Annotated in this window: 101 protein-coding genes, 2 tRNA genes and 2 pseudogenes (1 of these 105 running past the window's edge); 68 read left to right on the plus strand and 37 right to left on the minus strand. The window is 59.3% G+C overall.

What is annotated here, in order from left to right:
* Nucleotides 1-336: 336 nt before the first annotated feature.
* The 14 genes from AO065_RS23000 to AO065_RS23065 all read left to right on the plus strand — a co-directional run bounded on the left by AO065_RS23000 (nucleotide 337) and on the right by AO065_RS23065 (nucleotide 15,970).
* The gene (locus AO065_RS23000; protein ID WP_004878904.1) at nucleotides 337-1,959 is read left to right on the plus strand and encodes a methyl-accepting chemotaxis protein; all 1,623 of its coding nucleotides are present in this window, start codon (nucleotides 337-339) and stop codon (nucleotides 1,957-1,959) included.
* 9 nt (nucleotides 1,960-1,968) lie between these two features.
* Nucleotides 1,969-2,505 (plus strand): chemotaxis protein CheW, encoded by a 537-nt coding sequence (locus tag AO065_RS23005; protein WP_004878906.1) that lies wholly within the window; start codon nucleotides 1,969-1,971, stop codon nucleotides 2,503-2,505.
* Nucleotides 2,502-3,776: a CheR family methyltransferase gene (locus tag AO065_RS23010; RefSeq protein WP_004878909.1), complete on the plus strand. Its 1,275-nt coding sequence runs from the start codon at nucleotides 2,502-2,504 to the stop codon at nucleotides 3,774-3,776. Before AO065_RS23005 ends, AO065_RS23010 begins: the two co-directional genes overlap by 4 nt.
* On the plus strand, nucleotides 3,776-4,465 hold the full coding sequence (locus AO065_RS23015) for a chemotaxis protein CheW (RefSeq protein ID WP_004878910.1): 690 nt from the start codon (nucleotides 3,776-3,778) through the stop codon (nucleotides 4,463-4,465). The genes AO065_RS23010 and AO065_RS23015 overlap by 1 nt, the downstream gene beginning before the upstream one ends.
* On the plus strand, nucleotides 4,462-6,822 hold the full coding sequence (locus tag AO065_RS23020; protein WP_004878912.1) for a hybrid sensor histidine kinase/response regulator: 2,361 nt from the start codon (nucleotides 4,462-4,464) through the stop codon (nucleotides 6,820-6,822). Before AO065_RS23015 ends, AO065_RS23020 begins: the two co-directional genes overlap by 4 nt.
* Nucleotides 6,819-7,829 carry a chemotaxis response regulator protein-glutamate methylesterase gene (gene cheB / locus AO065_RS23025; protein WP_004878914.1) on the plus strand — a complete coding sequence of 337 codons (1,011 nt, stop codon included), beginning with the start codon at nucleotides 6,819-6,821 and terminating at the stop codon, nucleotides 7,827-7,829. The genes AO065_RS23020 and cheB overlap by 4 nt, the downstream gene beginning before the upstream one ends.
* 45 nt (nucleotides 7,830-7,874) lie before the next feature.
* The gene (locus AO065_RS23030) at nucleotides 7,875-8,879 is read left to right on the plus strand and encodes a response regulator (RefSeq protein WP_004878915.1); all 1,005 of its coding nucleotides are present in this window, start codon (nucleotides 7,875-7,877) and stop codon (nucleotides 8,877-8,879) included.
* A gap of 330 nt (nucleotides 8,880-9,209) precedes the next feature.
* A protein-coding gene (prfB, locus tag AO065_RS23035; protein ID WP_096766619.1) for a peptide chain release factor 2 occupies nucleotides 9,210-10,305 on the plus strand; the annotation gives its coding sequence in 2 pieces (ribosomal slippage) (nucleotides 9,210-9,281 and nucleotides 9,283-10,305; 1,095 coding nt in all).
* A gap of 123 nt (nucleotides 10,306-10,428) precedes the next feature.
* A complete protein-coding gene (gene lysS, locus AO065_RS23040; RefSeq protein ID WP_004878920.1) occupies nucleotides 10,429-11,931 on the plus strand; it encodes a lysine--tRNA ligase in 1,503 nt (500 codons plus the stop codon).
* Nucleotides 11,932-12,008: 77 nt separating this feature from the next.
* Nucleotides 12,009-12,734 (plus strand): TetR/AcrR family transcriptional regulator, encoded by a 726-nt coding sequence (locus tag AO065_RS23045; protein ID WP_004878922.1) that lies wholly within the window; start codon nucleotides 12,009-12,011, stop codon nucleotides 12,732-12,734.
* A gap of 25 nt (nucleotides 12,735-12,759) precedes the next feature.
* Nucleotides 12,760-13,305, plus strand: coding sequence for a hypothetical protein (locus AO065_RS23050; protein ID WP_004878924.1), 546 nt, complete (start codon nucleotides 12,760-12,762; stop codon nucleotides 13,303-13,305).
* A 33-nt stretch (nucleotides 13,306-13,338) separates the two neighbouring features.
* Nucleotides 13,339-14,616 carry a flavohemoglobin expression-modulating QEGLA motif protein gene (locus AO065_RS23055; protein WP_004878925.1) on the plus strand — a complete coding sequence of 426 codons (1,278 nt, stop codon included), beginning with the start codon at nucleotides 13,339-13,341 and terminating at the stop codon, nucleotides 14,614-14,616.
* A gap of 131 nt (nucleotides 14,617-14,747) precedes the next feature.
* Nucleotides 14,748-15,650, plus strand: coding sequence for an alpha/beta hydrolase (locus AO065_RS23060; RefSeq protein ID WP_004878927.1), 903 nt, complete (start codon nucleotides 14,748-14,750; stop codon nucleotides 15,648-15,650).
* The gene (locus AO065_RS23065) at nucleotides 15,647-15,970 is read left to right on the plus strand and encodes a PA3694 family proteiin (RefSeq protein WP_004878928.1); all 324 of its coding nucleotides are present in this window, start codon (nucleotides 15,647-15,649) and stop codon (nucleotides 15,968-15,970) included. The genes AO065_RS23060 and AO065_RS23065 overlap by 4 nt, the downstream gene beginning before the upstream one ends.
* 64 nt (nucleotides 15,971-16,034) lie before the next feature.
* Here AO065_RS23065 and lptF read toward each other — a convergent pair whose 3' ends face one another.
* From lptF to AO065_RS23080, 3 genes are all read right to left on the minus strand, one after another.
* The gene (gene lptF / locus AO065_RS23070) at nucleotides 16,035-16,817 is read right to left on the minus strand and encodes a lipotoxin F family OmpA-related lipoprotein LptF (protein ID WP_004878931.1); all 783 of its coding nucleotides are present in this window, start codon (nucleotides 16,815-16,817) and stop codon (nucleotides 16,035-16,037) included.
* A 60-nt stretch (nucleotides 16,818-16,877) separates the two neighbouring features.
* A complete protein-coding gene (locus tag AO065_RS23075; RefSeq protein WP_004878933.1) occupies nucleotides 16,878-17,291 on the minus strand; it encodes a DUF4398 domain-containing protein in 414 nt (137 codons plus the stop codon).
* A gap of 254 nt (nucleotides 17,292-17,545) precedes the next feature.
* A complete protein-coding gene (locus tag AO065_RS23080; protein WP_004878935.1) occupies nucleotides 17,546-17,905 on the minus strand; it encodes a hypothetical protein in 360 nt (119 codons plus the stop codon).
* 252 nt (nucleotides 17,906-18,157) lie between these two features.
* Between AO065_RS23080 and ppc the strand changes: the two genes are divergently transcribed.
* The 7 genes from ppc to AO065_RS23120 all read left to right on the plus strand — a co-directional run bounded on the left by ppc (nucleotide 18,158) and on the right by AO065_RS23120 (nucleotide 25,428).
* Entirely contained in the window at nucleotides 18,158-20,794 is a 2,637-nt protein-coding gene (gene ppc / locus AO065_RS23085) for a phosphoenolpyruvate carboxylase (protein ID WP_004878937.1), read from the plus strand.
* Nucleotides 20,795-21,075: 281 nt separating this feature from the next.
* On the plus strand, nucleotides 21,076-21,723 hold the full coding sequence (gene adk, locus AO065_RS23095) for an adenylate kinase (RefSeq protein WP_004878940.1): 648 nt from the start codon (nucleotides 21,076-21,078) through the stop codon (nucleotides 21,721-21,723).
* 85 nt (nucleotides 21,724-21,808) lie between these two features.
* Nucleotides 21,809-22,483 (plus strand): tRNA (adenosine(37)-N6)-threonylcarbamoyltransferase complex dimerization subunit type 1 TsaB, encoded by a 675-nt coding sequence (gene tsaB / locus AO065_RS23100; RefSeq protein ID WP_004878943.1) that lies wholly within the window; start codon nucleotides 21,809-21,811, stop codon nucleotides 22,481-22,483.
* Nucleotides 22,484-22,681: 198 nt separating this feature from the next.
* Complete coding sequence (locus tag AO065_RS23105) at nucleotides 22,682-22,993, plus strand: hypothetical protein (RefSeq protein WP_004878945.1); 312 nt, start codon at nucleotides 22,682-22,684, stop codon at nucleotides 22,991-22,993.
* Nucleotides 22,994-22,995: 2 nt separating this feature from the next.
* Nucleotides 22,996-23,859: a DUF72 domain-containing protein gene (locus AO065_RS23110; protein WP_004878947.1), complete on the plus strand. Its 864-nt coding sequence runs from the start codon at nucleotides 22,996-22,998 to the stop codon at nucleotides 23,857-23,859.
* Nucleotides 23,860-23,908: 49 nt separating this feature from the next.
* Nucleotides 23,909-24,736: an isocitrate lyase/PEP mutase family protein gene (locus AO065_RS23115; protein WP_063921087.1), complete on the plus strand. Its 828-nt coding sequence runs from the start codon at nucleotides 23,909-23,911 to the stop codon at nucleotides 24,734-24,736.
* Nucleotides 24,737-24,738: 2 nt separating this feature from the next.
* Entirely contained in the window at nucleotides 24,739-25,428 is a 690-nt protein-coding gene (locus AO065_RS23120; protein ID WP_004878951.1) for an extensin-like domain-containing protein, read from the plus strand.
* Here AO065_RS23120 and AO065_RS23125 read toward each other — a convergent pair whose 3' ends face one another.
* A complete protein-coding gene (locus AO065_RS23125) occupies nucleotides 25,429-26,049 on the minus strand; it encodes a hypothetical protein (RefSeq protein ID WP_004878953.1) in 621 nt (206 codons plus the stop codon).
* A gap of 96 nt (nucleotides 26,050-26,145) precedes the next feature.
* Here AO065_RS23125 and AO065_RS23130 point away from each other — a divergent pair, with 96 nt between their 5' ends.
* Nucleotides 26,146-26,940, plus strand: coding sequence for a class I SAM-dependent methyltransferase (locus AO065_RS23130; RefSeq protein ID WP_004878955.1), 795 nt, complete (start codon nucleotides 26,146-26,148; stop codon nucleotides 26,938-26,940).
* A 17-nt stretch (nucleotides 26,941-26,957) separates the two neighbouring features.
* Here the strand turns inward: AO065_RS23130 and AO065_RS23135 are convergent, their stop codons facing one another.
* On the minus strand, nucleotides 26,958-27,596 hold the full coding sequence (locus tag AO065_RS23135) for a TetR/AcrR family transcriptional regulator (RefSeq protein WP_004878957.1): 639 nt from the start codon (nucleotides 27,594-27,596) through the stop codon (nucleotides 26,958-26,960).
* A gap of 91 nt (nucleotides 27,597-27,687) precedes the next feature.
* On the opposite strand from AO065_RS23135, the gene AO065_RS23140 reads away from it, so the two are divergent.
* Nucleotides 27,688-28,788: an efflux RND transporter periplasmic adaptor subunit gene (locus tag AO065_RS23140; RefSeq protein ID WP_054540853.1), complete on the plus strand. Its 1,101-nt coding sequence runs from the start codon at nucleotides 27,688-27,690 to the stop codon at nucleotides 28,786-28,788.
* A gap of 5 nt (nucleotides 28,789-28,793) precedes the next feature.
* The gene (locus tag AO065_RS23145; protein ID WP_004878971.1) at nucleotides 28,794-31,862 is read left to right on the plus strand and encodes an efflux RND transporter permease subunit; all 3,069 of its coding nucleotides are present in this window, start codon (nucleotides 28,794-28,796) and stop codon (nucleotides 31,860-31,862) included.
* Between the two features lie 311 nt (nucleotides 31,863-32,173).
* Here AO065_RS23145 and AO065_RS23150 read toward each other — a convergent pair whose 3' ends face one another.
* The 6 genes from AO065_RS23150 to AO065_RS23175 form a co-directional block, all read right to left on the minus strand.
* Nucleotides 32,174-32,863, minus strand: a complete 690-nt coding sequence (locus AO065_RS23150; protein WP_004878979.1) for a DUF4197 domain-containing protein — start codon at nucleotides 32,861-32,863, stop codon at nucleotides 32,174-32,176.
* A 221-nt stretch (nucleotides 32,864-33,084) separates the two neighbouring features.
* Nucleotides 33,085-35,586, minus strand: a complete 2,502-nt coding sequence (gene plsB / locus AO065_RS23155; protein ID WP_004878981.1) for a glycerol-3-phosphate 1-O-acyltransferase PlsB — start codon at nucleotides 35,584-35,586, stop codon at nucleotides 33,085-33,087.
* 479 nt (nucleotides 35,587-36,065) lie between these two features.
* Entirely contained in the window at nucleotides 36,066-36,443 is a 378-nt protein-coding gene (locus AO065_RS23160) for a hypothetical protein (protein WP_004878983.1), read from the minus strand.
* A 20-nt stretch (nucleotides 36,444-36,463) separates the two neighbouring features.
* Entirely contained in the window at nucleotides 36,464-37,273 is an 810-nt protein-coding gene (locus AO065_RS23165) for a putative RNA methyltransferase (RefSeq protein WP_004878984.1), read from the minus strand.
* On the minus strand, nucleotides 37,273-38,424 hold the full coding sequence (gene dapE / locus AO065_RS23170) for a succinyl-diaminopimelate desuccinylase (RefSeq protein ID WP_004878987.1): 1,152 nt from the start codon (nucleotides 38,422-38,424) through the stop codon (nucleotides 37,273-37,275). Before dapE ends, AO065_RS23165 begins: the two co-directional genes overlap by 1 nt.
* Nucleotides 38,425-38,523: 99 nt before the next feature.
* Nucleotides 38,524-41,037: a glycosyltransferase family 2 protein gene (locus AO065_RS23175; RefSeq protein ID WP_004878990.1), complete on the minus strand. Its 2,514-nt coding sequence runs from the start codon at nucleotides 41,035-41,037 to the stop codon at nucleotides 38,524-38,526.
* Nucleotides 41,038-41,263: 226 nt separating this feature from the next.
* On the opposite strand from AO065_RS23175, the gene tcdA reads away from it, so the two are divergent.
* Nucleotides 41,264-42,094 carry a tRNA cyclic N6-threonylcarbamoyladenosine(37) synthase TcdA gene (gene tcdA / locus AO065_RS23180; RefSeq protein WP_004878993.1) on the plus strand — a complete coding sequence of 277 codons (831 nt, stop codon included), beginning with the start codon at nucleotides 41,264-41,266 and terminating at the stop codon, nucleotides 42,092-42,094.
* Here tcdA and AO065_RS23185 read toward each other — a convergent pair.
* The 4 genes from AO065_RS23185 to AO065_RS23200 are packed head-to-tail and all read right to left on the minus strand — an operon-like array spanning nucleotide 42,085 to nucleotide 45,183.
* Nucleotides 42,085-42,492, minus strand: coding sequence for a SufE family protein (locus AO065_RS23185; RefSeq protein WP_004878995.1), 408 nt, complete (start codon nucleotides 42,490-42,492; stop codon nucleotides 42,085-42,087). The genes tcdA and AO065_RS23185 overlap by 10 nt on opposite strands.
* The gene (locus AO065_RS23190) at nucleotides 42,489-43,694 is read right to left on the minus strand and encodes an aminotransferase class V-fold PLP-dependent enzyme (protein WP_004878997.1); all 1,206 of its coding nucleotides are present in this window, start codon (nucleotides 43,692-43,694) and stop codon (nucleotides 42,489-42,491) included. The genes AO065_RS23185 and AO065_RS23190 overlap by 4 nt, the downstream gene beginning before the upstream one ends.
* A 59-nt stretch (nucleotides 43,695-43,753) precedes the next feature.
* Nucleotides 43,754-44,788: a 2,3,4,5-tetrahydropyridine-2,6-dicarboxylate N-succinyltransferase gene (dapD, locus tag AO065_RS23195; protein WP_004879000.1), complete on the minus strand. Its 1,035-nt coding sequence runs from the start codon at nucleotides 44,786-44,788 to the stop codon at nucleotides 43,754-43,756.
* A gap of 47 nt (nucleotides 44,789-44,835) precedes the next feature.
* The gene (locus AO065_RS23200; protein ID WP_004879002.1) at nucleotides 44,836-45,183 is read right to left on the minus strand and encodes an ArsC family reductase; all 348 of its coding nucleotides are present in this window, start codon (nucleotides 45,181-45,183) and stop codon (nucleotides 44,836-44,838) included.
* Nucleotides 45,184-45,397: 214 nt separating this feature from the next.
* On the opposite strand from AO065_RS23200, the gene AO065_RS23205 reads away from it, so the two are divergent.
* Nucleotides 45,398-45,628, plus strand: coding sequence for a hypothetical protein (locus AO065_RS23205; RefSeq protein ID WP_004879005.1), 231 nt, complete (start codon nucleotides 45,398-45,400; stop codon nucleotides 45,626-45,628).
* 63 nt (nucleotides 45,629-45,691) lie between these two features.
* Here the strand turns inward: AO065_RS23205 and AO065_RS23210 are convergent, their stop codons facing one another.
* The 4 genes from AO065_RS23210 to map form a co-directional block, all read right to left on the minus strand.
* Complete coding sequence (locus AO065_RS23210; protein ID WP_004879008.1) at nucleotides 45,692-46,519, minus strand: matrixin family metalloprotease; 828 nt, start codon at nucleotides 46,517-46,519, stop codon at nucleotides 45,692-45,694.
* 132 nt (nucleotides 46,520-46,651) lie between these two features.
* Nucleotides 46,652-47,845 carry a succinyldiaminopimelate transaminase gene (dapC, locus tag AO065_RS23215; RefSeq protein ID WP_004879011.1) on the minus strand — a complete coding sequence of 398 codons (1,194 nt, stop codon included), beginning with the start codon at nucleotides 47,843-47,845 and terminating at the stop codon, nucleotides 46,652-46,654.
* Nucleotides 47,846-47,877: 32 nt separating this feature from the next.
* The gene (locus AO065_RS23220; RefSeq protein ID WP_004879013.1) at nucleotides 47,878-50,577 is read right to left on the minus strand and encodes a [protein-PII] uridylyltransferase; all 2,700 of its coding nucleotides are present in this window, start codon (nucleotides 50,575-50,577) and stop codon (nucleotides 47,878-47,880) included.
* A gap of 47 nt (nucleotides 50,578-50,624) precedes the next feature.
* The gene (gene map / locus AO065_RS23225) at nucleotides 50,625-51,407 is read right to left on the minus strand and encodes a type I methionyl aminopeptidase (protein ID WP_004879015.1); all 783 of its coding nucleotides are present in this window, start codon (nucleotides 51,405-51,407) and stop codon (nucleotides 50,625-50,627) included.
* Nucleotides 51,408-51,719: 312 nt separating this feature from the next.
* Between map and rpsB the strand changes: the two genes are divergently transcribed.
* The 23 genes and pseudogenes from rpsB (at nucleotide 51,720) to ispD (ending at nucleotide 77,982) form a co-directional block, all read left to right on the plus strand.
* The gene (gene rpsB, locus AO065_RS23230) at nucleotides 51,720-52,463 is read left to right on the plus strand and encodes a 30S ribosomal protein S2 (protein ID WP_004879016.1); all 744 of its coding nucleotides are present in this window, start codon (nucleotides 51,720-51,722) and stop codon (nucleotides 52,461-52,463) included.
* 190 nt (nucleotides 52,464-52,653) lie between these two features.
* Nucleotides 52,654-53,523 carry a translation elongation factor Ts gene (tsf, locus tag AO065_RS23235; protein ID WP_004879018.1) on the plus strand — a complete coding sequence of 290 codons (870 nt, stop codon included), beginning with the start codon at nucleotides 52,654-52,656 and terminating at the stop codon, nucleotides 53,521-53,523.
* Nucleotides 53,524-53,729: 206 nt separating this feature from the next.
* Complete coding sequence (gene pyrH, locus AO065_RS23240) at nucleotides 53,730-54,473, plus strand: UMP kinase (protein WP_004879021.1); 744 nt, start codon at nucleotides 53,730-53,732, stop codon at nucleotides 54,471-54,473.
* Nucleotides 54,470-55,027 (plus strand): ribosome recycling factor, encoded by a 558-nt coding sequence (frr, locus tag AO065_RS23245; protein ID WP_004879023.1) that lies wholly within the window; start codon nucleotides 54,470-54,472, stop codon nucleotides 55,025-55,027. The genes pyrH and frr overlap by 4 nt, the downstream gene beginning before the upstream one ends.
* A gap of 16 nt (nucleotides 55,028-55,043) precedes the next feature.
* A complete protein-coding gene (gene uppS / locus AO065_RS23250) occupies nucleotides 55,044-55,799 on the plus strand; it encodes a polyprenyl diphosphate synthase (RefSeq protein WP_004879025.1) in 756 nt (251 codons plus the stop codon).
* Nucleotides 55,799-56,614, plus strand: coding sequence for a phosphatidate cytidylyltransferase (locus AO065_RS23255; protein WP_004879028.1), 816 nt, complete (start codon nucleotides 55,799-55,801; stop codon nucleotides 56,612-56,614). Before uppS ends, AO065_RS23255 begins: the two co-directional genes overlap by 1 nt.
* Nucleotides 56,611-57,801 carry a 1-deoxy-D-xylulose-5-phosphate reductoisomerase gene (gene ispC / locus AO065_RS23260; protein ID WP_004879029.1) on the plus strand — a complete coding sequence of 397 codons (1,191 nt, stop codon included), beginning with the start codon at nucleotides 56,611-56,613 and terminating at the stop codon, nucleotides 57,799-57,801. Before AO065_RS23255 ends, ispC begins: the two co-directional genes overlap by 4 nt.
* 105 nt (nucleotides 57,802-57,906) lie before the next feature.
* A pseudogene (gene rseP / locus AO065_RS23265) lies at nucleotides 57,907-59,255 on the plus strand (sigma E protease regulator RseP).
* Between the two features lie 74 nt (nucleotides 59,256-59,329).
* A complete protein-coding gene (gene bamA / locus AO065_RS23270) occupies nucleotides 59,330-61,702 on the plus strand; it encodes an outer membrane protein assembly factor BamA (RefSeq protein WP_004879031.1) in 2,373 nt (790 codons plus the stop codon).
* 45 nt (nucleotides 61,703-61,747) lie between these two features.
* Nucleotides 61,748-62,251: an OmpH/Skp family outer membrane protein gene (locus AO065_RS23275; RefSeq protein ID WP_002554721.1), complete on the plus strand. Its 504-nt coding sequence runs from the start codon at nucleotides 61,748-61,750 to the stop codon at nucleotides 62,249-62,251.
* A gap of 1 nt (nucleotide 62,252) precedes the next feature.
* The gene (lpxD, locus tag AO065_RS23280) at nucleotides 62,253-63,308 is read left to right on the plus strand and encodes a UDP-3-O-(3-hydroxymyristoyl)glucosamine N-acyltransferase (protein ID WP_004879033.1); all 1,056 of its coding nucleotides are present in this window, start codon (nucleotides 62,253-62,255) and stop codon (nucleotides 63,306-63,308) included.
* 109 nt (nucleotides 63,309-63,417) lie between these two features.
* Entirely contained in the window at nucleotides 63,418-63,858 is a 441-nt protein-coding gene (gene fabZ / locus AO065_RS23285; protein WP_004879034.1) for a 3-hydroxyacyl-ACP dehydratase FabZ, read from the plus strand.
* On the plus strand, nucleotides 63,855-64,631 hold the full coding sequence (gene lpxA / locus AO065_RS23290) for an acyl-ACP--UDP-N-acetylglucosamine O-acyltransferase (protein ID WP_004879036.1): 777 nt from the start codon (nucleotides 63,855-63,857) through the stop codon (nucleotides 64,629-64,631). The genes fabZ and lpxA overlap by 4 nt, the downstream gene beginning before the upstream one ends.
* 2 nt (nucleotides 64,632-64,633) lie before the next feature.
* Nucleotides 64,634-65,776, plus strand: coding sequence for a lipid-A-disaccharide synthase (lpxB, locus tag AO065_RS23295; RefSeq protein WP_004879038.1), 1,143 nt, complete (start codon nucleotides 64,634-64,636; stop codon nucleotides 65,774-65,776).
* An 11-nt stretch (nucleotides 65,777-65,787) separates the two neighbouring features.
* Nucleotides 65,788-66,438: a ribonuclease HII gene (gene rnhB / locus AO065_RS23300; RefSeq protein WP_032650197.1), complete on the plus strand. Its 651-nt coding sequence runs from the start codon at nucleotides 65,788-65,790 to the stop codon at nucleotides 66,436-66,438.
* Nucleotides 66,439-66,501: 63 nt separating this feature from the next.
* On the plus strand, nucleotides 66,502-70,023 hold the full coding sequence (gene dnaE / locus AO065_RS23305) for a DNA polymerase III subunit alpha (RefSeq protein WP_004879041.1): 3,522 nt from the start codon (nucleotides 66,502-66,504) through the stop codon (nucleotides 70,021-70,023).
* Between the two features lie 128 nt (nucleotides 70,024-70,151).
* Nucleotides 70,152-71,099 (plus strand): acetyl-CoA carboxylase carboxyltransferase subunit alpha, encoded by a 948-nt coding sequence (locus AO065_RS23310; protein ID WP_004879043.1) that lies wholly within the window; start codon nucleotides 70,152-70,154, stop codon nucleotides 71,097-71,099.
* A gap of 167 nt (nucleotides 71,100-71,266) precedes the next feature.
* The gene (gene tilS / locus AO065_RS23315) at nucleotides 71,267-72,604 is read left to right on the plus strand and encodes a tRNA lysidine(34) synthetase TilS (RefSeq protein WP_032650175.1); all 1,338 of its coding nucleotides are present in this window, start codon (nucleotides 71,267-71,269) and stop codon (nucleotides 72,602-72,604) included.
* A 265-nt stretch (nucleotides 72,605-72,869) separates the two neighbouring features.
* Complete coding sequence (locus tag AO065_RS23320; RefSeq protein WP_004879049.1) at nucleotides 72,870-74,501, plus strand: CTP synthase; 1,632 nt, start codon at nucleotides 72,870-72,872, stop codon at nucleotides 74,499-74,501.
* Between the two features lie 16 nt (nucleotides 74,502-74,517).
* Nucleotides 74,518-75,363 (plus strand): 3-deoxy-8-phosphooctulonate synthase, encoded by an 846-nt coding sequence (kdsA, locus tag AO065_RS23325; RefSeq protein ID WP_004879051.1) that lies wholly within the window; start codon nucleotides 74,518-74,520, stop codon nucleotides 75,361-75,363.
* Nucleotides 75,364-75,501: 138 nt separating this feature from the next.
* Nucleotides 75,502-76,788: a phosphopyruvate hydratase gene (gene eno, locus AO065_RS23330; protein WP_004879053.1), complete on the plus strand. Its 1,287-nt coding sequence runs from the start codon at nucleotides 75,502-75,504 to the stop codon at nucleotides 76,786-76,788.
* A 189-nt stretch (nucleotides 76,789-76,977) separates the two neighbouring features.
* The gene (gene ftsB / locus AO065_RS23335; RefSeq protein WP_004879054.1) at nucleotides 76,978-77,256 is read left to right on the plus strand and encodes a cell division protein FtsB; all 279 of its coding nucleotides are present in this window, start codon (nucleotides 76,978-76,980) and stop codon (nucleotides 77,254-77,256) included.
* 15 nt (nucleotides 77,257-77,271) lie between these two features.
* Entirely contained in the window at nucleotides 77,272-77,982 is a 711-nt protein-coding gene (gene ispD, locus AO065_RS23340) for a 2-C-methyl-D-erythritol 4-phosphate cytidylyltransferase (protein WP_004879056.1), read from the plus strand.
* 12 nt (nucleotides 77,983-77,994) lie between these two features.
* Here the strand turns inward: ispD and AO065_RS23345 are convergent, their stop codons facing one another.
* Nucleotides 77,995-78,891, minus strand: coding sequence for a LysR family transcriptional regulator (locus AO065_RS23345; RefSeq protein ID WP_004879057.1), 897 nt, complete (start codon nucleotides 78,889-78,891; stop codon nucleotides 77,995-77,997).
* Between the two features lie 104 nt (nucleotides 78,892-78,995).
* Here AO065_RS23345 and AO065_RS23350 point away from each other — a divergent pair, with 104 nt between their 5' ends.
* The 8 genes from AO065_RS23350 (at nucleotide 78,996) to rpoS (ending at nucleotide 86,247) form a co-directional block, all read left to right on the plus strand.
* Nucleotides 78,996-80,108: an S-(hydroxymethyl)glutathione dehydrogenase/class III alcohol dehydrogenase gene (locus AO065_RS23350; RefSeq protein WP_004879060.1), complete on the plus strand. Its 1,113-nt coding sequence runs from the start codon at nucleotides 78,996-78,998 to the stop codon at nucleotides 80,106-80,108.
* Between the two features lie 59 nt (nucleotides 80,109-80,167).
* Complete coding sequence (fghA, locus tag AO065_RS23355) at nucleotides 80,168-81,016, plus strand: S-formylglutathione hydrolase (RefSeq protein ID WP_004879061.1); 849 nt, start codon at nucleotides 80,168-80,170, stop codon at nucleotides 81,014-81,016.
* 104 nt (nucleotides 81,017-81,120) lie between these two features.
* Nucleotides 81,121-81,594, plus strand: coding sequence for a 2-C-methyl-D-erythritol 2,4-cyclodiphosphate synthase (gene ispF / locus AO065_RS23360; RefSeq protein WP_004879063.1), 474 nt, complete (start codon nucleotides 81,121-81,123; stop codon nucleotides 81,592-81,594).
* The gene (truD, locus tag AO065_RS23365; protein ID WP_004879065.1) at nucleotides 81,591-82,649 is read left to right on the plus strand and encodes a tRNA pseudouridine(13) synthase TruD; all 1,059 of its coding nucleotides are present in this window, start codon (nucleotides 81,591-81,593) and stop codon (nucleotides 82,647-82,649) included. Before ispF ends, truD begins: the two co-directional genes overlap by 4 nt.
* Nucleotides 82,637-83,386, plus strand: coding sequence for a 5'/3'-nucleotidase SurE (gene surE, locus AO065_RS23370; protein ID WP_004879068.1), 750 nt, complete (start codon nucleotides 82,637-82,639; stop codon nucleotides 83,384-83,386). Before truD ends, surE begins: the two co-directional genes overlap by 13 nt.
* A 41-nt stretch (nucleotides 83,387-83,427) precedes the next feature.
* A complete protein-coding gene (locus tag AO065_RS23375) occupies nucleotides 83,428-84,063 on the plus strand; it encodes a protein-L-isoaspartate(D-aspartate) O-methyltransferase (RefSeq protein WP_004879071.1) in 636 nt (211 codons plus the stop codon).
* 204 nt (nucleotides 84,064-84,267) lie between these two features.
* Nucleotides 84,268-85,134, plus strand: coding sequence for a peptidoglycan DD-metalloendopeptidase family protein (locus AO065_RS23380; protein WP_004879073.1), 867 nt, complete (start codon nucleotides 84,268-84,270; stop codon nucleotides 85,132-85,134).
* Nucleotides 85,135-85,236: 102 nt separating this feature from the next.
* Entirely contained in the window at nucleotides 85,237-86,247 is a 1,011-nt protein-coding gene (gene rpoS / locus AO065_RS23385; RefSeq protein ID WP_004879076.1) for an RNA polymerase sigma factor RpoS, read from the plus strand.
* A 538-nt stretch (nucleotides 86,248-86,785) separates the two neighbouring features.
* On the opposite strand, the gene fdxA is transcribed toward rpoS, so the two are convergent.
* The gene (gene fdxA / locus AO065_RS23390; RefSeq protein ID WP_004879079.1) at nucleotides 86,786-87,109 is read right to left on the minus strand and encodes a ferredoxin FdxA; all 324 of its coding nucleotides are present in this window, start codon (nucleotides 87,107-87,109) and stop codon (nucleotides 86,786-86,788) included.
* A 245-nt stretch (nucleotides 87,110-87,354) separates the two neighbouring features.
* A complete protein-coding gene (mutS, locus tag AO065_RS23395) occupies nucleotides 87,355-89,922 on the minus strand; it encodes a DNA mismatch repair protein MutS (RefSeq protein ID WP_162234353.1) in 2,568 nt (855 codons plus the stop codon).
* 485 nt (nucleotides 89,923-90,407) lie between these two features.
* Between mutS and AO065_RS23400 the strand changes: the two genes are divergently transcribed.
* From AO065_RS23400 to recX, 3 genes are all read left to right on the plus strand, one after another.
* Complete coding sequence (locus AO065_RS23400; protein ID WP_004879083.1) at nucleotides 90,408-90,908, plus strand: CinA family protein; 501 nt, start codon at nucleotides 90,408-90,410, stop codon at nucleotides 90,906-90,908.
* 93 nt (nucleotides 90,909-91,001) lie between these two features.
* Nucleotides 91,002-92,066, plus strand: a complete 1,065-nt coding sequence (recA, locus tag AO065_RS23405; protein WP_004879084.1) for a recombinase RecA — start codon at nucleotides 91,002-91,004, stop codon at nucleotides 92,064-92,066.
* Between the two features lie 5 nt (nucleotides 92,067-92,071).
* A complete protein-coding gene (gene recX / locus AO065_RS23410; protein WP_004879087.1) occupies nucleotides 92,072-92,539 on the plus strand; it encodes a recombination regulator RecX in 468 nt (155 codons plus the stop codon).
* A gap of 2 nt (nucleotides 92,540-92,541) precedes the next feature.
* Here the strand turns inward: recX and AO065_RS23415 are convergent, their stop codons facing one another.
* Entirely contained in the window at nucleotides 92,542-93,660 is a 1,119-nt protein-coding gene (locus tag AO065_RS23415; protein ID WP_004879088.1) for an LOG family protein, read from the minus strand.
* A gap of 348 nt (nucleotides 93,661-94,008) precedes the next feature.
* The gene (locus AO065_RS23420) at nucleotides 94,009-94,425 is read right to left on the minus strand and encodes a quorum-sensing-regulated virulence factor family protein (protein ID WP_004879092.1); all 417 of its coding nucleotides are present in this window, start codon (nucleotides 94,423-94,425) and stop codon (nucleotides 94,009-94,011) included.
* 218 nt (nucleotides 94,426-94,643) lie between these two features.
* Between AO065_RS23420 and AO065_RS23425 the strand changes: the two genes are divergently transcribed.
* The 3 genes from AO065_RS23425 to AO065_RS23435 all read left to right on the plus strand — a co-directional run bounded on the left by AO065_RS23425 (nucleotide 94,644) and on the right by AO065_RS23435 (nucleotide 96,686).
* Complete coding sequence (locus AO065_RS23425; RefSeq protein ID WP_004879094.1) at nucleotides 94,644-95,354, plus strand: tRNA-uridine aminocarboxypropyltransferase; 711 nt, start codon at nucleotides 94,644-94,646, stop codon at nucleotides 95,352-95,354.
* Nucleotides 95,355-95,591: 237 nt separating this feature from the next.
* Nucleotides 95,592-96,239, plus strand: coding sequence for a response regulator transcription factor ErdR (gene erdR / locus AO065_RS23430; RefSeq protein ID WP_004879097.1), 648 nt, complete (start codon nucleotides 95,592-95,594; stop codon nucleotides 96,237-96,239).
* Between the two features lie 81 nt (nucleotides 96,240-96,320).
* Nucleotides 96,321-96,686 carry a diacylglycerol kinase gene (locus AO065_RS23435; protein WP_004879098.1) on the plus strand — a complete coding sequence of 122 codons (366 nt, stop codon included), beginning with the start codon at nucleotides 96,321-96,323 and terminating at the stop codon, nucleotides 96,684-96,686.
* Between the two features lie 14 nt (nucleotides 96,687-96,700).
* Here AO065_RS23435 and AO065_RS23440 read toward each other — a convergent pair whose 3' ends face one another.
* Nucleotides 96,701-97,627 (minus strand): LysR family transcriptional regulator, encoded by a 927-nt coding sequence (locus AO065_RS23440; RefSeq protein WP_004879099.1) that lies wholly within the window; start codon nucleotides 97,625-97,627, stop codon nucleotides 96,701-96,703.
* Nucleotides 97,628-97,750: 123 nt separating this feature from the next.
* Here AO065_RS23440 and fpr point away from each other — a divergent pair, with 123 nt between their 5' ends.
* Complete coding sequence (gene fpr, locus AO065_RS23445; RefSeq protein ID WP_002554680.1) at nucleotides 97,751-98,530, plus strand: ferredoxin-NADP reductase; 780 nt, start codon at nucleotides 97,751-97,753, stop codon at nucleotides 98,528-98,530.
* Nucleotides 98,531-98,579: 49 nt separating this feature from the next.
* Here fpr and tsaA read toward each other — a convergent pair whose 3' ends face one another.
* From tsaA to rimO, 5 genes are all read right to left on the minus strand, one after another.
* Nucleotides 98,580-99,287 (minus strand): tRNA (N6-threonylcarbamoyladenosine(37)-N6)-methyltransferase TrmO, encoded by a 708-nt coding sequence (tsaA, locus tag AO065_RS23450; protein ID WP_004879102.1) that lies wholly within the window; start codon nucleotides 99,285-99,287, stop codon nucleotides 98,580-98,582.
* A 10-nt stretch (nucleotides 99,288-99,297) separates the two neighbouring features.
* A complete protein-coding gene (locus AO065_RS23455; protein ID WP_004879103.1) occupies nucleotides 99,298-99,759 on the minus strand; it encodes a YehS family protein in 462 nt (153 codons plus the stop codon).
* 69 nt (nucleotides 99,760-99,828) lie between these two features.
* Nucleotides 99,829-100,539 carry an rRNA pseudouridine synthase gene (locus AO065_RS23460; RefSeq protein WP_004879105.1) on the minus strand — a complete coding sequence of 237 codons (711 nt, stop codon included), beginning with the start codon at nucleotides 100,537-100,539 and terminating at the stop codon, nucleotides 99,829-99,831.
* Between the two features lie 91 nt (nucleotides 100,540-100,630).
* Nucleotides 100,631-101,074, minus strand: coding sequence for a GNAT family N-acetyltransferase (locus AO065_RS23465; RefSeq protein WP_004879108.1), 444 nt, complete (start codon nucleotides 101,072-101,074; stop codon nucleotides 100,631-100,633).
* A 104-nt stretch (nucleotides 101,075-101,178) separates the two neighbouring features.
* On the minus strand, nucleotides 101,179-102,522 hold the full coding sequence (rimO, locus tag AO065_RS23470; RefSeq protein ID WP_004879110.1) for a 30S ribosomal protein S12 methylthiotransferase RimO: 1,344 nt from the start codon (nucleotides 102,520-102,522) through the stop codon (nucleotides 101,179-101,181).
* Between the two features lie 278 nt (nucleotides 102,523-102,800).
* On the opposite strand from rimO, the gene AO065_RS23475 reads away from it, so the two are divergent.
* The 3 genes and pseudogenes from AO065_RS23475 (at nucleotide 102,801) to AO065_RS23480 (ending at nucleotide 105,538) form a co-directional block, all read left to right on the plus strand.
* Nucleotides 102,801-103,112 (plus strand): type II toxin-antitoxin system RelE/ParE family toxin, encoded by a 312-nt coding sequence (locus tag AO065_RS23475; protein ID WP_257013694.1) that lies wholly within the window; start codon nucleotides 102,801-102,803, stop codon nucleotides 103,110-103,112.
* Nucleotides 103,105-103,429: pseudogene (locus tag AO065_RS26820) on the plus strand (helix-turn-helix domain-containing protein). Before AO065_RS23475 ends, AO065_RS26820 begins: the two are co-directional and overlap by 8 nt.
* A 213-nt stretch (nucleotides 103,430-103,642) precedes the next feature.
* The gene (locus tag AO065_RS23480; protein ID WP_004879116.1) at nucleotides 103,643-105,538 is read left to right on the plus strand and encodes a potassium transporter Kup; all 1,896 of its coding nucleotides are present in this window, start codon (nucleotides 103,643-103,645) and stop codon (nucleotides 105,536-105,538) included.
* An 80-nt stretch (nucleotides 105,539-105,618) separates the two neighbouring features.
* Here the strand turns inward: AO065_RS23480 and AO065_RS23485 are convergent, their stop codons facing one another.
* The 4 genes from AO065_RS23485 to AO065_RS23500 all read right to left on the minus strand — a co-directional run bounded on the left by AO065_RS23485 (nucleotide 105,619) and on the right by AO065_RS23500 (nucleotide 110,293).
* Nucleotides 105,619-106,950 (minus strand): virulence factor family protein, encoded by a 1,332-nt coding sequence (locus tag AO065_RS23485; RefSeq protein ID WP_004879117.1) that lies wholly within the window; start codon nucleotides 106,948-106,950, stop codon nucleotides 105,619-105,621.
* Nucleotides 106,950-109,592: a bifunctional lysylphosphatidylglycerol flippase/synthetase MprF gene (gene mprF / locus AO065_RS23490; RefSeq protein WP_004879119.1), complete on the minus strand. Its 2,643-nt coding sequence runs from the start codon at nucleotides 109,590-109,592 to the stop codon at nucleotides 106,950-106,952. The genes AO065_RS23485 and mprF overlap by 1 nt, the downstream gene beginning before the upstream one ends.
* Nucleotides 109,593-109,943: 351 nt before the next feature.
* Nucleotides 109,944-110,020, minus strand: a tRNA-Met gene (locus tag AO065_RS23495).
* Nucleotides 110,021-110,216: 196 nt separating this feature from the next.
* Nucleotides 110,217-110,293: transfer RNA gene (locus AO065_RS23500), tRNA-Met, on the minus strand.
* A gap of 261 nt (nucleotides 110,294-110,554) precedes the next feature.
* Here AO065_RS23500 and dinB point away from each other — a divergent pair.
* Nucleotides 110,555-111,616, plus strand: coding sequence for a DNA polymerase IV (gene dinB / locus AO065_RS23505; RefSeq protein ID WP_004879122.1), 1,062 nt, complete (start codon nucleotides 110,555-110,557; stop codon nucleotides 111,614-111,616).
* A 33-nt stretch (nucleotides 111,617-111,649) separates the two neighbouring features.
* Here dinB and AO065_RS23510 read toward each other — a convergent pair whose 3' ends face one another.
* From AO065_RS23510 to AO065_RS23520, 3 genes are all read right to left on the minus strand, one after another.
* Nucleotides 111,650-112,606 (minus strand): hypothetical protein, encoded by a 957-nt coding sequence (locus AO065_RS23510; protein WP_004879123.1) that lies wholly within the window; start codon nucleotides 112,604-112,606, stop codon nucleotides 111,650-111,652.
* Between the two features lie 68 nt (nucleotides 112,607-112,674).
* Entirely contained in the window at nucleotides 112,675-114,390 is a 1,716-nt protein-coding gene (locus tag AO065_RS23515; RefSeq protein WP_004879126.1) for a proline--tRNA ligase, read from the minus strand.
* Between the two features lie 171 nt (nucleotides 114,391-114,561).
* A protein-coding gene (locus AO065_RS23520) for an OprD family porin (RefSeq protein WP_004879128.1) crosses the window boundary here: on the minus strand, nucleotides 114,562-115,343 show its 3' portion. 559 nt of this gene lie beyond the right edge of the window; only the last 782 of its 1,341 coding nucleotides appear in the window; the start codon falls outside the window, past its right edge — the gene reads right to left on this strand; its stop codon occupies nucleotides 114,562-114,564.

Raw genomic sequence — 115,343 nt, forward strand, 5'->3', positions numbered from 1 at the left:
GATGCAGTCGACGCGGCAGGTCAGGAAAATCGCGTCATCGTTCATCGCCGGCAAGCCGCCTCCCACAGTCCCGTGTTTGCTGTGCGACAGCGCTACGTCGAAGGCGCGGTGAGGTAGACATTCAATCAGAAACTTTTGTTTTCAGCCCCGTTTTGCAAGTCCTCCTACCCCGTGTTCAACCCATGAATACGGGCATACATCTGCTGACCGTCATTTCATTTTCATATCACCCGCTAATGGCTGAAACGCTGGGCTATACTCACGCGGCTTGGACCGTCTGTCGGTCCGCTTCTTGAACACGGCCGGATGCCGTCGTTGAACTCCTGAGGGCTGACTGTGAAGAACTGGACGTTGCGCCAACGCATTCTGGCGAGTTTTGCCGTCATTATTGCGATCATGCTGTTGATGGTCGTTGTGTCTTACTCGCGCTTGTTGTCGATCGAGTCCAGCGAAGAACAGGTACGTCTCGACGCTTTACCGGGTGTCTACTACAGCACTCTGGTGCGCAGCGCCTGGGGCGAGAGCTATATCCGCACGCTCGAGTTGATCGGCGAAGGCCAGGGTCGTGCCCTGACCAAGCAGGAAAAGGATCAGTTCCAGGGCTTCGATGACGCGTTGCAGACCCAGATGGATGGTTACAAGAAGTCCATCTTCGATGACAGCGACAGAGCCAGCTTCGCCGTCTTTGAAAAGCGCCGCGAAACCTATTCCCGGCTGCTCGCCGAGGTGCATGCCAAGTTCGAGCGCGGCGACTACGCGGGCGCTCGTTCGGAGTTCTACGGTGAGGCCAATCCGGTCTGGACTGACGGTCGCAAACAACTCAATGAACTGATCGTGGCCAACAAACAGTTGGCGGATCGTGCCACCGACAACATCGTCAATGCCGTGCTGAGTGCCAAGATCAGCATGGTCTTTTCGCTGTTTATTGCCGTCATGGCCGCCGCTGCATGCGGGCTGCTGCTGATGCGCTCGATCATCGCGCCGATGCAGCTCATCGTGCGGATTCTGGAAACCATGCGCACGGGCGACCTGAGTTCGCGCTTGAGTCTGGCGCGCAAAGACGAATTCAACGTGGTCGAAACCGGCTTCAACGACATGATGGTCGAGCTGACCGCTCTGGTTGCCCAGGCTCAGCGCTCGTCGGTGCAGGTCACCACCTCGGTCACTGAAATTGCCGCCACGTCGCGTCAGCAGCAGGCGACCGCCACGGAAACCGCCGCAACCACCACCGAAATCGGCGCGACGTCGCGTGAAATCGCTGCGACGTCCCGCGATCTGGTGCGCACCATGACCGAGGTCACCTCGGCGGCCGATCAGGCTTCGATTCTGGCAGGCTCCGGCCAGCAGGGTCTGGCGCGCATGGAAGACACCATGCATCAGGTGATGGGCGCGGCCAATCTGGTCAACGCCAAGCTGGCGATCCTCAACGAGAAGGCCGGCAACATCAACCAAGTGGTGGTGACCATCGTCAAGGTTGCCGATCAGACCAACCTGCTGTCGCTCAACGCGGCGATCGAAGCCGAGAAGGCGGGTGAATACGGTCGTGGTTTTGCCGTGGTCGCCACCGAAGTGCGTCGTCTGGCCGATCAGACGGCTGTAGCCACTTACGACATCGAGCAGATGGTGCGGGAAATCCAGTCTGCGGTGTCTGCGGGTGTCATGGGCATGGACAAATTCTCCGAGGAAGTGCGACGCGGCATGTACGAAGTCACACAGGTCGGAGAGCAGTTGTCGCAGATTATTCACCAGGTCCAGGCACTGGCCCCGCGCGTGCTCATGGTCAACGAAGGCATGCAGGCTCAGGCCACGGGCGCCGAACAGATCAATCAGGCACTGGTGCAACTGGCCGATGCCAGCAGCCAGACCGTCGAGTCATTGCGTCAAGCCAGTTTTGCCATCGACGAGTTGAGTCAGGTGGCGGTCGGGCTGCGCAGTGGCGTATCGCGATTCAAGGTCTGAGCACCGCCAATGATGGATCAATCGCCCAGGCGTAACGTCGCGTTGCCCGCGTCGAACAAACTGTTTCTGCTGTTCTGCATCGGTGAAGACCGCTATGCGCTGGAGGCGACCGAAATCGCCGAGATTCTGCCGCGTGTGAAGCTCAAGGCGATTGCCCGGGCGCCGCACTGGGTTGCAGGCATTTTCGCCCACCGGGGCGAGATCGTGCCGGTGATCGATATCAGCGCGTTGAACTCCGGCCAGCCTGCCAGGGCGCGGACCAGCACGCGTATGGTGCTGGTGCATTACCGGCACGATGACCAGCATCCGGCGCAATTGCTCGGACTCATTCTGGAGCAGGCCACCGAAACCCTGCGTTGCCCGGTTTCGCAGTTCAAGGAGTACGGGCTGGACAATCGCCTGTCACCTTATCTGGGGCCGGTCCGTGAAGACGAGCAGGGCCTGTTGCAATGGATTCACGTTCAGGAATTGCTGAGTGAACCGGTGCGCGAGTTGCTGTATCCAGTACCGCCGCTGGACCTGGAATCGCTCGAGGATGCGCCATGAGTGATGATTCGCGCTTTTTCAGTTTCCTCAAGGAACGCATCGGACTGGACGTGACCTCGGTGGGCGAGGCCATCATCGAGCGCGCCTTGCGCCAGCGGGCGGCGTCGGCAAAGTGCCCGGACAGCGATGCCTACTGGCACTTGTTGGTGACATCACCTCAGGAGCAGCAGGCGCTGATCGAGGCCGTCATCGTCCCGGAAACCTGGTTTTTTCGGTATCCGGAATCTTTCGCGACACTGGGCAAACTGGCCCGCGAGCGCATTACTACGCTGGATGGCGCAAGACCGTTGCGCATTCTCAGCCTGCCGTGTTCGACGGGTGAAGAGCCTTACTCGATTGCCATGGCGCTGATTGATGCCGGTATCGGCGTCCGGCAGTTCAAGGTCGATGCCATCGATATCAGTCCTGTTTCGATTGCACGCGCCAAGCACGGCGTATACGGAAAGAACTCGTTTCGTGGCAGCGACCTGAGCTTTCGCGAGCGTTTTTTCACCCCGGTAGGCGAAAGCTTCGAGATTTCCGATCTGGTGCGTGGCTGCATCGATTTTCAGCCCGGCAACCTGCTCGATCCCAAACTGGCGACCCAGGTGGCCTACGACATCGTCTTCTGCCGCAATCTGGTGATCTATTTCGACCGCCCGACGCAGCAACATGTCTTTCAGGTCCTCAAGCAGCTGACCCGTGAAGACGGCGTGCTCTTCATCGGCCCGGCCGAGGGCAATCTGTTGTCCGCCATTGGCATGCGCTCGCTGGGCATCGCCCAGTCCTTCGTTTTTCGTCATGCACCTCGGGAAACGGCTGCGACAGCCACTGCGCCTGCTCCGGTAAACAAACCGATGGCACGCCCGGCCCCCGAGCCGCCTCCACGCGCGACCGCCGCTCAGCCTGTATCGCGAAACGCGACGGCGTTTGCCTCCGGCGGCAAACCGGCTGCAGCAACCGGCAACGCCGACAGTCCCGCGCTGCTGGGTACCATTGCCAGCCTGGCAAACGAGGGCAAGACAGTCGAGGCGCGAGCTGCCTGCGAGCGTTATCTGCAACAGCACGAGCCAGTGGCTCAGGTTTTCTACTGGCTGGGGTTGCTCAGTGAAGTGGAGGGTCGCGTCGCGGAGGCTCAAGGGTTTTACCGCAAGGCGCTCTACCTTCAGCCGCAGCATTCGGAATCATTGGCGCAGATGGCGGCGTTGCTGGCCGCCAGAGGCGACAGCGCCGGTGCGCGCCGATTGCAGGACCGTGCTGTGCGCGGTGCGAATAAACAAGGAAACAACTGATGACGGGCCCGTCCGGTTTTTCAAGCCTTACCCATGATCAGGCCCAGGACATCGACGACTGCTGGAATCGTATCGGCGTTCACGGCGATCGTTCCTGTCCGTTGCTGGAAGACCATATCCACTGCCGCAATTGCGCGGTCTATTCCGCAGCGGCCACACGTCTGCTCGACCGCTATTCACACGCTCAGGAAAACCACGAACAGTTTCATGGCTCTGTCCTGCAGCGCGATATCAAGACGCGCTCGATTCTGGTCTTTCGCCTGGGTGAGGAATGGCTGGGCCTGGCATCGCGCTGCCTGTCGGAGGTTGCCCCCGCGCAGACGATCCACTCCCTGCCACATCAACGCTCGCGTGCGTTGCTGGGCGTCGCCAACGTTCGCGGTGCTCTGGTGGCCTGCATCTCGCTGGTCGAGTTGCTGGGGCTGGACAGCAATCCGATGATTGCCCAGTCCGCACGAACGGTGCCGCGCATGCTGATCGTGGCGGCGGAAGGTGGTCCTGTCGTTGTGCCGGTGGATGAAGTTGACGGTATTCATGCCATTGACGAACGCGAACTGGAAGCTGCTTCGGCCTCCGGCACGCACGCCAATGCGCGCTTTACCCGAGGGGTTCTGCAGTGGAAAGAGCGAAGCCTGCGTTGGCTCGATGAAGATCAGTTGCTGTCGGCGGTGCACCGGAGCCTTACATGACGCCAGATGAAATGCGCGACGCCTCGCTGTTCGAACTGTTCACGCTGGAAGCCGATGCGCAGACCCAGGTCCTGAGTGCAGGTCTGCTGGCGCTTGAGCGTAACCCGACCCAGGCCGATCAACTGGAAGCCTGCATGCGTGCCGCTCACTCGCTCAAGGGCGCGGCAAAGATTGTCGGCGTCGAGTTCGGTGTCAGCGTTGCGCATGTGATGGAGGACTGTCTGGTCAGTGCTCAGGAAGGGCGACTGCTGCTCCAGCCTGATCACATCGACGCCCTGTTGTTCGGCACCGATCTGCTGATGCGCATCGCGACGCCGGGCGGTAACAGCGTAGGCCAGCCCGATATCGATGCTTACGTAGAAAGACTGAATACCTTGCTGGCTTCAGGTGCCGGGGCGGCACGGACAGTCAGCGTGCCCATGCCGGATCCGCTGCTGGCCAGCGCCTTGCAACAGCTCGAAGCAGCGGCCACGCCAGCGCCGCTGAGCGGGTCGCCTGCCGATCCACTGGCGGCCGATCTGCGTCTGGAGCCGGCTAGCGTTCCGCCCAGGGCCGAACCCGAGACGCCATCCGCTGCGCCACTCAAGGATCGCCGGGTGGCCGAGGGCGGCGAACGGGTGCTGCGCGTCACCGCCGAGCGGCTCAACGGTCTGCTCGATATGTCGAGCAAATCCCTTGTCGAGACCCAGCGCCTCAAGCCTCTGCTGGCCGGCATGCAACGCCTCAAGCGCTTGCAGAGCAGCACCGACCGGGCGCTTGAAGCCTTGGGTGTCAGCGTCGGCGAGGGCGGTCTGAATGCCGACGCGCAAAAGGCGCTGGAAGACGCACGCAGCCTGTTGTCCCAGGCGCAGCAGATGCTGGTTCAGCAGACTGCCGAGCTGGACGAGTTCGGCTGGCAGTCGGGGCAGCGAGCGCAGCTGTTGTATGACACTGCGCTGGCCTGTCGCATGCGGCCCTTCGCCGACGTATTGTCGGGGCAGGCACGCATGGTGCGTGATCTGGGGCGCGAGCTGGGCAAGCAGGTTCGTCTGCAGATCGAAGGTGACAAGACTCAGGTCGACCGGGACGTGCTGGAAAAACTCGAGGCTCCGCTGACGCACCTGCTGCGCAATGCGGTCGATCATGGCATCGAGTCACCTGAAAAGCGGGCGGCACACGGCAAGGAACCGGAAGGGCTGATCCGTCTGCAGGCTTCGCACCAGGCCGGTCTGCTGGTGGTGGAACTGAGTGATGATGGCGGCGGCGTGGACCTTGAGCGTCTGCGTCAGAACATTGTGCAGCGCAACCTGTCGCCTGCCGCTACCGCCGCCCAGTTGAGCGAAGAGGAACTGCTGAGTTTTCTGTTCCTGCCCGGTTTCAGCATGCGCGACAAGGTCACACAGGTGTCGGGACGTGGAGTCGGTCTCGACGCGGTGCAACACATGGTTCGCCAGATGCATGGCAGTGTCGAATTACAGCAATGGGCAGGCGAGGGCAGTCGCTTCAGAATCGAGTTGCCGTTGACCTTGTCCGTTGTGCGCAGTCTGGTGGTCGAGGTCGGCGGCGAAGCTTACGCCTTCCCGCTGGCGCACATCGAGCGTATGCGCGATCTGCAGCCCGATGAGATCGTGCAACTTGAGGGACGCCAGCACTTCTGGGACGAAGAACGTCATGTCGGCCTGGTGTCCGCCAGTCAGTTGTTGCACCGTCCTGCATCGCAGGACACTGGCGAAGCGCTCAAGGTCGTGGTGATTCGCGAACGCGACGCGGTCTACGGCGTTGCGGTCGAGCGCTTCATCGGTGAGCGCACGCTGGTGGTGATGCCGCTGGATGCGCGGCTGGGCAAGGTTCAGGATGTTTCGGCGGGTGCGCTGCTCGACGATGGCTCGGTGGTGCTGATCATCGACGTCGAAGACATGCTGCGCTCCGTCGAGAAGCTGCTCAATACCGGACGTCTGGAGCGCATTGACCGTCGTAACCGTCAGGCAGACAGCGTATCGCGCAAACGCGTGCTGGTAGTCGATGACTCGTTGACGGTGCGTGAGCTGGAACGCAAGCTGCTGGTCGGACGCGGCTACGAAGTGTCGGTTGCCGTGGATGGCATGGACGGCTGGAACGCCTTGCGTTCCGAAGATTTTGACCTGCTGATTACCGACATCGACATGCCGCGCATGGACGGTATCGAGCTGGTCACCCTGTTGCGTCGGGATACTCGGCTGCAATCACTGCCTGTAATGGTGGTTTCCTACAAGGATCGTGAGGAAGATCGACGCCGCGGACTGGATGCGGGCGCCGATTATTATCTGGCCAAGGCCAGTTTCCATGATGATGCCTTGCTCGACGCTGTGGTCGAGCTGATAGGGGATGCGCAGGCATGAAGATCGCTATTGTCAATGACATGCCTATGGCTGTCGAAGCGCTGCGCCGGGCGCTGGCGTTCGAGCCACTGCATCAGGTGATATGGGTGGCCGGCAACGGTGCCGAAGCGGTGCGCTGCTGTGCCGAACAGACGCCTGATCTGATCCTGATGGACCTGATCATGCCGGTCATGGACGGCGTCGAAGCGACTCGCCAGATCATGGCCAGCACACCGTGCGCTATTGTCATAGTGACCGTGGATCGCGAGCAGAACGTGCACCGGGTATTCGAGGCCATGGGGCACGGGGCGATGGACGTGGTGGACACCCCTGCCATCGGCGCAGGCAATCCCAAAGAGGCGGCGGCACCGCTGCTGCGCAAGATTCTGAACATCGAATGGCTCATGGGGCAGCGCAACACCCATGAGCGGACCGTCGCTACACCGCTGCGTGAGTCTGTCCGGCGTGACCGGCTGGTTGCCATCGGTTCGTCGGCGGGCGGGCCGGCTGCTCTGGAGATTCTGCTCAAGGCCCTGCCTTCGAACTTTCCGGCGGCCGTCGTGCTGGTGCAGCATGTGGATCAGGTCTTTGCAGCCGGCATGGCCGAGTGGCTGTCCAGTGCGTCAGGAATCCCTGTGCTACTGGCCCGCGAAGGTCAGGTGCCTCAGAGTGGCAAGGTTCTGCTGGCGGGCACCAACCACCACATCCGCCTGTTGAAAGGCGGCACGCTGGCCTACACGGCAGAGCCAGTGAATGAAATCTACAGGCCCTCGATCGACGTGTTTTTCGAAAGTGTGGCTCGTTATTGGAATGGAGATGCTGTGGGCGTTTTATTGACAGGCATGGGGCGCGACGGCGCCACCGGGCTCAAGACCATGCGTGAGCGCGGATTCCTGACCATCGCTCAGGATCAGGCCAGTTCTGCGGTGTACGGCATGCCCAAGGCGGCTGCGGCCATTGATGCGGCGGTCGAGATTCGGCCACTGACCGCCATCGCTCCGCGGCTCGTGGAGGTGTTCGCTCAATGACTGTCCAGATGAAATCACCGCTGCTTGGTCACCAGGAGAAACTTCATGCATGATCTGCAGATGGACGAGATCAAAACACCGGATGAAAACTCTGCGATGGTGCTGCTGGTCGATGATCAGGCGATGATCGGCGAGGCGGTCAGGCGTGGTCTGGCCAACGAAAGCTCGATCGATTTCCACTTCTGCGCCGATCCGCATCAGGCCATCTCCCAGGCTGTGCAGATCAAGCCGACGGTCATTCTTCAGGACCTGGTCATGCCCGGCCTGGATGGTCTGACGCTGGTGCGTGAATACCGCAGCAACCCGCTGACCCGCGATATCCCGATCATCGTGCTGTCCACCAAGGAAGATCCGCTGATCAAGAGCGCCGCGTTCGCCGCCGGTGCCAATGACTATCTGGTCAAGCTACCGGACAACATCGAACTGGTTGCCCGCATCCTGTATCACTCGCGCTCTTACATGACCCTGCTGCAGCGTGACGAGGCGTACCGTGCCCTGCGCGTCAGCCAGCAGCAATTGCTCGATACCAATCTGGTCCTGCAGCGCCTGATGAACTCCGATGGCCTAACCGGACTGTCCAACCGCCGTCATTTCGATGAATACCTGGAACTCGAGTGGCGTCGCGCGACCCGTGACCAGACCCAGTTGTCGCTGCTGATGATCGACGTCGATTTCTTCAAGGCCTACAACGACAGCTTCGGGCATCTTGAAGGCGACGAGGCGCTGCGGCAGGTGGCCAAGGCCATTCGCAACAGCTGCAGTCGGCCCTCGGATCTGCCCGCCCGCTATGGTGGCGAAGAGTTTGCGATGGTGCTGCCCAACACCTCGCCGGGTGGCGCGCGGCTGATCGCTGAAAAATTGCGTCAGAGCGTGGTGGGCATGAACATCCCCCACGTAGCGCCTGCCGAAGGCTCTCACCTCACCGTCAGCATCGGCGTGGCCACAGTTTCTCCACAGGTCGGCTCACACAGTCGCCAGCTGATTCTTGATGCCGACAAGGGGCTGTACGTGGCCAAGCACAATGGCCGCAATCAGGTATCGGTGGGCTGAGCTGGCCGGAGTTGCTGCCAGGCGGGCTCTTGTCAAAAAACACGTCATCTGCTGAATGAATACGTTTTTGTGGGAGGCGGCTTGCCGGCGATGAACGATAACGCGGTGTTCCTGACACACCGCGTCGCCTGCATCGCCGGCAAGCCGCCTCCCACAGTCGTTTTTTGCAGCCAGACAGTGCCGTATCAGGGGCAACGGGGCATCTCCTGCCAGAAACGCACCTATTCAATAAAATTGGCTGCACAAGGCCTGCCCGACGGGCTGCTTTCATGGTGTTGCCTGGGGTATACTCGTCGGCTTTGAAAATTTCGCCTGCGAGTGCTGCCCACCATGGAAATCAACCCGATCCTAAACAGCATCAAGGATTTGTCCGAGCGCTCCGAAACTATTCGGGGGTATCTTTGACTACGATCACAAACATGATCGTCTGACCGAAGTCAATCGCGAGCTCGAAGATCCAAACGTCTGGAACAACCCCGAGTACGCACAGAACCTGGGCCGCGAGCGTGCCTTGCTGGCGCAGATCGTCGACACACTGGACGAAATGACGTCCGGTCTGGTCGATGCCAAGGACCTGCTGCTGATGTCGGCTGAAGAAGAAGACCAGGCTGCCGTCGATGACGTTGCCGCCGAAGTCGAACGCCTTCGCGAATCGCTGGAAAAGCTGGAATTCCGTCGCATGTTCAGCGGCGAAATGGACCAGAACAACGCCTACCTGGACATCCAGGCCGGCTCCGGCGGTACCGAAGCGCAGGACTGGGCCAACATCCTGCTGCGCATGTACCTGCGCTGGGCTGACAAGCGCGGTTTCGACGCCACCATCATGGAACTGTCTGCTGGCGAAGTCGCCGGTATCAAAGGCGCTACCGTGCACATCAAGGGCGAATACGCCTTTGGCTGGCTGCGGACCGAGATCGGCGTACACCGTCTGGTGCGCAAGAGCCCGTTCGACTCCGGCAACCGTCGTCACACCTCGTTCTCAGCCGTATTCGTGTCGCCGGAAATCGATGACAACATCGAAATCGACATCAACCCGTCGGACCTGCGGATCGACACCTACCGCTCTTCCGGTGCCGGTGGTCAGCACGTAAACACCACCGACTCGGCGGTCCGTATCACCCACGTTCCGACCAACACCGTGGTCAGCTGCCAGAACGAACGTTCCCAGCATGCGAACAAGGACACCGCCATGAAAATGCTGCGGGCCCGTTTGTATGAGCAGGAAGTTCAGAAACGTAACGCGGCGTCCCAGGCACTTGAAGACACCAAGTCCGATATCGGCTGGGGTCATCAGATTCGCTCCTACGTGCTGGATGCCTCGCGCATCAAGGACCTGCGGACCAACATCGAGCGCAGCGACTGCGACAAGGTGCTCGACGGTGATCTGGACGAGTATCTGATCGCAAGCCTCAAACAAGGGCTGTAATGCACGCTTCGCAGGATTCGCGCCGTGAGCGCGATCCTGTGCAAGCGTCCGGGACGGCTCTCCGCCTTGCCCGCGAACCCGGATGAACCGGGGCAACGAACCTGTGATGGAATGACTGAAGACATGAGCGACCAACAACTCGACCCGCAAGCCCTGCAACAGGAAGAAAACACCCTGATCGCCCTGCGCAAGGAAAAGCTTGCTGCCGGCCGTGCCAAGGGTCAGGCCTTCCCGAATGACTTCCGCCGCGACAGCTACTGCAACGACCTGCAGAAACAGTACGTCGACAAGACCAAGGAAGATCTGGCTGCAGCAGCGATTCCGGTCAAGGTTGCCGGTCGCATCATGCTTAACCGTGGCTCGTTCATGGTGATTCAGGACATGACCGGTCGCATCCAGGTCTACGTCAACCGCAAGACACTGCCTGAAGAAACCTTGGCCGAAGTCAAGACCTGGGACCTGGGCGATATCATTGCCGCCGAAGGCACCCTGGCCCGTTCCGGCAAGGGCGACCTGTATGTCGAAATGACGTCCGTGCGCCTGCTGACCAAGTCGCTGCGTCCGCTGCCGGACAAACACCACGGCCTGACCGACACCGAACAGCGTTATCGTCAGCGTTACGTAGACCTGATCGTCAACGAAGACGTGCGCGAGACCTTCCGCGTGCGTTCGCAGGTGATTGCCCACATCCGCAGCTTCCTGATGAAGCGCGACTTCCTTGAAGTCGAAACGCCGATGCTGCAGACCATTCCTGGTGGTGCGGCAGCCAAACCGTTCGAAACCCATCACAACGCGCTGGACATGGAAATGTTCCTGCGTATCGCGCCTGAGCTGTACCTCAAGCGTCTGGTTGTCGGTGGCTTCGAAAAGGTGTTCGAGATCAACCGCAACTTCCGTAACGAAGGCGTTTCGACCCGGCACAACCCCGAGTTCACCATGCTCGAGTTCTACCAGGCCTACGCCGACTACGAAGACAACATGGACCTGACCGAAGAGCTGTTCCGCGAACTGGCTCAACTGGTTCTGGGCACCACCGATGTGCCGTATGGCGACAAGGTGTTCCATTTCGGCGAACCGTTCGTGCGCCTGTCGGTGTTCGACTCGATCCTCAAGTACAACCCTGAACTGACCGCAGCCGATCTGCAGGACATCGACAAGGCACGCGCCATCGCCAAGAAGGCAGGTGCCAAGGTCCTGGGCTTCGAAGGTCTGGGCAAGCTGCAGGTGATGATTTTCGAAGAGCTGGTCGAGCACAAGCTGGAACAGCCGCACTTCATTACCCAGTACCCGTTCGAAGTTTCGCCACTGGCACGTCGCAACGATGACAATCCGAGCGTCACCGACCGCTTCGAACTGTTCATCGGCGGCCGCGAAATTGCCAACGCCTATTCCGAGCTCAATGACGCGGAAGACCAGGCCGAGCGCTTCCAGGCTCAGGTGGCCGACAAGGACGCCGGTGACGACGAGGCCATGCACTATGACGCCGATTTCGTACGTGCGCTGGAGTACGGCATGCCGCCGACAGCCGGTGAGGGGATCGGTATCGACCGCCTGGTGATGCTGCTCACCAACTCGCCGTCGATCCGGGATGTGATCCTGTTTCCGCATATGCGCCCGCAGGCGTAACGAAAAAAAAGAAAGCCGCCTCGAATGGGCGGCTTTTTTTTGGGTCTTTTTCAGGACGAATTTATAAGGACGATAGTGTGACGATTGCCAGAGAAGGGGCTGCCGGGGTAGCGAGCGCGGTGGCCAGAAGTGTCAAGTATCAGGGTCGCAAGGCCAGTCGAGAGGGGAGCGAGCAGCGCAGGCAGGTGATTCTCGATGCAGCCATGCGCATTGTGGTGCGTGACGGCGTGCGTGCCGTACGCCACCGGGCCGTGGCTGCGGAGGCGGGCGTACCGCTGTCGGCGACGACATATTATTTCAAGGACATCGACGACCTGCTCACCGATGCCTTCGCCCAGTACGTGCAGCGCAGCGCAGACTACCTGGCCAGGTTGTGGCAGAACACCGAAGTCATCTTGCGCGACATGATGGCCCGCAGTTCCGGCAGTCCCAGCGACCGTTTCAAGCTGGCCGACGACATTGCCAAAATGGTGATGGAGTATATTCGCCACCAGTTGCTCACCCGGCGCGACTACCTGATTGCCGAACATGCGTTCTACCACGAGGCGCTGATCAATCCGCGTCTGACCCCGCTGGTCATGGCGCATCAGGAAATCCTGCTGCAGGGCAGTTGCCAGTTTTTTCAGGTGATTGGCTCGCTGCAGCCCTATCAGGACGCGCAAGTGTTGACGGGGCTCATCCGCCGGATGGAATATCAGGGCCTGCTTCATGGCCCGCTGCGTCAGGCGGACGAAGAAATCCTCTGTATGCTCACCCGCCAGATGCGTCTGGTGCTGGGAACCCCTCAACCGGTTCGAGGGTGACGCTGCTTCTGTTCAGGAGAACCCCATGAAGACCTGGCGCGTGTTGATTGCGCTGTCGTTTTTGTTGTTGAGCGGCTGTCTGGTGACCTTCAAGGACCCGATACCCGCCCGTGAGGCTGCGCCCGCCGGTTTGCTGGGTCAGTGGACCAGCAAGAACGCCTGGGGCGAGCCGCTGGAACTGGACGTCTCGCGTGCCGGGGCCAACCGTTACAAGGCCGTCAGCTACCGCAAGGGCGACCGACGTCACGGCGATGAGTACACCGTGACGGTGACGCACCACGGCAGCCGCTGGTACCTCTCGGCGAAGCTTCCGGCCAAATATGGCGCTGACTATGGCATTGGAGGTTTCGAGCTGACCCGCAGCGGTGAGCTGGTTGTCTATAGTCTGGACATGGACCGCGTCGGTCAGTGGGTCGAGCAAGGCAGTCTGGCCGGTCAGCCGGTCGAAAATGAAACGGGCAAGGGTCTCCTGATTACCAGCCCTCTGGAGCAGGTATTCGGGTACCTCGACGATCCCGCCAACTCAGATGTTTTTCAGGAAGTCGCGCGTTACAGGCGCGTTGCCAAGTAGCAGGGCGATAGCCCGCCAGCCAAGGAGTACCGGGTGGACGAGTACCAGCAGACTATTCGTGTTTTATCGGATCGGATCGTTGCCGCGCAGACACCGATTCGCGTGCTGGATGCAGTGAAGTGGGACGACACGGTTCGCCGGGATTTCCTCGCCGCCAAGGGCAAGGCCCTGCCTGCCGTGGACCGTGCCTATTACGAGAATCGCCCGCTGGGCTTCGATTCCAGTGCCCTCAAGCAGGAATTCCAGAACATCGAGCGCGACGTCACGCGCCAGCTGGGCCAGTTCAATCCGGTCGGGCAGATCATGCGCCGGATGTGCCGGGAATACCGCATGGTGATCCGCATGCTCGAAGCGCGTGGCACACCTGACTTCGGGCTGATTTCCCAGGAACTGTACGGCGCGGCCTCCGACGCTTTTCACGCGGGCGATCCAACGCTGTCCGATCTGGGGCTGATGCTGTCCGATTACTTGAATAACATCGCCGGGCGTGGCGATCTCAAGGACGAACCGAAGACTCTGACTGCCAAGGACGCCGTGGCCTTGCTGCAGTCGCGTCTGAACCGGGTGTTCGGCGAGGCCGAGGAAACCATTCGTGTCTTCGAGTCCGACGGCATCGTGGCAGACGCGGCAGCAGGCGCCGATTACATCAAGATTCGCAGCGACGCGATGTTCAACGAGCGCGATGTGCGCGCACTGGAAGTCCATGAAGGCCTCGTGCATGTGGGCACTACGCTGAACGGGCAGAACCAGCCGATCTGCACCTTCCTCTCCAAAGGCCCGCCGTCATCGACCGTGACTCAGGAAGGGCTGGCGATTCTCATGGAAGTCATCGCCTTTGCGTCCTACCCCAGCCGTCTGCGCAAGCTCACCAACCGCACGCGAGCCATTCACATGGCCGAAGAGGGCGCGGACTTTCTGCAGGTGTTCGAGTTCTATCGCGAGCAGGGCTTCGGCATGCCGGAAAGCTACGGCAACGCCAGCCGGGTGTTCCGAGGTTCTGTGCCCAACGGGCTGCCGTTCACCAAGGACCTGTCGTACCTGAAAGGCTTCATCATGGTCTACAACTACATTCAGCTGGCCGTGCGCAAGGGCAAGTTGGAACAGGTGCCCCTGTTGTTCTGCGGCAAGACCACGCTGGAAGACATGCGCACCCTTCGCCAACTGGTCGATGAAGGCCTGGTGGTCGCACCCAAATACCTGCCCGAGCAGTTCCGCGACATGAACGCCCTGTCAGCCTGGATGTGCTTCTCCAACTTCCTCAACCACCTGAGCCTGGATCGTATCGAAGCGGATTACTCGAATATTCTTTAGCCCTGTGATGTGGCCTGATGATCGTTCCCACGCTTTGCGTGGGAATGCCTCCCAGGACGCTCCGCGTCCGCTCTCGAAGGTGACGCAGGGCGTCACGGGCACCATTTTGACTCTCTCAAGGAACCTCTCATTTGAAACTGATCAGCATCCTTGCCTTGCTCCTCAGTCTTGCCGGCTGCAGTTCGATGCTGTTCTACCCGGAACCGGGTCTGCCGTTCACCCCGGACAAGGCGCGTCTGGAGTACCGCGACGTCAATCTGACTGCTGCAGACGGCACCCGCCTGCACGGCTGGTGGCTCCCGGCGAAGGCGGGCGTGCCGGTCAAGGGCACGGTGCTGCACCTGCATGGCAATGGCGGCAATATGTCCTGGCATCTGGGCGGAAGCTGGTGGCTGCCCGAACAGGGCTATCAGGTGCTGATGCTCGACTACCGCGGCTATGGCCAGTCGCAGGGCGAGCCTAGCCTGCCCGCGATCTATCAGGACATTCAGGCCGCCTTCGACTGGTTGAAAGCTGCGCCCGAGGTGCAAGGCAAACCGCTGGTGGTGCTGGGTCAGAGCATCGGCGGCGCGTTGGCTGTGCACTACCTGGCGGAGCATCCCGACGAGCGATCCAGAATCAAGGCGCTGGTTCTCGACGGTGTGCCTGCGAGCTACAGAGACGTCGCGCGCAACTCACTCAGCAACTCCTGGCTGACGTTGCCGTTCAGGACGCCATTGTCCTGGTTCATTCCTGATGGCGACAGTGCCGTCAACGGTCTGCCCAGGATCGCTGGCACCCCGATGCTGATCTTTCACAGCATGGATGACACCCTGGTGCCGCTGGTCAACGGAATCAGTGTCTACAAGGCCGCACCACCGCCTCGTGTGCTGCAATTGACCCGCGGCGGACATGTGCAGACCTTTGCCGATCCGTTATGGCGGCAGGTCATGCTCCGTTATCTTGAAGATCCACAGCATTTCAACGGGCTGCGCCGCCTCGCCGAAGTACCCAATTACCCGGCAACGTCAAAGCAACCCGAGACGCAGGAATGAGTGATGAGCGTAACGTCAGGGGCATGATCCTGACCGGCATCGCGAGCATCATCGGTACGGTCGGCTGCCTGTGGTACTACGGCTACCTGCATTTCGCGAGACCGGAGGATGCGCTGTTACTGAGCGAGTTCACGCTGCTCAAGACCGTACCCGGAGAGGACTACAAGATCGCCGCCACGCCTGCGGCAGAAGTGGCGCAGTGCATCAATGGGGTATTGGTGCTGTTCGACACGTCGCGCACGGGGCTGTCCGGCGTGCTGGTCGATGATCGCAGGCAGGCCGTGCGCTGTATCGCTAAGCAGGCGTCGACACGCCCGTGAAGCGCCCATGAAAAAGCCCCGCCTGTATGCGCAGGCGGGGCTTCGGGTACAGCCGCTGAGTCGATTATTTCATCGAGGAGCGTGGAGCAACCGGCTGGTTGTCGTTGGAAATGGTCACTTCCACACGACGGTTCATGGCACGGCCCGAGTTGCTGGTGTTATCAGCAACCGGATATTCCTTGCCATAGCCCATCGCAACGATGCGAGTCGGGTCTACGCCCATGCGAGTCAGGGCCATGCGAACCGAATTGGCGCGGCGCTCGGACAGCGACTGGTTGTAGGAAGCCGAACCAGTGCTGTCGGTGTAGCCTTCAACGATCACTTTGCGATCAGGGTTTTCCTGAAGGAAAGCAGCCAGCTTGCCGATATCGCCCTGGGCGCCTGGCTTCAGCTCGGCCTTGTTGTAGTCGAACAGCACGTCACCGAAAGTCACCAGGGTGCCGCGTTCGGTCTGCTTGGCGTTCAGGCTGTTCTTCAGCGCAGCGATCTGGGCGTCACGTGCTTCCAGACGAGCCTTGGCGCGGTCGGCAGAAGCGTTCTGCAGAGCGGCTTCGGAGTTGCGCAGAGCGATGGTCTGCTTGGCCAACTCAACACGCTGGTTGGTCAGGTAAGACAGTTGGTCGACTTTCTTGGCGTCAGCGTCATCACGGAAAGCTTGCTCAGCCTTGGCCAGCCATTCGCTCGCGTCCTTGGTTTCCAGCGCGGCAACCTTGGTGGCGTCCGGGTTGGTCTGCAGGGACGTGAAGTTAGTGCGGGCCTGTTCCAGGTTAGGGTTCGGCTTGGTGGCGCAGGCAGCCAGTGCAACACTCATGGCCAGCAGGGCAGGGATCATCAATTGTTTACGCATAATTAGGGTCGTCCTTTAATCGATTACGAATGCATGAAAACCAAAGGTTGATGGCGGTGCTCACTGCACCTGGCGCATGCCTTCGTCACGTAGTTCGTTGACGCCCTGACGAGCATCCTGCACGGCTTTGGCAGCCTTGGCAGCCTGAGACTTACGCTCTGCCACTCGGGCATCCCACTCGGCCTGTTCGGCCAGCTTGCGCGCTTCGTCGTACTTTTTGTCCTGCATGGCCAGGTCCGCTTCCTTGAGCTTGTCCTGAGCCGACTTCATTTCCACCGCTGCGAACTCGGTACCGCCGGCGCTCACTGCGCTGTTGACGGCCGACTGAGAGACCGCGTACTGCTCCGACGGCGGGTTGCCCGCACAGCCGGCCAGGATGAAGGTGCTACCCAGCGCCAGCGCAGCGAGTTTCAGCCCGCGCAGGCCTTTGAACGTGGTATTGGCAGTAGGGGTGTTCATGGTGATCAACTCCATTGTCTGACTCCGAACGTGGTTATCCATGACAGTTTTTATTCAGGCCGGGCATCGGGTCATGCAACCACCTGATGCTCTTCAGGCTTTCCTGTAATGGTTAATGGCTCGGACCTGCGGGGTTTTTGAATAGTTCACATAAATATTTCGTGAGCGGGCGGGAACGTTTTATATGTCGTACTCAATATGGTGCGTATACAGAGCGAGCCGTCAGGCCCGGCCCTTTACGGGCGTGGGCCCTGGCAGAATCAGCGGTGTTACACCTGGCCGGGTTCATCGACTGGCGTGCCCAGCTCCTCAGACAGTTCATGCAGGTAACGTTTGGACAGTGCCAGGAAGCGGGGCGTGGCGCCGATGTCTTCATAAAGGGGGTCACCTTCCTCATCCGTCGCCACGACATGTGGCCCTTTGACGTAAGGAAAGCTGGCTTCCAGTTCTTCCATTGCCGCGCCGATCAGCTCGCCCAGCAACTCTTCAGGGTGATGTTTGGGGTACATCTCGCACAGTGCGGCCAGTCGCGCGGCGGATTCGATATCCAGATGAATCGCATAGCGGGTCCTGGTCAGGCGACCCTTTGCATTATTTTCCCAGTGGCGGGCCAGTTCGCGGATTTTCATGGTGACTTCTCCTGACTGTCTTCTCGATGGGCTCGTTTGTGGCGAGTCTGTTGCGTGATGGAGTCGTTGTGTGGCTCATGCATGAGATTAGCCTGTATGGCATTCGTGGCACGGACAGATAATTTCATGCACAAGGATTTGTCGGCGAGCGCGCTTTTGATGCACTGTTGGCAAAGCGGATTTCAATACACCCGTTCAGTTCGGGTAAGCGATCAGACAAAAAGCCCCAATAAAAAACCGGGAGAGGGAACGATGGCCGATATCGATGCGCGACTGCGCGAAGACGTTCACCTGCTGGGTGAGCTGCTGGGCAATACGATTCGCGAACAGCGCGGGGCTGATTTTCTCGACAAGATCGAGCGTATTCGCAAGAGCGCCAAGGCAGGCAGACGTGGTTCCGCTGAAGGTGCCGAAGCCCTCAGCTCCAGTGTCGATGGCCTGGAAGACGATGAGCTGCTGCCAGTGGCGCGCGCGTTCAACCAGTTCCTCAACCTGGCGAACATCGCTGAGCAATACCAGCTCATGCATCGCCGTGACGACTCGCAGCCGCAACCGTTCGAATCCCGGGTGCTTCCCGAACTGCTGGAGCGCCTGAAGGCCGAAGGTCATGCCCCTGATGCACTGGCGAGACAGTTGGGCAAGCTGGAGATCGAACTGGTGCTCACCGCGCACCCCACCGAAGTGGCCCGACGCACACTGATTCAGAAATACGACGCGATTGCCGCGCAACTGGCCGCGCTGGACCATCGTGACCTCAACAGCCTGGAGCGTGAACAGATCACCTCGAGGCTGCAGCGGTTAATCGCCGAAGCCTGGCACACCGAAGAGATCCGTCGTATCCGCCCGACCCCGGTCGACGAAGCCAAGTGGGGCTTTGCGGTCATCGAACATTCGCTGTGGCACGCCATCCCCAATTACCTGCGCAAGGCCGATCTGGCACTGCAGGCGGCGACCGGCCTGCATTTGCCCCTCGAAGCGGCCCCGATCCGCTTCGCCTCGTGGATGGGCGGTGACCGGGACGGCAACCCGAATGTCACGGCGGCTGTCACTCGTGAAGTATTGCTGCTGGCGCGCTGGATGGCCGCCGACCTGTATCTGCGTGATGTAGACAGTCTGGCTGCCGACCTGTCGATGCAGCAGGCCAGCGACGCGTTGCGCGCCCGTGTCGGCGACAGTGCCGAGCCCTATCGCACCGAACTCAAGCGCCTGCGCGAACGCCTGCGAGCGACCCGCAACTGGGCCAATGCGTCATTGACCGTCACTCAGCCTGCGCCTGAAGCCGTGCTGCATGACAATCGCGAGCTGATCGAACCCTTGATGCTCTGTTTCCAGTCACTGCACGAGTGCGGCATGGGCGTGATTGCTGATGGTCCGCTGCTGGATTGCCTGCGTCGTGCCGTAACCTTCGGTCTGTTCCTGGTGCGTCTGGACGTGCGTCAGGATTCCAGCCGCCATTGCGCGGCCATGACTGAAATCACTGATTACCTGGGTCTGGGCCGTTACGAGGAATGGGATGAGCAGACCCGCATCGAGTTTCTGCTGCGTGAACTGAACAACCGTCGTCCGCTGCTGCCCGGCTATTTCAAACCCGCCGCAGACACAGCCGAAGTATTGGCAACCTGTCGCGAAGTGGCGGCGGCACCGGCGGCATCGCTGGGCTCTTATGTCATCTCGATGGCGGGTGCGGCGTCGGACGTGCTGGCGGTCCAGTTGCTGCTTAAAGAATCCGGGCTGCAACGGCCCATGCGCGTCGTGCCGTTGTTCGAAACGCTGGCGGATCTGGACAACGCCGGACCGGTCATCGAAACACTGCTGGGTTTGCCGGGTTACCGGTCGCGTCTGCACGGCCCTCAGGAAGTGATGATCGGTTATTCCGACTCGGCCAAGGACGCCGGCACGACCGCAGCGGCCTGGGCGCAGTACCGGGCGCAGGAAAAACTCGTACAGATCTGTCGCGATCAACAGGTCGAACTGCTGCTGTTCCATGGCCGTGGCGGTACGGTCGGACGCGGCGGTGGCCCGGCCCACGCGGCGATTCTGTCGCAGCCTCCGGGCTCTGTGGCGGGACGCTTCCGCACCACCGAGCAGGGTGAAATGATCCGCTTCAAGTTCGGCCTGCCGGACATTGCCGAGCAGAACCTCAACCTTTATCTGGCTGCTGTACTGGAAGCGACGCTGTTACCGCCGCCGCTGCCCGAGCCGGCGTGGCGCACGATGATGGACCAGTTGGCCAGTGACGGCGTCAGCGCCTATCGTGCTGTGGTCAGAGAGAACCCGGAGTTCGTCGAGTATTTCCGCCAGGCCACGCCCGAGCAGGAACTGGGTCGCCTGCCGTTGGGCAGCCGACCGGCCAAACGCCGCGAAGGCGGGGTGGAGAGTCTGCGTGCCATCCCGTGGATCTTTGCCTGGACCCAGACACGCCTGATGCTGCCCGCCTGGCTGGGCTGGGAAGCGGCGCTGACCAAGGCGCTGGAGCGTGGAGACGGCGACGTGCTGGCACAGATGCGCGAGCGCTGGCCGTTCTTCAGAACCCGCATCGACATGCTGGAAATGGTACTGGCCAAGGCAGATTCAGATATTGCGCGGCTGTATGACGAACGTCTGGTCAGCGAAGAGCTGCAACATTTAGGCTCACATTTGCGCGACCTATTGTCGCAGGCGTGCGACGTGGTGCTGGGGCTGACCGGGCAGACGCAATTGCTGGCACACAGCCCCGAAACCCTCGAGTTCATCAGTCTGCGCAATACCTATCTGGATCCGTTGCATCTGCTGCAGGCTGAACTGCTGTCGCGCTCGCGCCACCGTGAGGCGCATCTGGACAGCCCTCTGGAACTGGCGTTGCTGGTGTCTGTGGCGGGAATTGCCGCCGGGCTGCGCAACACCGGCTGAGGAGCTTGCCCGGCCGGTGGGCGCTGCGTTTGATCAGGATCACGGCGGGTGAAGCGTTTACGGGCTAACCTGCCGGAGAGGTTGCGGCAGGTTGTACCGTTCAACAACCTCGCGCTGCACGCCAGCGCCCCTGCGGTTACTGCGACTTTTGGCGGCTTGTGCGGCTACGGTCTGCTGTGTATCTTGATCAGCCTTTTGGCCTATTGGCCTGATTCATTTTTTAGATTGGCCCCTGAGGCGAATCCGATGATTTCCATATAAAAAATTTGAGGAGCATGACGATGCGCGTGATTCTGCTGGGAGCTCCCGGGGCCGGTAAAGGTACTCAGGCAAAATTCATCACTGAAAAGTTCGGCATCCCGCAAATTTCGACAGGCGACATGCTGCGCGCAGCGGTCAAGGCCGGTACAGAACTGGGCATCAAGGCCAAGAGCGTCATGGATTCGGGCGGTCTGGTCTCCGATGATCTGATCATCGGCCTGATCAAGGACCGTCTGGCTGAGCCGGACTGCCAGAACGGCGTGCTGTTCGATGGTTTCCCGCGCACCATTCCACAGGCCGAGGCATTGCTGAAAGCCGGTCTGGAAATCGACCATGTGCTGGAAATCGCTGTCGATGACGAAGAAATCGTCCAGCGTATGTCCGGTCGCCGTGTTCACCCGGCATCCGGTCGCACCTATCATCTGGTTTACAACCCGCCCAAGGTTGAAGGCAAGGACGATGCGACTGGCGAAGATCTGGTTCAGCGCCCTGACGATGTGGCAGAGACCGTGCGTCATCGCCTTGCTGTCTACCACGAGCAGACCAAGCCGCTGGTGGAGTTCTACAGCAAACTGAGCGCCCAGAACGGCAAGCCCAAGTGCAGCCACATTCCTGGCGTCGGTTCTGTCGAAGAGATCACCGCCAAAGTGCTGAAAGCACTGAGCTGAGTCGACATCGCTTCTCGACAATGGCCCGCTTGCGGGCCATTTGTCATTTATACTGCGCCACTTTTCCACGACGACGGATACACTGATGACCACCTTGCTGGCCCTGGACACCGCCACTGAAGCCTGCTCGGTCGCTTTGCTGCATGACGGCAAGGTACTGAGCCACTACGAGGTGATTCCGCGCCTGCATGCCCAGCGCCTGTTGCCGATGATCAAGGACCTGCTGGCCGAGGCAGGTATTGCGATGTCGGCGCTGGATGCCATTGCGTTCGGCCGTGGTCCGGGTGCGTTCACCGGCGTACGGATTGCTATTGGCGTGGTTCAGGGGCTGGCATTCGCGCTGGAGCGTCCGGTATTGCCGGTCTCCAATCTGGCAGTGCTGGCACAGCGTGCCTTTCGCGAGCGAGGCGTGTCGCAGGTGGCGGCTGCCATCGACGCGCGAATGGATGAAGTCTATTGGGGCTGTTATCGCGAAACAGCAGGTGAGATGCGTCTGGTCGGTGCCGAAGCGGTGATGGCGCCGGAACTGGCTGCACTGCCCGCTGACATAACGGGTGAATGGTTCGGTGCCGGTACGGGGTGGGGCTACGCCGAGCGTATCCCGGTTGCGTTGTCAGGGCATGATGCAAGCCTGCTGCCGCACGCTCAGGACCTTTTGACGCTGGCCACCTTTGCCTGGCATCGCGGCGAAGCCGTTCAGGCCGATGATGCGCAGCCGGTGTATCTGCGTGACAAGGTTGCCACACCGAAGGCGCGTTAGTACTCGCGCGGCAACTCGCAAGTTATCGCGATTGCAACGGTTGTATCAATTTGCCATCTACCGTTTATCGTTTTAGTGTGACTTAAAACGCTCGGGCTCAAACAATTTGCAATATGTGTGGTCTAGTTAACGTTAGGGAGTTTGCCAGTATCCGGACTGTAACGTTAAATTGCCACTACAGAAGCCGAGTAAATATTGATGCGCATCGACGGACCATCACAACGTTCTTACCCCATCAAGCGAAAGCCGCGGAAGCAGCCTTCGACGGTTGAGGGTTCTTTCGAAGAAGTCACCACCGACATTGATCTGCCGGTGCCTGCGCGCGCGTCCCGTCGCGACGCTGACCAGGGTCCGATCGGCAGTACTGGCAACGTACCTGCACGTCCTCAGGACATCATCTTTCCCCGCTCCATGAGCTCTCGTGTCGCCAACGCCCTGGCCAGTTATCTGACCACGGCCAGCTTTGTGGATTGGGACCTTGAAGTATCGGGGCTCGATCTTCACGTCTGATTGTGTCCGACCTGCCTTATTACCTCGGCTGTCCGTCCTGGAGCGAAAACGCCTGGCGCGATTCGCTGTATCCCGATGACGCCCGCCCGACTGATTTCCTGAGCCTGTACTCGCAGGTTTTCAACGTTGTCGAAGGCAACACCACCTTCTATGCCCGTCCCGCGGCCTCCACCGTGCAGCGTTGGGCCGAAGTGATGCCTGAAGACTTTCGCTTCACCGCCAAATTTCCCCGCGACATCAGCCACGACGGTGACCTGCGCGCCCAAGTAACCGCTGCTGAGACGTTCATTCAATTGATGGCTCCGCTGGGTCAGCGAGTTGCACCGTTCTGGTTGCAACTGTCGGCCAGTTTCACGCCGCAACGCCTGGCTGAACTGGTCGGTTTCATTGATGAACTGAATGTGCCGCTTGCTGTGGAAGTCCGCCACATGGCGTTCTTCATGAAGGGCGATGAGGAGCGCATGCTCAATCGTCTGCTGCTGGATCGCGGGATCGAGCGCATCTGTCTGGATTCGCGTGCCTTGTTCAGTTGTGTATCCAGCGACCCCGCGGTCCTGCACGCGCAGTCCAAGAAGCCCAAGGTGCCTGCACGTCCGGCAGCGCTCACTCAGCATCCTCAGGTCCGATTCATTGGCCGCCCTGAGCTTGAGGCCAATGACCCGTTTCTGGTGCAGTGGGTGGAAAAAGTCGCGGTCTGGATCGAAGAAGGGCGGGTGCCTTATGTTTTCCTGCACACGCCGGACAACCTGCGCGCGCCCGAACTGGCGCGACGTTTTCATGAGCAGTTGAGGGTGCGCCTGCCAGGGCTGCCACCGCTGCCTGAACTGGATCGAGGTCCGCAGGTCGAGCAGTTGGGCTTGCTCTGAGGTCGATAGGTGTGGGTTGATTGAAGCCCGTCACCCGGAGAGCACGCACATGGACTCGCAACAACTTCTCAAAGCGCAGACGTTCAAGGCCTTGCACGAGCGCGATGGCGCCTTCGTGATGCCCAATCCGTGGGATGCCGGTTCGGCAAAACTGCTGGCCTCGATGGGGTTCGAAGCGTTGGCGACGACCAGCGCAGGCCTCGCGTTTACCTTGGGTCGTCCGGACGCCGAGGGTGCGATCAGCCGTGATGACACGCTCGCCAACGTGGCGGATATCGTGGCGGCCATCTCGCTTCCTGTCGCTGCCGATCTGGAAAACTGCTTCTCCGACAACCCGGAAGGCTGCGCGCAAACGCTGCTCAAGGCGGCAGCGGCGGGCATCGTGGGTGGCTCCATCGAAGATGCCAGCGGGCGGGCAGACCATCCGATTTACGACTTCGATCTGGCGGTGGAACGCGTCCGGGCTTCGGTCGCTGCGGTGCGCAGCCTGCCGTTTCCGTTCATGCTCACGGCGCGGGCCGAAAACCTGCTGAACGGGCGGATGGATTTCGCTGACACCCTTCGCAGGCTTGAGGCTTACGCCGAAGCCGGGGCGGATGTACTTTATGCACCGGGCCTGCGGACCCGAGAAGANGCGGTGGTGCGTGCGGTTGCCCCCAAGCCCGTCAATATCCTCATGGGCCTGGGCGGCGTGACACTGTCGGTGGCGGATCTGAGCGAGTGCGGTGTCAAACGCATCAGCGTCGGCTCCTCGCTGGCCCGTGCGGCATTCGGGGGCCTTTATCGCGCTGCCGAGGAAATCCGCAACTACGGCACCTTCAACTATGCCGGACAGGCGCTGCCCTTCGACCAACTGAACGATCTGTTCAAGGGCTGAGCATGCGTGTGTTCCTGTTGTTGCTGGTTCTGTGTGCGGTCGGAGTGGTTGCGGTTTGGCGTGGCTGGATCGACGTACCGCCGCAATGGAATCCCTGGGCACCGCTGGATGTGCGCGCCGAACCCAATCTGTTGACGCCGTTCAAACTGTCGCGCCTGCGGGACGATCCGGCGCTGTGCGATCAGGTATTGAGTGCGTCGGGTCTGCGTTTCAGCCGCCAGGCCGACAGCCCGACGTCGGCGCGATGTCCGCTGGAGAACACTCTGCGTGTGCAGGGCGGTGATGTTGCGTTGAGCAGCAGCTTTCTGGCCAGTTGCCCGCTTGCTGTGGCCTATGTGCTGTTCGACATTCACACGCTGCAGCCGGCGGCCGAGACAGTGTTCGGTCAGCGCGTTGCACGTATTGATCACTTGGGCAGTTTTGCCTGCCGCAATATCTATAACCGCGCCAACAGCCGGCTCAGCCAGCATGCGACCGCCAATGCGCTGGACATCGCCGGTTTTCGCCTGGCGGATGGTCAGCGCATCAACCTGCTCAAGGACTGGAATGACGCGGGGGACAAGGGGCGTTTTCTGAGGCTGGTTCGCGACGGAGCCTGCAGGAATTTCAGCACGGTGCTGGGGCCGGAATACAACGCGGCGCATCGTGATCATTTTCATGTGGACATGGGGCGTTGGCAGGTGTGTCGTTGATCAGGCTGCCATGCGCAGGTTTTGCAGAATCAGCGGACGTGCCCAGACGTTCTCGTAATCGAACTGACGCTGCTGGGTGGCGATGGTCTTTTCGTCGAGGGGCAGGGCAGGCTTGTCAGCCAGGTCCCATTCGAGCTCTGCGATAGGCAGGTGCAGCGGACGGGTCTGTGGTGCCGGGCCAGGTGTCACATCGCTGTGAGCATTGAGGACGGTCGGACGCACCCAGTTGCTTTCGAATTCCAGATGACGTTGTTGCTCGATCATGTCGGCAATGCTGAACGGCTCGGCTGGCGGTGGCAGCAGATCGAGTTCGAATTCGGCGATTGGCAGGAACAGCGGCTCTGGCGGTTTGACCTCGGTGTCGGCCACCGGGCAGGCACGCTGCTCGACGATCTTGCTCAGGGTCTTGGCGCCTGCGACAGGTTCGCCGGTCTCGACGTCCACTTCCACACTGCTTGGGTGGACCGGAATCGGTGTGCTGTCGGCAACCTGATCAGCCATCGCGCGTGCAAAAGCATCCGACCACAACTGCGTGACACCACCAAGGGTGCGGCTGTTGCGGACGCTAAAGTCGCCTGAGTGCGACAAATAGCCAATGGATGTTTGAACAATGTCTGACATAGCGATCAGTACTGGCGTTGGGTCTGGCAAAATGCCGGATACTTGGTTATCGGCAGATCTTGCTGATCATTAACATTTTTTGAGTGTGTAGACGTAATGAGTGAACAGCAGGCAGGCAGTCGTATCCGGGTCGAAGCCCTGACAGCGGACGGGCAGGATCAGGCGGCCTTGTGGGCCGAGCGTCTGGGTCTGCCGGTGCAGGATGAACAGGCTGATTTTGCCCTGCAGGTGACTGACGACGGCCTGCAATTGCAACAGCTGGGTGACGATGCGCCCGGCGCGGTACGGGTCGATTTTGTCGAAGGCGCGGTGGCCCATCGCAGGCTTTTTGGCGGTGGCACCGGGCAGATGATTGCCAAGGCTGTCGGCATTCAACCGGGTATCCGCCCGAGCGTGCTGGATGCCACGGCGGGTCTGGGCAAGGATGCGTTCGTGCTGGCGAGCCTGGGCTGCGAGATGAGCCTGATCGAGCGGCAACCGATTATCGCCGCTTTGCTGGAAGATGGGCTGTCGCGCGGGCGCCATGACCGCGACGTGGGTTCGATCATCGGTCAGATGCGTTTGCTGACCGGCAATTCGATTGAGCTGATTCGCAACTGGCAGGGCGAGGCACCGCAGGTGATCTACCTCGATCCGATGTTCCCGCACCGGGAAAAAACCGCACTGGTCAAAAAAGAGATGCGCCTGTTCCGTCCGCTGGTGGGCGATGACATGGACGCGCCTGCCTTGTTGGAAGCCGCGCTGGCACTGGCCACGCACCGTGTGGTCGTCAAGCGTCCGCGCAAGGCGCCCTGCATCGACGGGCCCAAGCCGGGTTATGCGCTGGATGGCAAATCCAGCCGTTATGACATCTATCCGAAGAAAGCCCTCAAACCCAAGGCTGTGGATTAACCCGGTCGTGCTGTCCGTCACTGTTCAGGCTGATAGGCCCGCATGAACAGTTTCACGACTTCCTGCACATGCCCCTCAGCGGTATCCGCGTCCGGCGGTGTGCTGCATCCCACCAGCAGACGGAAGTTGTGAATGCCTTTGACCATGTTCAGAAAATGCTCGGCAGCCCTGCGCGGGCTTTCGATGCGCAGGCTGCCGGTTGCGTCGATCTCGACCAGCACGCGTTCCATCTCGCTGACGAGCTTTTGCGGGCCGGCCTCGAAGAAGATCATCGACAGCTGCGGGTCCTGAGTGCCCAGCGTCACCATCAAACGATGCAGGTCGAGGGATTCCGGGCTGTTGACCAGACACTGAAAGGCACGGGCGATATTCAGCAGCGCTGTCTCGACGGTCGCGCCTTCTGCCAGATGAAACAGCGCGGCAGGCATCTGCTCTTCGCAACGCGCCACCACAGCGGCTGAAAACAGCGTTTCCTTGTCGGTGAAATGGCTGTAGACCGTGAGTTTGGAGACGCCGGCTTCGCTGGCAATCGCATCCATGCTGGTGTTCACGTAGCCGTTGCTGACAAACAGATTCTTCGCGGATTCGAGAATGGCCTTGCGCTTCTCGAGGTCCTTGGGGCGGCCGGGGCCGCTGTTGGATGGGGTATCAGGCATAAGGTTCAAATAATGTACTGGTGAGTTTGATAATTTTTAATATACTCGCCAGTACAATTATTCCAAGCCTGTTTTGATGAAGGTTTACATCATGCTCCGCGATGTCATGCCGCTTCTCGTGCCGCTGTGTCTGGTCTCGCTGCTGACAGCGTGCGGTCAGGAAACCACCGCCCCGGTTTTCGTGCGCCCCGCGATGGTGGTGCAGCCGCTGCCTTCCGCTCAATCCATGGACAGCTACCCTGGCGAAGTGCGTGCCCGCTTTGAGCCTGAGCTGGCGTTTCGTATTTCCGGCAAGGTCAGCAAGCGGCTGGTCGAGGAGGGGCAGCGGGTCAAGGCCAACCAGCCCCTTGCCGAACTGGATGCGCAGGACGTACGCCTGCAACTGGACGCCACCCGTGCACAGGTCGCTGCCGCCGAAGCCAACCTGCAACTGGTGCGTTCCGAGCGGGATCGGTACAAGACCCTGCTTGATCGGCAGATGGTCAGCCGCTCGCAATACGACAACGCTGAAAACCTCTATCGCGCAGGAGAAGCCCGACTCAAGCAGATCAAGGCCGAGCTGACGGTGGCTGACAATCAGACGGCTTACGCCGTGCTGCGTGCTTCTCAGGACGGCGTGATCGCCAGGCGCTCGGTCGAGGTCGGGCAGGTGGTTGCTGCCGGGCAGACGGTCTTCACCCTGGCCACCGACGGTGAGCGAGAAGTGCTGATCAGCCTTCCGGAACAGAATTTTGCCCGCTTCAAGGTCGGCCAGCCGGTTTCCGTCGAACTCTGGACACTGCGCGATCAGCGCTTCCCAGGCCGCATTCGTGAGCTTTCACCTTCCGCCGATCCCCGTTCGCGCACCTTCGCGGCGCGGGTGGCGTTTGCCAGCGGGCAGGTTCCCGCAGAGCTTGGCCAGAGCGCGCGGGTATTCATTGCGGCCGAGCATGCCGTGCCGCTGGCGGTGCCGCTTTCGGCGGTCACCGCCGAGAACGGAGCAACGTATGTCTGGCTTGTCAGCCCTGACAGCACTGTGACGCGAGTTCCGGTCCAGGTTGGCCCGTATGGTCAGGAGTCGGTGCCAATCGTTCAGGGTGTGCAGGAAACCGACTGGATCGTGGCCGCAGGTGGGCATGTATTGCGTGAGGGTGAGCGTGTCCGTCCGGTGGATCGCAGCAATCGGGCCGTGAAACTGGCTGCCAAGGAGTAGGCCCGATGCACTTCAATCTTTCCGAATGGGCGCTGCGTCACCGCCAGGTCGTGCTGTACCTGATGATCGTTCTGGCCATCGTGGGCGCGCTGTCCTACACCAAACTGGGGCAGAGTGAAGACCCGCCCTTCACCTTCAAGGCCATGGTGATCCGCACATTGTGGCCGGGCGCCAGCGCCGAAGAAGTGGCCCGACAGGTCACGGATCGTATCGAAAAGAAACTCATGGAAACCGGCGAGTATGAGCGCATCGCGTCGTTCTCGCGGCCGGGAGAATCCACCGTCACCTTCGTGGCGCGTGATTCGATCTTTTCCGCCTACCTGCCTGATCTCTGGTATCAGATCCGCAAGAAGGTCGGCGATATTCGCCAGAACCTGCCGCCCGACGTTCAGGGGCCGTTTTTCAACGATGAGTTTGGTACGACCTTCGGCAATATCTATGCGCTGACCGGCCAGGGTTTTGATTACGCGGTACTCAAGGATTACGCCGACCGGATTCAGATTCAGCTGCAACGGGTCAAGGATGTCGGCAAGGTCGAACTGATCGGCCTGCAGGACGAGAAAATCTGGATCGAGCTGTCCAACGTCAAGCTGGCCACGCTGGGCTTGCCGTTGCAACAGGTGCAACAGGCACTGCAGGCGCAGAACGCGGTGTCCTCGGCAAGCTTCTTCGAGACGTCCAGCGAGCGAATCCAGCTGCGTGTGAGCGGGCAGTTCCAGAGCGTGGACGAGATCCGCAACTTCCCGATCCGCGTCGGCGATCGCACGTTTCGAATCAGCGATCTGGCGGAGGTACATCGCGGCTTCAACGATCCGCCCGCGCCGCGCATGCGCTTCATGGACGAGGATGCGATTGGTCTGGCGGTGGCCATGAAGGACGGCGGCGACATTCTGGTGCTGGGACGAGCGCTGGAAACCGAGTTCGCCCGGTTACAGAAGAACCTTCCGGTCGGCATGCAGTTGCGCAAGGTGTCCGATCAGCCTGCTGCGGTAAAGACCGGTGTCGGCGAGTTCGTTCAGGTGCTGGCCGAAGCGCTGATCATCGTGTTGCTGGTGAGCTTCTTCTCGCTGGGTGTTCGCACCGGCATGGTGGTCGCGCTGGCCATTCCGCTGGTGCTGGCGATGACCTTTGCGACCATGTATTACTTGGGCATCGGCCTGCACAAGATTTCGCTGGGGGCGCTGGTGCTTGCCCTGGGTCTGTTGGTGGATGACGCGATCATCGCGGTGGAAATGATGGCGATCAAGATGGAGCAGGGTTACGACCGGCTCAAGGCCGCCAGCTTCGCCTGGACCAGTACGGCATTCCCGATGCTGACCGGCACGCTGATCACGGCAGCGGGCTTCCTGCCGATTGCCACCGCGCAATCGAGTACCGGTGAGTACACACGCTCGATCTTTCAGGTGGTGACCATCGCGCTCATCGCCTCGTGGATCGCAGCAGTCATGTTCGTGCCTTATCTGGGCGACCGCCTGTTGCCGGATCTCGCCAAACGGCACGCAGCCAAGCATGGCAGCCATGCCCCTGATCCCTATGCGACGCCATTCTACAAACGTGTTCGCGCACTGGTGGGCTGGTGCGTACGGCGCCGCAAGACCGTTATTGTCGCCACGGTCGGTTTGTTCGTCCTGTCGGTGGTGATGTTCAAGTTCGTCCCGCAGCAGTTCTTCCCGGCTTCCGGGCGTCTGGAACTGATGGTGGACCTGAAGCTGGCCGAAGGCTCGTCGCTGGTCAACACCGGCGAGCAGGTCAAGCGTCTGGAACAGATGCTCAAGGGCCACGAAGGTATCGACAATTACGTCGCTTACGTGGGCACCGGCTCGCCGCGTTTCTACCTGCCACTGGACCAGCAACTGCCTGCGCCCAGCTTCGCCCAGTTCGTCGTGCTCACCCGCAGCATCGAGGATCGCGAGGCGCTGCGCAGCTGGCTGATCACTCATCTTAATGAGCAGTTTCCGACCCTGCGCTCCAGGGTGACGCGTCTGGAAAACGGCCCGCCTGTGGGCTATCCGGTGCAGTTCCGTGTCACTGGCGAGCACATCGAAGTGGTCAGGGCGCTGGCGCGCAAGGTGCAGGACAAGGTTCGCGAGAATCCTCATGTGTCCAATGTCCACCTGGACTGGGAGGAGCCGAGCAAGGTCGTGCACCTGAACATCGACCAGGATCGCGCACGTGCGCTGGGCGTGACCACCGCCGACCTCTCGGCCTTTCTGCGCAACTCGCTCACCGGTTCAACCGTCAGTCAGTATCGCGAAGACGACGAACTGGTGGACATCATGGTGCGCGGCACACGCAATGAGCGCGAGCAGCTGGAAGCGCTGTCCAGTCTGGCCGTTCCGACGCAAAACGGCGCCAGCGTCGCGCTGTCTCAAGTGGCGACGCTGGAGTACGGATTTGAAGAAGGCGTGATCTGGCACCGCAACCGCCTGCCCAGTGTGACCGTGCGTGCTGACATCTATGGCAAGGATCAACCGGCGACGCTGGTGAAGCAGATCATGCCGACGCTGGATGGTGTACGCGCCGAGTTGCCGGACGGTTATCTGCTGGAGGTTGGCGGTACGGTGGAGGATTCCGCACGCGGACAGAATTCGGTGAACGCAGGCGTTCCCTTGTTCATTGTCGTCGTGTTGACCCTGTTGATGATCCAGTTGCGCAGCTTCTCGCGCATGCTCATGGTGTTTGTGACTGCGCCGCTGGGCCTGATCGGGGTGACGCTGTTCCTGCTGATCTTCAACCAGCCGTTCGGCTTCGTGGCCATGTTGGGCACCATTGCGCTGTCGGGGATGATCATGCGCAACTCGGTGATCCTGGTGGATCAGATCGAGCAGGACATTGCCGCAGGGCTGGATCAGTGGCACGCGATCATCGAAGCCACAGTGCGTCGCTTCCGGCCCATCGTACTGACGGCTCTTGCGGCCGTACTGGCGATGATCCCGCTGTCGCGCAGCCTGTTCTTCGGCCCGATGGCCGTGGCCATCATGGGCGGTCTGATCGTCGCCACTGCGCTGACGCTGCTGTTTCTGCCCGCGCTGTATGCGGCGTGGTTCAGGGTGAAGAAGGTTGAGGGTATATAAGTCGGCTGATATCGCGGTGAGTATCGGACCGTGGGAGGCGTCACTACGTCTTCGACGTAGCGCTGCCGCGCAGCAAACAGCGGACTGTGGGGACTTGTCCGCGAAGAGGTGGTACAGCCGATGAAAGTTCAGCGACTGAAATGCAGCATTCGCGGACAAGTCCGCTCCCACAAAATCCAGTTTCTTCAGTGGTTTACAGGTTGTTTGATAAGAGGCGGCTTACCGGCGATGAGCGATGATGCGTTTCTTCTGGCATATCGCGTCGACTTCATCGCCGGCAAGCCGCCTCCCACGAGGTCATGCCGCAGTGCTTACAACGCACCAAACACTTTCTTCGCCAGTCCTGTCGCCGCAGCGGCCGGGTTGGCGCGGATGCTTTCTTCCTGTTTGGCGATCATCTCGAACAGGCCATTGAGCGCCTGCTCTGTCACGTAGCTTTCGATGTTTGCGCTTTTGGTGTCCAGCAGGCCCAGTGATGAGGCCTTGCCTGCGAAAGCGTTGTACTTCTGCGCCAAACCGACCTGATCGGTGGCTTTCTTGACGATGGGCAGGAATTTGGTACGTATCTGCTCGCGGCTGCTACTGCTCAAGTATTGCGTTGCCGAATCCTTGCCACCGCTGAGAATCGACTTGGCGTCGGTCACGCTCATCTTCTTCACCGCATCCACCAGCAGCGCCTGGGCTTGCGGGACGGCAGCTTCTGCTGCCTGGTTCATGCTGGTTTCCAGTTGATCGACCTGAGTGCCCATGCCGAGCATTTTCATTTTCTTGGCGACCTGACCCAGCTTTCCGGGCAGTTCGATACGCACTTCCTCGTTCTTGCTGAAACCACCCGGCACGCCCAGTTGCTTGACCGCAACCTGTGCGCCCTGGGTCAGGGCATCCTTGAGGCCGCCCGTAGCATCGGATTGCGACAGATCACCCAGCGACAGGGCGAAGACGTTGGCCGACAGCAGCAGGCCTGCACAGAGGCCGGCAAAGGAAAACGTGGGGCGAAGCATGGCAGCATCCTTTTTGGTGAGGTCTTGGAAGCAGCGTCGAGGCAGATATCGGCGCTGTATGCATTGAGCGTATCAGGAAGTCGGTGCGGGTGTTTGACACCGGGAAAATGAGCGAGGCTCAAACGAATATCAGGCGGGGCGGGTGAGGAGGGGGACACAGCTGTTGGACGGACAGCGGGGCACGAAAATGCCCCGCTGACACAGACTTCTTCAAGTGAGAACTACGCCGCTCCTTCCTCGGCGCTGATGTTTTGCTCATCTTCACCGCTATGCAATGCCACCTGACGGATCGACAACCTGATTTCGGCTGGCAATACGCGTTTCGCGGCGCCTTCAGCCAGATCGCCCAGCAGCGGGTGGTAACTCAGCTTGCCCGCTGTGTCCTTGCGCAATACGCCCAGGTCGAGCAGGGTCTGGATGAAGTGGCGGAACAGGCTCTTGTCGAAGAATTCCGGCGCGTTGAGGCCGTGCAGAATCGACAGTCGCTGGGCCATGACTGTACACAGGTCCTCCAGCTCTTCGGGGGTCAGGCTTTTCTGACCGCTGTTGAGCAGCAGAGCGATGGCCATGTAAAAGCGCTGCAGGGTCTGGGCGATGGCGCGGGACAGCAGGGTCAACAGGACGAACTCGCGCGAGCTTGGCTCCGGGCGGATGTACACGTCGTCCTTGCGACGCAGCAGGCCCTGCTCGACAAAGGCGGCCAGCCACTGATCCACGACCTCATCCAGCTCGTTGAGCGGCCAGCGGATGAACAGCTCGGATTGAAGGTACGGATACAGCGCCCGTGTGTAGCGCAGGATCAGCTCCCGGCTCATGCGCGAAGAGCTCTGGAAGAAACTGGCCAGCAACGACGGCAGCGCAAAAATGTGCAGCACGTTGTTGCGGTAGTAAGTCATCAGCACCGCGTTCTGTTCGTTCAGGTACAGAATCTTGCCCAGCGCATCCTTCTGTTCGGCCAGCAGGTCCATGCCTTTCACATGCTCAATCAACGCACGGCCGTCGCCTTCCGGCAGCGTCGTGTGAGGGGAATACGGGACTGCGCGCAGCAGCGTCAGGTACAGGTCGAGCACCCGTTCCATGGCCTGGTCATCCAGCGCCAGACGATGCGTCGACAGCAACGCCACGGCCACCAGATTCATCGGGTTGACGGCAGCCGCTTCGTTCAAGTGCTGAGCCACGCGCTCACCCAGACGATGGGTGGTGCCGCTCAGCCAGTCAGGTTTGAATTGCGGGGCCAGCTCCTGTTCACGCCAGTCCGGCTGTTCGGATTCGAGAAACTCGGCCAGCTTGATCGGTTCGCCGAAGTTCACCGACACCTGACCGAAGCGCTGCTTGAGCGCGCCGATGACTTTGAAGATGTCGAAGATCGATTCTTTCTTTTTGGTCGCACCGCGCAGTTCGCCCAGGTATGTACGGCCTTCAAGTACGCGCTCGTAACCGATGTACACCGGGATGAACACGATGGGCATGCGCGAGTTGCGCAAAAAGCTGCGCATCGTGATGGCCAGCATGCCGGTCTTGGGTTGCAGCATGCGCCCGGTACGCGAGCGGCCGCCTTCCACGAAATACTCGACCGGGAAACCCTTGGTGAACAGGGTGTGCAGGTATTCATTGAACACTGCGGTGTACAGCGGGTTGCCCTTGAACGTGCGACGCATGAAAAACGCGCCGCCACGCCGCAACAGACTGCCGATCACCGGCATGTTGAGGTTGATGCCCGCAGCAATGTGCGGAGGCGTCAGACCATTGCGAAACAGCAGGTAGGAGAGCAGCAGGTAATCGATGTGGCTGCGATGGCAAGGCACATAAATCACTTCATGACCCGGCGCGACTTCCTGCACGCCTTCGATGTGGCTGACCTTGATGCCGTCGTAAATCTTGTTCCAGAACCAGCTCAGCACCACTTCCAGAAAACGGATTGCCGAGTAGGTGTAGTCCGAAGCGATCTCGTTGCCGTAACGCAGTGCCAGCTCGCGAGCCTTTTCCTCGGAAATCTTTTCGCGCTGGGCTTCCTCAAGAATTGCCTGCTTGACCAGCGGCTCGTCCAGCAGCCCCTTGACCACGTTGCGCCGGTGCGACACGTCTGGACCGATGACAGCACTCTTCAGGTTGCGAAAGTGCACGCGCAGCAGACGTTGGGTCATGCGCAGGGTCAGCTCGTAGCCCTTGTTCTCGTCGACCAGCTCACGCAGGTGAATAGGGGCGGAAAACTGCACACGGGTCTTGCGGCCCAGAATCAGAATGCTCACCAGACGACGCAGGCGTCCTGTGACCGCCCAGCTGTCGGCGAACAGCAGCTTCCAGGCGCTCGACTCACGATCAGGCGATTGCCCCCAGAACACGCTGACTGGAATGATCTGCGCATCCTCGGTCGGGTTCTGACCGACCGCAGCCACCAGCCGCTCCAGCGTCGGTGGCGCACCGCGTTTGTCGTGACGGCCTAGCCAGTCGGGAGAGGGCGTCAGGTAGAAGAACGCAGCAGGCTCCATCAGATCGCCGACCGACACCGACAATACCGGGCGAGGCAGACCGGCCTTGCGGCATTCGGTGTCCAGCACGGCCAGATCGCTGATCGACGGCGATTGCAGGGCATAGAACACCGGCCGGCTGCGATCCAGATTGAGTGTGAAAGACGATTGATTGATGGTTTCCGAGCGAACCCAGAGGTACAGCAAACGGCGCAGCGTGCCGAATACAAGACGGCGGAACGGAGAGCGGGTCATACGGCTTCTGCTGAATAAAGGGCGGCTGCCCGAGATGGCATCAGTGTGACGCATCCCGAGGCGATGGGCAAAAGCGGTGAAGTGATGCAGAGCGTCACGGGCTGCATGCCCACGCAGAGCACTCGCCGTTATACACAAGCCCGGAAGACGCGCAAAACGGGGCCAAACGTAAGTATCTGGCTGAATGCATACCCTGTGGGAGGCGGCTTGCCGGCGATGGCGTCCGTTCGGTCACTGATAGGCCGCTTCAGAAAAAGCATCGCCGACAAGCCGCCTCCCACAGTCCGTGGTTGCAGCAAGACTGAGCGCAAGCATGGGCCTGCTCGGCGTACCTGAGATCACGCTGATCGTTCCCACGCTCCAGCGTGGTAACGCCTCTCAGGACGCTCCGCGTCCGGGCTGCAGGTCAACGCTATGCGTCGGCATGATCAGTTCGGCAGGGTTTGTGACTGTTATTGAGTCCGCTGCGATCCTGTCGCTTACGACGTCTTCCAAGTGATCTCTTCTTCACCGTCGGCGCTGATGCGCATCCAGCGATCGGCGGTATCGTCGCTTTCCTCTTCCACCCATGTCCCGGGTGCGCAGCGCACTTCCACGTTAAGCGCAGCAAACGCGGCGCGGGCGCAGGCGATGTCGTCGTCCCACGGCGTCTGGTCGCTTTCCAGGTACAGGCTGTTCCACTTGCCCACGGCCTTAGGCAGCCAGGTCACAGGCACGTTGCCTGCCTTGCACTTCCAGGTCTGGCCTTTCTGTGCCCACTCGCTGCAGGGGCCAATGGCTTCGCCGAGCCACCGGGCGATGGCTTTGTGGTCGACGTCTTCGTCTTTCAGATAAATCTCGATATCGGGTTGGCGCATGGGTGCCTCTTTTTGAATGCTTATTGCAGCACGAAATAATCGTAGCGCATGGAAACGGTGACCTTGAATGGTCCGGGCTGTTCGATGACAGCGGTGCGACGTTCGGCACTGGCGCGCCAGCCATGAGGCGTCATGGCCAGCAGATCGGCGCGTGACTGACCGTCGATCAGCTTCAGGGTATAGCGCAACGTTTCGCTGTGCTGGAGTTGCATGCCTTCGGGGACTAGCGCCAGGTGTTTGTCATCCGCGTAATCGCGCACTTCGTCATACAGACGCTGGCGCAGCTCCATCAGGTGGTCGTTGGTCGGCCCGACGCGCATCAGCCCGCCACCGGGTGTCAACAGGCGCTTGGCTTCTGACCAGTCCAGCGGGCTGAAGACGCTGGCCAGAAACTGACAACTGGCGTCCGGCAACGGCACGCGGGCCATGCTTGCCACCATCCACGTCACTTTCGGATCGCGACGGCAGGCGCGCTTTACGGCTTCACGGGAGATATCCAGCGCATACCCGTCGGACCTTGGCAGGGCTTCGGCAATTTGCGCGGTGTAATAACCCTCGCCACAGCCGATGTCCAGCCAGTGAGCGGGCATACGTTCAGCCGCGAGTTCAGCGAGCCTGCGGGCTACCGGTGCGTAATGGCCCGCGTTGAGAAAATCACGCCGCGCCTCGACCATCGCCTGATTGTCGCCAGGGTCGCGGCTGTTCTTGTGCTGCACCGGCAGCAGGTTCAGATAACCCTGCCGCGCACGGTCAAAGCGATGATTGGCGGGACAGACCACGCCATTGTCGGCCGAAGCGAGCGGCCCCGAGCAGATAGGACAAGTCAGCATCAGGCGAGCAACTTGACCAGTGTCTGGTAGTAGATCTCGGTCAATACATCAAGATCGCTGGCCAGAATGCGCTCGTTGACCTGATGGATCGTCGCGTTGACCGGGCCCAGCTCCACGACCTGAGTACCCAGCGTCGCGATGAAGCGCCCGTCGGACGTACCGCCGCTGGTCGAGGCCTTGGTGTCGCGGCCGGTCACGCTCTTGATGCTCGCGGACACGGCGTCCAGCAGGGCTCCCGGCTCGGTCAGGAATGGCAGGCCGGACAGCGCCCAGTCGATGTGCCAGTCCAGTTCATGCTTGTCGAGAATGGCGGCTACGCGTTGCTGCAGTCCTTCGACGGTCGACTCGGTGGAGAAGCGGAAATTGAACACCGCCACCAGATCGCCCGGAATCACGTTGGTCGCGCCGGTGCCGGAATTGAGGTTGGAAATCTGGAAGCTGGTCGGTGGAAAGAAATCGTTGCCGTTATCCCAATGCTCGGCAGCCAGCTCGGCCAGCGCGCCCGCAGTCAGGTGAATCGGGTTCTTCGCCAGATGCGGATAGGCGACATGACCCTGCTTGCCGCGCACCGTGAGTTTGGCGCCCAGCGAGCCGCGACGACCGTTCTTGACCACATCGCCCACCAGTGTGGTGCTCGACGGCTCGCCGACGATGCACCAGTCCAGACGCTCCCTGCGCGCCGCCAGACGCTCGACGACCGCCTTGGTGCCGTGATGCGCCGGACCCTCTTCATCGCTGGTGATCAGAAATGCAACCGAACCACGGTGGTCCGGATGGTCAGCCACGAAACGCTCGGCCGCCACCAGCATGGCCGCCAGACTGCCCTTCATGTCCGCTGCGCCACGTCCGCATAGCATGCCGTGCTCGTCGATCAGCGCATCGAACGGGTCGTTCTCCCAGGCCGTGACCGGACCTGTCGGCACCACATCGGTGTGACCGGCGAAACACAGCACCGGACCTTCGTGGTTGCCATGGGTTGCCCAGAAATTGTCCACGTCTTCGATACGCATCGGCTCAAGCTTGAAACCGGCATCGCCCAGGCGCTGCATCATCACGGTCTGGCAATCGGCATCGACTGGTGTGACCGACGGTCGACGGATCAGGTCGCAGGCAAGCTGCAGGGTAGGCGAAAGGTCGGAAGGGGCCGTCATGTACAGAACTCCGGTAGCAAGACTGGTGGGCGCGAAAAGGCCGTTATCTTATATCAAACGACGGTGTGAGGCCGTCGTTCGTTAGATGTTTCACATGTGTCATTCAATAGGACGTTCTTGCCGGCTTGCTTTTCCAGAGAGTACAGCCATGGCGACCGCCGCCAGATAAGGTAGAGATTGTGCACAAAGCATGGCTTTCCAGAACCACAAATCTGGATCGCTGGCAGCGTTGCTTGCGTGCAGCCCGATTATCGCAAGCCAGAAGAGGGTTACCATGCATAGCTCTTCTCTGGCCTCTATCAGACCTCTGCCACTTGAATCTCCTTGGGTTTGTTTGGGTGTGCGGAAAAAGGGCAGTCGCGAGGTGAAAGTACCGGACAATACTGCTTTGCCGATGGTGGGATACAACGCCATGCCAGCCAGTATCGCGGCGAGTGCTTCCCTGATATCAGTGCTTATCTGATACCTGTACACGTGTATGACCTTGAGTGTTCTGAAGAGCAGCGCTGACAATAGTGACGTCGAAAAAAGCCACGGCACCGGTTTGACTATGTAAGGTGCGATGATCATCGCAGTAGACCAGCTCAGTGCCGCCAGCGTGAGTAGATAGTTCAATCCCTCTGCAGCCCAAGGAACCCAGCCTGCAAGAAAATGATAGCGCTGCATCGCAGTCAAGGTCTTGCCACGTGTACTGAACAGGCTTTTGGCGTGTTGTTTGACTATCTGAACCGCGCCATAAGCCCAGCGATAGCGTTGCTTCTTGAAGTGAATGAACGTGTCAGGTGTGAGGCCCTTGCCATAACTGATAGGCGAATACCCCGTAGATAATCCGTTCTCCAGTATGCGAAGCCCCAGTTCTGCGTCTTCACAAATGCATCCGTCAGACCACCTGAGTCGTTGTAAGACATCACGACGAACCAGTGTCATTGTTCCGTGCTGAATGATCGCGTCATGGTCGTTCCGGATAACCATACCGATGTTGAAAAATCCTCGATATTCAGCATTACAACAGTATTTGAAGAGACTCTCGTGACTGTCTCGAAAGTTTTGAGGGGCCTGTATGACAGCGATGTTCGGCGCCTCGAAGTGAGGCGCCATGTGCCTCAGCCAGTTACGGTCAACGCAGTAATCGGCGTCGACAACTGCTATGACTTTCACATCAGGCGCGGTTCTCTCCATCAGGTAATTCAACGCGCCAGCCTTGTAACCAGGCATTGCCTCCACGTGAAAAAACCTGAACCGTTTACCCAGGCGTTGACACGCCTGCTCAACGGGCTTCCAGACAGCCTGTTCTTGGGTATTGTTGTCGATGACCAAGACCTCATAATCAGGGTAATCGAGATTTTTCAGAGCCTTCAGTGTCTGCTCGACCATTTCGGGAGGTTCATTGCAGCACGGAACATGCACGGAGACTTTCGGTAGCGGTTTGATCTGCTGACGTTGAGGCCTGAAAATTCGCCGTTTTCTGGGGCACCACTGGATTTCGAGATATTCATGGACTTCTACGGCCATGCCTGTCATGAAGCAAGCGGCCCAGACCATGCTCATCGGTATGAGCGCCCATAACGTCAGTGCCTTGGCCGTTGCTATACCTGCCCAGACCAACAGGCCGTAAGCGGTGGCTGCTGAAAACACTGCGCGCGGCAAGGAGCGAGGCCGTGATGTTTCAATAAAGCGTCGGTAGATACTCCCCCAGTTGACCCGTGTTTCCAACGGTCCTGAGCGTTGCAGCTTGATCCGGCGTTGAGCGTCAAAGATTCCCCAGTGAGGTCCTGCCAGTCCCTCTTCCGTTTTCCACGGCTGATCGAACGCTTCAATAATGAAGTACTGCTCGTTGCGCTTTGTGAGTTGAGCGACCTGAGTGCGCAGGTAGAATGACTGCTCGGCGGTGGATGTCGTCACGCTCGTCGCAGTGCTGCTGCGACTGGGCCAGCCTATTTCGGACATCAATAATGGTTTGCCAGGATACATCTGCCTCAACTCATCGGCGCGATCAATTACAAAGTTGCTGGCTTGAGACGGTGTCAAGCCTTCCCAAAAGGGTAGGATGTGCGCGGCAATAAAATCAGTGTGCTCTGACAATTCGGGTGTTTCATGCCATTGCACCCAGATCTCTGATGTCGATACCGGAACCTCGACCTGCTGCCTCGCTTGCTCCAGATAAGTAATTAACTGACTGATGGACACGTCTGCGCGAAACAGGACTTCATTGCCCACGAGGAGACGCTCGACGTTTATTGAGCGTCGGGTGATATCAATGGCCGTCGCCAGTTCATTTGCATTGTGAATCAAGTCTTGTGATATCCAGACACCGAGCGTCACTTGCATACCCAGAGTTTCAGCAATCTCTGGAATATCAGCGAGCGTTCCCTCGACGGAGTACGTTCTGATGTGACGTGCCAGTGGCCTTATCAACACAAGGTCTTCTTTTATTTGTTCGCGTGTGGGGAAGATCTTTTTATAGGGGTCTTGGCCTGGGCGATAAGGTGCGTACGAAAAACCATATAGAGTGTCGGGCCAGTCGGGGACGCCCTCTATTGTTTTCTTGAATAGTGAAGACGCTAGCGTACGTAGTTTGAGACGATAAAGGTCCCTTGGTGGGGTGCATTTCATGCTGAGGCTTCCTGCCTGGTTCATCCTTGTTTATTGATTTTAGTCAACGAGGGGGCCGTCGGTTCTGCCGGCGGGCCCTTCGCAGCAGTGTTGCCCTCATTCGTCGATGCTCGCCCCATCAGGTGTTTGTCGGGCGACGTGCCTACTTGCGGTGTCGGGTAAAGGTGGTAGGTGTCTCATTGCCCGCAAACCCCTATAATGCGCGCCGGTTTTTGAGGTATTGGTCATGAGCGCAGAAGATCCACGTTTCGCAGGCATCGCCCGGTTGTACGGCATCGAGGGGCTGGAGCGTCTGCGTGCCGCGCACGTGGCGGTGGTCGGTATCGGCGGCGTGGGGTCGTGGGCGGCGGAAGCGCTGGCGCGCAGCGGTGTGGGCGAGATTTCGCTGTTCGACATGGACGATGTCTGCGTGAGCAACACCAATCGCCAGTTGCATGCGCTGGACAGCACCGTGGGTCGTGCGAAGGTCGAGGTGATGGCCGAGCGTATTCGATCCATCAACCCGGACTGCGTGGTGCATGCGGTGGCTGACTTTGTGACCCGCGACACCATGGCCGAGTGCATCACGCCGGAGCTGGATTTCGTCATCGATTGCATCGACAGCGTCAACGCCAAGGCGGCGCTGATCTCCTGGTGCAAACGGCGCAAGATCCAGATGGTCACCACCGGTGGGGCAGGCGGGCAGATCGATCCGACGCTGATCCAGATCGCCGACCTGAACCGTACCTTCAACGATCCGCTGGCTTCCAAAGTGCGTTCGACTCTGCGCCGCGATTATGGCTTTTCGCGAACCCCGAACCGCCACTACAGCGTTCCGTGCGTGTTCTCCACCGAGCAACTGCGTTATCCGAAGCCGGATGGCAGCATCTGCCTGGAAAAGAAGTTTGTCGGCGAAGGGGTCAAGCTCGACTGCGCGGGCGGCTTTGGCGCAGTAATGATGGTCACCGCATCGTTCGGCATGATTGCCGCCACGCGCGCTGTGGACAAACTGGTGGCGGGTACCCGTCGTCCATCGGAGCGGCTCAAAGCTGCCGCGGCAGTTTCCGATCAGGCTTGAGTAAGCGTTCGCATCTTCTGCAGTACGGCGTTCAGGCCGTTGCTGCGCGAGGGTGACAGCTGGCGGCTCAACCCCAACTGACTGAACCAGTCCGGCAAGTCCACAGCCTGCAGCTCCTCTGCCGAAAGGCCGTTCACTCTTGCCAGCAGCAGCGCAACCAGACCGCGTATCAGACGCGCATCGCTGCTGGCGCGGAACTGCCAGTGTCCGGCGTCGACATCGCCGTTCAACCAGACCTTGCTTTCACAGCCATGCACCAGATGCTCGTCCGATTTTTCGTCATCGCTCAATGGCGGCAGTTGGTCGCCCCACTGCATCAGCAGGCGCGCGCGTTGCTCCCAGCCTTGCTGCTGGCTGAAGATATCGAGTGCGGTCCGGGCAAGCGGAGGAAGACTCATCTGAGCAGCTCCAGTGCCTGATCCAGTGCATTGAAAAAATGAACAAGGTCATCGGAGTCGTTGTACAGCGCCAGCGAAGCCCGGATGGCGCCGGGCAGCCCCAGGCTCTTGAGCAACGGCATGGCGCAGTGATGACCGGCACGCACGGCAATGCCCTGTTCGGTCAGCAGGTGCGCCAGATCGGCATTGTGCACGCCTTCGACCACGAAGCTGACCAGCGCCAGGTCCGGGGAACCGAGCACTTGAATGCCGTCACGTTGTTGCAGACCTTCTAGCAGGCGGCGATGCAGTTTGAGTTCATGTTCTGCCACCGCCTGATGGTCCAAGCTGTCGAGATAGTCCAGCGTCGCACCGAGACCGATCACACTGGCGATAGGCGGCGTACCGGCTTCGAAACCCAGCGGTGCAGGGCGAAAGTTCGAATGATGATAATCGGCGGTCAACACCATCTCGCCGCCGTACTGCCAGTGCGCAAGGCTGGGCAGCGCGTCGTTGCGGCCGAACAGCACGCCGAGGCCTTCGGGGCCATACAACTTGTGGCTCGAAAACACATAGAAGTCGCAGCCCAGCGCCTGAACGTCATGACGGCCATGGACCACGCCTTGTGAGCCGTCCACGACCGTCAGGGCGCCCTGTGCCTTGGCCAGGTTGATGAGCCGCTGCAGTGGCTGCCAGGTGCCGAGCACATTGGACAGCTGACTGATCGCCAGCAACCGTGTGCGGGACCCGATCAGGTGAGCGGCGGCCACGCAGTCGATGACCCCGTTGGTGTCCAGAGGCAGAACCACCAGCTTGAGGTCGAGACGTTGCGTCAGTTGCTGCCAGGGCAGCAGGTTGGCGTGATGTTCAAGCGCGCTGATGACGATTTCGTCACCCGCCGCGAACTCGTGTGCCAGACCGTAGGCGAGCAGGTTCAGCGCCGAGGTCGCGCCGTGGGTAAAAATGATCTGTCCCGAGTCGCCCGCATTGAGCCAGTGGGCCGTCTTGCTGCGGCTGTCTTCGAATGCCTGGGTGGCGTGGGCGCCGGGCAGATGCTGCGCACGATGCACATTGGCGGCACCGTTGGCGTAGTAATGAGTCAGGGCATCGATCAATGCCTGGGGTTTTTGCGTGGTGGCGGCATTGTCCAGATATGTCTGGCCTTGCCGTTGCAGGGCGGCGATGGCAGGAAAGTCAGCGCGCCAGGGGGAAAGGAGGGGCATGATTCATCCGGCTGGGTGAAGCGGGTTCGGAACGCGGCGTTCCGAACCCGCACACGGCATCAGTTGTGAGCGTGCAGGGCTTCGTTCAGCTCGATGGCCGACTTGTGGGTCTTGCATTCCACAGCGCCGGTCTGCGAGTTGCGACGGAACAGCAGGTCGTTCTGACCGGCCAGCTCACGCGCCTTGACGATTTTGACCAGCTCGTTGTTCTCGTCGAGCAGGGCAACCTTGGTACCGGCCGTCACGTACAGACCCGATTCCACGGTGTTGCGATCGCCCAACGGAATACCGATACCTGCGTTGGCGCCGATCAGGCAGCCTTCGCCGACCTTGATGACAATGTTGCCGCCGCCGGACAGGGTGCCCATGGTGGAGCAGCCGCCGCCCAGGTCGGAACCCTTGCCGACGAAGACGCCAGCCGACACACGACCTTCGATCATGCCCGGACCTTCGGTGCCGCCGTTGAAGTTGACGAAACCTTCATGCATCACGGTAGTGCCTTCGCCGACGTAGGCGCCCAGGCGTACACGTGCGCTGTCAGCGATACGAACGCCACTCGGCACGACGTAGTCGGTCATTTTCGGGAACTTGTCCACCGAGAACACTTCCAGCAGTTCGCCTTTCAGGCGGGCTTCCAGCTGACGCTCGGCCAGTTCGCTCAGGTCCACAGCGCCCTGGCTGGTCCAGGCCACGTTCGGCAGCAACGGGAAAATGCCGGTCAGGTTCAGGCCGTGCGGCTTGACCAGACGATGGGACAGCAGGTGCAGCTTGAGGTACGCCTCAGGGGTCGACGTCAGCGGCGCATCTTCAGCCAGCAGCGTGGCAACCAGCGGCTTGTGGCTCTCGGCCAGACGATTGAGCAATGCAGCCTGGGTGGCGTCGATCGATTTGACGGCATCGGCCAGCTTGTAGGACTGATCAACATTGAACGTGATCGCCTGATTGCCGCCGGTGTAGCCCAGCGCTGGCGCGATGGCCGCAATCAGCTCGGCCGAAGGGTTGATCACAGGCTGTGCGTAGAACACTTCCAGCCAGGCGCCTTCGCGATTTTGAGTGCCAACGCCGAAGGCCAGGCTGAACAGGGTAGTGGACATGCGAATACCTCGTAACTTATCTAAGGGCTAATCAGTAGCGTCCCGGCTTACTGAACGGCCGCTGCATACAGGTCGGGTTTGAAGCCAATCAGGGTCTTGTCGCCCAGATCAAGCACAGGGCGCTTGATCATGGACGGCTGCGCGAGCATCAATTCAATGGCCCTGGGCTGGTCGATATCGGCTTTCTGCGCATCGTCGAGCTTGCGGAAGGTCGTGCCCGCCCGGTTCAGCACCACTTGCCAGCCGTGCTCGTTGCACCACTGGGTCAGGTGCTCGCGGTCGATGCCTTGCGTCTTGTAATCATGAAAATCGTAGCTGACGGAATGCTCGTCGAGCCAGGTACGTGCTTTTTTCATGGTGTCGCAGGCTTTGATGCCGAACAGGGTGTAAGTCATTGAATTGTGCAGGGAGACGGGCGTTGCCGGATGTTCCCTGTTGCCTCCCGTGAATTTTGGCCGGTGATTATGCCACGTCGGCGCATTTAGCGCTTTGGCTGTCTGGCACCGGTGCCCTGACCACTTTAAGTGAAGAACATTTCACCCGTCTTACCCTTGAGCGATGGGCGGTGAAGGGTAATGATGATGTTCCACATGTAAGATCGGGTGCGTTATGTCTGAACAGGAAAAGAAGAGGGAAGCGGCGCTTATCCGACAACGTTATTACAGGGAACGTCAACGCGCGGAAGGCTTCAAGCAGAACACAATCTGGATACACAGCCAGGCCGAGATAGAAGGGCGGATGGCAGCGCGGGAAGGAAAACCGCTGTTGCCGATGCGGTCTCATGATCCTGTCAGTTGGGCTGTGGGATGGATTGCTGAAACGTTGAGGGTTCGGGATTAGGCGTTCTCTGAAAGGCGCGTCACGTAAGCCTTGGGCAATCGACGACGCGCCAATCAGCTTGGGTTACGGCTTTTCAAATTTCGAATTGCTGCGGTCAGGGTAGTTCGACTGCATGAACTCGATGTCTTTTGCACTCAGTGTCTTGCCGGTATTGATGATTTCGAAATCGCCCAGCGTCAGGCCGTTCGGAACATCGAAGTGCATGATCGAATCCTTGTCATAGGCTGAATAGTGAAAGTCAGCCGCTTCGTATTGATCGAGAAAATTTCGGGCCACCAGTTCATCGCTGTAGCCTGCCTGGGCAAGCAGGCGACGCAACACCGGTTCGTTCCACGGAATCCCCGCATCCGGATGCTGATGCTCATGAACGGCGCCCAGCGCATGACCGAACTCGTGCAGGACAATGCGTTCCAGCTCGGCTTTTGGCCGTAGATCACTCTCGAATATCTCCCCGACATTGAATTCCATTGTGGCCTTGTCCTGCGCGACCAGCAGAGCGTCAGTGCCCAGTTCGCTCCAGTTCAGGTGGGTATTGAGCCCAATGCGAATGTCGCTGGGGCCGCTGGTCACGAATTCGAACTTCAGGTTCACGTGCGGCAGCCATTTGCGGGCGGCATCGATGATCGGCTGAGTCAGCGGGGCAGGCGGGCTCTTGAGGAATTCGATTTTCAAGGTTCGGCCACGTGCCCAGTACTTGTTGAAAGCAACCAGAAGGCGTGGTTCGCGCTCGGTGACGTCCGAGGCGTAGCCCGTTTCCGATTTGTAGGTCGGTGTGATGGAAGCGTTGGCCGGGTTTTCGCGAATGGCTGTCTCGTAGGACGCCTGATAGTCCTCTGCGTCGCGCATGGAACAGAGCAGTGGCAGGTTTTCTCGGATTTGTGATTCGGGCATACGGGTCATCTTCGTGGAGGCGCTTCCCTGTCGGGATGCGCAATAAATGGACCACGAAGATAGCCAGCTGAAAAAGAGGACAGGTGTTAAGTAAATACTGCACCGCACTTTGCGCGCGGCGCAGTGGCAGGCTTACTTACGCACGAAATCACGAATGCGTTCGGCGGCCTCGATGCATTCGGCCAGCGGCGCAACCAACGCCAGACGAACCCGGCCGGCGCCCGGATTGACGCCATCGACTTCACGCGACAGGTACGAGCCGGGCACGACGGTCACATGCTGGTCGACGAACAGGTCGCGGCAAAAGGCAGCGTCGTCGGTGCCGACGTTCGGCCACAGATAGAAGCCGCCGTCCGGGCGCTGTACATCCAGGACGGGTGCGAGGATGTCCAGCACGGCATCGAACTTCTCACGGTATAGGTCGCGGTTTGCACGAACATGCGCTTCGTCGTTCCAGGCTGCGATGCTGGCCAGTTGGGTTTGAACCGGCATGGCGCAGCCGTGGTAGGTGCGATACAGCAGGAAGGCCTTGAGAATGTCCGCATCGCCCGCCACGAAGCCCGAGCGCAGGCCTGGCAGGTTGGAGCGTTTGGACAGACTGTGGAACACCACACAGCGTTTGAAATCCTTGCGACCCAGTTCCACGCAGGCGCTGAGCAGGCCGGGCGGCGGCGTCTGCTCGTCAAAGTAGAGCTCGCTGTAGCATTCGTCAGCGGCGATCACGAAGTCGTGTTCGTCAGCCAGGGCGATCAGTTTCTTGAGGGTGTCCACCGGAATCAATGCGCCGGTCGGGTTGCCCGGTGAGCACAGAAACAGAATCTGGCAGCGCTTCCAGATATCCGGCGTCACCGCATCGAAATCCGGGTTGAAACCGTTTTCGTTCAGGCACGGCAGGTAGTAAGGCTGTGCACCTGCCAGAAAGGCTGCGCCCTCATAGATCTGATAGAACGGGTTAGGGCTGATGACCAGCCCGTCGTCGCTGCGGTTGACCACAGTCTGCGTGAAGGCAAACAGCGCCTCACGAGTACCATTGACCGGCAGAACGTTGCGTGCCGGGTCCATCCAGCCTTCAGGCAGGTCGAACCTGCGCGTGCACCAGCCTGCAATTGCCTCGCGCAGTGCCGGGATGCCCAGTGTGGTCGGATAGACCGCCATCTGGTCCAGGTTGTCGGCCAGCGCTTTGGCGACAAAGTCGGGAGAGCGATGCTTGGGCTCACCAATGGACAGCGCAACCGGACGTTTTTCCGGGTTGGGCGTCACGCCGCCGAGCAGGGCACGGAGCTTCTCGAACGGATAAGGTTGAAGCAGTTGCATGGCGTTGTTCATGAGGTAAAGGCTCTCAAGGACTGCGTCGAAGGTTAAATACTGAGTCGCATCTCGCCGCTTGGCTGCGAATTGACACTCAGTTGCTTGATGATCGCCTCCTGCAATCGGCTGCACAGCTGCGGATCGGACAACGGATGATTGTCGGCATCCGTGATGAAGAACACGTCCTCCACCCGCTCACCCAGTGTCGCAATCTTGGCATTCTGCAGCGACAGGTCGAACTCCAGGAAAATCTTGCCGATGCGCGCCAGCAGGCCCGGACGATCCGGGGCCAGCAGTTCGAGCACGGTGACCGGACGCTGTGCATCGTTGTGAATCGTGACCTGCGGTGCAAAGGCGAAATGCTTGAGCTGCCTGGGCACACGCCGCTTGATGATGGTCGGGTAGTCATCCGGGTTGCGCAGGGCTTCGGTCAGGCCCTCACGGATTTCCTGAACGCGTACCGGATTGTCACCGATCGAACCGCCTTCGTTGTCCAGCACAATGTAGGTGTCGAGTGTGAACTTGCTGCTGGAGGTGATGATGCGTGCGTCGTGAATGTTCAGGTTCAACTGGTCCATCGCTGCCACGGTCACGGCGAAGAAGTCATGCTGGTCTGGTGCATAAATGAAGATCTGCGTGCCGCCTTCGAATTCCCGCTGCGTGGTTTCCTTGATCAGCACCAGCGGGCCGCCATCGGCGGGCTGCTGCAGGATCGCATCGCTGTGCCAGGCCACGTCGCCTGCCGTGTGGCGCAGGAAGTAGTCATCGCCCAGCGCCGACCAGAGTTGCTCGACGTCATCGGGGTCAGTGCCGTTGCGCACCAGAATGTCCAGTGCCGCGATCTGCGTGCGGCGGATCTGTTCTTCGCGATCGACCGGGTTCTCGAGGCCACGGCGCAGTGCACGTTTGGTCTCGGTGTACAGCTGGCGCAGCAGGCTGGCGCGCCACGAGTTCCAGAGCGTGGGATTGGTCGCATTGATGTCGGCAACGGTCAGCACGTACAGGTAATCCAGATGAACCTCATCGCCCACGAACTGGGCGAAATCGTGGATGACCTGTGGATCGGACAGGTCCTTGCGCTGCGCGGTGGTCGACATCACCAGGTGATGGCTCACCAGCCAGACGATCAGGCGGGTATCCCAGCCCGGCAAGTGGTGACGCACGCCGAAGGCTTCGGCATCCACTGCGCCCAGTTCGGAGTGATCGCCGCCACGGCCCTTGCCAATGTCGTGATACAGACCGGCCAGGTAGATCAGTTCGGGTTTTGGCAGGCGGCCCATGATCTTGCTGGCCAGCGGAAATTTCTCCGACACCTCGGTGTACTGCAGTTTGCGCAGGTGCTTGATCAGGTTCAGCGTGTGCGCATCGACGGTATAGATGTGGAACAGGTCGTGCTGCATCTGGCCGACAATGTGGCCGAACTCCGGCAGGTACAGGCCCAGAATGCCGTAGCGGTTCATGCGACGCAGATTGCGGTGAATACCGATTTCGCACTTGAACAGCTCGATGAACAGGCTGGTGTTGCGAATATCGTGGCGGAAGTCGTCGTTGATCAGGTGCCGGTGTTCGCGCAGCAGGCGAATGGTGTCGGCGCGCACGCCCTTGATCTCCGGATGCTGGGCCATCAGCACGAAGATCTCGATCATGGCGAACGGGGTGCGCTTGAACACATTCGGGTGTGTCGCTTCTATATAACCGTCGTGCAGCTGGAAGCGGGAGTTGAGTGGCTGCGGCGTACCGCTGTCGTCGTCTGACAGGATGACTTCTTCGAAGTGCTGGATGATCAGGTCGCTCAGCTCGGCGATGCTCATGACCACGCGGTAATACTTCTGCATGAAGCGTTCGATGGCAAGCTTGGCGTCGCTGTCTTCATAACCCAGCAGGCTGGCAATGCTGCGCTGGTAGTCGAACAACAGACGGTCTTCGGAGCGTCCGGCCAGCATGTGCAGGGCATAGCGGACCTTCCACAGGAATTCCTGGGAAGAGGCCAGCAGGTTGTTCTCGCTCTCCAGCAGAAAGCCTTCACCTGCCAGGGCATGCAGGTTCAGGGTGCCGTATTGGCGTCGTGCCACCCAGAGGATGGTCTGGATATCGCGCAGGCCACCGGGCGAGCCTTTGACGTTCGGCTCAAGGTTGTATTCGGTGTCGTTGTATTTGTGATGACGGCTTTTCTGCTCGGCACGTTTGGCCAGAAAGAAATCCTTGCTGGGCCACATATGACGCGGGCTGGTGACTTCCAGCATGCGCTGGCGCAGGCGCTCGGGGCCTGCAATGGTCCGGCTTTCCATCAGGTTGGTGATGACGGTCAGGTCGGCCAGGCCTTCCTGCGCGCATTCGTCCACCGAGCGCACACTCTGTCCGACTTCCAGGCCAATGTCCCACAGCAGGGTCAGAAACCGCTCGATGGGCTCGCGAAAGATTTCGTGGTCTGCGCTGTCCAGCAGAATCAGCAGGTCGATATCGGAGTAGGGGTGCAGTTCGCCCCGTCCATAACCGCCGACCGCCAGCAGCGCGATGTCGGCGTCTTCGCTCCAGTCGAACTGATCCCACGCCTGGCACAGGATGTTGTCCACGAACCAGGCGCGATCCTCGATCAGGCGACGAATGTCGCGTCCCGACCTGAAGCGCGCGTCCAGCACGTCGCGCGCGTTGCGGATGGCTTTCTTGAAGGCAGCGATGGGGCTTGCCTTCAGTGCCAGTTCGGCCTGGAACTGGCCGCGGTCGAACAAATCAGGATCTACCTGCGGCATGGAGCGGGTTTCCTCGTGTCGGACGGTTGGGCGGGTCTATCGATCACTCATGGCGATTTGTGCGCGATGGTGTCGTCGCTGCGCAGGGTGAAAATCTCGTATCCATCGGCAGTCACCAGAATCGTGTGCTCCCACTGGGCAGAGAGCTTGCGGTCCTTGGTGATCGCCGTCCAGCCATCGCCGAGAATTTTTGTGTCGGCCTTGCCCTGATTGATCATCGGCTCGATGGTGAAGGTCATGCCTTCAAGCAACTCGATGCCCGTGCCCGCTTCGCCGAAGTGCATGACCTGCGGCTCTTCATGAAATACTTTGCCGATGCCGTGGCCGCAGAATTCGCGAACCACCGAAAAGCCGTTCTTTTCCGCGTGTTTCTGAATGACTGCGCCGATGTCACCCAGTTTGGTACCCGGGCGAACGATCTCGATGGCCTTGTACAGGCACTCCTGAGTGACCTGCGAGAGGCGCTCGGCCCATACCGGTACGGTGCCTACATGAAACATCTTGCTGGTGTCGCCGTGATAGCCATCCTTGATGACCGTGACGTCGATGTTCAGCGTGTCGCCGTTCTTGAGCGGCTTTTCACCGGGAATACCGTGGCACACAACCTGATTGATCGAGGTGCAGATCGACTTGGGGAAGCCCTTGTAGTTCAGCGGGGCGGGGATGGCCTGCTGCTCGTTGACGATATAGTCGTGGCAGATGCGGTCCAGCTCTTCAGTGGTGACACCGGGTTTGACGTGAGGGCCGATCATTTCCAGGACCTCGGCGGCCAGACGGCCGGCAACGCGCATCTTTTCGATGTCTTCCGGGGTTTTGAGGGTAATAGTCATACAGGGTCTCTCGGCATGTCGTGTGCGCGTTCTGTGCGCAAAGGCGCGATTCTACCAGACCGCCGCGCGGCGAGTGATCATCGCTTCCTTTATATGCACGCGAGACGGCGGCAAAGACGTGGCGAAACAAGCACTTGATTGGAGTTCCGTTCTCTTTCCTTTTGTGATATAAAATGCGCCGCTTTCCAAGGTCCGTCCTGAAAGCTTAAACCCACACACGTGTCGACACGATGACCTGGGTGCCTTTGGCTCATGCCACTGGTTGGTCATTGGGATACGTGGAGGCCTAACCCGACTTATCAAGGAACTATCATGTCCCAAGTCACCATGCGCGATATGCTGAAGTGCGGCGTCCACTTCGGTCACCAAACCCGTTACTGGAACCCGAAAATGGGTAAATACATTTTCGGCGCGCGTAACAAGATTCACATCATCAACCTTGAAAAAACCCTGCCGATGTTCAACGAAGCACTGACTTTCGTTGAGCGCCTGGCGTCGGGCAAAAACAAGATTCTGTTCGTCGGCACCAAGCGTTCCGCTGGCAAGATCGTCGCTGAAGAAGCAGCACGTTGCGGTTCGCCGTACGTCGACCATCGCTGGTTGGGCGGCATGCTGACCAACTTCAAGACCATTCGTCAGTCGATCAAGCGTCTGCGTGAGCTGGAAGTACAGGCAGAAGACGGTACTTTCGCCAAGCTGACCAAGAAAGAAGCCCTGATGCGCACCCGTGATCTGGAAAAACTGGATCGCAGCCTGGGTGGTATCAAGGACATGGGCGGTCTGCCAGACGCTCTGTTCGTTATCGACGTTGATCACGAGCGCATCGCGATCACCGAAGCCAACAAGCTGGGCATCCCGGTCATCGGCGTTGTCGATACCAACAGCAGCCCGGAAGGCGTTGACTACATCATCCCGGGCAACGATGACGCAATCCGCGCCATCCAGCTGTACATGGGTTCGATGGCTGACGCTGTAATCCGTGGTCGTAACAATGTTGCTGGCGGCACCGACGTATTCGTCGAAGAAGCTCCAGCTGCAGCAGCTGTAGAAGGCTGAGTAAAAACGCCTGGCGTTTACTCAGTACGCGAAAAGGGGGCTTAGCCCCCTTTTTGCCACCTAGGAAATGATTTGTTGGTGGGCGAGCATGGATTTAGTGTCATGTGCCGCTGCCACCCTGAATTTTCAAGAATTGCACGCCCGTTCAGTCGGGTGGAATGGTTGAAGACCTATCCAAGAGGATTTTGAAATGGCAGAGATTACTGCAGCGTTGGTCAAAGAACTGCGCGAGCGTACCGGCGAAGGCATGATGGATTGCAAAAAGGCCTTGACCAAGGCTGGCGGCGACATCGAAAAGGCAATCGACGACATGCGTGCTTCCGGCGCGATCAAGGCCGCCAAGAAAGCAGGCAACGTTGCTGCTGAAGGCGCCATTGCTGTCAAGGTAGCTGAAGACAACAAGTCCGCTGTCATCATCGAAGTGAACTCGCAGACCGACTTCCTGGCTCTGCAGGACGACTTCAAGAACTTCGTGACCAGCAGCATCGAAAAGGCATTCGCTGACAAACTGACCGACGCAGCTCCGCTGATCGAAGCTCAGGAAGTCGAGCGTACCGCTCTGGTTGCCAAGGTTGGTGAGAACGTCAACATCCGTCGTCTGGCGCGTATCGAAGGCGACGTGGTCAATGCTTACCAGCACGGTAACAAGATCGGCGTTGTGGTTGTCCTGAAAGGCGGCGACGCTGAGCTGGCCAAAGACATCGCGATGCACGTTGCTGCCAGCAACCCTGAGTTCCTGCTGCCTTCGCAAGTTTCGGCCGAAGCGATCGAACGCGAGAAGGGCGTCTTCCTGCAACTGAACGAAGACAAGATCAAAGGCAAGCCTGCTGAAATCGTCGAGAAGATGGTTGCCGGTCGTATCTCCAAGTTCCTGGCTGAAGCAAGCCTGGTAGAGCAGGCGTTCGTCAAGAACCCTGAGCTGACCGTGGGTGCTCTGGCGAAGAAAGCTGGCGCTGAAATCGTATCGTTCACCTACTACAAGGTAGGCGAAGGCATCGAGAAGCCAGTCGACAACTTCGCTGAAGAAGTAGCTGCCCAGGTAGCTGCAAGCAAGAAGTAAGACGGTTTTTCATACGTCGCCCCAAAGAGGCTGCCCGCTCACGCGTGCGGCCTCTTTGTCGAAAGAGAAAAGGAATAATTTCCTTTGAGAATCGGCTCACAAGGCTGCATTCTCCCGACGCTCACGGAGCGTCAAGCTAGAGTAAGCGCAGGCTCCATATAGCCTGCACAGATTTTTTTCAGAAAACGCCGCAGGAGAGATTCGCAATGGCTCAGCAGGGCAGTGGTTATCAGGCTCGCTATAAACGCATTCTACTCAAGCTCAGCGGCGAGGCCCTGATGGGCTCGGAAGAGTTCGGCATCGACCCCAAGGTGCTGGATCGCATGGCGCTGGAAGTCGGCCAGTTGGTCGGTATTGGCGTTCAGGTCGGGCTGGTCATTGGCGGGGGCAACCTGTTCCGTGGCGCGGCACTGAGTGCTGCCGGCATGGACCGCGTCACTGGCGATCACATGGGCATGCTGGCCACTGTGATGAACGCGCTGGCCATGCGCGACGCGCTGGAGCGGGCTAACATTACTGCTATCGTGATGTCCGCCATCTCGATGGTCGGTGTGACGGATCATTACGATCGCCGCAAGGCCATGCGTCATCTGAGCGCCAAGGAAGTGGTGATCTTCGCTGCGGGAACAGGTAATCCGTTCTTCACGACAGATTCGGCCGCTTGTCTGCGTGCTATCGAAATCGACGCTGATGTGGTGCTCAAGGCAACCAAGGTTGACGGTGTATACACCGCAGATCCGTTCAAAGACCCCAATGCCGAGAAGTTCGATCGTCTCTCCTACGATGAAGTGCTGGATCGCAAGCTGGGCGTCATGGATCTCACCGCAATCTGCCTGTGCCGCGACCACAAGATGCCGTTGCGCGTTTTCAATATGAACAAACCCGGTGCCCTCCTGAATATTGTCCACGGTGGCGCCGAAGGAACCCTGATCGAGGAAGTTCAACAATGATCAACGAAATCAAGAAAGATGCTCAGGCGCGCATGCAGAAATCGCTCGAATCCCTGAGCCATGCCTTTGGCCAGATTCGTACCGGCAAGGCTCACCCAAGTGTCCTGGGCAGCGTGATGGTGCCTTACTACGGTGCCGACACCCCGTTGAGCGGTGTTGCCAATGTCACGGTGAAAGACTCTCGTACCCTGCAGGTCGTGGCTTTCGAGCGCAACATGCTGGCAGCCGTCGACAAGGCGATCCAGAGCGCGGGTCTGAATCTCAATCCGACCAACCTCGGTGAGATGCTGCTGATCTCCATGCCGGCCCTGACCGAGGAGACCCGCAAGGGCTTCACCAAGCAGGCGCGCAGCGCTGCTGAAGATGCTCGCGTTGCCGTGCGCAACATTCGCCGCGATGCGCTGGGTGACCTGAAAAAGCTGGTCAAGGATAAGGAAATCAGCGAAGACGAAGAGCGTCGTGCGGCTGCCGATATCCAGAAGCTGACCGACAAGGCTGAAGCGGATATCGATGCTGCAACCAAGACAAAAGAAGCTGACCTGATGGCCGTATAAGGTTCGGGGCGCTTTAATGGAAAAGACAAAATCGACCGGGCCGTCATCGGCGCCGCGCCACATTGCGATCATCATGGATGGCAATAATCGCTGGGCCAAGAAGCGCCTGTTGCCAGGTGTTGCCGGTCACAAGGCGGGCGTTGATGCCGTGCGTGCCGTTATCGAGGTCTGTGCGGAAGCCAAGGTCGAGGTGCTGACACTGTTCGCGTTCTCCAGTGAAAACTGGCAGCGCCCGGCTGATGAAGTCGGTGCGCTGATGGAGCTGTTCTTCACGGCCTTGCGCCGTGAGACCAAGCGTCTGAACGAAAACGACATCAGTCTGCGAATCATCGGCGATCGCTCACGCTTTCACCCCGAGCTTCAGGCAGCAATGCGTGAGGCCGAGCAGCGGACGTCCGGTAACAGCCGCTTTGTTCTTCAGATCGCCGCCAACTATGGCGGTCAGTGGGATATCGCCCAGGCCGCTCAACGTCTGGCGCGTGAAGTCCAGGCCGGTCATCTGCAGCCGGAAGACATCACGCCGGAACTGCTGCAGACCTGCCTGGCGACAGGTGACCTGCCTTTACCGGACCTGTGTATTCGTACGGGTGGCGAGCACCGCATCAGCAACTTTCTGCTTTGGCAGCTGGCGTATGCCGAGCTTTATTTCTCCGACCTGTTCTGGCCGGACTTCAAACACGATGCCATGCGCGCTGCGCTGGCTGATTTCGCTTCCCGCCAACGTCGCTTCGGTAAAACGAGCGAGCAGGTAGAAGCTGGAGCCCGGGCTTAATGCTGAAACAACGGATCATCACGGCACTCATTCTGTTGCCGATCGCCCTTTGCGGCTTTTTTCTGCTGACCGGTGCATATTTCGCGCTGTTCATCGGTTTCGTGGTCGTGCTGGGTGCATGGGAATGGGCTCGACTTGCAGGCTTTGCCGCTCAGTCGATGCGCGTCGGCTACGCCGCCGTGGTGGCTGTGCTGCTTTTTCTCATGTACCTGCTGCCCGGGCTTGAGCCCTGGGTTCTGGTCGCTGCTGTCATCTGGTGGGCGGTAGCCACCTTCCTGGTGCTGACCTACCCCGACTCCAGCGAGCACTGGGCCAGCGCCGCCTGCAAGCTGGTGATCGGTCTTCTCATCCTGCTGCCTGCCTGGCAGGGGCTGGTGCTGATCAAGCAGTGGCCGCTGGGCAACTGGCTGATCCTTGCAGTAATGGTTCTGGTATGGGCGGCTGATATCGGCGCCTATTTCTCGGGCAAGGCATTCGGCAAGCGCAAGCTGGCACCCAAGGTGAGTCCGGGTAAAAGCTGGGAAGGCGTATACGGCGGCCTGGCAGTCAGTCTTGGTATCACAGCGGCAGTAGGCATTTCCCGCGACTGGACGGTTGCTCAGTTCATTGGCGGTCTGCTGGGCGCTGCCGTTGTGGTATTCATTTCGGTGATCGGTGATCTGACCGAGAGCATGTTCAAGCGTCAGTCGGGTGTGAAGGACAGCAGCAACCTGCTTCCGGGACATGGCGGCGTTCTGGACCGTATCGACAGTCTGACCGCGGCCATTCCAGTGTTTGCAGTGCTGCTCTGGGCTGCCGACTGGGGTGTCATGTGAGTCGTGTGCAACAGATCACTGTTCTGGGTGCAACCGGCTCTATCGGTTTAAGCACGCTGGATGTAGTTGCTCGTCATCCGTCGCTCTATCAGGTGTTTGCGCTGACGGGTTTCACGCGTCTGAGCGAGCTGCTGGCGTTGTGCATCAGGCATACGCCGCAATTTGCCGTGGTGCCCGAGCAGGCCGCGGCGCGCAAGCTGCAGGATGATCTCGCCGCTGCCGGGCTCGATACGCGCGTGCTGGTGGGAGAAGAGGGGCTTTGCCAAGTGTCGGCTCATCCTCAGGTCGATGCCGTCATGGCAGCCATTGTCGGTGCAGCAGGTCTGCGCCCGACACTGGCGGCTGTCGAGGCGGGCAAGAAGGTACTGCTGGCCAACAAGGAGGCGCTGGTCATGTCCGGCGCGCTGTTCATGCAGGCGGTCCGTCACAGCGGAGCGGTCCTGCTGCCCATCGACAGCGAACACAATGCAATCTTTCAGTGCCTGCCTGCGGATTTTGCCCGCGGTCTGGGGGCGGTCGGTGTCAGGCGCATCATGCTGACTGCCTCGGGTGGTCCGTTCCGTCAGACGCCTCTGGACCAACTGCACCATGTGACACCCGATCAGGCCTGCGCCCATCCGGTGTGGTCCATGGGGCGCAAGATTTCCGTCGACTCCGCCACCATGATGAACAAGGGGCTTGAGCTCATCGAGGCCTGCTGGCTGTTCGATGCTCGTCCTTCTCAGGTGGAGGTCGTGATTCATCCGCAGAGTGTGATCCACTCGCTGGTGGACTACGTTGATGGCTCGGTGCTCGCCCAGCTTGGCAATCCTGACATGCGTACGCCAATCGCCAATGCGCTGGCCTGGCCTGCGCGTGTAGAATCGGGCGTGGCGCCGCTAGATCTGTTTCGCATCGGCCAACTGGACTTTCAGGAGCCCGATGAAGAGCGTTTTCCGTGCCTGCGACTGGCTCGTCAGGCGGCGGAGGCGGGCGGCAGTGCTCCCGCGATGCTCAATGCGGCGAACGAAGTTGCGGTGGCTGCGTTTCTGGACGGGCGTATTCGTTATCTGGAGATCGCCGCTATCATCGAGGATGTGTTGAATCTCGAGCCGGCCACTCAGGTCGAAGACCTCGAAGCGGTATTCGCAGCAGATGGCCGGGCTCGAATGCTTGCCACTCAGTGGCTGGAACGACACAGTCGTTGAAGCTGCAGGAATCAGTGAAGGGATTGATGTGGTGCGTCACGTGCAGGTCCCAAGGTCTGCGATGATAAACACACTTGCCGATGAGTCGGTACCCGGAGAAAGTCGATGAGTGCGTTATACATGATTGTCGGCACCCTGGTTGCGCTGGGCGTGCTGGTCACTTTTCACGAGTTCGGTCACTTCTGGGTGGCGCGGCGCTGTGGCGTGAAGGTTCTGCGGTTTTCCGTAGGCTTCGGTACGCCGCTGGTGCGCTGGCACGACCGTCAGGGCACCGAATACGTCGTTGCGGCCATTCCTCTGGGCGGCTATGTGAAGATGCTCGATGAGCGCGAAGGCAATGTTCCGCCCGAGCTCGCCGACCAGTCCTTCAACCGCAAGACGGTGTATCAGCGTTTCGCCATCGTCGCGGCAGGTCCTGTTGCCAATTTCCTTCTGGCCATTGCGTTCTTCTGGGTCCTGGCGATGCTGGGCACCCAGCAGGTTCGTCCTGTGATCGGCGCAGTTGAAGCCGGAAGTATCGCCCAGCATGCCGGTCTGGCAGCAGGGCAGGAAATCATGTCCATCGACGGCGAGCCTGTTTCGGGTTGGTCCGCGGTCAATCTGCAGCTGGTACGTCGGCTGGGCGAAAGCGGCACGATCGCTGTCACTCTTCGGGAGCCTGGCTCCACGGCCGATACTTCCCGCGAGCTGGTTCTGGATAACTGGTTGAAAGGTGCGGAAGAGCCCGATCCGATCAAGTCCCTGGGTATTCGCGGCGACCTGCCTTGCCGCCGGTGCTGGAAGAGCTTGATCCGAAGGGACCCGCTCAGGCAGCGGGTCTCAGAATGGGAGATCGTCTGATCTCGGTGGATGGTCAGCCGCTCAATGAGTGGCAGCAGGTCGTCGACTGGGTGCGTGAGCGTCCGGGGGCAAAGGTTTCGTTGCGTATCGAGCGTGATGGTGCGCAACTCGAATTTCCTGTCACTCTGGCTGCGCGTGGCGAAGGTCAGGCGGCAGCCGGTTACCTGGGTGCAGGCGTCAAAGGTGTAGACTGGCCAGCCGAAATGGTCCGCGAGGTCAGCTACGGTCCTTTCGCCGCCATGGCGGAGGGCGTGAAGCGTACCTGGACCATGAGCGTGCTGACGCTGGATTCACTCAAGAAAATGTTGTTCGGTGAGCTCTCGGTAAAAAACTTGAGTGGACCGATAACCATTGCTAAAGTGGCGGGCGCTTCGGCCCAGTCGGGTATCGGAGACTTTCTGAACTTCCTCGCTTATCTGAGCATAAGCCTCGGGGTTCTGAATTTGCTGCCCATTCCCGTCCTGGACGGGGGGCATTTGCTGTTTTATCTGATCGAGTGGGCGCGTGGTCGTCCCCTTTCGGAAAAGGTTCAAGGTTGGGGGGCGCAGATCGGTATCAGTCTGGTTGTGGGCGTTATGTTGCTCGCGCTGGTCAACGATCTGGGTCGACTGTAAAGCGTTGCCGAGTTGCGAATCTGCCGCATTTTGCGGCAGTTTGTTTATTGCCAGTTGGAATAAGAAAGGACTTCATGAAACGTCTGCTGCTAACTGCGGTTCTTGCCGCACTGATGATCGCTGAAGTTCACGCCGAGTCCTTCACCATCTCCGATATCCGTGTCAACGGCCTCCAGCGGGTTTCCGCCGGCAGTGTCTTTGGCGCACTGCCGCTCAACGTGGGCGAGCAGGCGGACGACGGTCGTCTGGTCGATGCCACTCGTGCGTTGTTCAAGACCGGCTTCTTTCAAGATATCCAGCTGGGTCGCGATGGCAACGTACTCGTCATCTCCGTTGTCGAGCGTCCTTCTGTTGCCAGCATCGAGATCGAAGGCAACAAGGCGATCTCCACCGAAGACCTCATGAAAGGCCTCAAACAATCGGGTCTGGCTGAAGGTGAAATTTTCCAGCGCGCCACGCTCGAGGGCGTGCGTAACGAACTGCAGCGTCAGTACGTGGCCCAGGGTCGCTACTCTGCCGAGGTTGCCGCCGAAGTCGTGCCGCAACCGCGCAACCGTGTCGGCCTCAAGATCAACATCAATGAAGGCACCGTTGCCTCCATTCAGCACATCAACGTCGTGGGCAACACCGTGTTCCCCGACGAGGATCTGATCGACCTGTTCGAACTCAAGACCTCCAACTGGCTGTCCTTCTTCAAGAACGACGACAAGTACGCCCGTGAGAAACTCTCCGGCGACCTGGAACGTCTGCGTTCGTACTACCTCGACCGTGGCTATATCAACATGGATATCGCCTCGACCCAGGTCTCGATCACGCCTGACAAGAAAAACGTCTACATCACTGTGAACGTCAACGAAGGCGAGAAGTACAGCGTCAAGTCGGTCAAGCTCAGCGGTGACCTGAAAGTCCCTGAAGATCAGGTCAAGTCCCTGATGCTGGTTCAGCCAGGTCAGGTGTTCTCGCGCAAGGTCATGACCACGACCTCCGAGCTGATCACCCGTCGTCTGGGTAACGAAGGCTATACCTTCGCCAACGTGAACGGCGTTCCGACGCCGAATAACGAAGATCACACGGTCGATATCACTTTCGTGGTCGATCCCGGCAAGCGCGCCTATGTGAACCGTATCAACTTCCGCGGCAACACCAAGTCTGCGGACGAAGTGCTGCGTCGTGAAATGCGTCAGATGGAAGGCGGTTGGGCTTCCACTTACCTGATCGACCAGTCCAAGACCCGTCTGGATCGTCTGGGCTTCTTCAAGGAAGTCAACGTCGAAACGCCGGCCGTGCCGGGCACCGATGATCAGGTTGATGTGAACTACGCGGTCGAGGAACAGGCGTCCGGTTCGATCACCGCCAGCGTCGGCTTTGCACAGAGTGCCGGTCTGATTCTGGGTGGTTCGATCAGCCAGAACAACTTCCTGGGTACGGGTAACAAGGTCAGCATCGGTCTGACCCGCTCCGAGTACCAAAGCCGTTACAACTTCAGCTACGTCGATCCGTACTACACGCCGGACGGCGTCAGCCTGGGCTACAACGCCTTCTATCGCACCACTGACTACGACGATCTCGACGTGGACGTGGCGAGCTATGCGGTCGACAGCCTTGGCGCCGGTGTGAGCCTGGGTTATCCGATCAGCGAGACGTCCCGTCTGACCTACGGCCTGACCGTACAGCAGGACGAGATCAAGACCGGTACGTACACCGTTGACGAAATCTTCGATTTCACTAACCGCGAAGGCGACAAGTTCCTGAACTTCAAGGCGTCCGCCGGCTGGTCCGAGTCCACCCTGAACAAGGGCGTACTGCCGACCCGTGGTCATTCCCAGAGCCTGGTGTTCGAAACCACTCTGCCGGGAAGCGACCTGTCCTTCTACAAGCTGGACTACCGCGCACAGTATTTCCACCCGATCACCGACAACTACACGCTGCGCCTGCACACCGAACTAGGTTATGGCGACGGTTATGGTTCGACGTCGGGACTGCCGTTCTATGAAAACTACTACGCCGGTGGCTTCAACTCGGTCCGTGGTTTCAAGGACAGCACGTTGGGTCCTCGCAGTACGCCGAGTTCGGGTCGCAATCCCGGCACGCAACCTGACCCGGATCAGGATCCACTGCCGTTCGGCGGCAACATACTGGTTCAGGGTGGCGTAGAGGTCATGTTCCCGCTGCCGTTCGTCAAGGATCAGCGTTCGTTGCGCACTTCGGTTTTCTGGGACGTGGGTAACGTTTTCGACAGCAATTGCGATTCCAGCAGAACGCGCAATGGTCAGCGTGTCGAATGCAACAACGTCGATTTGTCTGGCATGGCCAGTTCGGTCGGTGTTGGCGTGACCTGGATCACCGCTCTTGGTCCTTTGAGCTTCGCCCTGGCGATGCCGATCAAGAAGCCGGACGACGATTCCGAAACACAGGTTTTCCAATTCTCCCTGGGTCAGACCTTCTAAGCGTCTGATCTTTGATAACGCAACGAATTCTGTAGGAGTTGTATTGTGCGTAAGTTGACTCAATTGGTACTGCTGGCCACCGTTCTGGTTGCAAGCCCTGCTTTTGCTGACATGAAGATCGCTGTGCTGAACTATCAGATGGCGCTGCTGGAATCCGATGCTGCCAAGAAATACGCGGTTGATGCCGAGAAGAAGTTCGGTCCGCAGCTGACCAAACTGAAGAGCCTGGAAAGCAGCGCCAAGGGCATCCAGGATCGTCTGGTAAGCGGCGGTGACAAGATGGCTCAGCCTGAGCGCGAGCGTCTGGAGCTTGAATTCAAGCAGAAAGCACGTGATTTCCAGTTCCAGTCCAAGGAGCTGAACGAAGCCAAGGCCGTTGCTGACCGTGAAATGCTCAAGCAACTCAAGCCGAAGCTGGATCAGGCCGTTGAAGAAGTCATCAAGAAAGGTGGTTTCGACCTGGTATTCGAGCGCGGTGCGGTGATTGACGTCAAACCTCAGTATGACGTTACTCGCCAGGTCATCGAGCGCATGAATCAGCTGAAGTAATATGAGCGCGACCATCAAGCTCGGCCAGTTGGCCGAGTTCCTGGGCGCCACGCTACGTGGCGACAAGGACAAGGACATCAATGGGCTGGCCACTTTACAAGAGGCCGGCCCTGATCAGATCAGCTTCCTGGCAAATCCCCAATACCGTAGATTCCTGATCGACACTCAGGCCGCTGCCGTGCTGCTCAAGCCCGCAGATGCCGACAGTTTCGCCGGGGACGCGCTGTTGGTGCCCGATCCTTATCTGGCGTATGCCCGAATCTCCCATCTGTTCGATCCCAAGCCTAAGGCTGCTGCCGGTATCCACCCGACAGCGGTTATCGCTGACGATGCTGTCGTTGATCCTGCAGCCAGCATCGGCGCTTTCGCCATTGTCGAAAGCGGCGCACGGATCGCTGCGCAGGTCACCGTGGGTGCACATTGCTTCATCGGTGCCCGTTGCGAGATCGGCGAGGGTGGCTGGCTGGCCCCCCGTGTGACGCTTTACCACGACGTTCGCATTGGCAAGCGTGTGGTGATTCAGTCCGGGGCTGTGCTGGGCGGAGAAGGTTTCGGCTTTGCCAATGAGAAAGGTGTCTGGCAGAAGATTGCCCAGATCGGCGGCGTTTCCATTGGCGACGACGTGGAGATTGGTGTGAATACCGCCATTGACCGTGGTGCGCTCGCGGACACCCGAATCGGTAACGGAGTGAAGCTGGATAACCAGATTCAGATCGCCCACAACGTTCAGATCGGTGATCACACGGCTATGGCGGCCTGCGTCGGGATCTCCGGAAGCACGAAGATCGGCAAGCATTGCATGCTGGCCGGTGGTGTTGGACTGGTGGGCCATATCGAGATCTGTGATGGTGTTTTCATCACGGGCATGACCATGGTGACCCATTCCATCACCGAACCAGGCTCCTATTCTTCGGGCACTGCAATGCAGCCGGCCGCCGAGTGGCGCAAGAGTGCGGCACGTCTGCGCAAGATCGATGACATGGCCCGGCGTCTGCAAAAACTGGAAAAGATGGTCGAGACCGTGACCAGCGCCGGTAATCCTCCATCTGATGGCTGATACCTTTTTAATATCAAGCGTGCACAGTCGATAAACTGCCCCCTTGATGTAGAGGGGTGCTGCGCCATCGCGAAGCACCCCTAATCTTTACTACAGGCTTCCCCTCGAAATGATGGACATCAAAGAAATTCGCGAATACCTGCCTCATCGTTATCCGTTCCTGTTGGTGGATCGCGTCACGGAACTGGATATCGAGAACAAGACCATTCGCGCTTACAAGAATGTCAGCGTCAACGAGCCTTTTTTCAATGGCCACTTTCCTCAGCATCCGATCATGCCGGGCGTGCTGATCATTGAGGCCATGGCCCAGGCGGCAGGCATTCTGGCGTTCAAGATGTTGAACGCGAAGCCGTCCGACGGCACCCTTTATTACTTTGTGGGTTCGGACAAGCTGCGCTTCCGTCAGCCTGTGCTGCCGGGTGACAAACTGGTTCTGGAAGCCAACTTTTTGAGCTCCAAGCGCCAGATCTGGAAGTTCGAATGCAAGGCCACTGTTGACGGTAAAGCGGTATGCTCCGCTGAAATCATCTGTGCGGAACGCAAGCTATGAGTTTGATTGACCCTCGCGCAATCATCGATCCGACGGCCGTCCTGGCCGACAACGTGGAGGTCGGCCCTTGGTCGATCATCGGACCCGGTGTGGAAATTGGCGAGGGTACAGTGGTCGGTCCTCATGTCGTCCTCAAGGGACCGACCCGGATCGGCAAGCACAATCGCATCTACCAGTTCTCATCGGTAGGCGAAGATACACCCGACCTCAAGTACAAGGGCGAGGAGACTCGTCTCGTGATCGGCGATCACAATGTGATCCGTGAAGGCGTGACGATTCACCGCGGTACGGTCCAGGATCGCGCCGAGACCACGCTGGGTGATCACAATCTGATCATGGCGTACGCGCACATCGGTCACGACAGCGTGATCGGCAATCATGTGATTCTGGTCAACAACACCGCGCTGGCCGGTCATGTGCATGTTGATGACTGGGCGATTCTTTCGGGATTCACCCTGGTGCATCAGTTCTGCCATATCGGCGCGCACAGCTTTTCCGGCATGGGCACCGCCATCGGCAAGGACGTTCCGGCGTTCGTGACCGTGTTCGGCAACCCTGCCGAAGCGCGCAGCATGAACTTCGAAGGCATGCGTCGTCGGGGGTTCTCCGAGGAAGCCATTCATGCGCTGCGCCGGGCCTACAAGACTGTCTACCGCCAGGGTCTGACCATTGATCAGGCCGTTGCCGATCTGGCCGAGCCTGCCGCGCTCTTCCCTGAAGTGGCAGTGTTCCTCGAGTCGATCCAGGCTTCGACCCGCGGCATTACCCGCTGACCATGGCGAACCCATTGCGTATCGCGCTGGTGGCCGGTGAGGCCTCCGGCGATATCCTCGGGTCAGGCCTGATGCGTGCCATCAAGGCGCGACATCCCGATGCCGAGTTCATCGGCGTTGGCGGTCCGCTCATGGAAGCGCAGGGCATGCAGTCGTACTTTCCCATGGAGCGCCTGTCGGTCATGGGGTTGGTCGAAGTGCTCGGCCGATTGCGCGAGTTGCTCGCCAGACGCAAGCTGCTGGTCCAGACCCTGATCGATGAAAAGCCTGATGTTTTCATTGGTATCGATGCCCCGGACTTCACCCTCAATATCGAACTTCAACTGCGCCGTGCCGGGATCAAGACGGTCCACTACGTCAGTCCTTCGGTCTGGGCGTGGCGTCAGAAGCGTGTCCTGAAGATTCGCGAAGGTTGCGATCTGATGCTGACCCTTCTGCCGTTCGAAGCCCGATTCTATGAAGAGAAAGGCGTGCCGGTCCGCTTTGTCGGGCATCCGCTTGCTGACACGATTCCTCTTGAGTCTGACCGTGCTGCTGCTCGTGGCGAGCTTGGTCTGGCGGGTGATGTGCCTGTTGTTGCCCTCATGCCGGGCAGCCGCGGTGGCGAAGTAGGACGTCTGGGGACCTTGTTCTTCGAGGCCGCCGAGCGCCTGCTCGCTCAGCGTCCGACCCTGCGTTTCGTGCTCCCCTGCGCCAGCCCCCAGCGGCGGACCCAGATCGAAGAATTGCTGAAGGGGCGCGACCTGCCGATCACGCTGCTCGACGGTCGGTCGCATACGGCCCTCGCTGCGTGCAATGCGGTCTTGATAGCCTCCGGCACGGCGACGCTTGAAGCGCTGCTTTACAAACGACCGATGGTGGTTGCCTATCGTATGGCGCCGGTTACTTTCTGGATTCTCAAGCGGCTGGTCAAAAGCCCCTATGTGTCGTTGCCCAATCTGCTGGCTCAGCGCCTGCTGGTGCCGGAACTGCTGCAGGATGCGGCTACACCTGAAGCGCTGGCAGAAACGCTGCTGCCGCTGATCGATGAAGGTCAGGCGCAGACTCAGGGCTTCGACGAGATTCACCGGACGTTGCGCCGCGATGCCTCGAATCAGGCTGCCGATGCGGTTCTGAGTCTGCTTGGGCAAACGTCTTCACTGTGAGTAAACCGATGATACAGACAGGTCTGGATTTCACGCTGGTCGAGGACCTTGTCGCAGGCGTCGATGAAGTGGGGCGCGGGCCGCTGTGCGGCGCTGTGGTCACCGCTGCCGTGATTCTGGACCCGACGAGGCCTATCCTGGGGCTCAATGACTCCAAGAAACTGACCGAAGCCCGCCGGGAGAAACTGTTCGACGAAATTCAGGAAAAGGCCCTGTGCTGGTTCATCGCCCGGGCTGAAGTCGAGGAAATCGACGAACTGAATATTCTGCACGCCACGATGCTTGCCATGAAACGGGCTGTCGAAGGCCTGAGCATCATCCCGAAACTGGCCTTGATTGACGGCAATCGCTGCCCGCAGTTGTCAGTGCCTTCGGCGTCCGTGGTGCAGGGCGACGCAAAAGTGCCTGCGATTGCAGCAGCCTCGATCCTTGCCAAGGTCAGCCGCGACCGGGAAATGGCCGCGTTCGAGCTCATTTATCCGGGGTATGGCATGGGTGGTCACAAGGGCTATCCGACGCCGGTACACCTCGAAGCCCTGGCTCGTCTGGGGCCAACCCCCATTCATCGGCGCTCCTTCGCGCCGGTCCGTGCCGCTCATGAGGCGCGAGCGACCATCATGATGGCGCAGGTTTCATCGTCGATCGGGTTGTTGCAGGACTGACGTTTCAGTCAGGTCTCGCTACAATCGCGCCCTCGTTTTCAGTTTTCGCGCTATAGGATCACCATGCCGGCTTCTTTCGTTCATCTACGCCTGCACACCGAATACTCTCTGGTCGACGGTCTGGTCCGGGTCAAGCCGCTGATCAAGGCGCTGACCGGCATGAACATGCCTGCCGTCGCGGTGACCGATCAGAACAACATGTGCTCGCTGGTCAAGTTCTACAAGGCAGCCCAGGGCGCGGGTATCAAGCCGATCTGCGGCGCCGACCTGTGGCTGGCTGGCCGTGACCAGGACGCGGCGCTCAGCCGTATCAGTCTGCTGGTCATGAACGCCCAGGGCTATCGCAACCTGACAGAGCTGATCTCGCGCGGCTTCATCGAAGGGCAGCGCAACGGCCAGATCGTGATCCAGCGTGAATGGGTCGCTCAGGCCAGTGATGGTCTGATCGCGCTGTCGGCAGCGAAGGAAGGCGAGATTGGCATGGCGTTGCTCGGCGGTAATCCGGGCGAGGCGGACGAGCTGCTGCGTGAGTGGATGACGGTCTTTCCGGATCGTTTCTACATCGAAGTGCAGCGCACCAACCGCGCCAACGATGAAGAACATCTGCACGCCGCTGTTGCCCTGGCTGACCGCCACGGCGCGCCGCTGGTCGCGACCAACGATGTGCGCTTCATCAAGCAGACCGATTTCGAGGCGCATGAAACCCGCGTCTGCATCGGTGAAGGTCGCGCACTGGATGACCCTCGGCGTTCGCATAACTACAGCGATCAGCAGTACCTGAAAAGCCCGGAAGAAATGGCCGAGCTGTTCAGCGACCTGCCCGAGGCGCTGACCAACAGCGTCGAAATCGCCAAGCGCTGCAACATTGACGTGAAGCTGGGCACGCACTTTCTGCCCAACTTCCCGATTCCCGATGGCATGACCATCGATGAATATTTCCGCAAGGTATCCTTCGATGGTCTGGAGGAGCGCCTGTCGGTCCTGCTGCCCAAGGACACCACCGAAGATTACGAAGCCAGGCGCCAGGTCTATGTCGACCGACTGAATTTCGAGCTGGATATCATCATCCAGATGGGGTTCCCCGGTTACTTCCTGATCGTGATGGACTTTATCCAGTGGGCCAAGAGCAACGGCGTGCCGGTAGGTCCCGGCCGTGGATCGGGTGCCGGTTCGCTGGTGGCGTACGTACAGAAGATTACTGACCTTGATCCGCTTGAATACGACCTGCTGTTCGAACGCTTCCTGAACCCGGAGCGGGTTTCGATGCCCGACTTCGACGTCGACTTCTGCATGGACGGTCGTGATCGGGTTATCGACTATGTGGCCGAGAAATACGGCCGCAACGCAGTGAGCCAGATCATCACCTTCGGTTCCATGGCCGCCAAGGCGGTGGTGCGAGACGTGGCGCGGGTTCAGGGCAAGTCCTACGGGCTTGCGGATCGCCTGTCGAAAATGATCCCGTTCGAAGTCGGCATGACACTCGAGAAGGCCTACGAGCAGGAAGAGATCCTGCGCGACTTCCTCAAGGTCGATGAAGAGGCGGCTGAAATCTGGGAGATGGCCCTTAAGCTCGAGGGTGTCGTGCGTAACGTGGGCAAGCACGCCGGGGGCGTGGTGATTGCGCCCACCAAGCTGACGGATTTCTCGCCGATCTATTGCGACGAAGCCGGTGACGGTCTGGTGACCCAGTTCGACAAGGATGACGTCGAGGCGGCAGGTCTGGTGAAGTTCGACTTCCTCGGTCTGCGAACCCTGACCATCATCGACTGGGCGCTGAAAACCATCAACCGCGACCGCGCGAAGGTCAACGAAGCGCCGCTGGACATCGCGTTCATCCCGCTGGATGACATGCCGACCTATCAGCTGTTGCAGCGCGCCGAGACCACGGCCGTGTTCCAGCTCGAATCCCGCGGCATGAAAGAGCTGATCAAAAAGCTCAAGCCCGACTGCCTGGAAGACCTCATTGCACTGGTGGCCCTGTTCCGTCCGGGGCCTCTGCAATCGGGCATGGTGGACGACTTCATCAACCGTAAGCACGGTCGCGCCGAGCTGTCCTATCCGCACGTCGACTATCAGTACGAAGGCTTGAAGCCTGTACTGGCACCGACTTACGGCATCATCCTGTATCAGGAACAGGTGATGCAGATTGCGCAGGTCATGGCCGGCTATACCCTCGGCGGTGCAGACATGCTGCGTCGTGCGATGGGTAAGAAAAAGCCCGAGGAAATGGCCAAGCAGCGCGGCGGTTTCATCGATGGCTGCAAGACCAATAATATCGACCCGGATCTGGCGGGTAACATTTTCGACCTGGTGGAAAAATTCGCCGGTTACGGTTTCAACAAGTCCCACTCCGCCGCGTATGGTCTGGTGTCGTATCAGACCGCCTGGCTGAAGACCCACTACCCGGCGCCGTTCATGGCCGCCGTGTTGTCGGCGGACATGCACAACACCGACAAGGTCGTGACCTTGATCGAAGAAGTGCGCACCATGAAGCTGCGCCTCGACGCGCCGGACGTGAACACGTCCGAGTTCAAGTTCACCGTCAGCGACGATGGCCGGATTCTGTATGGTCTGGGCGCGATCAAGGGCGTGGGCGAGGGGCCGGTCGAGGCAATCACCGAGGCGCGTTCGAAAGGACCGTTCAAGGACCTGTTCGATTTCTGCGCCCGTGTCGATCTCAAACGCGTGAACAAGCGGACCCTTGATGGTCTGATCCGCAGTGGTGCGCTGGATCGTCTCGGCCCGTACTTCGAACTGGAGCCCAAGGCCTATCAGGCCAACATCGACCGTAACCGTTCGGTGTTGCTCGCGGCCCTCGAAGAAGCCATTCAGGCCGCCGAGCAGACTGCGCGCAGCCGCGACAGCGGTCACTCGGACCTGTTTGGTGGCCTGTTCGTCGAAGAAGACGCGGACGTCTACGCCAATCATCGCAAGACCCGCGAGCTGAGCCTCAAGGATCGCTTGCGTGGCGAGAAGGAAACCCTCGGTCTTTACCTGACCGGGCACCCGATCGATGAGTATGAAGGCGAGATTCGTCGTTTCGCCCGGCAGCGCATCATCGACCTGAAACCGGCGAGGGACACCCAGACGGTGGCAGGCCTGATCATTGCCCTGCGGGTGATGAAGAACAAGAAGGGCGACAAGATGGGTTTCATTACCCTGGATGACCGCTCGGCGCGCATCGAAGCGTCACTGTTTGCCGAAGCCTTCCATTCGGCTCAGTCACTGTTGCAGACCGATGCTATGGTGGTGGTTGAAGGCGAAGTAAGTAATGATGACTTCTCCGGCGGCTTGAGGCTGCGTGCCAAGCGCGTCATGAGCATCGAGGATGCGCGGACCAATCTGGCCGAAAGCCTGCGAGTGACGGTGCATGCCGATGCACTCAAGGGTGACCGGCTGCGCTGGCTCGGCGATCTGTGCAAGCGCCATCGTGGTGCCTGTCCAATCACGGTGGATTACACCGGTAAGGATGCCAAAGCGTTGCTGCAGTTCGGAGAAGCATGGCGAATCGATCCCGCAGACAGCTTGATTCAAGCGCTGCGTGACCAGTTCGGACGTGAGAACGTCTTTCTCCAGTATCGCTGAAGGCCGCAGGCTAGATCTGCGCTCAGCCCTGAATTTTAATTTCGACCTGACCGCGCCTGTTCCCTGAGGGAAAGGCGCAGACGGATCAACCGGCCGGCCTCTTGGCCGTCGACCCAAGACGGATGCCTATGAACCCGAATTTTCTGGATTTCGAACAGCCTATCGCTGACTTGCAAGCCAAAATCGAAGAACTGCGCCTGGTGGGCAACGATAACTCGCTGAACATCGGTGACGAGATCTCCCGGTTGCAGGACAAGAGCAGGACTCTGACCGAAAGTATCTTCGGCAACCTGACCAGCTGGCAGATTGCGCGCATGGCGCGTCATCCCCGTCGCCCGTACACACTGGATTACATCCAGAACATTTTCACCGAGTTCGATGAGCTGCACGGTGATCGTCACTTCTCCGACGACGCGGCTATCGTGGGCGGCGTTGCGCGTCTGGAAGGTCAGCCTGTGATGGTGATCGGTCATCAGAAGGGTCGTGAAGTGCGCGAAAAGGTACGTCGTAACTTCGGCATGCCGCGTCCTGAAGGCTATCGCAAGGCCTGCCGCCTGATGGAAATGGCCGAGCGTTTCAAAATGCCGATCCTGACCTTCATCGACACACCGGGCGCCTACCCTGGCATTGACGCTGAAGAGCGCAACCAGAGCGAAGCGATTGCCTGGAACCTGCGTGTCATGGCGCGTCTGAAAACCCCGATCATCGCCACGGTCATCGGCGAAGGCGGCTCGGGCGGTGCATTGGCCATCGGCGTGTGCGACCAGTTGAACATGCTGCAATATTCGACTTACGCGGTGATCTCGCCGGAAGGCTGCGCTTCGATTCTGTGGAAAACCGCCGAGAAAGCGCCGGACGCCGCCGAAGCGATGGGTATCACTGCCGAGCGCCTGAAAGGCCTGGGCATCGTCGACAAGGTGATCACCGAGCCATTGGGCGGCGCGCACCGTGACCCGGTTGCCGCTTCGGCTTCGATTCGTGAAGAGCTGAGCAGCCAGTTGGCAATGCTCAAGAAGTTCGACAACGACGCGCTGCTGGCCCGTCGTTACGATCGTCTGATGAGCTACGGCTTGTAAGGTGATCGTGGAGAGGGCGCTGTGTTGCTGACGCGGCACCTTCTCAAGGCAAACGCAAAACTGTGGGAGGCGCCTCCCACAGTTTTGTCGCTTCAGGGATTTGGCGTTGGCCTTGGTAGCGCAACCTGTCTCCTGTTTGTGGCAACACTCGTCTAATGGCCTTATCAATGACCCATTCAAGCCATAGCGGTCATGATCTCCCCGCCAGGCTGCTCCAAGCCCTGGCGCCCTGGCGCGATGCGCCTGTCTGGCACGTCGGTTTCTCTGGCGGTCTCGATTCCACTGTCCTGTTGCATCTTCTGGCTGAGCTGGCCAGGCGCGAACGTTTGCCCGCTCTGAAAGCGATTCATGTTCATCACGGTCTGCAGGCTGCTGCCGATGACTGGCCTGAGCATTGTCGGCAGGTCTGTCAGGCGCTCGATATGCCGCTGCAGATGATCAGGGTGAATGTGGAGTCAGGCGCCAGCCTCGAGCAGGCAGCCCGAGAGGCTCGGTATGCAGCGTTCTCGGCGCAGGTGGGCGAGGGTGAGGTTTTGCTGACGGGGCAGCACCGCGACGATCAGGCTGAAACACTGCTGTTTCGTCTGATGCGCGGTGCAGGTGTTCGAGGGCTTGCGGCGATGCCGGAGTCTCGTGCGCTCGGAAAAGGGCATCTGGTCAGACCCTTGCTGGACTGTTCGCGTGGCGAACTCGAAGGCTACGCCCGCGAGCACGGCCTTGGCTGGATCGAAGACCCCAGCAACGACAATGTCCGCTTTTCCCGTAATTTCCTGCGCGCACAGGTGATGCCGTTGCTGACCTCCAGATGGCCGCAGGCTGTTTCCAGCATGGCGCGCACGGCCCGTCATCTCGGTGAAGCCCAAGAACTCCTTGGCGAGCTTGCCGAGCAGGATCTGGCCGCCTCTCAAGCCACTACGTCCTTTGTATGGCTCGGCCTTCCCGTGCTGGCTATCGGGCCTCTTGCAGGTTTGTCCGCGACTCGCCAACGCAACGCGCTGCGTCACTGGCTCGCGCCACTGACCCGCTTGCCTGATACGGATCACTGGGCGGGCTGGGACACCTTGCGCGACGCGGGGGAGGGTGCGCAGCCGGTCTGGCGATTGGCCGATGGAGAACTGCATCGTACTCAGGGGCATATCTGGTGGCTGCCCCGGCCGTGGCTTCGCCCCGTCGAAGGCATATTCACCTGGCCTGATCCTCACGAGCCGTTGAGCCTTCCCGGTAACGGGCGTATCTCGATACAGGGCGATGCGCCGCAAGGGCCGCTCGAGGTGCGTTATCGTCAGGGATCCGAAGTCATGCAAGTGGCACGGCGAGGTCATCGCGATCTCAAGCGCCTGTTCAACGAGCACGGTGTGCCTACGTTCGTCCGCGGCAGATTGCCGCTGCTGTACTGCGATGACCAACTGCTGGCGGTCGCCGGGCTGGCTGGACTGGACGCTTCACCCAATGGAAGCTGGCAATTGCGCTGGGCCGCACCGACCAGCGACCAAAGTTTGAGCTGAAAGGGCCTTTCAGGTAGACTACGCTCCCTTCTTGATACAGCTTCTGTTGGTTCTTTTGAAACAACAGAAGTTGCCGGTTACCAACCCGTATTTACGGGGCGATTTCTTAAAATGTAGCGCGTAATAGGCAGGCTTTCGGCCGGTCGGTTTCAACGCAGCAGTTTCGGGAGTGCACCGTGAATTTTGTCGGTAATCGGGGGCTTCGGCCTTCCTTCGCTTTCCCCGGCGGCTCTGACCGCTTTAACGCAGACTTCTAGGGTTTTTCATGACGCGCTACATCTTCGTCACGGGCGGTGTTGTTTCTTCATTGGGGAAAGGCATTGCCTCGGCTTCATTGGCGGCCATCCTGGAGGCGAGGGGGCTTAAAGTCACCATGCTCAAACTGGATCCCTACATCAACGTGGACCCAGGCACAATGAGCCCGTTCCAGCACGGTGAAGTGTTCGTCACTCACGACGGCGCTGAAACCGATCTGGACCTGGGTCACTACGAGCGGTTCATCCGCACCACCATGACCCAGAACAACAACTTCACCACTGGCCGTGTGTACGAACACGTCCTGCGCAAAGAGCGCCGTGGTGATTATCTGGGCGCGACCATTCAGGTCATTCCGCACATCACCGACGAGATCAAGCGCCGCATCATCAAGGGTGCAGGCGATGCCGACGTGGCATTGGTCGAAATCGGCGGCACGGTCGGCGACATCGAGTCGCAACCGTTCCTCGAAGCCATTCGTCAGCTGCGTTTCGAAGTCGGCGCACGCCGCGCGATGCTGATGCACCTGACACTGGTGCCGTACATTGCCACCGCCGGTGAAACCAAGACCAAGCCGACCCAGCACTCCGTCAAGGAACTGCGTTCCATCGGCCTGCAGCCTGATGTCCTGGTCTGCCGCTCCGATCACCCGATCGACACCTCGTCGCGTCGCAAGATCGCCCAGTTCACCAACGTTGAAGAGCGCGCAGTCATTGCGCTGGAAGACGCCGACACCATCTACAAGATCCCTGGCATCCTGCATTCGCAGGGCCTGGACGATTTCGTCGTCGAGCGTTTCGGTCTTCAGTGTGGCGGCGCCGATCTGTCCGAGTGGGACAAGGTCGTCGATGCCAAGCTCAACCCTGAACACGAAGTCACCATCGCGATGGTCGGCAAGTACATGGAACTGCTCGACGCCTATAAGTCGTTGATCGAAGCCATGAGCCACGCCGGTATCACCAACCGCACCAAGGTCAACCTGCGCTACATCGATTCCGAAGACATCGAGAATCAGGGCACTGGCCTGCTCGAAGGCGTGGACGCGATTCTGGTTCCGGGCGGTTTCGGGCTGCGCGGCGTTGAAGGCAAGATCACAGCCGTTCAGTTCGCTCGTGAAAACAAGGTTCCGTACCTGGGTATCTGCCTGGGCATGCAAGTGGCGGTCATCGAGTTCGCCCGTAACGTGCTGGGCTGGAAAGACGCCAACTCCACCGAATTCGACCGCACCAGCGCGCACGCTGTCGTGGGTCTGATCACCGAGTGGGAAGACGCGACCGGCGCTGTGGAAACCCGCACCGAGAGCTCCGATCTGGGTGGCACCATGCGTCTCGGCGCACAGGAATGCCAACTGGAGTCGGGCTCGCTGGTTCACGATTGCTACCAGAATGACGTGATTGTCGAGCGTCATCGCCATCGCTACGAAGTGAACAATAACCTGCTGCCGCAGTTGATCGAAGCTGGCCTCAAGATTTCCGGCCGTTCCGGTGACGGTGCGCTGGTCGAAGTGGTCGAAGCGCCTGATCATCCATGGTTCGTGGCTTGCCAGTTCCACCCGGAGTTCACTTCGACGCCGCGCGACGGTCACCCGCTGTTCAGCGGTTTCGTGAAAGCCGCACTGGCTCAACGTCAAAAGAACGCCTGACAGGGAAGATAAGCACATGGCTCAGAAAATCATCCGCGTAGGCTCCATCGAGATCGCCAACGACAAACCAATGGTTCTGTTCGGTGGCATGAACGTGCTGGAGTCCCGCGACATGGCCATGCAGGTCTGCGAAGAATATGTGCGGGTTACCGAAAAGCTTGGTATCCCTTACGTGTTCAAGGCCAGCTTCGACAAGGCCAACCGTTCCTCAGTGACGTCCTACCGTGGTCCCGGGCTGGAAGAGGGCATGCGCATTTTCGAAGAGATCAAGCGCACCTTCAATGTGCCCTTGATCACTGATGTGCATGAGCCCGAGCAGGCTGCTGTCGTTGCCGAAGTGTGCGACATCATCCAGCTGCCGGCTTTCCTGTCGCGCCAGACCGACCTGGTGGTCGCGATGGCGAAGACCGGTGCGGTCATCAACATCAAGAAGGCCCAGTTTCTCGCGCCTCAGGAGATGAAACACATCCTGACCAAGTGCGAAGAAGCCGGGAACGATCAGTTGATCCTGTGCGAGCGCGGTTCCAGCTTCGGTTACAACAACCTGGTGGTGGACATGCTCGGCTTCGGCATCATGAAGCAGTTCGAGTACCCGGTTCTGTTCGACGTGACCCACGCCCTGCAAATGCCGGGCGGTCGTGCCGATTCGGCCGGTGGTCGCCGCGCTCAGGTCCTGGACCTGGCCAAGGCCGGTATCAGCCAGAATCTGGCCGGTCTGTTTCTTGAGGCCCACCCGGATCCTGACAACGCCAAATGCGATGGTCCCTGCGCATTGCGCCTGGACAAGCTGGAGCCCTTCCTGGCTCAGCTCAAGTCGCTGGATGAACTTGTGAAAAGTTTTCCGATCGTAGAGACCGCTTGAGCAGGGTTCTCCGGTAAAGTGCCGTTCCCCGTCATTCGTGACGGGGTTGTCGCATTCAGGCCTGCCGTTTTTTGCGTCTGATTGCGAACATCGTTTCCCAGCTGCGTCGTTTTCGTCAATCTTGGAGTGTTTACAACAATGGCAAAAATCGTCGACATCAAAGGTCGTGAAGTTCTCGACTCCCGTGGCAATCCCACCGTGGAAGCAGATGTGCTCCTCGATAACGGCATCATTGGCAGCGCCTGCGCGCCGTCCGGTGCTTCAACCGGCTCGCGCGAAGCGCTGGAGCTGCGTGATGGCGACAAGAGCCGTTACATGGGCAAGGGCGTTCTGAAGGCAGTCGCCAACATCAACGGTCCGATCCGCGACCTGCTGCTGGGCAAGGACCCGGTAGACCAGAAGGCGCTGGACCACGCGATGATCGCGCTGGACGCGACCGAGAACAAGGCAAGCCTGGGCGCCAACGCGATCCTCGCTGTATCCCTGGCTGCCGCAAAGGCCGCTGCCCAGGATCAGGATCTGCCGCTGTACGCGCACATCGCCAATCTGAACGGCACGCCGGGCGTCTACTCGATGCCAGTCCCGATGATGAACATCATCAACGGTGGCGAGCACGCCGATAACAACATCGACATTCAGGAATTCATGGTTCAGCCGGTGGGCGCCAAGTCGTTCGCTGAAGGCCTGCGTTGGGGTACCGAGATTTTTCACCACCTCAAGGCTGTACTGAAGGCCCGTGGCCTGAACACCGCCGTGGGTGACGAAGGTGGTTTTGCGCCTAACCTGGCCTCCAACGAAGAAGCGCTCAGCGCCATCGCCGAAGCCGTTTCCAACGCCGGTTATAAGCTGGGCACCGATGTGACCCTGGCCCTGGATTGCGCGGCCAGCGAGTTCTACAAGGACGGCAAGTACAAGCTCAGCGAAGAAGGCGAATACGATTCTGCCGGTTTCGCCGACTATCTGGCTGATCTGGTCAGCAAGCACCCGATCATCTCCATCGAGGACGGTCTGGACGAATCCGACTGGGCAGGCTGGAAGATTCTCACCGACAAGATCGGCGACAAGATCCAGCTGGTGGGCGACGACCTGTTCGTGACCAACACCAAGATCCTGAAGGAAGGCATCGACAAGAAGATCGCCAACTCGATCCTGATCAAGTTCAACCAGATCGGTACACTGACCGAAACGCTGGAAGCCATTCAGATGGCCAAGGCTGCCGGTTACACTGCCGTGATCTCGCACCGTTCCGGTGAAACCGAAGATTCGACCATTGCCGATCTGGCCGTGGGCACGTCTGCCGGCCAGATCAAGACCGGTTCGCTGTGCCGTTCCGATCGTGTATCCAAGTACAACCAGCTGCTGCGTATCGAAGAGCAACTGGGTTCCAAAGCCGTTTATAACGGCCGCGCCGAGTTTCGCGGTTGATCCATAGATGGTAAAAGACGCAGGGCGTTGCGGGAAAAACGGTTCATCCGGTTTCGCCCGCCCTGCCGATGCTGACGCTCCGCTGTAACCTGGAGTGATTGAGCCTGGCTTATGTCAGGCTCAATGCCCTCAGTCATTTGTTTGTTGTGTTGGCTCTGCCGTCTTTTCTACTGGGTACCTGATATTTCAATGCGCAGTCCTAACTGGTTGTTCCTCATCCTGCTTTTGTTGCTTGCCGGTTTGCAATATCGCCTGTGGGTGGGTAATGGCAGCCTGGCGCAAGTGGCCAGCCTGAACCAGCAGATCGCGGATCAGCATGCCGAGAATCAGGTGTTGCTGGAGCGCAATCGCGTGCTGGATGCTGAAGTCATGGAATTGAAGAAAGGGCTGGAAACCGTTGAGGAGCGTGCACGCCATGAGCTGGGCATGGTCAAGGACGGCGAGACCCTCTATCAGCTCGCGCAATAATAAAAAGTAGGTGTCATGAAAGACTTTCTCCCTGCCTTCTGGGCGGTGATACCTGCAGCGGGCATCGGCGCCCGCATGGCAGCAGACCGGCCCAAGCAGTACCTGCAACTGGGCAGTCTGACCATTCTCGAACACAGCCTGTTAAGTTTTCTGGATCACCCCCGTCTCAAGGGTCTGGTGATCAGCCTTGCCGTGGACGACCCTTACTGGTCCGCTTTGCCCTGTGCGCTGGATTCCCGGATCCAGCGGGTGGACGGTGGCAAGGAGCGCTCAGGTTCGGTACTCAACGCTTTGCTGCACCTGCATGCGCAGGGCGCCAGCGATGATGACTGGGTGCTGGTTCACGACGCGGCGCGTCCGAATCTGGCCCGTAGCGACCTGGACAACCTGCTCAGCGAACTGGCGGATGACCCGGTCGGAGGCCTGCTGGCCGTTCCGGCGCGAGACACGCTCAAACGCGCTGACAGCCATGGTCGTGTAACTGAAACGGTTGATCGCAGCATGATATGGCAAGCCTATACGCCGCAGATGTTCCGCCTCGGAGCCCTCCATCGCGCGCTGGCGGACAGTCTGGTCTCAGATGTCAGCATCACCGATGAGGCTTCAGCCATCGAGTGGGCGGGGCAGTCGCCGCGTCTGATCGAAGGACGATCCGACAACATCAAGGTCACCCGACCTGAAGACCTTGAATGGTTGCGTTTGCGTCGGGGTGAGTTCGGTCGCTGAGAGGTTCACCGGCTACTGCCGGTACTCTTCTCGCATTAACAAGCCTTCCTTCAAATAGTCCACCAGCTTGCGTACCTTGGGCGAAAGGTGGCGTTGCTGTGGATACAGCGCCCAGACAGCCGTGTTGGGCGGCTGGTGCATCTCCAGCAACGAAATCAGCGCGCCGCTCTTCAGGTGATTCTGCACGTAATAATCCGGTAGCTGGCACAGACCGACGCCGTGCAATGCCGCATCGAGTACGGCCTGGCCGCTGTTGCATCGCCAGTTGCCCTGTACGCGCTGAGAGAATTCCCGCCCATTCTGTTGCAGCAACCAGGTATCGCTGCCACCGATCAGACAGTTGTGGCGACTCAGTTCCGACAGGCTGTGAGGACGGCCGTAGCGTGCGATGTAGGAAGGTGCTGCGCACAGGTACATCTGGCGAGGTGCAAGGCGCGTGGCCACCATGCGTGAGTCCTGCAGGCGCCCCAGCCGTATCGCCAGGTCCATGCCTTCGTGGACCAGATCGAGTGTGTCGTTGCTCAATTCGATGTCGACCCGCAGATGCGGATAAACGTCCATGAAGCGAGTCACCAGTGGCGTGATGAAACGCTCGCCGTAAGCCACAGCGCAGGTCATGCGCAACAGTCCCTTGGGTTCACTGGTGAGGTCGCCCACCGCGCGCAGTGCTTCTTCGCGTCCATCCTGCAGACGCTGGCAATGATGCAGGAACGTCTGACCGGCTTCAGTCAACGCCACCTTGCGTGTGCTGCGGTACAGCAGGCGAGTCTGCAGCCGTTCTTCAAGCCGGACGATCTGACGGCTGACGTGTGAAGAGGACACCCCCAGACGCTGAGCTGCCGCAGTGAACTGGCCACATTCGGCCACCGCCACGAACTCGTCGAGGCCTTCCCAGCGATTGGTGTACATCGATTATCCCTGTACAGCATTAATGTTTTGCTTTTGGCTCTATTACTCGCCTTTTGGCACTGTACTACACTGCACACCTTGTTTTAGTTCGCCGGAGAAGATTGATGATCAAGTCACGTGCTGCTGTCGCCTTTGAGGCCAAGAAACCACTGGAAATCGTGGAGGTGGATGTCGCCATGCCCAAGGCGGGCGAGGTGCTGCTGCGGGTCGTGGCGTCCGGCGTTTGCCACACCGACGCCTACACGCTTTCCGGTGCTGATCCTGAAGGGATCTTCCCTTCGATTCTGGGTCATGAAGGCGGGGCTATCGTCGAAGCGGTGGGTGAGGGTGTCACCTCTGTCGTGGTCGGTGATCACGTCATTCCGCTTTACACCCCTGAATGCCGCCAGTGCAAATTCTGCCGCTCGGGCAAGACCAACCTGTGTCAGGCAATCCGCTCCACTCAGGGCAAGGGTCTGATGCCGGATGGCACCACTCGCTTCTCCTACAAGGGTGAGCCGATCTTCCATTACATGGGCACTTCGACCTTCTCCGAATACACCGTGCTGCCGGAAATCTCGGTCGCCAAAATCGACAAGCAGGCACCGCTGGAAAAGGTCTGCCTGCTCGGTTGCGGCGTCACCACCGGTATCGGCGCAGTGCTCAATACCGCCAAGGTCAAGCCCGGCGACACCGTGGCCATCTTCGGCCTGGGCGGCATTGGTCTGTCGGCCGTGATCGGTGCGGTGAAAGCCAAGGCTTCCCGGATCATTGCCATCGATATCAATCCGGCCAAGTTCGAGATCGCCAAACAGTTGGGCGCCACCGAATGCGTGAACCCGAAAGATTTTGATCGCCCGATTCAGGAAGTCATCGTCGACATGACCGACGGCGGCGTGGATTTTTCGTTCGAGTGCATTGGCAACGTGCAGCTGATGCGTGCAGCACTCGAGTGCTGCCACAAAGGCTGGGGCGAATCGGTCGTCATCGGCGTGGCCGGTGCCGGTCAGGAAATCTCCACCCGTCCTTTCCAGCTGGTGACCGGTCGCGTCTGGCGTGGTTCGGCGTTCGGCGGCGTGCGGGGTCGTACCGAGTTGCCGAGCTATGTCGACATGGCTCAGACCGGCGAGATCCCGCTGGACACCTTCATCACTCACACCATGGGTCTGGAAGACATCAACAAGGCGTTTGACCTGATGCACGAAGGTAAAAGCATTCGTACTGTCATCCACTTCTAAACAGTGACGATGGGCAGCGTGCGCCAATCAGGGCTGCTGCCCGTCGTTCGGAGTCGACCATGAGCCTGGAAAACATTTCCTGTCAGAAAAGCTTCGGCGGCTGGCACAAGCGATACAAGCATCACTCTCAGGTACTGGGCTGCGACATGGTGTTTGCCGTCTATCTGCCGCCGCAGGCAGAGCAGGGCGGCAAGCTGCCAGTGCTGTACTGGCTGTCCGGCCTGACCTGTACCGACGAGAATTTCATGCAGAAGGCCGCGGCCCAGCGAGTGGCCGCCGAACTGGGCATCATCATCGTCGCGCCGGACACCAGTCCGCGTGGCCCCGACGTGCCGGGCGATCCGGACGGTGCGTGGGATTTCGGTCTGGGCGCCGGCTTCTACCTCAACGCCACCGAACAGCCCTACGCCCGTCATTACCAGATGCATGATTACGTGGTCATCGAACTGCCTGCGCTGATCGAAGCGCATTTCCCGGCTTCGCAGGCACGCAGCATCAGCGGTCATTCGATGGGCGGGCACGGCGCGCTGGTGTGTGCCTTGCGCAATCCGGGTCGCTACAAATCGATCTCGGCGTTCTCGCCGATCAGCAACCCGATGGATTGCCCCTGGGGGCAGAAAGCGTTTTCCCGTTTTCTGGGCGAAGACCGTTCACGCTGGCGCGAGTGGGATGCCAGTGTGCTGATGGCCGAGGCGACGGAAAAACTGCCGATTCTGGTGGATCAGGGCGACCGGGATGATTTTCTCGTCAATCAGCTCAAGCCCGAGACACTGGTTCAGGCTGCCAAATCGGCACAGCAGTCTCTGACACTGAGGATGCAGCCCGGTTATGACCACAGCTATTTCTTCATCGCCAGCTTCATCGAAGACCACCTTCGCCATCATGCCAGCGCGTTGTTCGATAGCTGAGCGGGTTTGACTGGCCGTCCTGTTGATGTGCGGCGTCTCTGACAAACCCAAGCCGTGCCAAAGCAGGTAGAATCACGCCCTGACTTTTTTCAGGGCGTTTTTTTATGCGTATTGGCCACGGCTATGATGTGCACCGTTTCGCTGAAGGCGACTTCATCACCTTGGGCGGCGTGCGGATTGCGCACGGTTTCGGTCTTCTGGCCCACTCCGATGGCGACGTTTTGCTGCACGCTCTGAGCGACGCATTGCTGGGCGCTGCGGCGCTGGGCGACATCGGCAAGCATTTTCCGGACACGGATCCGCAGTTCAAGGGCGCGGACAGCCGCGTGCTGCTGCGTCACGTGCTCAAGCAAGTGCAGGCCAAGGGCTGGAAGGTCGGTAACGTCGATGCCACCATCGTCGCCCAGGCACCTAAAATGGCGCCTCATATCGACGCCATGCGCGCGCTGATTGCCGAAGACCTGCAGGTCGAACTGGATCAGGTCAACGTCAAGGCCACCACCACTGAAAAACTCGGCTTCACCGGCCGCGAAGAAGGCATCGCTGTGCATGCCGTCGCGTTGTTGCTGCGCGCATGACCGAACTTGAATTGTTGGGCCCGACTGCCTGGGGCAAGGCACTGGGAAGCGCTGTTCTCAAGGCAACCGCCGAAGATTTTCAGGTCGATGAAGTGCTCGATATTCCGCTTTCGGGCGATGGCGAGCATCTATGGCTGTGGGTCGAGAAACGTGGCCTCAATACCGAAGAAGCCGCGCGCCGTCTGGCCCGGGCTGCCGGTGTTCAATTGCGTACGGTCAGCTATGCCGGTTTGAAAGACCGTCAAGCGCTCACCCGTCAATGGTTCAGTATTCAGTTGCCCGGCAAGGCCGACCCCGATCTGTCCGCCGCGCAGGACGAGACGCTGCAGATCCTCAAGATGAGCCGCCACAAGCGCAAATTGCAGCGTGGCGCGCACGCAGCCAATGGTTTCACCTTGCGCCTGACTCAATTGACAGCTGACAAGGACGCGCTGAATCAGCGGCTCGAGTCGATCGCCCGGCTCGGAATTCCCAACTACTTCGGCGCTCAGCGCTTCGGCTATCAGGGCGGTAACCTGGGCGAGGCTCGCGATTATGCCTCCCGTCAGGCCTTGCCCGAGCAGCGCGCGGTCCGCTCGCGTCTGCTGTCGACGGCCCGCAGCTACCTGTTCAATCAGGTTCTTGCCGCACGCGTTGTCGATGGCAGCTGGCAGCATGCTCAGGTCGGTGATCTGCTGGCGTTCACCGACAGCCGCAGCTTTTTCCCGGCCGGCGTTGAGGAATGCAGTGATCCGCGACTGGCCATTCTGGACCTGCACCCGACCGGTCCGCAGTGGGGCGCAGGTCCTTCTCCGGCGCTGGGCAAGACCGCAGAGCTTGAAAACGCCATCGCAGCTGAGCATCCGGCGCTTCGCGACTGGTTGATCAGGGCGGGAATGGAACACGAACGTCGCATCCTGCGGCTGCCCATTGGGCGGCTGACGTGGCATTATCCCGAGCCTGACATTCTGCAACTGGAATTCGTCCTTCCGCCTGGATGCTTTGCCACCGTATTGGTGCGCGAGCTTGTCGATCTGGTGCCGGTTGGGCAGACGGACAGCCCATGCGTATTCTGATTTCAAACGATGACGGGGTCAGCGCGCCCGGCCTTGCGGCGCTCTATGGCGCGCTGGCGGACTACACTGAATGCGTGGTGATTGCCCCCGATCAAGACAAGAGTGGTGCCAGCAGTTCGCTGACCCTCGACCGGCCTCTGCATCCGCAGACGCTGGCCAATGGTTTTATAAGTCTGAACGGTACGCCGACCGACTGCGTGCATCTGGGGCTCAACGGCCTGCTGGAGCGTGAACCCGACATGGTGGTTTCAGGGATCAATCTGGGCGCCAACCTGGGCGATGATGTGCTGTACTCAGGTACGGTCGCCGCGGCACTGGAAGGCCGTTTTCTGCAACGGCCGTCGTTCGCCTTCTCGTTTCTGTCGCGCCAGCCGGACAACCTCGCCACGGCCGCGCATTACGCACGGCTGCTGGTCGAGGCCCACGAGCAACTCGATCTTCCACCGCGTACGGTGTTGAACGTGAATATCCCGAATCTGCCCCTGGAGCACATCCGCGGCATTCAATTGACCAGGCTGGGCCATCGCGCCAGAGCGGCAGCGCCGATCAGGGTCGTTGATCCCCGCGGACGTGCCGGTTACTGGATAGCGGCCGCAGGCGATGCCGAGGATGGCGGCGCCGGGACGGACTTTCATGCGGTCATGCAGGGCTACGTCTCGATTACGCCGCTGCAACTGGACCGTACCTATCAGGATGGTTTCAGCAGCCTGAACACCTGGCTGGAGGGGCTGCGCTGATGTCACGCGAGCAAGATGACCTGTTACGTCGCGGGATCGGGATGACCTCGCAACGTACTCGCGAGCGCTTGATTCAACGCCTGTACGAAGAAGGTGTGTCGAACAATCATGTGCTGGATGTGATCCGCAAGACGCCACGTCACCTGTTCGTCGACGAAGCGCTGGCGCATCGCGCCTATGAAGACACTGCATTGCCCATCGGACATAACCAGACGATTTCCCAGCCTTACATGGTGGCTCGCATGAGCGAGCTTCTGCTGGCGGCGGGGCCGCTGGACAAGGTGATGGAGATCGGTACCGGCTCGGGCTATCAGACTGCCGTACTGGCGCAACTGGTGGAGAGGGTGTTCTCGGTCGAGCGCATCAAGGTCCTGCAGGACCGTGCCAAGGAGCGTCTGGTTGAACTCAACCTGCGCAACGTGGTTTTCCGCTGGGGTGATGGCTGGGAAGGATGGCCGGCGCTGGCTCCTTACAATGGCATCATCGTCACGGCAGTGGCCACCGATGTGCCGCAGGCATTGCTTGATCAACTGGCACCCGGTGGACGGCTGGTCATTCCGGTCGGCGCGGGTGAGGTCCAGCAATTGATGCTGATCATTCGAGAGGAAAACGGCTTTTCCCGACACGTATTGGGAGCCGTGCGGTTCGTGCCGCTGTTGAACGGCCCTCTTGCCTGAAAAACGCCAGAGGTCACGAGTGAATTCTGGCGCCTGTCATCGGTCTACAACCGTCTGTTCATGAGAACGATGGCAAAATTGCATCGAATCATGAGGCGGATCTTCCATTACACCGTTTTTGATGCGTTTTAAGCACTGGCTGCCCGCCGTTCTTGCGGCACAATGGGCATCTTTGAATTCAGTCACCAGTAAAGGGAGTGGCGGGTGAGTCACACAGTCATTCAGCAGCTCAGGTCTTCGAGAAGTTATCAGCGTCTGTTGATTGGCATTGCGCTCAGTGTCCTCTTGGTCGGCTGTTCAAGTTCGCCCTCAGGCGGTGTCCGCGTGGTCGACCGCAACGGCAACGCTGTGGCCCAGCGTCCTACGGTCACGACCGGTCAGTACGTCGTCAAACGCGGCGATACGCTGTTTTCCATTGCGTTCCGCTATGGCTGGGACTGGAAAGCGCTGGCTGCCCGCAACCAGATCCCCGAACCGTTCACCATCAAACCCGGTCAGACGATTCGCTTTGACGGGCGCTCCTCTTCAACGCAGAGCGTAGCGTCGGCACCTGCATCGGGTCGTCCGGTGACCAGTACTTCAACGACGACCAGCAATTCGGGATCGGTGAAAACGACTGTGATGTCCAAGCCGGTTGCGGTTGTACCGGTCGTCATACCGCCGTCTGCAACTACTGCGACGGGGCCTGCAGGCAAGTCTCCCAGCGGTTGGACCTGGCCTTCGAGTGGCATATTGATAGGAAAATTTTCTTCAAACGGTAGTTTGAATAAAGGAATTGATATCGCCGGTGATTTGGGACAGCCTGTTTTGGCAGCGTCTGATGGTTCAGTTGTTTACGCCGGAAGTGGATTACGGGGCTACGGCGAATTGATCATCATCAAACACAGCGATACCTACGTCAGCGCCTACGGTCACAACCGCAGGCTTTTGGTACGGGAAGGACAGCAGGTCAAGGCTGGGCAGACGATTGCCGAAATGGGGTCAACAGGAACTGACCGGGTGAAACTGCATTTTGAGATTCGCCGACAAGGTAAACCTGTAGACCCACTGGAATTTTTGCCACGTCGTTGATTGTTGCCGCCTGTTCCTGACGCAGAAGGAACAGGCTCAAGCGTTGCCACGGATATAGGCGTCGCTGGAGCTTGAGGTCGAACTCACCAAAGGACTATAACAATGGCTCTTAGCAACGAAGCGCCGGAGTTTGACATCGATGATGACGTGCTTCTCATGGAAGCTGGCATTGTCCTGGAGCAATCGCCGAACGAGAAGCAGCCGTCTACTGCCGCCTCGGGTCGCGCGAAGGCCAAGCCGTCGTCATCGCTCAAACAACACAAATATATTGATTACACTCGGGCGCTCGACGCTACCCAGTTGTATCTCAATGAAATAGGGTTCTCTCCGCTGTTGTCTCCGGAAGAAGAAGTTCACTTTGCGCGGTTGTCGCAACGTGGGGATCCGGCTGGGCGCAAACGCATGATTGAAAGCAATCTGCGGCTGGTGGTGAAAATCGCCCGACGCTACGTCAATCGTGGTCTGTCATTGCTTGATCTGATCGAAGAGGGCAACTTGGGCCTGATCCGGGCTGTCGAAAAATTCGATCCTGAACGCGGTTTCCGTTTTTCTACCTACGCCACGTGGTGGATTCGCCAGACCATTGAACGAGCCATCATGAATCAGACCCGGACCATCCGGTTGCCGATTCATGTCGTCAAGGAACTGAACGTCTATCTGCGTGCGGCCAGAGAGCTGACTCAGAAGCTCGACCACGAACCGTCTCCTGAAGAGATCGCCAACCTGCTGGAAAAACCGGTAGGCGAGGTCAAGCGCATGCTGGGTCTCAACGAGCGGGTATCTTCGGTTGATGTATCGCTTGGGCCGGATTCGGACAAGACGTTGCTCGATACGCTCACGGACGATCGTCCCACAGACCCTTGTGAGCTTCTGCAGGATGTCGATCTTTCGCAAAGCATTGATCAGTGGCTGTGCGAGCTGACCGAAAAGCAGCGCGAAGTTGTCATACGCCGTTTCGGACTGCGGGGACATGAAAGCAGCACGCTTGAAGATGTAGGTCTGGAAATCGGACTCACGCGTGAGCGTGTTCGACAGATCCAGGTCGAGGGCCTCAAGCGTCTTCGTGAAATCCTTGAGAAAAACGGTCTTTCGAGCGAATCGCTCTTCCAGTAAAAAACTCCAGCCGCGTTACAAGAGCCGACCTGAGCAACCTGTTCATGTCGGCTTTTTATATGGTCGTCATCATTCAAAGGCTGCTCTAAGTTCTGAAGCCCGATTCCCGAAAGCGTCCCTATGAGACACATGCCATGTACGTCATTGCGTACACAGTCTGTAAGTTATCCAGGCTTTGTAAGTGAGATTTACCAAACATTCGATTCATGTGCCTCATAACCCCTTGATCCCTATGATTTTATAAAACCATTCAGGTAGAAGCGGAAATATTTTGGCTCGCTTGGCGGGTTGCCGTGCTGCGCCAAATCTCTACTATCAGGGCTGTACCAACGGACCGGTACAGACTTCCAAGGATGAAGGTCAGGGACATCGCATGAGGCGATTCATCAGGATGATGAAAAGGGATTACAGGGATCAGGAAAAAATGTGGGCGGGTCATACCGCCCCTTTTTTATCGAGACTTCATCAGCTCAGTAGCTTCATCTCATTCAGAATGAAAAAAGGCCCTCAAGAGGGCCTTTTTTTTGGAGTCCGGATTCTAGCGTTCCAGATCTGCAATCTTGCCTGTCTTGCCGTCCCACTCTGCCGCATCCGGCAGTGCGTCCTTCTTCTCTGTGATGTTCGGCCATACCTCGGCAAGCTCGGCGTTGAGCTCGATGAAGTTTTCCATACCGGCCGGAATCTCGTCCTCGGAGAAAATGGCGTTCGCAGGGCACTCAGGCTCGCACAGTGCGCAGTCGATGCACTCGTCCGGGTGAATCACCAGGAAGTTCGGGCCCTCGTAGAAGCAGTCCACCGGACAGACTTCCACACAGTCGGTGTACTTGCACTTGATGCAGTTGTCGGTGACGACGAAGGTCATTTCTAATTCTCTCCTCAGGCGGCTGCGGCAGAGCCCTTCCAGACAGGGTTGCCAGGTTCGGGACGGTTCCCGGCCCTATGAAAACACGTGCTTTTGATGAAGGCCTTGAAGCAGTTTGACTGCATCGCCTGCCACTCACCCTTGGTTCGCTGCGTCTTCACGCGGCTCGAACGGCTGCTCAGCCAGGCTAAAAGCTGAGCGCATCCCAGACCGCGCGGGATTCTAACAGCATGTAACGGCTTACGTCACAGTCGAGTTTGCAATGTGTATAGCAAATCCAGTGCCTGACGCGGTGTGAGATCGTCGACCTTGACCTTCGACAGTTCATCGAGCACCGGGTGCGGCAAGCTGGCAAACAGATCGCTCTGCATCGGCGCTGCCGGTTTGCCCGGTTTGGTGCGCGGCTGCTCGTGAGGCAGGCTGGTGGTCTCCAGGCGCTGCAAATGCTCTTTGGCGCGGGTGATGACTTTGCCTGGAACCCCGGCCAACTGTGCGACCGCCAGGCCGTAGCTCTGGCTCGCAGGCCCAGGTAGAACGCGGTGCAGGAATACGATCCGCTCGTTATGTTCGGTAGCGTTCAAGTGCACGTTGCTGACCAGTGGCTCGCTTTCCGGCAGAACGGTCAGCTCGAAATAGTGCGTGGCGAAGAGGGTGTAGGCGCGCAGTTGGGCGAGGCATTCTGCCGCAGCCCAGGCGAGGGACAGACCATCGAAGGTGCTGGTCCCGCGGCCGACTTCGTCCATCAGCACCAGGCTGCGGTCGGTTGCGTTGTGCAGAATATTGGCTGTTTCGCTCATTTCCACCATGAACGTCGAGCGCCCACCCGCCAGGTCATCGCTGGAACCGATCCGGGTGAATATCCGGTCGACAAGCGACAGTTCGCATTGAGCGGCGGGCACGAAGCTACCGATGTGCGCGAGCAGGACAATCAGCGCCGTCTGACGCATGTAGGTCGATTTACCGCCCATGTTCGGGCCGGTGATGACCAGCATGCGGGTGCTGTCATCCAGTGCCAGATCGTTGGCCACGAACGGGGTCGACAACACCTGCTCGACCACCGGGTGACGACCCTGTTCGATGCGCATGCAGGGCTCGGCCACAAAGCGCGGGCAATTGAGGTCCAGATTCAGTGCGCGTTCGGCAAGGTTGCTCAGCACGTCCAGCTCGGCCAGTGCCGACGCCGTATCCTGCAGTGGGGCAAGATGGCCGATCAGGTCTTCGAGCAATGCCTCGTAAAGCATTTTCTCCCGAGCCAGTGCGCGACTTTTGGCCGACAGGGCCTTGTCTTCGAACTCCTTGAGTTCCGGCGTGATGAAGCGCTCGGCACCCTTGAGGGTCTGGCGACGGATGTAATCGGCGGGCGCCTGTTCAGCCTGTTTGCTGGGCAGCTCAATGAAATAGCCATGAACCCGGTTGTAGCCGACTTTCAGGTTGGCCAGGCCGGTCCGGGACTTCTCGCGTGCTTCCAGATCGATCAGGAACTGGCCGGCGTTCTCGCTCAGCGATTGCAGCTCGTCCAGCTCGGCGTCGTAACCGGTCTTGAGTACGCCGCCATCACGAATCACTGCGGGCGGGTTATCGATGATTGCCCGCTGCAACAGGTCGGCCAGCTCAGGATAAGTGCTGGCGGTGCGCGCCAGTTGTTGCAGGTGTGGCGCTTCCAGCTCGCTCATTGCCTGTTGCAATTCGGGCAGTGCGCTCAAGGCGTCGCGCAGGCGTGCCAGGTCACGAGGACGCGCATTGCGCAGGCCGATACGGGCCAGAATCCGCTCGATGTCACCGATTTCTTTCAGCTGCGGCTGCAGGTTTTCGAAACGGTAGCGTTCCAGAAAGCAGGTAATCGACGTCTGACGCGCCTGAAGAATGGTCAGGTCGCGCAGCGGGCGATTCAGCCAGCGGGTCAGCAGGCGCGTACCCATGGCGGTCTGGCAGCGGTCCATGACCGATTGCAGCGTGTTGTCGCGCCCGCCCGACAGGTTGGTGTCCAGTTCCAGGTTGCGGCGGCTGGCGCCGTCCAGAATCACGGTATCGTCCAGACGCTCGTGACGCAGGCTGCGCAGGTGCGGCAAGGCGGTGCGCTGGGTTTCCTTGGCATAGCTCAACAGGCAGCCCGCCGCGCCGATCGCCAGGGTCAGCATTTCACAGCCAAAGCCCTTTAGGTCCTGAGTCGCGAACTGCTGACACAGACTTTTGTGCGCCGAGTCGCGCTCGAAATCCCAAGGGGCGCGACGACGTGAGCCGCGACGTTTTTCAGCCGGCAGGCCCTGAGGCCAGTCATCCGGGATGAGCAGTTCGACCGGATTGATGCGTTCGAGCTCGGCCAGCAGGTTCTCCCAGCCCTTGATCTCCAGCACGCTGAAATTGCCGCTGGTGATGTCCAGCACGGCAAGGCCGAACAGACGTTCGTCGCCGAGCACGGCGGCGATCAGGTTGTCGCGCCGCTCGTCGAGCAGCGCTTCGTCGCTGATGGTACCCGGCGTGATGATGCGCACGACTTGACGATCGACCGGCCCCTTGCTGGTCGCCGGATCACCGATCTGCTCGCAGATCACCACCGATTCGCCCAGCTTCACCAGCTTCGCCAGGTAGCCTTCCGCAGCGTGGTACGGGATGCCGCACATGGGAATACTCTGGCCCGCCGACTGACCGCGTGCCGTCAGCGTAATATCCAGCAACTTGGCGGCTTTTTTGGCGTCTTCATAGAAGATCTCGTAAAAGTCGCCCATGCGATAGAACATCAGCTGATCCAGATGCTGGTTCTTCAGCTTCCAGTACTGCTGCATCATGGGAGTGTGCGAAGAGAGGTCGGAAATTGCTTTATTCATCAGTGGTTTGGGCAAGTTCTTGAGAAGAGTGAGTAAACCTCGGGGTGCGCCGTGTGATCCCTCCGTTTACTGAGGGATGTCTGCCGAGTGTTTGCGATGGGCGCAAGGTTATCACGCACGTTGCGCGGGTGCAGTCCCGGGTTTGGTGAAGGCTCAATCGTGACCCCGGGTTTCCGCAGGCCCACAGCTTCGTGATTGCTGTATAGACTCCTGCAACCACCACCGTCTGTGAGTGGTGGCGTATGAAAAAGGACTTTTATATGGCACTTAAACGAGCAAGGGATTCGGTCACCGGGCGCTTCATTCCCTTGGATGAGGCGAAACGCAGGCCAAGGGAAACGACGGTCGAAACGGTCAGAAAGCCTGTTTCAAAAAAGAAGCAACGTACATGATCGGGCAAGCGGCTTTCCATAAAGCCGCTTGTTTCAGCAGGTCGGATTTCAAGGATCAGCAGATTTGAACGGGAATATACTGTGGATGACATAACCCGGCTTGCCGACTCGCTTGGCGAGCTTCTGCAAACGATAGGTGCGCAGGTCACGACTGCCGAGTCCTGCACGGGCGGCGGCATCGCCGAAGCGATCACGCGTACAGGCGGCAGCTCTGGCTGGTTCGAGGCTGGCTACGTCACTTATTCCAATAATCAGAAAACGCGACAGCTGGATGTTCCGCAAGGCTTGTTCGACAGCGTTGGCGCGGTCAGCCAGGCTGTCGTCGAAGCCATGACCCGCGGCGCTCAGGGCAACAGCGGTGCAAGGTTCGGCGTCGCGGTCAGCGGCGTGGCGGGACCTGGCGGCGGTTCGGTCGAAAAGCCGGTCGGTACGGTCTGGATCTGCTGGGGTGACGGCGACAGGCTCATCGCTCAGCGCCACTGGTTCGCTGGCGACCGCGAGCAGGTGCGCCGACAAACGGTAAAAGCCGCGCTGGAGGGGCTCATCGCGCTCGCATGCGGAGAAATGCCAAAACAGGGGTAGGCGAGCGTCGATCCCTGTGGAATAATACTGTCTACTTATACAGGTGTTGTGGCCATCAAGGCCCTAATTGAATTTGATTACGTGAGGACTTCAATGGACGACAACAAGAAGAAAGCCTTGGCTGCGGCCTTGGGTCAGATCGAGCGTCAGTTCGGTAAAGGTGCCGTGATGCGCATGGGCGACCATGACCGTCAGGCGATTCCTGCCATTTCCACCGGTTCGCTCGGTCTGGATATCGCACTCGGTATTGGTGGTCTGCCAAAAGGCCGGATCGTGGAGATCTACGGTCCCGAGTCTTCCGGCAAAACCACACTGACACTGTCTGTCATCGCTCAGGCCCAGAAAATGGGCGCGACCTGTGCATTTGTCGATGCCGAACACGCACTTGATCCCGAGTACGCAGGCAAGCTGGGCGTCAACGTCGACGACCTGTTGGTCTCGCAGCCGGACACCGGTGAACAGGCTCTGGAAATCACCGACATGCTGGTGCGCTCCAACGCCATCGACGTGATCGTGGTCGACTCCGTTGCCGCTCTGGTTCCGAAGGCCGAGATCGAAGGCGAGATGGGTGACATGCACGTGGGTCTGCAGGCACGTCTGATGTCGCAGGCGCTGCGCAAGATCACCGGTAACATCAAGAACGCCAACTGCCTGGTGATCTTCATCAACCAGATCCGTATGAAGATCGGTGTGATGTTCGGTAGCCCGGAAACTACCACCGGTGGTAACGCACTGAAATTCTACGCCTCGGTACGTCTGGACATCCGTCGTACTGGTGCTGTGAAAGAAGGCGACGAAGTGGTCGGCAGCGAGACCCGCGTCAAGGTCGTCAAGAACAAGGTGGCTCCGCCGTTCCGTCAGGCCGAGTTCCAGATCCTTTACGGCAAGGGCATCTACCTCAACGGCGAAATCATCGATCTGGCCGTACTGCACGGTTTCCTCGAGAAGTCCGGTGCCTGGTACAGCTATCAGGGCAGCAAGATCGGTCAGGGCAAGGCCAACTCGGCCAAGTTCCTGGCAGATAACCCGGAAATCGGTAACGCCCTCGAGAAGCAGATTCGCGACAAGCTGCTGACGCCTGGCGTTGATACCAAAGCCGTTGGTTCCCGCGAGCCTGCAGTGGCTGACGACATGGCTGAAGCAGACGCCGATAGCTGATATCCATGTCTGCCGTGCTTGATACACCCGTCGCCGTCAGGCGAACTGCAATGGACCTGCTCGCGCGACGCGAGCATGGTCGAGTCGAGCTGACGCGAAAGCTGCGTCAGCGCGGCGCCTCCCCTGAGCATATAGAAGCCGCTCTTGATCGTCTGATCGAGGAAGGGCTGCTCTCTGAATCCCGTTATCTTGAAAGCTTTGTTTCCTATCGGTCTCGTTCGGGCTACGGTCCTGTGCGTATCCGTGAAGAGCTGAGCCAACGCGGCTTGCAGCGTGCCGATATCGAGCAGGCGCTGAAAGAGTGCGGCGTTGACTGGCAGGAAAAGCTTCAGGAAACCTGGCAGCGCAAGTTTGCCGGGCGCATGCCTGCTGACGCACGTGAGCGTGCCCAACAGGGTCGATTCCTGAGTTACCGGGGTTTTCCGCTGGACATGATCGGCCGCCTGTTGAGCGGCCGAGGCATGGACGATTGATATCAGGCGTTCAGCGGTTCGCGTTGATGCGCTGACTGTTGTTCACCTGAGGGTTTCGACCAATTCTCAGGCGAGTTGATGTAGTCCACCAGCTCTCGAAGTCGACCCTGATTACGTCCAGTAAAGGTGAAAGCCAGCCGCGTGAGATGGCTGAATTGAGCCTCATCGTGCTCTTCACCTTGATAACCGTGCTGATGAAATCCCTCGCTGACACACAAGTCGGCAAACGTCTCCTGCATGTGCGCAAGCGCCTGCTCGCTGAGCGCATGGTGCATGCGAATCACGAACTTGCTCTTCAGCCAGCGGCTGGAGTGGTAGTTGCTGTAGAACCGTCTGATTTCATCCACAGCTTCGTCGGTGTTGTACACCAGCCGCATCAGCTTCATGTCGGCCGGAAGAATGTAGTGGTTGTCTTCCAGTTGCGTCTTGATGAAGTCCAGCGCGCTTTGCCAGAAGCTGCCGCCCGGTGTATCCAGCAGTACGATGGGTACCAACGGGCTTTTCCCGGTTTGAACCAGTGTCAGCACTTCCAGCGCTTCATCCAGCGTGCCGAAACCGCCCGGGCACAACACCAGTGCGTCCGCTTCCTTGACGAAGAACAGCTTGCGGGTAAAGAAGAAGTGGAAGGGCAGCAGGTTTTCCGTGCCCTCTACCGTTGCGTTGGCATGTTGCTCGAAGGGTAGGGTGATGTTGAAGCCCAGGCTGTGCTTGAGGCCTGCTCCCGCATGGGCCGCCGCCATGATGCCGCCGCCCGCTCCGGTGATCACCATCATGTCGGACTGTGCCAGTTTTGCCCCCAGCTCCGTAGCTTGCGCATAGAGCGGATGTTCCATAGGTGTCCGGGCCGAGCCGAACACTGTCACTTTGCGTCGGCCCTTGAAGCGCTCCAACGCTCGAAAGGCGTTGTCCAACTCGCGGAGGGTCTGCAGGGTTATCTTGGCATTCCAGCGATTACGGTCATCCTGAGCCATGCGCAGGACGGTCAGCATCATGTCTCGGTAAAGCGCAAGATTGGGGCTGCCTGGGGCGACCTGATGAATGTGTTCTTCAATCTTGCCGGTCAGGTCCAGGCCATTGCTTTGAAAGTGTCTGGACAGAAGATCGTTAGGTACATACGGCATTCAAGATGTCTCCTCCTGCAGATTCCTCGATCCGCTCCTGCTCTATCGGTCAAAAAGATGAGCTGAGCGATACCGGATCGTAGGGATTCTGTCTGTTTCCCTGGTTCACAAGAAACGATGGGTGCACATGAACGTGTCGCTCCTGTTGTCCACGTGCCTGAAAAGTGCCGGTTGGCTGTCAGAAGTTTATAGCGCCAGTCTGGCTTATGTGTCGAATCGATGATGTGCCGACGCCTTCAAAAAGGCCATCGGTTCTCGGTTCGTCTTGAGATTGGAGGCGTTGCAGGATGTCTCGAAACGAGACTGGCGTGCGCCTGAGGGGCAGGCGCACGGGAAGGGCAAGGCAGCTTATTTCTTGGGTTTGACCGTGCAGTCCGAGGCCTGGAAGCTCTGAGTCGCGACCGGGCGATTGGTCTTGTACTCGGTGAACTGATACTTGAGCACGGCGCCTTTGGTCATCAACTGACGGTAGCCATTGTTATGGCAGACGCTGTTGCCCAACTGGTTACGCATGGCGTCCGGATTGGCGCGCATTTGCTGCGCCTGGCCTTCACGAACGCTCAGGTGGTTGATCAGCTCCTTGCCGTTGACGGTGTAACCCTGATCCAGAATGTCTTCGTTGATCGCGCGAGGCGTACCGACGCTGCTTTCCTTCGCGACTTTTTCCAGCATCTTGCTGAGTTCGAACTCCTGCTTCGACGCCGCCTGGGCGCACAGCGGAGCAACGAGCAAAAGCGTAAGGGTAGGGGCGATGAGGCGCAGCATTAAACTCTCCTGATTAAGTAGCTGGCCGTTGGACCAGCGACTTCAAAGTGCGTTCCGGGATAACCTGCCGACTGCGGGTCTGGATGGCGCAGCAGTATAAGACAGGACTCTTCACACAGCCTAGGGTTGAACGGTCAGCGCTCTGATAAACTGCGCACACTTTATTCCTGCCGAGTTCTCGTGGTGTCGATGTATTCCCTCAGTTGGTGCGTGCTGCAATGAGCCACGCTGTCTCCCGCCTGCGCGATGAGCGACTGGCACGCAGTACCAAACCGTTCATCGCCCGAGGCTCGCGTGCGCCACGCTGCCCTGATTGCCGGGTCATCTCCAGCTACTGTTTATGTGCATGGCGACCCAAGGTCGCGGCTGATTCGGGCATGTGCCTGCTGATGTACGACACCGAGCCTTTGAAGCCGACCAATACCGGCTGGCTGATTGCCGATGTCATCGAAGACACGCACGCGTTCGGCTGGTCGCGCATCGAGGTCGACGAGCAGCTGCTGGCGTTGCTGGATGATCCGCAATGGCAACCGTACATCGTCTTCCCGGGTGAGTTCGTCGCCAGTGAGCGAGTGGTGACTCAGGTCTCACGCGAAAACGGCAAGCGGCCGTTGTTCATTCTGCTGGACGCCACCTGGACCGAAGCACGCAAGATGTTTCGCAAAAGCCCGTATCTGGAGAAGTTTCCGGTGCTGAGCCTGGAGCCCGAGCAGATATCCCGCTACCGACTGCGGCGGTCCAGGCGTGATGACCATTTCTGTACGGCAGAAGTGGCTGCGCTGTGCCTGGAATTGGCCGACGATGTCAGCGCCAGTGGCGTGCTTGATGCTTATCTGGATGTGTTCAGCGCTCATTATCTGGGTGCCAAGTACCAGCGACCGATTGATCCGGACGACGCAGCGCACAATCATTTGAAGGCTTTTATATAGCCTGCGCGGCATGTATCCCTATGGCTGTTGGCTGATTGCCATCTCGTTGTGGGCTCCGGGGCGCTTCATGCTTGACCGTCATGGTGTTGCTGGGCATGCTTGGCGCCGCTTGGACGCCGATTCACCGGGTTTGGCGCTGCACCTGCCTGATCGGGCAACGTGAATTTGCCGGCATTTCCGGATGCCCTGCTGAGCGGCCTGCGTTGCTGGCCCTCACTATGAAAACAGGATCAACACATGACCTACGACATCCTGATCGCCGACGATCATCCTCTGTTTCGCAGTGCGCTGCGGCAGGCGTTGAGCATCGGCCTGGGGCCAGATGCACGGCTGGTCGAGGCAGAAAGCATCGCGCAACTGGAATCACATCTGGAGCAGAAAACAGACTGGGACCTAGTGTTGCTTGATCTGAACATGCCCGGCGCCTATGGCTTTTCCGGTCTTGTGCTGTTGCGCGGGCAATACCCGCAGATCCCTGTCGTCATGGTGTCGGCGCAGGAAGAGGCGTCCATAGTTGTTCGCTCCAGAGAATTCGGTGCCAGCGGTTTCATTCCCAAGTCCAGTTCGCTTGAGGCCATTCAGCATGCGGTGCGTACCGTTCTGGAGGGTGACGTGTGGTGGCCGCCGCAGGTAAACGAAACCATCAGCGTGTCGGATGAGGCCAAAGCCGCCAGTGCCGGGCTCGCCAGCCTGACGCCGCAGCAGTTCAGGGTGCTTACCATGGTGTGTGAGGGACTGTTGAACAAGCAGATCGCTTTTGAGCTGAGCGTCTCTGAAGCCACCATCAAGGCTCACGTGACGGCGATCTTCCGCAAGCTCGGTGTGCGCACCCGGACCCAGGCAGCGTTGCTGCTGCAACAACTCGAATCCATCTCCGCCAGCTAACCGCCAGTCACAGAAATGTTCACGCTTTTTTGACCTGCGTTCCCTTAGCTTTCCTCTTCCTTACAGTACAGCAGCCTCTCTATGTCGCCCTTCAAAGGCCAAACCGGTCTGAAACGAATCCTTAACGCCGCAGGTTATTCCCTGGATGGCCTGACCGCCGCTTTCAAGGGCGAAGCCGCTTTCCGTCAGCTGGTGCTGCTCAATGTGGTGCTGATTCCGCTGTCGTTTTTTCTGACGGTCAGTAAAGGCGAGCATGCATTGCTGGTGGCGGTGTGTCTGTTGGCGTTGATCGTCGAGTTGCTCAACTCCGCTGTCGAGGCGGCCATCGACCGGATCTCGCTGGACCTGCATCCGCTGTCCAAGAACGCAAAGGATATGGGCAGCGCTGCGCAGTTCATTGCCTTGACCATGATCGGTCTGGTGTGGGGCATCGTTCTGCTGGGCTGAACCTGAATCGTTGATCAGTACAGGCTCGGGAGCACGATTTCGTCGCTGCGCTGCACTCCGGCGGTAAATGCCCGGCAGAGGTCGAGAAATTCGCGCATGGCGGAGGTCTGGTACTTCTGTTTGTGCCAGATGAAGTAGAACTGCCGGGACAGGTCCAGATCCGGGGTGGTCAATTCCACCAGATTGCCACGACGAAACGCATCGCGCAGCGCCAGTCTGGAAATGCAGCCGATGCCGAGCCCTGATTCCACCGCACGTTTTATGGCCTCGGTGTGCTCCAGTTCCAGCTTCACGTTCAGACCGTTACGGTGATGGCGCATGGCCTGATCGAATGTCAGCCGAGTGCCGGATCCCTGTTCGCGCAGAATCCAGGCTTCACGCGTCAGTTCTTCCAGTGTGGCCTGGCCGCGCTTGGCCAGCGGATGCTGCGGCGCACAGAACACCACCAGTTCATCTTCGACCCAGGACTGCACTTCAATGTCGGGGTGGCTGCAATCGCCCTCGATCAAACCCAGGTCGATTTCGTAATGCGCCACCTGTTGCACGATGTGCGCCGTATTCTGCACATGCAGTTTCACCTGGCTTTCCGGATGACGCTGCATGTAGCCACCGATCAACAGCGTCGCCAGATAGTTGCCGATGGTCAGCGTCGCGCCAACGGCCAACGAGCCGAAACCTGACTTGCCGTTGAGCAGGTCTTCGATTTCCTTGGCCTGATCGAGCAGGGCAACCGCTTGGGGCAACAACTGGCGTCCCGTGGCATTGAGGCTCAGTCGTTTGCCGGCGCGGTCGAAGAGCTGGCAGCTGGACTGACGCTCCAGTTCGGTGATTGATGTACTGGCAGCCGACTGGGAGAGTGAAAGCAGCACGGCAGCGCGCGAGACGCTTTCCTGCTGGGCGACGGCGACAAAGACCTGAAGTTGACGAAGAGTGAATCGCATATCTATATAACCGATAACCCATATCTTGATAATTCATTTAACAGATATTGTGTCTGCCACTAGAATGTCGCGCAATAGCGCCGTGCCCCTGCGCGCACGAAATTTTCAGGAGTTCCCACGTACATGAGCAACATGAACCACGAGCGTGTCCTCAGCGTCCATCACTGGAACGACACCCTCTTCAGTTTCAAGTGCACCCGCGACCCTGGTCTGCGTTTCGAGAACGGTCAGTTCGTCATGATCGGTCTGCAGCAGCCAAACGGTCGTCCGCTCATGCGTGCGTATTCGATTGCCAGCCCTAACTGGGAAGAGCATCTGGAGTTTTTCAGCATCAAGGTGCCTGACGGTCCGCTGACCTCGCAGCTGCAGCACCTCAAGGAAGGCGACGAGATCATCATCAGCAAGAAGCCTACAGGCACGCTGGTGCTGGACGACCTCAAGCCGGGCAAGCATCTTTATCTGCTCAGCACTGGCACAGGCCTGGCGCCGTTCATGAGCGTGATCCAGGACCCCGAGACCTACGAGCGTTTCGAAAAGGTTATCCTGTGCCACGGCGTGCGTTACGTGAACGAAGTCGCCTACCGCGAGTTCATCACCGAGCACTTGCCGCAGAACGAGTTCTTCGGTGAGGCGCTGCGTGACAAGCTGATCTACTACCCGACCGTAACCCGTGAGCCGTTCGAGAACGAAGGCCGCCTGACTGACCTGATGCGCAGCGGCAAGCTGTTCAGCGACATCGGTCTGCCGCCGATCAATCCTCAGGACGACCGCGCCATGCTGTGCGGCAGCCCGAGCATGCTGGACGAGACCAGCGAAGTGCTTAACAGCTTCGGCCTGACTGTTTCCCCACGCATGCGTGAGCCCGGCGATTACCTGATCGAGCGTGCATTCGTCGAGAAGTAAGCCGGATTGAAAAAAACCGCCCCACCCTTGCGCAGGATGAGGCGGTTTTTTATTGGCCGGAAACTTGTGCCGGGACCACTTCCAGCACGCAAATGACGCCTGCCTGAGGGTAATGCCAGCGAACATCCAGATCCCAGAACTGCGCACCGTAGCGACGTTCGGGCGTGGGCACCTGATAGGCAGGCCGCGGGTCCTGAGCCAGACATTGCTCGATCAGTTCCACCAGTGGTTCGCCCAGTCTCAAGGCATGCTCGTGCGCCTGAACCAGCGCGGCATCTTGCCAGTGCACCGGAATCAGCTCGGGCGCAGCGCTGGCCATCGAGTTGGTCGCGCTCCCGACGGCGTCGGCGTAGGGCACGTAGGGCTTGATGTCCAGCACCGGCGTGCCGTCAAGCAGGTCGATACCCGACAACCAGAGGCGTCCGGCTTCGACTTTATCCAGCCTGACCACTGATTGACCGATACCATTGGGGCGATGCGTTGCGCGGGTGGCGAACACGCCCATCGATTGATTGCCGCCCAGGCGAGGTGGGCGAACTTTCAAGCGTGGCTTGTCTTCAAGCGCCAGATGAAACAGGAACAGCAGCCAGACATGGCTGACCTGCTCCAGACCCTGTACCGCGTCGCCCTGATCGAAAGGGGCGACCAGTTCCAGTACGCCGCGCGCGGCTGGCGCCAGGTGTGGCTGACGCGGAATGGCGAACTTCTCCTTGAAGCAGGAGCGCACGTAGCCGACCGGTGAAACGGTATGGGTCATGCCCGCCGACTCAGCCGCGAACGCGCAGGGTCAGGCCCTTGAGGAAGTTACGCAGCAGCTGGTCGCCGCATTCGCGGTAATTGGTATGGCCCACTTTGCGAAACAGCGCGCTCAGCTCCGGCTTGGAGACCGGGAAGTCGACGGACTTGAGGATTGCGTGCATGTCGTCCTCTTTCAGTTCGAAGGCCACACGCAGCTTTTTCAGCACAATGTTGTTGGTGATCGGCAGATCAATGGCTTGAGGTGGGCGGCTCTCGTCCTTGCCGCGCTTGAAGTAGACCAGACCGTCCAGGAAGTGCGCCATGATCTCATCGCTGCAATCCAGATAGCCTTCTTCTTCCTCTTTCTTCATGAACGCAATGACGTCGCTCTTGGAGACCTCAAAACCGGTCAGCTTTGTGATTTCGACAATCTTGCTGTCGCTGATATCGAGCATGTAGCGCACGCTGCGCAATACATCGTTGTTCATCATGAGCGGTGAGTCCTGTAAGTCTTTTGACGGCGCACGAGCAAATGCGTACGCCCGGTAATGAGGGGAAAGTTAGAACTTTTCCTTGGTTGTCATGTAGCGCCATTGCCCTTCAGGCAGCTTGCCCATGGACACGCCGCCAATGCGGATGCGGCGAACGGAGATGATTTTCAGGCCGACGGCCTCGCAGAGCTGGGCGATGACGCCTGGCTGCGGATTCTTCATGGCGAAACGCAGGCGGTTCTCGTTCTGCCAGCTGGCTTTGACCTTCGGCAATTCCTTGCCCTTGTAGGTCAGCCCGTGGTTCAGGCGATTCAATCCATGAGGGACCATCTCGCCGGAGATCTCCACCACGTACTCCTGCTCGATCTTGCTGCGGTCGTCGGTGAGTTTGCGCAGGATTTTCCAGTCTTGGCTGAACACCATCAGGCCGCTGGCGTTGGCCTGCAGGCTGGAGATCGCTTCAAGCCGCAGAAAGTGGCCCTTGAGCGGGCGCTTGCCATAGCTGTGTTCTTCGGACAGGGTGCCCGGCGTGATCATCTGCAGAGCGGTTTCGGCAGTCACCGAGGCGGGCGTGTGAAAGATGATCGTGACCGGCTCCGGTGAATCCGCCTTGGCATCAGGGCTCAGCTCGACCTTCTGGTTATCGACCTTGAATTGCGGCTCTTCGACCACCACGCCATCCACGGTGACCCAGCCGCCCTCGATGAACAGTTCGGCCTCCCGGCGGGAGCAGCCGACCAGGTCGATGAGGCGTTTGGAGAGGCGAATGGGGTCTGTCATGAAAGAAGCCGTTTACTGATGAGAAAGGCGCCATTGTAACCGCCTGCGCCGGGTTAATCGCGGCAACATTGCAATTGCGCCTTCAGTCACGTCAATTGCGGCGGCTCAAATGCATCCTGAGCATCGGATAGGGGCTGCCCAGGCCATCGACTTCGGAACGGCTGACCACTTCGAAACCGTGCTTGAGATAAAAGCCCAGCGCCTGCGGATTCTGTTCGTTCACGTCCAGCTCGTAGATGTGGAACTGTGAGATCGCATGGGTCAGCAGCTGTGAGCCCAGTCCTTCTCCCCGGTGCTCAGGGTCGATGAACAGCATGTCGAGTTTGCTCCGGTTGACGCCTGCGAAGCCGGTGATGTCCAGTTGCGCGTCACGGGTACAGAACAGGGTCACACTGTCCAGGTATTGCCTGAGCAGCAGATCTTTCAACAGCGTGATGTAGGCGTCTGGCAGAAAGTCATGAGTGGCGCGTACCGAGCGCTCCCACAGGTCTACCAAAGCCGGGTAGTCGTTCTTGTCTGGAATGTAGAATTCCATCGGCCAGCGCTCCCAGTGTCCAGTCTGTGCATAGACCGCAAAACTCAACGAAAAAGCCCTGCCGTTTTGAAGGGCAGGGCTTTTTCCGGCAGGTGGAGCCAGCGTCAGATGATTTCGGCCCACAGGTCGTATTCATCGGCGTCGGTCACACGGCACATGATCTTGTCACCCGGCTTGACCGTGCTGTCGTCTTCCAGACCGATGAACACATTACCGTCGATTTCAGGGGCATCGAAGAAGCAGCGGCCAACCGCACCGCGTTCATCGACTTCGTCGATCAGCACTTCGATCTCGCGACCGATTTTCATCTGCAGACGAGCGGCGCTGATGGCCTGCTGGTGCGCCATGAAGCGGTCCCAACGGTCCTGTTTGACATCATCCGGCACAATGGCGGCGTCCAACAGGTTGGCGGGGGCACCTTCGACCGGGGAGTACTGGAAGCAGCCGACGCGGTCCAGTTGGGCCTCGGTCAGCCAGTCCAGGAGGTACTGGAAGTCTTCTTCGGTTTCGCCAGGGAAGCCGACGATAAAGGTCGAGCGGATGATCAGATCAGGGCACTGCTCGCGCCAGTTCTTGATGCGGGCCAGGGTCTTGTCCTCGAAGGCAGGGCGCTTCATCAGCTTGAGGACCTTGGGGCTGGCGTGCTGGAACGGGATATCCAGGTACGGCAGGATCTTGCCGGCCGCCATCAACGGGATCAGCTCGTCAACGTGCGGGTACGGATAAACGTAATGCAGGCGGACCCAGACGCCCATTGAACCCAGCGCCTGACACAGCTCGGTCATGCGGGTCTTGACTGGCTGGCCGTCCCAGAAACCGGTGCGGTACTTGACGTCAACGCCGTAGGCGCTGGTGTCCTGCGAGATCACCAGCAATTCCTTCACGCCGGATTTGACCAGACGCTTGGCTTCGTCGAGCACATCGCCTACCGGGCGGCTGACCAGCTTGCCGCGCATCGACGGAATGATGCAGAAGCTGCAGCTGTGGTTACAGCCTTCGGAAATCTTCAGGTACGCGTAGTGACGCGGTGTGAGCTTGATGCCTTGCGGCGGCACCAGATCGATCAGTGGGTTGTGATCGTGGCGCGGCGGCACGACTTCGTGCACGGCATTGACGACCTGCTCGTACTGTTGAGGACCGGTCACCGACAACACGCTCGGGTGGACCTTGCGAATGACGCTTTCATCCACGCCCATGCAGCCGGTCACGATCACCTTGCCGTTTTCCGCCAGTGCCTCACCGATCACTTCCAGCGACTCAGCCTTGGCCGAGTCAATGAAGCCGCAGGTATTGACGACAACCACGTCGGCGTCTTCGTAAGTCGGAACGACTTCGTAACCTTCCATGCGCAGCTGAGTCAGGATGCGTTCGGAGTCAACGAGCGCTTTCGGACAACCCAGAGAGACGAATCCAACCTTGGGGGCGGATGGCGTGGTGACGGTGGACATGGCGAACCTCGGCGTGATGGGGCCTGGACACTACGTGCAGGCACCGATTGGGCGCTTGGTTGCGCCTCTGATCAAAAAGTGCGCAATTCTAGCGATGAGCGGGCGTGATGACCAGTGTCTGGGCGAGATTTACGACGAGTGCGGAACGTCTTCAAGGTTTGAAACAGGATTGTCAATTGATCCTATACCCAAACGGGTATATTTTGTCCGTGTTGGTAAGGATAGGCGATCTCGCAGTGAAGCCATTGTATTGGTTGTTTGGCAGTAAGAAAGACCTGTTGGCGATGCCCGAGGATGTGCAGGATGTATTCGGGTATGCGCTCCATCAGGCTCAGCAGGGAAACAAGCATACTCAAGCTGTACCCTTGAAAGGCTTTTCCGGGGCTGGTGTGCTTGAGGTTGTTGAGGATTATGACGGGGATACTTACCGGGCGGTTTATACCGTCAAGTTTGGAAATGCGGTCTATGCCTTGCATTGCTTTCAGAAGAAGTCGACCTCAGGCATCAAGACGGCGCAACACGACATTGATCTGATCAAATCTCGACTCAAAGCAGCAGAAGAACATGCCAAGGGGACTAAAAATGACTGATATCGAAGAAAGTAGCGGCAATGTCTACGCAGACCTCGGCCGAGGCGACGCCAGCGAAATGTTGATCAAGGCGCAACTAGCCACCAAGATAGGCGCCATTATAANAGGCTCGACATCTTACTCAGGTCGAAGCTGCTCGAATCCTTGCGATGCCTCAACCCAAGGTGTCGGAAATGCTCAGGGGAAAATTCAGAGGTATCAGCGAGTCCAAGATGATCGATTGCCTCTCTCGCCTTGGGCATGATGTCCAGATAGTTGTAAAGACAGCGCCCCGCTCGCGTGGTGGTGAAGGGCGAGTTGAGGTTGTCTTTGCTTAAAGGCACTGAATAGATCTAAGGCCCACCTGTCGGTGGGCTTTTTCTTGGGCGTTGACATGATGTGCCCATCTTAGAAAGAGAATTACACCCACCGCTGCGTTATGCTTCGCGCCATCGCATCCCGGCATGTCAATGTCTGGGCGGATCTGAATTGTTACGCGTTGTGAAGTTCATAGTGCTTTGAACCTCATGTCTGGTTTCCGGGAGTAGTGGATGAGTCAAACAAACAGTCATGAAGGTTCTGGAAAGGCTGCCAGGCCTGTTGGGCTGCTGATCGCAGCGGTGGGCGTGGTGTATGGCGATATCGGCACCAGCCCGCTGTATACGCTCAAGGAGGTGTTTCAGGGCGGCTACGGGGTCGAGGTCACACACGACGCGATTCTGGGCGTTCTGTCGCTGATTTTCTGGTCGCTGATCTGGGTGGTGTCCTTCAAGTACATGGTCTTCATCCTGCGTGCCGATAACCAGGGCGAGGGCGGCATCATGGCCCTGACGGCACTGGCGCGACGGGCTACTGCCAAGTTCCCCAAGCTGCAGATGTTGATGGTGGTGTTCGGCCTGTTCGGTGCGGCGCTGTTCTACGGCGACAGCATGATCACGCCTGCCGTATCCGTGTTGTCGGCGATGGAAGGTCTCGAGCTGGCGTTCGACGGGCTGGAGCACTGGATCGTGCCGATGGCATTGGTGGTGTTGATCGGTCTGTTCCTGATTCAGAGGCACGGTACGGCGCGCATCGGTGTGCTGTTCGGTCCGGTGATGGTCACCTGGTTTGTGGTGCTGGGCGCGCTGGGTGTGTACGGCATCATGCAGTCGCCGGAAGTGCTCAAGGCGGTGAATCCTGCCTGGGGCGTGCACTTCTTCATTATTCATCCTGGCATCGGTGTCGCCATTCTTGGCGCGGTGGTGCTGGCGTTGACGGGCGCCGAAGCCTTGTATGCAGACATGGGCCACTTCGGCCGCAAGCCGATTTCGCGGGCGTGGTTCATCCTCGTGTTGCCGGCGTTGCTGCTCAACTACTTCGGTCAGGGTGCGCTGGTGCTGGGCAATCCCGAGACCGTGCGCAATCCGTTCTATCTGCTGGCGCCGGGTTGGGCGCTGCTGCCACTGATCGGCCTGTCGACCATGGCGACGATCATTGCCTCTCAAGCGGTGATTTCCGGTGCGTTCTCGATGACGCTGCAGGCCATCCAGCTTGGCTACATCCCACGCATGTACATCCAGCACACCTCCAGTGATGCGCAGGGCCAGATTTACATCGGCGCCGTAAACTGGGCGCTGATGGCGGGCGTGATCATGCTGGTGATCGGCTTCGAATCTTCCGGCGCGCTGGCTTCTGCCTATGGCGTGGCGGTGACCGGGACCATGCTCTGCACCACGATTCTGGTGTCTTCGGTGATGCTGCTGCTGTGGAAATGGCCGCCACTGCTGGCCGTTCCGCTATTGATAGGGCTGTTGCTGGTAGACGGTCTGTTCTTCGCTGCCAACGTGCCGAAGATTTTCCAGGGCGGTGCCTTTCCGGTGCTGGCGGGCGCGGTGCTGTTCATCCTCATGACCACCTGGAAGCGCGGCAAGCAGTTGCTCGCCGAGCGTATCGACGAAGGCGGTCTGCCGCTGCCGATCTTCATAGGCAGCATTCGCGTGCAGCCGCCGCATCGGGTGCAGGGTACGGCGGTGTTCCTGACGGCCCGTTCCGATGCTGTGCCGCATGCGCTGCTGCACAACATGCTGCACAACCAGGTGTTACACGAGCAGGTCGTGCTGTTGACGGTTGTCTACGAGGATACACCGAGGGTTCCGGCCCAGCAGCGTTTCGAGGTCGAGTCATACGGGGAAGGGTTCTACCGCGTGATTCTGCACTTCGGGTTCATTGACGAGCCTGACGTGCCCGCTGCGCTCGCCCTGTGTCACTTGGCCGAACTGGACTTCAGCCCGATGCGCACCACCTACTTCCTGAGTCGCGAGACGGTCATTCCGTCGAAGATGGTCGGCATGGCTCGCTGGCGCGAGGCACTGTTTGCCTTCATGCTCAAGAACGCCAACGGCAACCTGCGCTTCTTCAAGCTGCCGTTCAACCGTGTGATCGAGCTGGGTACGCAAGTCGAGATGTAAGCTGACAGATACTCCCCCGCAAACAAAAATCCCGGCGACCTTACGGTGCCGGGATTTTTTTGGCTCTGACAACTGACCGGTTATTGAGCGCCGGTCTTGCCCTGACGCTTGTTGATGGCGTTGATCAGGCGTTTGGCCAAAGCGGGGTAGTCTTCATCGAAGTGATGACCGCCGGGCAACTGGACCGCTTCACCCACTGCTGTGGTGTCGGTGCAGCCGCTGTCCTTCTTCTCTTCGATGCCATAGACGCAGAACACCTTGGCGGCAGGCAGCTTGGCCATTTCCGGTCCGGTTGTCGCTTCCTTGCCTGCGTTGCCCAGCCAGCCATCCACATGAATTTCGAAACTGCCGGAGCGGGCAAATGCCAGCAGGATGATTGCGTCTACGCGGTTCTGATCGTCCGTCGCCAGACGGTTGTAGATCGCAGGCATGACGTCGGCGCCGAACGAGTAACCGGCAAGAATGAAGCGTTTGGTGCCCCATTTCTGACGGTAGTGGTTCATCAGGTCGGTGAGGTCGACGGCGGTCTGCTCGGGCGTCTTGTGCTCCCAGTAGTAACGCAGCACGTCGATGCCGACCACCGGATAGCCCATTTTGGCCATGTCGCCTGCGACGACCTTGTCCAGATCGCGCCAGCCGCCATCACCGGACATGAACAGCGTGACGGTGTCGGATGGTTGGCTGGCCGGCACTTCAACGACCGGAATGCCCAGGCCGCCTGCATCGTTTTCACCCAACAGCAGATGGCGCAGTTCGGTGTTCAGAACCTGTGGCAGCGGGATATCGTAGTCACTGATGCTGGTATCGGCGTTGGTCTGATCCCTTACGAACGCTGCGCTCGGATCATCCGGCGCATCATTCCAGGCTGCCAGCCAGTGACCGTGCGGCGCTTTCTGTGGCAGCGGCACGTCACAGATGCGTGGCGGCGTGTCGCCTTCCTCCACCACCGGTGGCGGATTGGACACGTGCTCAAGGGCGAAGCCCACGGAGATGGCCTGAGCCTTGTCGTCAGTCTGTCCGGCCAGCCAGCGCCAGGCCAGCGTTGCGCCCGGGCCTATGCCGCCGACGACCAGTGCAGGGCCGTCCAGTTTTTCGAGGGCGCTCTGGAACGTCTTCTGCTGCATGACGCAATCGTCTTTCGGCAGAACAACCTGAACGATGCGCGCCGACGCGTCTTTGCTGATGGCCAGCAATTGCTTGTCGGTGAGCATTTCCTCGGCAGTGACAGCCAGTGCGATACGGGTCTTGATGCTGGTGGCCGGGGTCACGCTGGTCAGCGCGGCCCCGTCATCCAGATTCGAGTGCTCAAGTGTGGCGGGTGGAGCGGGGCGGTTCCAGATCCAGACTCCCAGTGCGACCAAAAGAAGAATTACCAGAGCTGCGAGCAAAAGGCGCCAGGAGCGTCGAATCATCAGCGTTTCACCAATCCAGTCAGGCCGCCCGCAATCAGGGCGGCAGTGTCAGCCAGTGCCACGAGCGGATCGAGTCCGGCAGGCACGGCCATATAACGAGGTTCCCAGTCGGGCTGGAACTTGTCCTTGAAGCGGCGCAGCCCCTGAAAGTTGTAGAGCTGTTCTCCACGGCGGAAGATCATCGAGCCCAGACGCTGGGTCAGTGGTGCGCCGCGTCTCGGCTGCAGGCCGGACAGCGGCACCATACCCAGGCTGAAGCGGGAATAGCCCTGCGCCTTATAATGCAGAATCAACCCGACCATCATGAATTCCATGGTCAATTTGGGCGCGTCCGGATGCGAGCGCATCAGGTCGAGGCTGGCCAGTTCGTGGCTGGTGGTTTCCAGCAGGTTGGAAAACGCCACCGGCTTGCCCTGGAAGTGAACGATCGCAATGCGGAAATACTTGAGGTATTCGGGGTTGAAGCGTCCCAGAGAAAAGCCTTTCTCTCGCACATTCTTGCCGGTCAGCCAGGCATCGGAGATCGCTTTGAGTTCATCGATTGGCGCTTCGCCCTGCTCGTAGATCTCCAGCGAAAGACCATCACGACCGCCACGGTTCCAGGTGTAGCGCAGGTCCTTCATCTCCTTGCCTTTGGCTTCGATATCGAACTTCAGCAGGTTGACTCGTGCTTCTTCGCCCAGCTTGATCGCGGTCAGCCCGATGTCCATGTAGAACGGCAGGTTTTCAGCACGTACCTGGTAGAACACGGGACGTGCATGGTGAACGTCGCACAGGTCACGGAATTGCCAAATCAGCTCGGCACGCTGTTGTGTCGGGCCGATAGGGTCATAAAGCGCAACGAGACTGCGACCGCGGTGCGAATACATCAGGAACGCGTTGCCGGCCGGGTGAAACAGGATGGCCTTGTCGCCGGTCAGTACCAGTCCGCCGTCCGGCTGGCTGGAGGCTTTGAGAATCTCGGCCGCCTTGTCCAGGTCGGCTGCATCAGGCAGCTTGATGACAGGGCGCGCGGTGCGCAGCAGCCAGGTCAGGGAGACCACCACCAGCAGAACCGCGCTGCCCAGCGCCGAGCGCAGGCCGCGAGGAGCATCGGCGTCCAGCGTGAACTGCCACCACAACTGGTGGCTGTAAGGCACGTCCTGATAAGCAAACAGCAGCAGCCAGATCGACGCACCGACCACGCAGACGCTGGCGATCAGATAAAGCGGAGAAAACGGCACTTCCAGAAGGCGGCTTGGGCGATAGAACGAGCGGCGGAAGGTCATCAGCAGGACCGCAGTCAGCAGCAGAAGGCTGGCTTCTTCCCAGTCGAAGCCCTTGAGCATCGACAGCACGGCACCCACCAGCAACAGGATCACGGTGAGCACCCAGGCAGCGGACAGTCGTCGGCGCAGCCCTTGCGCCAGCAGCAGGCAGAGTACGCCGACCAGGCTTGCGCCGAAGTGCGAAGCATCGATCAGGCGATGGGGAATCATGAAGCCGACGTTTTCCAATCGGGTATCGATTTCAGGGGTGGCACCAGAGAAGAGCAGCACCACCCCCGACAAGAAAACCAGTAGTGCCAGGATCGGTGCTGCCAGACCTGACGCGACGCGCATCGCCTGTCGGGTCGGAAGCAGTCGTTGGGCTTCGGTGAACAACAACGTCAGGCATGCCAGCAGCAGCGGCAGCACGACGTAGATCAGGCGATACAGCAACAGGGCGGCCGCCAGCGGCGCAGCGCCCAGCTCATTGGCAAACGCAGCCAGCAGAATCGCTTCGAAGACGCCGACGCCGCCGGGTACATGACTGAGTACGCCAGCGGCGAGCGCCAGCAGGTAGATCAGCATAAACGCGCCCAGCGGTGGCGCCTGGGGCAGCAGCAGGTAAAGCACCAGAGCTGCGGCGGCCACGTCCAGCGCGGTGATCACCAACTGGATCAGGGTCAGACGCAGGTTCGGAAGACGCAGGGTGCGACGACCAAGACGGACCAGAATGTTGTGGGGGATATCCTGTTCCGGCAGGCGACGGCGATATATCGCGACCGCCAGTAAAATGCTGCCGACCAGCACCGCAGTCGCAATGACCGCGAGAACTTCGACGGGAAGCTTCAGTGCGAGCGATGCGCCGGACAGGTTGCTCAAGGTCGCCAGCGCAGCGAGTGGCGGCAGCGCACAACCCAGCGATAGGCTGGCGAACACGGTCATTCGGGCAATTTCAATCGCGCCGATACCATGTCGCGAGTACAGGCGATAACGGACCGAGCCGCCAGACAGCATCGACAGACCTACCGCATTGCCAATCGCAAACGACGTGAAACCACCGAGGATCAGAGTTTTGGTCGGCAGGTCGACGTTGGCATAGCGACTGGCCGACAGCTCGTAACCCATCAGGATGACGTAGCCGATTATCGCGGCCAGCAGGGCGCCGCCCAGAGAAGCCAGGGGCACGGCGAACAGGGAATCGTGCAGCGCGTACCAGTCCATCTCGATGAGCATGTGCCGGCAGGCGATCAAGGCCAGGCCGAACAGCAGCAGCATCACAGCCAGCCCGATAGGCTGGCGATACTTGCTCAGCAACTCGCGCCACTGCAGGCGTGCGGGTTTGCCGGGTTGGTCGGCATTCACTGTTTCATTGGAATCTGACGTGTTGTCGCGCATCAATCACTCCTTGGATCGTGCGCGACAGGATGGAGGTATACAGCCAAGTTACCAATCCCTACGCAAAAAATATTTCAGGATGTTAGCGCGTCAACGCCTAACGAGCGAATAGCGAATAGAACGGGTCAATGCTGTTCAGCCGTGATTCAGGTCTGATTCAGCTTAGCCATAAGCCTATCGGCCGCATGTGAAAAAACTGTCGTAAATGGAAACATTACGTGACGTTCGTGATGATAGGGCTTCAATGTCTGGAGCAAATAGTCTTTTTTGTCAGACAGTTACTGATATCGAGGAGGGGGTTTTCATCAGGCACAAAAAAGGCCGCTCTTTCGAGCAGCCTTCTTCGATGTTTGGTTGCGGGAGCCGGATTTGAACCGACGACCTTCGGGTTATGAGCCCGACGAGCTACCAGACTGCTCCATCCCGCGTCTGTGTGGCGGCATTCTACAGCCGAACGAGAAAGTGTCAACCCTTAATGCTCGAAAGCTGAAAATAACCTCGCTTAATGCTTGGATCCACCTACGCGTTCCGGGCTGGCTCAGCTCTTCTATATAGAAGCAGGAGGCGACGCTTTATGAACGCGCACAAAAAAGGCCACTCTTTCGAGTAGCCTTTCTTGATGTTTGGTTGCGGGAGCCGGATTTGAACCGACGACCTTCGGGTTATGAGCCCGACGAGCTACCAGACTGCTCCATCCCGCGTCTGTGTGGCGGCATTCTACAGAGAGTTGCCGGGGTGTCAATGATTAGTTTAAAAAAAGTGCTTCTCCTTCAAGTGGTTAGCGAGGCGAAGCGGGGGTGTGAACGACCTTTGACGCCCGGCCCGCCGGGCTTCGGGTGGTGTTTACCTACGAGCAGCGATGCAAATGCGGCCTTTTCATCGCGCATTTTCAGGACCTGCGTGTCACGAGTTGATAGCAGTGAGATACTGCCCGACCATGGATATCAAAATCTCATCAGGTCATGACGCAGCGCAAAATCATCCACATCGACTGTGACTGCTTTTATGCAGCCATCGAAATGCGCGACGACCCGAGTCTGGCGGCCAAGCCTTTGGCAGTAGGGGGCTCGGCAGAGCGGCGGGGGGTTATCGCTACCTGCAATTACGAGGCGCGTGCGTACGGTGTGCGTTCTGCCATGTCCTCTCGACATGCCCTCAAGCTCTGTCCAGACCTGACCATCGTCAAGCCGCGTATGGATGCCTATAAAGAAGCATCGAAGGAAATCCAGACGATATTTCGCGATTACACCGACCTGATCGAGCCGCTGTCTCTGGATGAGGCGTTTTTGGACGTATCCGATGCGAGCCACTTCTCGGGGAGTGCGACGCGCATTGCTCAGGATATCCGGCGCAGGGTTTCGAATCAGCTGCACATCACTGTGTCGGCGGGCGTTGCGCCCAACAAGTTTCTGGCCAAAATCGCCAGCGACTGGAAAAAGCCGAACGGGCTGTTTGTTATCACTCCGGATCAGGTCGAGGACTTTGTCGCATCGCTGCCTGTCAACAAGCTGCACGGGGTGGGCAAGGTCACGGCCGACAAGCTGGGGCGTCTGGGGATTGTCGACTGTGCGGATCTGCGCAGCCGTAGCAAGCTGGCGCTGGTGCGTGAGTTCGGCAGTTTCGGCGAACGGCTCTGGAGTCTTGCGCATGGCATTGATGACCGGCCTGTGCAGAATGACAGTCGGCGTCAGTCGGTCAGTGTCGAGAATACTTACGACAAGGATCTGCCTGATCTGGCCAGTTGCCTGGAAAAGCTGCCTGCCTTGCTGGAGACGCTGACCCACCGCATGGCGCGAATGGAAGGTCAGTACCGCCCAGGCAAACCCTTCGTCAAAGTGAAATTCCACGACTTCACTCAGACTACGCTGGAGCAGACCGGCGCGGGCAGGGATCTGGGCAGTTATGAGCAGTTACTGGCGCAGGCTTTCGCGCGGGGTGGGAAGCCGGTTCGGTTATTGGGCGTAGGGATGCGCCTGCACGACTTGCGTGCGGCCCACGAGCAACTGGAATTGTTCACGCGTTAACAGGCGGCTCCGTGCGATCACGGAGCCCAATGTTCATTGCGCTTGTGCAGGAACCGCAACCAGGCGACCGGCATCCCTGGCCAGCGACTTCAGAAACTCGTTCTGCAGCTGTGGATCATTGCGCGTCAGTTCGATGAGGCTCTGTTCCAGTTCACTGGCTTCTTCTTCAAGACCAAGATCCGACAGGCGCTTGACCCGATGCACCCACTGGCTTACTTCGTCGTCTTCCAGATCGTCGTAAATCAGCGCATGTGCTTCCAGGAGTTTGCCGCGCAGTGAGTGGCTGATTGGCAGACTCTCATTGGCGTGTGCGTTGTCCTGTTCGTCTTCCACATTGATATAGATACGAGTGACACGGCTCAGGTCCTGTTCTGCGAACGGGCTGTCCAGCAGATTGAGCCTCAGTACGCCGTTGCGGTCTGTGGCCATCTCGTGGGTGTCGTTACCCGCCTTGACCATGACCGAGCGCTCGCTCCACGGCAGGGTGGAATTCTCTATGCGCTTGTCTTTCTGCACCTCATCGATGCCCGCCAGGTTTTGCTCGGCGCGACCGTGCGAGGGCGCGTTCATGAACGGGTTCATTCCGGCAACGCCGTAGCTGATCCAGTCCTTGGTCACGCTTTCCGGCAGACTGCCCAGTGCGAAGACATTGACCACGTTGGCGCCCACGCCAGCCACGACTGCGACTGCACCGAGCGGGATTTCATAGATCTCCCGCCAAGGCTGATAGGGCGTGTAGCGGTCGTAATGGCGTGTCACCTCGAAGTCGGTGACTTCGAACGACTTGTGTTCGTGGATACGCACACGTCGTTGCGGCAACTCCAGTGTCTTGGGTTCGCCGATATCGACCTGCAAGGTGTGTTCAAGCAGTTTTCGCTCGACACGTTCCTCATGTTCGCTGCGCTGTGACAACTGATTGGCACAGCCACCGACGAGGAAAGTGCCGCAGAGAACGGCGCTGCCGAGGCTTAAGGTGCTTCGTTTGAACATGGGATCTCTTGATGCGGATGGGGCCGGTGATGAGTGGCGCATCGACAGATGTCGATGCGCCTTTTTACTCAGCGTTTCACGCGGCCCTGAATGAACGACAGCACGTCAGCAACTGCAAGGGCTTGCGGTTGCGACTCGGTACGGCTCTTGTATTCCAGATTCCCTTCGGCCAGACCGCGATCACTGACCACGATGCGATGCGGGATGCCGATCAGTTCCATGTCTGCGAACTTGATGCCCGGGCTGGTTTTCTTGTCGCGATCATCGAGCAGCACTTCAAAACCGGCGGCTTTCAGCTCGGCGTACAGTTTGTCTGTCGCTCCACGTACGGCGTCGGTTTCGTAGCGCAGCGGGATCAGGGCAATCTGGAACGGTGCCAGTGTATCGTTCCAGATAATGCCGTTCTCGTCGCTGTTCTGTTCGATGGCCGCAGCAACCACGCGGGACACGCCGATGCCATAGCAACCCATGGACAGGTTGACCGGCTTGCCGTTCTCGCCCAGTACCTGGCACTTCATGGCTTCGCTGTACTTGGTGCCCAGCTGGAAGATATGGCCGACTTCGATGCCGCGCTTGATTTCCAGGGTGCCCTTGCCGTCCGGGCTTGGATCGCCAGCAACCACGTTGCGCAGATCGGCAACGGTCGGAACCGGCAGATCACGCTCCCAGTTGACGCCGAAGTAGTGCTTGTCGTCGATGTTGGCACCGACACTGAAATCGCTCATCAGCGCGACCGAGCGATCGATGATGCAAGGCAGTGGCAGGTTGAGCGGGCCCAGTGAGCCTGCGCCTGCGCCGATGGCATCACGCAGTTCGGCTTCGGACGCCATGACCAGAGGGTCTGCGACCTGCTCCAGTCTGGTGGCCTTGATTTCGTTGAGTTCGTGGTCGCCACGAATGATCAGTGCAACCAGCTTGCCTTCTTCGGCAGCATGCACCACCAGGGTCTTGACGGTCTTTTCGATCGGCAGATTGAAGCCTTCGACCAGTTGCGCGATGGTCTTGGTGTTCGGTGTGTCGACCAGGCGCAGCTCTTCGGTCGGAGCAGGGCGCGACGTTTCGCGTGGCACCGCTTCGGCTTTTTCAATGTTGGCGGCGTAGTCGGAGCCATCGCTGAACACGATGTCGTCTTCGCCGGATTCGGCCAGTACGTGGAACTCGTGCGAGCCTGCACCACCGATCGAACCGTTATCCGCCTCGACCGGGCGGAATTTCAGCCCCAGGCGGGTAAAGATATTGCTATACGCCTGATGCATGCGGTCGTAGGTTTCCTGCAACGAAGCATGATCGGCGTGGAACGAGTAGGCATCCTTCATGACGAACTCGCGACCGCGCATCAGGCCGAAGCGTGGGCGGATCTCGTCACGGAATTTTGTCTGGATCTGGTACATGTTGATCGGCAGCTGCTTATAGCTGTTCAGCTCGTTGCGTGCCAGATCGGTGATGACTTCTTCATGGGTCGGGCCCAGGCAGAAATCACGTTGGTGGCGGTCGACCAGACGCATCAATTCAGGGCCGTACTGCACCCAGCGGCCGGATTCCTGCCACAGTTCTGCGGGTTGAATGCCCGGCATCAGGATTTCGAGTGCGCCTGCAGCGTCCATCTCCTCGCGAACGATTGCTTCTACCTTGCGCAGCACGCGAAGGCCCATCGGCAGCCAGGTGTACAGGCCGGAGGCGAGCTTGCGGATCATGCCGGCGCGCAGCATCAGCTGATGGCTGACCACGACCGCATCGGAAGGGGTTTCTTTCTGTGTGGCGAGCAAAAATTGACTGGTGCGCATGGTTGGCCGTTGTCGGTTGCTGAGACTGGAAATGACTCGGGATTGTACGGTGATGTGCCGGTGGCGTACAGGGCAGGGCGGTCGTTCGGGTTGTGCGGCCGAGCTTTCGCGCAGGTAAGAAAAAGCCCGGCATGAGCCGGGCTTTTCGTATTGTCGAGTGCAGAACCGTGATTACAGGATCGAAATCGGGTAATCGACGATCAGGCGGAACTCGTTGACGTCGCCGTCAGCCTGAGCGTCGTTGCCACGGTGCCATGCTTGACGCATGCGGAAGGACAGGTCTTTTGCAGGGCCTGTCTGTACGACGTACTTGGCTTCCAGGTTGGTCTCGTGGTGTTTGCCGTCAGCGCCATAAATTGGGCTGCCGTCATTTTTGCGGTAAGTCGAGTTTGCAGCCAGGCCGGTGCCGTCGATGTTGTCACCATTGAGGTAACGCGTCATGAAGCTCAGACCAGGAACGCCATAGGGTGCCATGTTCAGGTCGTAACGCACCTGCCAGGACTTCTCCCCAGGACCGTTGAAGTCAGAATACTGGACAGAGTTCGCAAGGAAAATCGAGTCGCCGCCGCGGTTGTTATCGCCAATGCCTATGTAATCGAAAGGCGTATCGCCGTTAACTTTTTGGAAGGCAACGGTAACTGTGTGCGCAGCCAGAAAAGAGTAGGCTGCGGAGAGGGAGTAGGTGGTGTTGCTGATCGAGCCTGCTTTTGCGCTGCCCTCATCCGTAGTGCGGTAGAGGTTGGCGTCGAAAGCAAGAGACTGCTCGTTACCCAGCGGAAGTGCGTAGTTAACGTTTCCGTAGTACTGATTCCACACGTCTTCAAGCTTGGCTGCATAGAACGCAACGCCCAGAGCGTCGTTAATTGCGTATTTGCCGCCAGCGAAGTCTGCACTATTAGCCCGCACCCCGGCGTAGTTCGCCCAGATGCTTCCGTCATGACTTGTGTCGTTCT

The organism is Pseudomonas viridiflava, from assembly GCF_001642795.1.
Taxonomy (GTDB): Bacteria; Pseudomonadota; Gammaproteobacteria; order Pseudomonadales; family Pseudomonadaceae; genus Aquipseudomonas; species Aquipseudomonas viridiflava.

Coding starts and splice junctions, on each gene's coding strand:
- eno (WP_004879053.1), top strand. CDS start 75,502: ATGGCAAAAATCGTCGACATCAAAGGTCGTGAAGTTCTCGACTCCCGT.
- ftsB (WP_004879054.1), top strand. CDS start 76,978: ATGCGCAGTCCTAACTGGTTGTTCCTCATCCTGCTTTTGTTGCTTGCC.
- AO065_RS23005 (WP_004878906.1), top strand. CDS start 1,969: ATGATGGATCAATCGCCCAGGCGTAACGTCGCGTTGCCCGCGTCGAAC.
- rimO (WP_004879110.1), bottom strand. CDS start 102,522: ATGTCCACCGTCACCACGCCATCCGCCCCCAAGGTTGGATTCGTCTCT.
- AO065_RS23015 (WP_004878910.1), top strand. CDS start 3,776: ATGACGGGCCCGTCCGGTTTTTCAAGCCTTACCCATGATCAGGCCCAG.
- pyrH (WP_004879021.1), top strand. CDS start 53,730: ATGGCTCAGCAGGGCAGTGGTTATCAGGCTCGCTATAAACGCATTCTA.
- AO065_RS23190 (WP_004878997.1), bottom strand. CDS start 43,694: ATGCCCCTCCTTTCCCCCTGGCGCGCTGACTTTCCTGCCATCGCCGCC.
- fpr (WP_002554680.1), top strand. CDS start 97,751: ATGAGCAACATGAACCACGAGCGTGTCCTCAGCGTCCATCACTGGAAC.
- AO065_RS23030 (WP_004878915.1), top strand. CDS start 7,875: ATGCATGATCTGCAGATGGACGAGATCAAAACACCGGATGAAAACTCT.
- tilS (WP_032650175.1), top strand. CDS start 71,267: ATGACCCATTCAAGCCATAGCGGTCATGATCTCCCCGCCAGGCTGCTC.
- AO065_RS23130 (WP_004878955.1), top strand. CDS start 26,146: ATGAGTGAACAGCAGGCAGGCAGTCGTATCCGGGTCGAAGCCCTGACA.
- AO065_RS23420 (WP_004879092.1), bottom strand. CDS start 94,425: ATGCTGCGCCTCATCGCCCCTACCCTTACGCTTTTGCTCGTTGCTCCG.
- fghA (WP_004879061.1), top strand. CDS start 80,168: ATGAGCCTGGAAAACATTTCCTGTCAGAAAAGCTTCGGCGGCTGGCAC.
- surE (WP_004879068.1), top strand. CDS start 82,637: ATGCGTATTCTGATTTCAAACGATGACGGGGTCAGCGCGCCCGGCCTT.
- AO065_RS23140 (WP_054540853.1), top strand. CDS start 27,688: ATGCTCCGCGATGTCATGCCGCTTCTCGTGCCGCTGTGTCTGGTCTCG.
- AO065_RS23185 (WP_004878995.1), bottom strand. CDS start 42,492: ATGAGTCTTCCTCCGCTTGCCCGGACCGCACTCGATATCTTCAGCCAG.
- ispF (WP_004879063.1), top strand. CDS start 81,121: ATGCGTATTGGCCACGGCTATGATGTGCACCGTTTCGCTGAAGGCGAC.
- AO065_RS23425 (WP_004879094.1), top strand. CDS start 94,644: ATGAGCCACGCTGTCTCCCGCCTGCGCGATGAGCGACTGGCACGCAGT.
- AO065_RS23485 (WP_004879117.1), bottom strand. CDS start 106,950: ATGATTCGACGCTCCTGGCGCCTTTTGCTCGCAGCTCTGGTAATTCTT.
- AO065_RS23255 (WP_004879028.1), top strand. CDS start 55,799: ATGCTGAAACAACGGATCATCACGGCACTCATTCTGTTGCCGATCGCC.
- fabZ (WP_004879034.1), top strand. CDS start 63,418: ATGATGGACATCAAAGAAATTCGCGAATACCTGCCTCATCGTTATCCG.
- AO065_RS23350 (WP_004879060.1), top strand. CDS start 78,996: ATGATCAAGTCACGTGCTGCTGTCGCCTTTGAGGCCAAGAAACCACTG.
- AO065_RS23165 (WP_004878984.1), bottom strand. CDS start 37,273: ATGCTGACTTGTCCTATCTGCTCGGGGCCGCTCGCTTCGGCCGACAAT.
- AO065_RS23310 (WP_004879043.1), top strand. CDS start 70,152: ATGAACCCGAATTTTCTGGATTTCGAACAGCCTATCGCTGACTTGCAA.
- AO065_RS23455 (WP_004879103.1), bottom strand. CDS start 99,759: ATGATGAACAACGATGTATTGCGCAGCGTGCGCTACATGCTCGATATC.
- AO065_RS23435 (WP_004879098.1), top strand. CDS start 96,321: ATGTCGCCCTTCAAAGGCCAAACCGGTCTGAAACGAATCCTTAACGCC.
- frr (WP_004879023.1), top strand. CDS start 54,470: ATGATCAACGAAATCAAGAAAGATGCTCAGGCGCGCATGCAGAAATCG.
- AO065_RS23205 (WP_004879005.1), top strand. CDS start 45,398: ATGTCTGAACAGGAAAAGAAGAGGGAAGCGGCGCTTATCCGACAACGT.
- kdsA (WP_004879051.1), top strand. CDS start 74,518: ATGGCTCAGAAAATCATCCGCGTAGGCTCCATCGAGATCGCCAACGAC.
- rpsB (WP_004879016.1), top strand. CDS start 51,720: ATGTCCCAAGTCACCATGCGCGATATGCTGAAGTGCGGCGTCCACTTC.
- AO065_RS23075 (WP_004878933.1), bottom strand. CDS start 17,291: ATGGAGTTGATCACCATGAACACCCCTACTGCCAATACCACGTTCAAA.
- mprF (WP_004879119.1), bottom strand. CDS start 109,592: ATGCGCGACAACACGTCAGATTCCAATGAAACAGTGAATGCCGACCAA.
- AO065_RS23125 (WP_004878953.1), bottom strand. CDS start 26,049: ATGTCAGACATTGTTCAAACATCCATTGGCTATTTGTCGCACTCAGGC.
- AO065_RS23160 (WP_004878983.1), bottom strand. CDS start 36,443: ATGCGCCAACCCGATATCGAGATTTATCTGAAAGACGAAGACGTCGAC.
- AO065_RS23200 (WP_004879002.1), bottom strand. CDS start 45,183: ATGACTTACACCCTGTTCGGCATCAAAGCCTGCGACACCATGAAAAAA.
- tsaA (WP_004879102.1), bottom strand. CDS start 99,287: ATGACCCATACCGTTTCACCGGTCGGCTACGTGCGCTCCTGCTTCAAG.
- AO065_RS23480 (WP_004879116.1), top strand. CDS start 103,643: ATGAGTCAAACAAACAGTCATGAAGGTTCTGGAAAGGCTGCCAGGCCT.
- tsaB (WP_004878943.1), top strand. CDS start 21,809: ATGACCACCTTGCTGGCCCTGGACACCGCCACTGAAGCCTGCTCGGTC.
- bamA (WP_004879031.1), top strand. CDS start 59,330: ATGAAACGTCTGCTGCTAACTGCGGTTCTTGCCGCACTGATGATCGCT.
- lpxB (WP_004879038.1), top strand. CDS start 64,634: ATGGCGAACCCATTGCGTATCGCGCTGGTGGCCGGTGAGGCCTCCGGC.
- AO065_RS23320 (WP_004879049.1), top strand. CDS start 72,870: ATGACGCGCTACATCTTCGTCACGGGCGGTGTTGTTTCTTCATTGGGG.
- AO065_RS23345 (WP_004879057.1), bottom strand. CDS start 78,891: ATGTACACCAATCGCTGGGAAGGCCTCGACGAGTTCGTGGCGGTGGCC.
- tsf (WP_004879018.1), top strand. CDS start 52,654: ATGGCAGAGATTACTGCAGCGTTGGTCAAAGAACTGCGCGAGCGTACC.
- lptF (WP_004878931.1), bottom strand. CDS start 16,817: ATGCGTAAACAATTGATGATCCCTGCCCTGCTGGCCATGAGTGTTGCA.
- AO065_RS23135 (WP_004878957.1), bottom strand. CDS start 27,596: ATGCCTGATACCCCATCCAACAGCGGCCCCGGCCGCCCCAAGGACCTC.
- AO065_RS23105 (WP_004878945.1), top strand. CDS start 22,682: ATGCGCATCGACGGACCATCACAACGTTCTTACCCCATCAAGCGAAAG.
- truD (WP_004879065.1), top strand. CDS start 81,591: ATGACCGAACTTGAATTGTTGGGCCCGACTGCCTGGGGCAAGGCACTG.
- lpxA (WP_004879036.1), top strand. CDS start 63,855: ATGAGTTTGATTGACCCTCGCGCAATCATCGATCCGACGGCCGTCCTG.
- uppS (WP_004879025.1), top strand. CDS start 55,044: ATGGAAAAGACAAAATCGACCGGGCCGTCATCGGCGCCGCGCCACATT.
- dapD (WP_004879000.1), bottom strand. CDS start 44,788: ATGTCCACTACCCTGTTCAGCCTGGCCTTCGGCGTTGGCACTCAAAAT.
- lpxD (WP_004879033.1), top strand. CDS start 62,253: ATGAGCGCGACCATCAAGCTCGGCCAGTTGGCCGAGTTCCTGGGCGCC.
- fdxA (WP_004879079.1), bottom strand. CDS start 87,109: ATGACCTTCGTCGTCACCGACAACTGCATCAAGTGCAAGTACACCGAC.
- AO065_RS23440 (WP_004879099.1), bottom strand. CDS start 97,627: ATGCGATTCACTCTTCGTCAACTTCAGGTCTTTGTCGCCGTCGCCCAG.
- AO065_RS23150 (WP_004878979.1), bottom strand. CDS start 32,863: ATGCTTCGCCCCACGTTTTCCTTTGCCGGCCTCTGTGCAGGCCTGCTG.
- dinB (WP_004879122.1), top strand. CDS start 110,555: ATGACGCAGCGCAAAATCATCCACATCGACTGTGACTGCTTTTATGCA.
- dapC (WP_004879011.1), bottom strand. CDS start 47,845: ATGAACAACGCCATGCAACTGCTTCAACCTTATCCGTTCGAGAAGCTC.
- AO065_RS23010 (WP_004878909.1), top strand. CDS start 2,502: ATGAGTGATGATTCGCGCTTTTTCAGTTTCCTCAAGGAACGCATCGGA.
- tcdA (WP_004878993.1), top strand. CDS start 41,264: ATGAGCGCAGAAGATCCACGTTTCGCAGGCATCGCCCGGTTGTACGGC.
- recA (WP_004879084.1), top strand. CDS start 91,002: ATGGACGACAACAAGAAGAAAGCCTTGGCTGCGGCCTTGGGTCAGATC.
- plsB (WP_004878981.1), bottom strand. CDS start 35,586: ATGACCCGCTCTCCGTTCCGCCGTCTTGTATTCGGCACGCTGCGCCGT.
- AO065_RS23050 (WP_004878924.1), top strand. CDS start 12,760: ATGAAGACCTGGCGCGTGTTGATTGCGCTGTCGTTTTTGTTGTTGAGC.
- cheB (WP_004878914.1), top strand. CDS start 6,819: ATGAAGATCGCTATTGTCAATGACATGCCTATGGCTGTCGAAGCGCTG.
- AO065_RS23375 (WP_004879071.1), top strand. CDS start 83,428: ATGACCTCGCAACGTACTCGCGAGCGCTTGATTCAACGCCTGTACGAA.
- AO065_RS23460 (WP_004879105.1), bottom strand. CDS start 100,539: ATGACAGACCCCATTCGCCTCTCCAAACGCCTCATCGACCTGGTCGGC.
- AO065_RS23415 (WP_004879088.1), bottom strand. CDS start 93,660: ATGCCGTATGTACCTAACGATCTTCTGTCCAGACACTTTCAAAGCAAT.
- AO065_RS23515 (WP_004879126.1), bottom strand. CDS start 114,390: ATGCGCACCAGTCAATTTTTGCTCGCCACACAGAAAGAAACCCCTTCC.
- map (WP_004879015.1), bottom strand. CDS start 51,407: ATGACTATTACCCTCAAAACCCCGGAAGACATCGAAAAGATGCGCGTT.
- adk (WP_004878940.1), top strand. CDS start 21,076: ATGCGCGTGATTCTGCTGGGAGCTCCCGGGGCCGGTAAAGGTACTCAG.
- lysS (WP_004878920.1), top strand. CDS start 10,429: ATGAGCGACCAACAACTCGACCCGCAAGCCCTGCAACAGGAAGAAAAC.
- AO065_RS23020 (WP_004878912.1), top strand. CDS start 4,462: ATGACGCCAGATGAAATGCGCGACGCCTCGCTGTTCGAACTGTTCACG.
- ppc (WP_004878937.1), top strand. CDS start 18,158: ATGGCCGATATCGATGCGCGACTGCGCGAAGACGTTCACCTGCTGGGT.
- AO065_RS23220 (WP_004879013.1), bottom strand. CDS start 50,577: ATGCCGCAGGTAGATCCTGATTTGTTCGACCGCGGCCAGTTCCAGGCC.
- rpoS (WP_004879076.1), top strand. CDS start 85,237: ATGGCTCTTAGCAACGAAGCGCCGGAGTTTGACATCGATGATGACGTG.
- AO065_RS23065 (WP_004878928.1), top strand. CDS start 15,647: ATGAGTGATGAGCGTAACGTCAGGGGCATGATCCTGACCGGCATCGCG.
- AO065_RS23510 (WP_004879123.1), bottom strand. CDS start 112,606: ATGTTCAAACGAAGCACCTTAAGCCTCGGCAGCGCCGTTCTCTGCGGC.
- AO065_RS23145 (WP_004878971.1), top strand. CDS start 28,794: ATGCACTTCAATCTTTCCGAATGGGCGCTGCGTCACCGCCAGGTCGTG.
- dapE (WP_004878987.1), bottom strand. CDS start 38,424: ATGACGGCCCCTTCCGACCTTTCGCCTACCCTGCAGCTTGCCTGCGAC.
- dnaE (WP_004879041.1), top strand. CDS start 66,502: ATGCCGGCTTCTTTCGTTCATCTACGCCTGCACACCGAATACTCTCTG.
- recX (WP_004879087.1), top strand. CDS start 92,072: ATGTCTGCCGTGCTTGATACACCCGTCGCCGTCAGGCGAACTGCAATG.
- AO065_RS23175 (WP_004878990.1), bottom strand. CDS start 41,037: ATGAAATGCACCCCACCAAGGGACCTTTATCGTCTCAAACTACGTACG.
- AO065_RS23080 (WP_004878935.1), bottom strand. CDS start 17,905: ATGAAAATCCGCGAACTGGCCCGCCACTGGGAAAATAATGCAAAGGGT.
- AO065_RS23120 (WP_004878951.1), top strand. CDS start 24,739: ATGCGTGTGTTCCTGTTGTTGCTGGTTCTGTGTGCGGTCGGAGTGGTT.
- erdR (WP_004879097.1), top strand. CDS start 95,592: ATGACCTACGACATCCTGATCGCCGACGATCATCCTCTGTTTCGCAGT.
- AO065_RS23465 (WP_004879108.1), bottom strand. CDS start 101,074: ATGGAATTCTACATTCCAGACAAGAACGACTACCCGGCTTTGGTAGAC.
- ispD (WP_004879056.1), top strand. CDS start 77,272: ATGAAAGACTTTCTCCCTGCCTTCTGGGCGGTGATACCTGCAGCGGGC.
- AO065_RS23210 (WP_004879008.1), bottom strand. CDS start 46,519: ATGCCCGAATCACAAATCCGAGAAAACCTGCCACTGCTCTGTTCCATG.